The organism is Amycolatopsis sp. CA-211722, assembly GCF_056828465.1.
This window is the reverse complement of the sequence record NZ_CP184752.1, coordinates 1903214-2014667: the sequence shown is the minus strand read 5'-3', so window position 1 is coordinate 2014667 and position 111454 is coordinate 1903214. Positions and strand designations below refer to the sequence as shown.

111 protein-coding genes and 1 pseudogene (2 of these 112 cut by a window edge) are annotated in these 111454 nt (G+C 68.7%); 57 read left to right on the top strand and 55 right to left on the bottom strand.

What is annotated here, in order from left to right; genetic code table 11:
* On the bottom strand, nt 1-517 hold the 5' end (the start) of the coding sequence (locus ACOCEP_RS09945) for a LacI family DNA-binding transcriptional regulator (RefSeq protein ID WP_037334537.1). The gene continues 518 nt to the left of window position 1, outside the view; the window shows 517 of its 1035 coding nt (coding positions 1-517); it begins with the start codon at nt 515-517; the stop codon falls past the left edge of the window.
* A 114-nt stretch (nt 518-631) separates the two neighbouring features.
* On the opposite strand from ACOCEP_RS09945, the gene ACOCEP_RS09940 reads away from it, so the two are divergent.
* The 7 genes from ACOCEP_RS09940 to ACOCEP_RS09910 all read left to right on the top strand — a co-directional run bounded on the left by ACOCEP_RS09940 (nt 632) and on the right by ACOCEP_RS09910 (nt 6309).
* Nucleotides 632-1648, top strand: a complete 1017-nt coding sequence (locus tag ACOCEP_RS09940; RefSeq protein ID WP_482336984.1) for a substrate-binding domain-containing protein — start codon at nt 632-634, stop codon at nt 1646-1648.
* Nucleotides 1645-2634 (top strand): ABC transporter permease, encoded by a 990-nt coding sequence (locus ACOCEP_RS09935; protein WP_482336983.1) that lies wholly within the window; start codon nt 1645-1647, stop codon nt 2632-2634. The genes ACOCEP_RS09940 and ACOCEP_RS09935 overlap by 4 nt, the downstream gene beginning before the upstream one ends.
* On the top strand, nt 2631-3437 hold the full coding sequence (locus tag ACOCEP_RS09930; protein ID WP_482336982.1) for an ATP-binding cassette domain-containing protein: 807 nt from the start codon (nt 2631-2633) through the stop codon (nt 3435-3437). Before ACOCEP_RS09935 ends, ACOCEP_RS09930 begins: the two co-directional genes overlap by 4 nt.
* Before the next feature lie 6 nt (nt 3438-3443).
* The gene (locus ACOCEP_RS09925; protein ID WP_482339666.1) at nt 3444-4313 is read left to right on the top strand and encodes a PfkB family carbohydrate kinase; all 870 of its coding nucleotides are present in this window, start codon (nt 3444-3446) and stop codon (nt 4311-4313) included.
* Nucleotides 4310-4957, top strand: a complete 648-nt coding sequence (locus ACOCEP_RS09920) for a nucleoside/nucleotide kinase family protein (RefSeq protein ID WP_016338118.1) — start codon at nt 4310-4312, stop codon at nt 4955-4957. The genes ACOCEP_RS09925 and ACOCEP_RS09920 overlap by 4 nt, the downstream gene beginning before the upstream one ends.
* A gap of 7 nt (nt 4958-4964) precedes the next feature.
* Nucleotides 4965-5711 carry an SDR family oxidoreductase gene (locus ACOCEP_RS09915; protein WP_482336981.1) on the top strand — a complete coding sequence of 249 codons (747 nt, stop codon included), beginning with the start codon at nt 4965-4967 and terminating at the stop codon, nt 5709-5711.
* A 184-nt stretch (nt 5712-5895) separates the two neighbouring features.
* Complete coding sequence (locus tag ACOCEP_RS09910; RefSeq protein WP_125679557.1) at nt 5896-6309, top strand: VOC family protein; 414 nt, start codon at nt 5896-5898, stop codon at nt 6307-6309.
* 5 nt (nt 6310-6314) lie between these two features.
* On the opposite strand, the gene ACOCEP_RS09905 is transcribed toward ACOCEP_RS09910, so the two are convergent.
* From ACOCEP_RS09905 to ACOCEP_RS09895, 3 genes are all read right to left on the bottom strand, one after another.
* The gene (locus tag ACOCEP_RS09905; protein ID WP_482336980.1) at nt 6315-6983 is read right to left on the bottom strand and encodes a DedA family protein; all 669 of its coding nucleotides are present in this window, start codon (nt 6981-6983) and stop codon (nt 6315-6317) included.
* Nucleotides 6984-7133: 150 nt separating this feature from the next.
* Complete coding sequence (locus tag ACOCEP_RS09900; RefSeq protein ID WP_482336979.1) at nt 7134-9395, bottom strand: MFS transporter; 2262 nt, start codon at nt 9393-9395, stop codon at nt 7134-7136.
* A 4-nt stretch (nt 9396-9399) separates the two neighbouring features.
* Nucleotides 9400-9918 carry a MarR family winged helix-turn-helix transcriptional regulator gene (locus ACOCEP_RS09895; protein WP_482336978.1) on the bottom strand — a complete coding sequence of 173 codons (519 nt, stop codon included), beginning with the start codon at nt 9916-9918 and terminating at the stop codon, nt 9400-9402.
* 192 nt (nt 9919-10110) lie between these two features.
* Between ACOCEP_RS09895 and ACOCEP_RS09890 the strand changes: the two genes are divergently transcribed.
* Nucleotides 10111-10533: a PPOX class F420-dependent oxidoreductase gene (locus ACOCEP_RS09890; protein ID WP_482336977.1), complete on the top strand. Its 423-nt coding sequence runs from the start codon at nt 10111-10113 to the stop codon at nt 10531-10533.
* Between the two features lie 70 nt (nt 10534-10603).
* Here the strand turns inward: ACOCEP_RS09890 and ACOCEP_RS09885 are convergent, their stop codons facing one another.
* Nucleotides 10604-11131: a TetR/AcrR family transcriptional regulator gene (locus tag ACOCEP_RS09885; RefSeq protein ID WP_482336976.1), complete on the bottom strand. Its 528-nt coding sequence runs from the start codon at nt 11129-11131 to the stop codon at nt 10604-10606.
* Between the two features lie 88 nt (nt 11132-11219).
* On the opposite strand from ACOCEP_RS09885, the gene ACOCEP_RS09880 reads away from it, so the two are divergent.
* Complete coding sequence (locus ACOCEP_RS09880; RefSeq protein WP_482336975.1) at nt 11220-12704, top strand: MFS transporter; 1485 nt, start codon at nt 11220-11222, stop codon at nt 12702-12704.
* A 19-nt stretch (nt 12705-12723) separates the two neighbouring features.
* On the top strand, nt 12724-14112 hold the full coding sequence (locus tag ACOCEP_RS09875) for an FAD-binding oxidoreductase (RefSeq protein ID WP_482336974.1): 1389 nt from the start codon (nt 12724-12726) through the stop codon (nt 14110-14112).
* Between the two features lie 414 nt (nt 14113-14526).
* Here the strand turns inward: ACOCEP_RS09875 and ACOCEP_RS09870 are convergent, their stop codons facing one another.
* The 4 genes from ACOCEP_RS09870 to ACOCEP_RS09855 all read right to left on the bottom strand — a co-directional run bounded on the left by ACOCEP_RS09870 (nt 14527) and on the right by ACOCEP_RS09855 (nt 17551).
* Nucleotides 14527-15237: a DedA family protein gene (locus ACOCEP_RS09870; RefSeq protein ID WP_482336973.1), complete on the bottom strand. Its 711-nt coding sequence runs from the start codon at nt 15235-15237 to the stop codon at nt 14527-14529.
* 54 nt (nt 15238-15291) lie between these two features.
* Nucleotides 15292-15672: a hypothetical protein gene (locus ACOCEP_RS09865; protein WP_482336972.1), complete on the bottom strand. Its 381-nt coding sequence runs from the start codon at nt 15670-15672 to the stop codon at nt 15292-15294.
* 18 nt (nt 15673-15690) lie between these two features.
* Nucleotides 15691-16884, bottom strand: coding sequence for an N-acetylglucosamine-6-phosphate deacetylase (nagA, locus tag ACOCEP_RS09860; RefSeq protein WP_482339665.1), 1194 nt, complete (start codon nt 16882-16884; stop codon nt 15691-15693).
* A 91-nt stretch (nt 16885-16975) separates the two neighbouring features.
* Nucleotides 16976-17551 carry a SigE family RNA polymerase sigma factor gene (locus ACOCEP_RS09855; protein ID WP_007032484.1) on the bottom strand — a complete coding sequence of 192 codons (576 nt, stop codon included), beginning with the start codon at nt 17549-17551 and terminating at the stop codon, nt 16976-16978.
* Nucleotides 17552-17691: 140 nt separating this feature from the next.
* Here ACOCEP_RS09855 and ACOCEP_RS09850 point away from each other — a divergent pair, with 140 nt between their 5' ends.
* Nucleotides 17692-17976: a YciI family protein gene (locus ACOCEP_RS09850; RefSeq protein WP_126736292.1), complete on the top strand. Its 285-nt coding sequence runs from the start codon at nt 17692-17694 to the stop codon at nt 17974-17976.
* 4 nt (nt 17977-17980) lie between these two features.
* On the opposite strand, the gene ACOCEP_RS09845 is transcribed toward ACOCEP_RS09850, so the two are convergent.
* From ACOCEP_RS09845 to ACOCEP_RS09820, 6 genes are all read right to left on the bottom strand, one after another.
* Entirely contained in the window at nt 17981-18982 is a 1002-nt protein-coding gene (locus ACOCEP_RS09845; protein ID WP_482336971.1) for a PDR/VanB family oxidoreductase, read from the bottom strand.
* Nucleotides 18982-19848: a metal-dependent hydrolase gene (locus tag ACOCEP_RS09840; RefSeq protein ID WP_482336970.1), complete on the bottom strand. Its 867-nt coding sequence runs from the start codon at nt 19846-19848 to the stop codon at nt 18982-18984. Before ACOCEP_RS09840 ends, ACOCEP_RS09845 begins: the two co-directional genes overlap by 1 nt.
* On the bottom strand, nt 19845-21314 hold the full coding sequence (locus ACOCEP_RS09835; protein ID WP_482336969.1) for a flavin-containing monooxygenase: 1470 nt from the start codon (nt 21312-21314) through the stop codon (nt 19845-19847). The genes ACOCEP_RS09840 and ACOCEP_RS09835 overlap by 4 nt, the downstream gene beginning before the upstream one ends.
* A gap of 81 nt (nt 21315-21395) precedes the next feature.
* On the bottom strand, nt 21396-21869 hold the full coding sequence (locus tag ACOCEP_RS09830) for a pyridoxamine 5'-phosphate oxidase family protein (RefSeq protein ID WP_482336968.1): 474 nt from the start codon (nt 21867-21869) through the stop codon (nt 21396-21398).
* 3 nt (nt 21870-21872) lie between these two features.
* The gene (locus ACOCEP_RS09825; RefSeq protein ID WP_037334573.1) at nt 21873-22763 is read right to left on the bottom strand and encodes an SDR family oxidoreductase; all 891 of its coding nucleotides are present in this window, start codon (nt 22761-22763) and stop codon (nt 21873-21875) included.
* Between the two features lie 148 nt (nt 22764-22911).
* Nucleotides 22912-23823 carry an aldo/keto reductase gene (locus ACOCEP_RS09820; protein ID WP_482336967.1) on the bottom strand — a complete coding sequence of 304 codons (912 nt, stop codon included), beginning with the start codon at nt 23821-23823 and terminating at the stop codon, nt 22912-22914.
* Between the two features lie 50 nt (nt 23824-23873).
* Here ACOCEP_RS09820 and ACOCEP_RS09815 point away from each other — a divergent pair, with 50 nt between their 5' ends.
* The 3 genes from ACOCEP_RS09815 (at nt 23874) to ACOCEP_RS09805 (ending at nt 26227) form a co-directional block, all read left to right on the top strand.
* Nucleotides 23874-24695, top strand: a complete 822-nt coding sequence (locus tag ACOCEP_RS09815; protein WP_482336966.1) for an LLM class F420-dependent oxidoreductase — start codon at nt 23874-23876, stop codon at nt 24693-24695.
* 83 nt (nt 24696-24778) lie between these two features.
* The gene (fbaA, locus tag ACOCEP_RS09810; RefSeq protein WP_482336965.1) at nt 24779-25807 is read left to right on the top strand and encodes a class II fructose-bisphosphate aldolase; all 1029 of its coding nucleotides are present in this window, start codon (nt 24779-24781) and stop codon (nt 25805-25807) included.
* A 108-nt stretch (nt 25808-25915) separates the two neighbouring features.
* Nucleotides 25916-26227, top strand: a complete 312-nt coding sequence (locus tag ACOCEP_RS09805; RefSeq protein ID WP_482339664.1) for a DUF4143 domain-containing protein — start codon at nt 25916-25918, stop codon at nt 26225-26227.
* 3 nt (nt 26228-26230) lie between these two features.
* On the opposite strand, the gene ACOCEP_RS09800 is transcribed toward ACOCEP_RS09805, so the two are convergent.
* Nucleotides 26231-27436, bottom strand: coding sequence for a hypothetical protein (locus ACOCEP_RS09800; protein ID WP_482336964.1), 1206 nt, complete (start codon nt 27434-27436; stop codon nt 26231-26233).
* 346 nt (nt 27437-27782) lie between these two features.
* Here ACOCEP_RS09800 and ACOCEP_RS09795 point away from each other — a divergent pair, with 346 nt between their 5' ends.
* Nucleotides 27783-28190, top strand: a complete 408-nt coding sequence (locus tag ACOCEP_RS09795; RefSeq protein ID WP_482336963.1) for a DUF3151 domain-containing protein — start codon at nt 27783-27785, stop codon at nt 28188-28190.
* A gap of 57 nt (nt 28191-28247) precedes the next feature.
* Here the strand turns inward: ACOCEP_RS09795 and ACOCEP_RS09790 are convergent, their stop codons facing one another.
* The gene (locus ACOCEP_RS09790) at nt 28248-29474 is read right to left on the bottom strand and encodes a lipase family protein (protein WP_482336962.1); all 1227 of its coding nucleotides are present in this window, start codon (nt 29472-29474) and stop codon (nt 28248-28250) included.
* 134 nt (nt 29475-29608) lie between these two features.
* Between ACOCEP_RS09790 and ACOCEP_RS09785 the strand changes: the two genes are divergently transcribed.
* Nucleotides 29609-30190 carry a TetR/AcrR family transcriptional regulator gene (locus tag ACOCEP_RS09785; RefSeq protein WP_192742638.1) on the top strand — a complete coding sequence of 194 codons (582 nt, stop codon included), beginning with the start codon at nt 29609-29611 and terminating at the stop codon, nt 30188-30190.
* Here the strand turns inward: ACOCEP_RS09785 and ACOCEP_RS09780 are convergent.
* From ACOCEP_RS09780 to ACOCEP_RS09770, 3 genes are all read right to left on the bottom strand, one after another.
* Nucleotides 30187-31497 (bottom strand): GGDEF domain-containing protein, encoded by a 1311-nt coding sequence (locus tag ACOCEP_RS09780; protein WP_482336961.1) that lies wholly within the window; start codon nt 31495-31497, stop codon nt 30187-30189. The genes ACOCEP_RS09785 and ACOCEP_RS09780 overlap by 4 nt on opposite strands.
* A gap of 202 nt (nt 31498-31699) precedes the next feature.
* Nucleotides 31700-32953, bottom strand: coding sequence for an MFS transporter (locus tag ACOCEP_RS09775; protein ID WP_482336960.1), 1254 nt, complete (start codon nt 32951-32953; stop codon nt 31700-31702).
* A 435-nt stretch (nt 32954-33388) separates the two neighbouring features.
* Nucleotides 33389-34510, bottom strand: a complete 1122-nt coding sequence (locus tag ACOCEP_RS09770) for an LLM class flavin-dependent oxidoreductase (protein WP_482336959.1) — start codon at nt 34508-34510, stop codon at nt 33389-33391.
* Between the two features lie 123 nt (nt 34511-34633).
* Here ACOCEP_RS09770 and ACOCEP_RS09765 point away from each other — a divergent pair, with 123 nt between their 5' ends.
* The gene (locus tag ACOCEP_RS09765) at nt 34634-36532 is read left to right on the top strand and encodes an FAD/NAD(P)-binding protein (RefSeq protein WP_482336958.1); all 1899 of its coding nucleotides are present in this window, start codon (nt 34634-34636) and stop codon (nt 36530-36532) included.
* A 167-nt stretch (nt 36533-36699) separates the two neighbouring features.
* Here the strand turns inward: ACOCEP_RS09765 and ACOCEP_RS09760 are convergent, their stop codons facing one another.
* The 8 genes from ACOCEP_RS09760 to ACOCEP_RS09725 form a co-directional block, all read right to left on the bottom strand.
* Nucleotides 36700-37806 (bottom strand): glycosyltransferase, encoded by a 1107-nt coding sequence (locus ACOCEP_RS09760; protein WP_482336957.1) that lies wholly within the window; start codon nt 37804-37806, stop codon nt 36700-36702.
* Nucleotides 37807-37819: 13 nt separating this feature from the next.
* The gene (locus ACOCEP_RS09755) at nt 37820-38857 is read right to left on the bottom strand and encodes an LLM class flavin-dependent oxidoreductase (protein ID WP_482336956.1); all 1038 of its coding nucleotides are present in this window, start codon (nt 38855-38857) and stop codon (nt 37820-37822) included.
* Nucleotides 38854-40431: a dipeptide ABC transporter ATP-binding protein gene (locus ACOCEP_RS09750; protein ID WP_482336955.1), complete on the bottom strand. Its 1578-nt coding sequence runs from the start codon at nt 40429-40431 to the stop codon at nt 38854-38856. The genes ACOCEP_RS09755 and ACOCEP_RS09750 overlap by 4 nt, the downstream gene beginning before the upstream one ends.
* Nucleotides 40428-41243, bottom strand: coding sequence for an ABC transporter permease (locus ACOCEP_RS09745; RefSeq protein WP_482336954.1), 816 nt, complete (start codon nt 41241-41243; stop codon nt 40428-40430). The genes ACOCEP_RS09750 and ACOCEP_RS09745 overlap by 4 nt, the downstream gene beginning before the upstream one ends.
* Entirely contained in the window at nt 41236-42186 is a 951-nt protein-coding gene (locus ACOCEP_RS09740; RefSeq protein WP_482336953.1) for an ABC transporter permease, read from the bottom strand. The genes ACOCEP_RS09745 and ACOCEP_RS09740 overlap by 8 nt, the downstream gene beginning before the upstream one ends.
* A complete protein-coding gene (locus ACOCEP_RS09735; protein WP_482336952.1) occupies nt 42183-43790 on the bottom strand; it encodes an ABC transporter substrate-binding protein in 1608 nt (535 codons plus the stop codon). Before ACOCEP_RS09735 ends, ACOCEP_RS09740 begins: the two co-directional genes overlap by 4 nt.
* Nucleotides 43791-43997: 207 nt before the next feature.
* A complete protein-coding gene (locus ACOCEP_RS09730; RefSeq protein WP_482336951.1) occupies nt 43998-44636 on the bottom strand; it encodes a GmrSD restriction endonuclease domain-containing protein in 639 nt (212 codons plus the stop codon).
* Between the two features lie 197 nt (nt 44637-44833).
* Nucleotides 44834-45514 carry a hypothetical protein gene (locus ACOCEP_RS09725; protein WP_482336950.1) on the bottom strand — a complete coding sequence of 227 codons (681 nt, stop codon included), beginning with the start codon at nt 45512-45514 and terminating at the stop codon, nt 44834-44836.
* Between the two features lie 54 nt (nt 45515-45568).
* On the opposite strand from ACOCEP_RS09725, the gene ACOCEP_RS09720 reads away from it, so the two are divergent.
* A complete protein-coding gene (locus ACOCEP_RS09720; protein ID WP_126736271.1) occupies nt 45569-46855 on the top strand; it encodes an adenylosuccinate synthase in 1287 nt (428 codons plus the stop codon).
* Between the two features lie 69 nt (nt 46856-46924).
* Here ACOCEP_RS09720 and ACOCEP_RS09715 read toward each other — a convergent pair whose 3' ends face one another.
* The gene (locus tag ACOCEP_RS09715) at nt 46925-47419 is read right to left on the bottom strand and encodes an OsmC family protein (protein WP_482336949.1); all 495 of its coding nucleotides are present in this window, start codon (nt 47417-47419) and stop codon (nt 46925-46927) included.
* 122 nt (nt 47420-47541) lie between these two features.
* Between ACOCEP_RS09715 and ACOCEP_RS09710 the strand changes: the two genes are divergently transcribed.
* Together ACOCEP_RS09710 and ACOCEP_RS09705 are read left to right on the top strand one after the other, a co-directional pair.
* Entirely contained in the window at nt 47542-48477 is a 936-nt protein-coding gene (locus tag ACOCEP_RS09710; RefSeq protein ID WP_482336948.1) for an LLM class F420-dependent oxidoreductase, read from the top strand.
* Nucleotides 48478-48618: 141 nt separating this feature from the next.
* Nucleotides 48619-49842, top strand: coding sequence for an MFS transporter (locus ACOCEP_RS09705; protein ID WP_482336947.1), 1224 nt, complete (start codon nt 48619-48621; stop codon nt 49840-49842).
* Here ACOCEP_RS09705 and ACOCEP_RS09700 read toward each other — a convergent pair.
* On the bottom strand, nt 49826-51364 hold the full coding sequence (locus tag ACOCEP_RS09700) for an amino acid permease (protein ID WP_482336946.1): 1539 nt from the start codon (nt 51362-51364) through the stop codon (nt 49826-49828). The genes ACOCEP_RS09705 and ACOCEP_RS09700 overlap by 17 nt on opposite strands.
* 382 nt (nt 51365-51746) lie before the next feature.
* Entirely contained in the window at nt 51747-52865 is a 1119-nt protein-coding gene (locus ACOCEP_RS09695) for a glycerophosphodiester phosphodiesterase (protein WP_482336945.1), read from the bottom strand.
* 319 nt (nt 52866-53184) lie between these two features.
* Between ACOCEP_RS09695 and purD the strand changes: the two genes are divergently transcribed.
* From purD to ACOCEP_RS09660, 7 genes are all read left to right on the top strand, one after another.
* Nucleotides 53185-54447, top strand: a complete 1263-nt coding sequence (purD, locus tag ACOCEP_RS09690; protein WP_482336944.1) for a phosphoribosylamine--glycine ligase — start codon at nt 53185-53187, stop codon at nt 54445-54447.
* 134 nt (nt 54448-54581) lie between these two features.
* Entirely contained in the window at nt 54582-54968 is a 387-nt protein-coding gene (locus ACOCEP_RS09685; protein WP_126736264.1) for a PE domain-containing protein, read from the top strand.
* Entirely contained in the window at nt 54919-55560 is a 642-nt protein-coding gene (locus tag ACOCEP_RS09680) for a DUF3558 domain-containing protein (protein WP_482336943.1), read from the top strand. Before ACOCEP_RS09685 ends, ACOCEP_RS09680 begins: the two co-directional genes overlap by 50 nt.
* Nucleotides 55561-55570: 10 nt before the next feature.
* Nucleotides 55571-57229 carry a hypothetical protein gene (locus tag ACOCEP_RS09675; protein ID WP_482336942.1) on the top strand — a complete coding sequence of 553 codons (1659 nt, stop codon included), beginning with the start codon at nt 55571-55573 and terminating at the stop codon, nt 57227-57229.
* Nucleotides 57230-57233: 4 nt separating this feature from the next.
* On the top strand, nt 57234-58004 hold the full coding sequence (locus ACOCEP_RS09670) for an ESX secretion-associated protein EspG (protein WP_482336941.1): 771 nt from the start codon (nt 57234-57236) through the stop codon (nt 58002-58004).
* A 148-nt stretch (nt 58005-58152) separates the two neighbouring features.
* Nucleotides 58153-58464, top strand: a complete 312-nt coding sequence (locus ACOCEP_RS09665; protein WP_482336940.1) for a hypothetical protein — start codon at nt 58153-58155, stop codon at nt 58462-58464.
* Between the two features lie 44 nt (nt 58465-58508).
* A complete protein-coding gene (locus ACOCEP_RS09660) occupies nt 58509-59627 on the top strand; it encodes a transglycosylase SLT domain-containing protein (RefSeq protein WP_482336939.1) in 1119 nt (372 codons plus the stop codon).
* A gap of 370 nt (nt 59628-59997) precedes the next feature.
* Here the strand turns inward: ACOCEP_RS09660 and ACOCEP_RS09655 are convergent, their stop codons facing one another.
* Nucleotides 59998-61182, bottom strand: coding sequence for an FAD-dependent monooxygenase (locus ACOCEP_RS09655; RefSeq protein WP_482336938.1), 1185 nt, complete (start codon nt 61180-61182; stop codon nt 59998-60000).
* A 160-nt stretch (nt 61183-61342) separates the two neighbouring features.
* Between ACOCEP_RS09655 and ACOCEP_RS09650 the strand changes: the two genes are divergently transcribed.
* From ACOCEP_RS09650 to ACOCEP_RS09640, 3 genes are all read left to right on the top strand, one after another.
* Complete coding sequence (locus ACOCEP_RS09650; protein ID WP_482336937.1) at nt 61343-62245, top strand: TetR/AcrR family transcriptional regulator C-terminal domain-containing protein; 903 nt, start codon at nt 61343-61345, stop codon at nt 62243-62245.
* A 10-nt stretch (nt 62246-62255) separates the two neighbouring features.
* Nucleotides 62256-63443, top strand: a complete 1188-nt coding sequence (locus tag ACOCEP_RS09645; protein ID WP_482336936.1) for a pyridoxal phosphate-dependent aminotransferase — start codon at nt 62256-62258, stop codon at nt 63441-63443.
* A gap of 85 nt (nt 63444-63528) precedes the next feature.
* Entirely contained in the window at nt 63529-63714 is a 186-nt protein-coding gene (locus tag ACOCEP_RS09640; protein ID WP_007032516.1) for a hypothetical protein, read from the top strand.
* On the opposite strand, the gene ACOCEP_RS09635 is transcribed toward ACOCEP_RS09640, so the two are convergent.
* The 3 genes from ACOCEP_RS09635 to ACOCEP_RS09625 all read right to left on the bottom strand — a co-directional run bounded on the left by ACOCEP_RS09635 (nt 63711) and on the right by ACOCEP_RS09625 (nt 66243).
* Nucleotides 63711-64532 (bottom strand): SAM-dependent methyltransferase, encoded by an 822-nt coding sequence (locus ACOCEP_RS09635; RefSeq protein WP_482336935.1) that lies wholly within the window; start codon nt 64530-64532, stop codon nt 63711-63713. The two genes, ACOCEP_RS09640 and ACOCEP_RS09635, sit on opposite strands and share 4 nt — an antisense overlap.
* 89 nt (nt 64533-64621) lie before the next feature.
* Entirely contained in the window at nt 64622-65212 is a 591-nt protein-coding gene (locus tag ACOCEP_RS09630; protein ID WP_482336934.1) for an HAD family hydrolase, read from the bottom strand.
* A 2-nt stretch (nt 65213-65214) separates the two neighbouring features.
* Entirely contained in the window at nt 65215-66243 is a 1029-nt protein-coding gene (locus ACOCEP_RS09625; protein ID WP_482336933.1) for a threonine aldolase family protein, read from the bottom strand.
* Between the two features lie 135 nt (nt 66244-66378).
* On the opposite strand from ACOCEP_RS09625, the gene ACOCEP_RS09620 reads away from it, so the two are divergent.
* The 10 genes from ACOCEP_RS09620 (at nt 66379) to ACOCEP_RS09575 (ending at nt 74861) form a co-directional block, all read left to right on the top strand.
* Nucleotides 66379-66897 carry a SigE family RNA polymerase sigma factor gene (locus ACOCEP_RS09620; protein ID WP_482336932.1) on the top strand — a complete coding sequence of 173 codons (519 nt, stop codon included), beginning with the start codon at nt 66379-66381 and terminating at the stop codon, nt 66895-66897.
* Nucleotides 66884-67588, top strand: a complete 705-nt coding sequence (locus tag ACOCEP_RS09615) for a hypothetical protein (RefSeq protein WP_482336931.1) — start codon at nt 66884-66886, stop codon at nt 67586-67588. Before ACOCEP_RS09620 ends, ACOCEP_RS09615 begins: the two co-directional genes overlap by 14 nt.
* 23 nt (nt 67589-67611) lie before the next feature.
* Entirely contained in the window at nt 67612-68205 is a 594-nt protein-coding gene (locus ACOCEP_RS09610) for a TetR/AcrR family transcriptional regulator (protein WP_482336930.1), read from the top strand.
* 133 nt (nt 68206-68338) lie between these two features.
* The gene (purB, locus tag ACOCEP_RS09605) at nt 68339-69769 is read left to right on the top strand and encodes an adenylosuccinate lyase (RefSeq protein ID WP_482336929.1); all 1431 of its coding nucleotides are present in this window, start codon (nt 68339-68341) and stop codon (nt 69767-69769) included.
* 219 nt (nt 69770-69988) lie between these two features.
* Nucleotides 69989-70816 (top strand): substrate-binding periplasmic protein, encoded by an 828-nt coding sequence (locus tag ACOCEP_RS09600; RefSeq protein WP_081975717.1) that lies wholly within the window; start codon nt 69989-69991, stop codon nt 70814-70816.
* 5 nt (nt 70817-70821) lie between these two features.
* Nucleotides 70822-71595, top strand: a complete 774-nt coding sequence (locus ACOCEP_RS09595; protein ID WP_482336928.1) for an ABC transporter substrate-binding protein — start codon at nt 70822-70824, stop codon at nt 71593-71595.
* An 8-nt stretch (nt 71596-71603) separates the two neighbouring features.
* On the top strand, nt 71604-72386 hold the full coding sequence (locus ACOCEP_RS09590) for an ABC transporter substrate-binding protein (protein WP_482336927.1): 783 nt from the start codon (nt 71604-71606) through the stop codon (nt 72384-72386).
* Nucleotides 72387-73145, top strand: coding sequence for an amino acid ABC transporter permease (locus tag ACOCEP_RS09585; RefSeq protein WP_482336926.1), 759 nt, complete (start codon nt 72387-72389; stop codon nt 73143-73145).
* Nucleotides 73142-73882 (top strand): amino acid ABC transporter ATP-binding protein, encoded by a 741-nt coding sequence (locus ACOCEP_RS09580; RefSeq protein ID WP_482336925.1) that lies wholly within the window; start codon nt 73142-73144, stop codon nt 73880-73882. The genes ACOCEP_RS09585 and ACOCEP_RS09580 overlap by 4 nt, the downstream gene beginning before the upstream one ends.
* A gap of 91 nt (nt 73883-73973) precedes the next feature.
* Entirely contained in the window at nt 73974-74861 is an 888-nt protein-coding gene (locus tag ACOCEP_RS09575) for an MOSC domain-containing protein (protein ID WP_482336924.1), read from the top strand.
* Here ACOCEP_RS09575 and ACOCEP_RS09570 read toward each other — a convergent pair.
* Nucleotides 74744-75550 carry an SAM hydrolase/SAM-dependent halogenase family protein gene (locus ACOCEP_RS09570; protein WP_482336923.1) on the bottom strand — a complete coding sequence of 269 codons (807 nt, stop codon included), beginning with the start codon at nt 75548-75550 and terminating at the stop codon, nt 74744-74746. The genes ACOCEP_RS09575 and ACOCEP_RS09570 overlap by 118 nt on opposite strands.
* 35 nt (nt 75551-75585) lie before the next feature.
* Here ACOCEP_RS09570 and ACOCEP_RS09565 point away from each other — a divergent pair, with 35 nt between their 5' ends.
* The 4 genes and pseudogenes from ACOCEP_RS09565 to ACOCEP_RS09550 form a co-directional block, all read left to right on the top strand.
* Nucleotides 75586-76467, top strand: coding sequence for a phosphoribosylaminoimidazolesuccinocarboxamide synthase (locus ACOCEP_RS09565; protein ID WP_482336922.1), 882 nt, complete (start codon nt 75586-75588; stop codon nt 76465-76467).
* Between the two features lie 58 nt (nt 76468-76525).
* Nucleotides 76526-77233 carry a DUF2334 domain-containing protein gene (locus ACOCEP_RS09560; protein WP_482336921.1) on the top strand — a complete coding sequence of 236 codons (708 nt, stop codon included), beginning with the start codon at nt 76526-76528 and terminating at the stop codon, nt 77231-77233.
* Nucleotides 77230-77961 carry a TetR/AcrR family transcriptional regulator gene (locus ACOCEP_RS09555; RefSeq protein WP_482336920.1) on the top strand — a complete coding sequence of 244 codons (732 nt, stop codon included), beginning with the start codon at nt 77230-77232 and terminating at the stop codon, nt 77959-77961. The genes ACOCEP_RS09560 and ACOCEP_RS09555 overlap by 4 nt, the downstream gene beginning before the upstream one ends.
* Nucleotides 77962-78031: 70 nt before the next feature.
* Nucleotides 78032-79153 (top strand): annotated as a pseudogene (locus ACOCEP_RS09550) (DUF418 domain-containing protein); the annotation flags it as partial.
* Between the two features lie 337 nt (nt 79154-79490).
* Here ACOCEP_RS09550 and ACOCEP_RS09545 read toward each other — a convergent pair.
* Together ACOCEP_RS09545 and ACOCEP_RS09540 are read right to left on the bottom strand one after the other, a co-directional pair.
* Nucleotides 79491-80126: an MBL fold metallo-hydrolase gene (locus ACOCEP_RS09545; protein WP_482336919.1), complete on the bottom strand. Its 636-nt coding sequence runs from the start codon at nt 80124-80126 to the stop codon at nt 79491-79493.
* 33 nt (nt 80127-80159) lie between these two features.
* A complete protein-coding gene (locus ACOCEP_RS09540; protein WP_482336918.1) occupies nt 80160-81104 on the bottom strand; it encodes an ArsR/SmtB family transcription factor in 945 nt (314 codons plus the stop codon).
* A 61-nt stretch (nt 81105-81165) separates the two neighbouring features.
* On the opposite strand from ACOCEP_RS09540, the gene ACOCEP_RS09535 reads away from it, so the two are divergent.
* Both ACOCEP_RS09535 and ACOCEP_RS09530 read left to right on the top strand, forming a co-directional pair.
* On the top strand, nt 81166-82308 hold the full coding sequence (locus ACOCEP_RS09535) for an MFS transporter (protein ID WP_482336917.1): 1143 nt from the start codon (nt 81166-81168) through the stop codon (nt 82306-82308).
* A 33-nt stretch (nt 82309-82341) separates the two neighbouring features.
* A complete protein-coding gene (locus ACOCEP_RS09530) occupies nt 82342-83844 on the top strand; it encodes an aldehyde dehydrogenase family protein (protein ID WP_038521413.1) in 1503 nt (500 codons plus the stop codon).
* 77 nt (nt 83845-83921) lie between these two features.
* Here ACOCEP_RS09530 and ACOCEP_RS09525 read toward each other — a convergent pair whose 3' ends face one another.
* Entirely contained in the window at nt 83922-85502 is a 1581-nt protein-coding gene (locus ACOCEP_RS09525) for a GMC family oxidoreductase (protein ID WP_482336916.1), read from the bottom strand.
* Between the two features lie 102 nt (nt 85503-85604).
* Entirely contained in the window at nt 85605-86378 is a 774-nt protein-coding gene (locus tag ACOCEP_RS09520) for a hypothetical protein (RefSeq protein ID WP_482336915.1), read from the bottom strand.
* 66 nt (nt 86379-86444) lie between these two features.
* Here ACOCEP_RS09520 and purS point away from each other — a divergent pair, with 66 nt between their 5' ends.
* Nucleotides 86445-86684: a phosphoribosylformylglycinamidine synthase subunit PurS gene (gene purS, locus ACOCEP_RS09515; RefSeq protein WP_005152565.1), complete on the top strand. Its 240-nt coding sequence runs from the start codon at nt 86445-86447 to the stop codon at nt 86682-86684.
* Complete coding sequence (gene purQ, locus ACOCEP_RS09510) at nt 86681-87358, top strand: phosphoribosylformylglycinamidine synthase subunit PurQ (protein ID WP_037334697.1); 678 nt, start codon at nt 86681-86683, stop codon at nt 87356-87358. Before purS ends, purQ begins: the two co-directional genes overlap by 4 nt.
* Before the next feature lie 63 nt (nt 87359-87421).
* On the opposite strand, the gene ACOCEP_RS09505 is transcribed toward purQ, so the two are convergent.
* A complete protein-coding gene (locus ACOCEP_RS09505) occupies nt 87422-89149 on the bottom strand; it encodes an ABC transporter ATP-binding protein (RefSeq protein WP_482336914.1) in 1728 nt (575 codons plus the stop codon).
* A complete protein-coding gene (locus ACOCEP_RS09500; RefSeq protein ID WP_482336913.1) occupies nt 89146-90771 on the bottom strand; it encodes an ABC transporter ATP-binding protein in 1626 nt (541 codons plus the stop codon). The genes ACOCEP_RS09505 and ACOCEP_RS09500 overlap by 4 nt, the downstream gene beginning before the upstream one ends.
* 119 nt (nt 90772-90890) lie before the next feature.
* On the opposite strand from ACOCEP_RS09500, the gene purL reads away from it, so the two are divergent.
* The gene (gene purL / locus ACOCEP_RS09495) at nt 90891-93173 is read left to right on the top strand and encodes a phosphoribosylformylglycinamidine synthase subunit PurL (protein ID WP_482339663.1); all 2283 of its coding nucleotides are present in this window, start codon (nt 90891-90893) and stop codon (nt 93171-93173) included.
* A 207-nt stretch (nt 93174-93380) separates the two neighbouring features.
* Here the strand turns inward: purL and ACOCEP_RS09490 are convergent, their stop codons facing one another.
* The 6 genes from ACOCEP_RS09490 to ACOCEP_RS09465 all read right to left on the bottom strand — a co-directional run bounded on the left by ACOCEP_RS09490 (nt 93381) and on the right by ACOCEP_RS09465 (nt 98894).
* A complete protein-coding gene (locus tag ACOCEP_RS09490) occupies nt 93381-94229 on the bottom strand; it encodes a hypothetical protein (RefSeq protein WP_482336912.1) in 849 nt (282 codons plus the stop codon).
* Entirely contained in the window at nt 94229-95332 is a 1104-nt protein-coding gene (locus ACOCEP_RS09485; RefSeq protein WP_482336911.1) for a pentapeptide repeat-containing protein, read from the bottom strand. Before ACOCEP_RS09485 ends, ACOCEP_RS09490 begins: the two co-directional genes overlap by 1 nt.
* 4 nt (nt 95333-95336) lie before the next feature.
* A complete protein-coding gene (locus tag ACOCEP_RS09480) occupies nt 95337-96152 on the bottom strand; it encodes a Twin-arginine translocation protein TatA (protein WP_482336910.1) in 816 nt (271 codons plus the stop codon).
* A gap of 166 nt (nt 96153-96318) precedes the next feature.
* Nucleotides 96319-97164, bottom strand: a complete 846-nt coding sequence (locus ACOCEP_RS09475; protein ID WP_482336909.1) for a lysozyme — start codon at nt 97162-97164, stop codon at nt 96319-96321.
* A gap of 192 nt (nt 97165-97356) precedes the next feature.
* Nucleotides 97357-98172: a lysozyme gene (locus ACOCEP_RS09470; protein WP_482336908.1), complete on the bottom strand. Its 816-nt coding sequence runs from the start codon at nt 98170-98172 to the stop codon at nt 97357-97359.
* Between the two features lie 104 nt (nt 98173-98276).
* On the bottom strand, nt 98277-98894 hold the full coding sequence (locus tag ACOCEP_RS09465) for a type VII secretion system-associated protein (protein WP_482339662.1): 618 nt from the start codon (nt 98892-98894) through the stop codon (nt 98277-98279).
* Between the two features lie 53 nt (nt 98895-98947).
* On the opposite strand from ACOCEP_RS09465, the gene ACOCEP_RS09460 reads away from it, so the two are divergent.
* On the top strand, nt 98948-99328 hold the full coding sequence (locus tag ACOCEP_RS09460; protein WP_482336907.1) for a sterol carrier family protein: 381 nt from the start codon (nt 98948-98950) through the stop codon (nt 99326-99328).
* A gap of 83 nt (nt 99329-99411) precedes the next feature.
* Here ACOCEP_RS09460 and ACOCEP_RS09455 read toward each other — a convergent pair whose 3' ends face one another.
* A complete protein-coding gene (locus tag ACOCEP_RS09455; RefSeq protein ID WP_482339661.1) occupies nt 99412-100209 on the bottom strand; it encodes an SAM-dependent methyltransferase in 798 nt (265 codons plus the stop codon).
* Between the two features lie 202 nt (nt 100210-100411).
* Between ACOCEP_RS09455 and ACOCEP_RS09450 the strand changes: the two genes are divergently transcribed.
* The 6 genes from ACOCEP_RS09450 to arfB all read left to right on the top strand — a co-directional run bounded on the left by ACOCEP_RS09450 (nt 100412) and on the right by arfB (nt 105560).
* On the top strand, nt 100412-101290 hold the full coding sequence (locus ACOCEP_RS09450) for a helix-turn-helix domain-containing protein (RefSeq protein WP_482336906.1): 879 nt from the start codon (nt 100412-100414) through the stop codon (nt 101288-101290).
* 285 nt (nt 101291-101575) lie between these two features.
* On the top strand, nt 101576-101815 hold the full coding sequence (locus tag ACOCEP_RS09445; RefSeq protein ID WP_038521375.1) for a DUF397 domain-containing protein: 240 nt from the start codon (nt 101576-101578) through the stop codon (nt 101813-101815).
* Nucleotides 101799-102200, top strand: a complete 402-nt coding sequence (locus ACOCEP_RS09440) for a hypothetical protein (protein WP_482336905.1) — start codon at nt 101799-101801, stop codon at nt 102198-102200. Before ACOCEP_RS09445 ends, ACOCEP_RS09440 begins: the two co-directional genes overlap by 17 nt.
* A gap of 256 nt (nt 102201-102456) precedes the next feature.
* Nucleotides 102457-103995, top strand: coding sequence for an amidophosphoribosyltransferase (purF, locus tag ACOCEP_RS09435; protein WP_007032554.1), 1539 nt, complete (start codon nt 102457-102459; stop codon nt 103993-103995).
* A 30-nt stretch (nt 103996-104025) separates the two neighbouring features.
* Nucleotides 104026-105096, top strand: a complete 1071-nt coding sequence (gene purM / locus ACOCEP_RS09430) for a phosphoribosylformylglycinamidine cyclo-ligase (RefSeq protein WP_482336904.1) — start codon at nt 104026-104028, stop codon at nt 105094-105096.
* A 32-nt stretch (nt 105097-105128) separates the two neighbouring features.
* On the top strand, nt 105129-105560 hold the full coding sequence (gene arfB / locus ACOCEP_RS09425; protein WP_482336903.1) for an alternative ribosome rescue aminoacyl-tRNA hydrolase ArfB: 432 nt from the start codon (nt 105129-105131) through the stop codon (nt 105558-105560).
* Here arfB and ACOCEP_RS09420 read toward each other — a convergent pair.
* The 5 genes from ACOCEP_RS09420 to ACOCEP_RS09400 form a co-directional block, all read right to left on the bottom strand.
* Nucleotides 105549-106307, bottom strand: a complete 759-nt coding sequence (locus ACOCEP_RS09420) for a GNAT family N-acetyltransferase (protein WP_482336902.1) — start codon at nt 106305-106307, stop codon at nt 105549-105551. The two genes, arfB and ACOCEP_RS09420, sit on opposite strands and share 12 nt — an antisense overlap.
* A 178-nt stretch (nt 106308-106485) precedes the next feature.
* Entirely contained in the window at nt 106486-107130 is a 645-nt protein-coding gene (locus tag ACOCEP_RS09415) for a VanZ family protein (RefSeq protein ID WP_482336901.1), read from the bottom strand.
* 222 nt (nt 107131-107352) lie between these two features.
* Nucleotides 107353-108252 (bottom strand): Gfo/Idh/MocA family protein, encoded by a 900-nt coding sequence (locus ACOCEP_RS09410; protein WP_482336900.1) that lies wholly within the window; start codon nt 108250-108252, stop codon nt 107353-107355.
* Between the two features lie 96 nt (nt 108253-108348).
* Nucleotides 108349-109209 (bottom strand): 3-hydroxybutyryl-CoA dehydrogenase, encoded by an 861-nt coding sequence (locus tag ACOCEP_RS09405; RefSeq protein WP_482336899.1) that lies wholly within the window; start codon nt 109207-109209, stop codon nt 108349-108351.
* 88 nt (nt 109210-109297) lie between these two features.
* Nucleotides 109298-109483 carry a DUF3073 domain-containing protein gene (locus tag ACOCEP_RS09400; protein ID WP_007032561.1) on the bottom strand — a complete coding sequence of 62 codons (186 nt, stop codon included), beginning with the start codon at nt 109481-109483 and terminating at the stop codon, nt 109298-109300.
* A gap of 207 nt (nt 109484-109690) precedes the next feature.
* Here ACOCEP_RS09400 and ACOCEP_RS09395 point away from each other — a divergent pair, with 207 nt between their 5' ends.
* Complete coding sequence (locus ACOCEP_RS09395) at nt 109691-110590, top strand: DUF8083 family protein (RefSeq protein ID WP_482336898.1); 900 nt, start codon at nt 109691-109693, stop codon at nt 110588-110590.
* Here ACOCEP_RS09395 and ACOCEP_RS09390 read toward each other — a convergent pair.
* On the bottom strand, nt 110587-111454 hold the 3' portion of the coding sequence (locus ACOCEP_RS09390) for an asparaginase (protein ID WP_482336897.1). It continues 80 nt past the right edge of the window; the window shows 868 of its 948 coding nt (coding positions 81-948); its start codon lies off the right edge, out of view; its stop codon occupies nt 110587-110589. The two genes, ACOCEP_RS09395 and ACOCEP_RS09390, sit on opposite strands and share 4 nt — an antisense overlap.

Sequence of the window (111454 nt, the reverse complement as noted above, 5' to 3'; positions counted from 1 at the left end):
CGGACGTCGATTGGATGTTCTCCGCGCCGACCTGGTCGACGTCGGTGCGTGTCGAGAGCCGGTCGATGAGCACGGTCGGGACGTCGAGCGAGACGAGTTCGCCGATCACCGAACCGTCGCCGGGAGAGGGCGTGATCAGCAGCCCGTCGACCCGGCGCGAACGCAGCGTCCGCACGGTCTCACGCTCGGTGTCGACGGTGTCGTGCGTGTCCGCGAGCAAGACCGTGTACCCGGCCAGCGCGGCTTCGCGCTCGATCGCCTGGATCAGGACGGCGAAGTACGGGTTCGCGATGAGGGAGATCGCGACGCCGATCGACCTCGTCCCGCCGGTGACCAGCGAGCGGGCGATGGCGTCACCGGTGTAGCCCGTCTGCTCGATCGCGCGCAGCACCGCCAGCTTGGTGTCCTCGGCCACCGCCCTCGTCCCGTTGACCACGTGGGACACGGTGGTGATGGAGACTCCCGCCAGCTCGGCGATGTCGCGTTGGGTGGGGCGGGACGAGCGAGACGGCGGCATTACCAATCCTCGGGGAAGTCAGCTGGCAAGCGTTTGCGCAAACGCTTGCGACTGAGCATAACCCTGTCTACCTTCCGGTCCATCACGGACAGCCTTGAATCGGAGGGCATCCCCATGAGACAGCGCAGTCTCGCCGCGCTCGCCCTGGCCGCCGCAGTCGCGGTGACCTCGGCCGGGTGCACCGTCGAACGCCACTGGGGTGGCGGATCGAACGCGGGCGGCGGTGGCAAGGCCAAGGTCGGCCTGGTCACGAAGACCGACACCAATCCCTACTTCGTGGAGCTGAGAGCGGCCGCGAAGGCCGCCGCCGAGGCGAACGGCGCGGAGTTCAGCGCGCTCGCCGGCCAGTTCGACGGCGACAACGACGGCCAGGTCCGGGCCATCGAGAACCTCATGCAGCAGGGTGCGAACACCATCCTGATCACGCCGAGTTCCTCGACCGGCGTCCTCGACGCCATCGACCGCGCCCGCAAGGCCGGGGTGCTGGTCATCGCGCTCGACACGGCGACCGAACCGGCCACCGCCGTCGACGCCACCTTCGCCACGGACAACTTCGAGGCCGGACGCCAGCAGGGCGCGTACGTCAAGGCCGCACTGAACGGCAAGCCGCCGAAGCTGTTCATGGTGGACGGCACCGCCGGGTCCACAGTGGACACCCAGCGGCACACCGGATTCCTCAAGGGCATCGGGCTGACCGACGCGTCGCCGGAGATCAAGGGCAAGACGCCCGCGAACGGCGACCAGAGCCTCGCGCAGCAGGGTGTGGAGAACCTGCTGCAGCGCACCACCGACATCAACGCCGTGTACACGATGAACGAGCCGATGGGCCGCGGCACGTACGCCGCGCTCCAGGCCCGCGGCCTGGTGAACCAGATCGTGATGGGCTCGATCGACGGCGGCTGCGAAGGGGTCAAGAACGTGCGCGACGGCCAGTACGCCGCGACGGTCATGCAGTTCCCCAAGAAGATGGCCGAACAGGGCGTCCTCGCCGCCGTCGAATACGCCAAGACCGGGAAGAAGCCGAGCGGGTTCGTCAACACCGGTTCCGCGGTGATCACCGACAAGCCGATCCCCGGCGTGGAAAGCCAGGACAGCAAGTGGGGCCTCGAGAACTGCTGGGGGACGAAGTGACTACCGCAACCCTCAAAGGCAACGAACGCCCGTCGATCGGTGAGTTCTTCCTCCGCGCGCCCGCCGTCGGGCCCGCGCTGGCCCTGCTCGTCGCGATCGTGGTGTTCTCCGCCTCGACGGACACCTTCCTCGATCTCGACAATCTTTCCCTTGTGGTGCAACAGTCCCTGGTGATCGGCACGCTCGCGCTCGGGCAGACGCTGATCATCCTGACCGCGGGGATCGACCTGGCCAACGCGGCCGCGATGGTGCTCGCGACGCTGATCATGGCGAAACTCGTCGTCGGCGGTGTCTCCGGGATCTGGGCGCTGCTGCTGGGAATCGTGGCGACGGTGGTGATCGGGATGGTCACCGGTTCGCTGGTCACCCGGATCAAACTGCCGCCGTTCATCGTCACGCTCGGCCTGCTGACCGTGCTCACCGCGGCCGCGAAACTGTTCGCGAGCGGGCAGGCCGTCCCGGTCGCCGACGAACTGCTCAAATGGCTCGGCACCCGCCGGTACCTGTTCGGCGGCATCCCGATCACCTACGGTATGACGCTCGCTTTGCTGATGTACCTGGGACTTTGGTACGCACTCACGCGGACGCCGTGGGGCAAGCACGTCTACGCGGTCGGCAACGCGCCGGAATCCGCGCGGCTGTCCGGGATCAAGGTCAACCGGACGATCCTTTCGGTGTACATCGTCGCCGGCGTGATCGTCGGGATCGCCGCCTGGCAGGCGCTCGGCCGCGTGCCGAACGCCGACCCGAACGCCTTCCAGCTCGGCAACCTCGACTCCATCACCGCGGTGGTGCTCGGCGGCGCGAGCCTGTTCGGCGGCCGGGGTTCGGTACTCGGCACGATGATGGGCGCGCTGGTCGTCGCGGTCCTGCGGTCCGGGCTGACCCAGCTCGGGGTGGACGCGCTCTACCAGGACGTCGCCACCGGCGCCCTGCTCATCGGCGCGGTCTGCGTCGACCGGTTCGCGAGGAGGCAGCAGTCATGACGACGCCCACGTTGTCCGCTCAAGGGCTGGTCAAACGCTACGGCCGGGTCACCGCCATCGACGGCGCGGACTTCGAGCTGTTCCCCGGCGAGGTGCTCGCCGTCGTCGGCGACAACGGCGCCGGGAAGTCCAGCCTGATCAAAGCCCTTTCGGGCGCGGTGATCCCGGACGCCGGTGAGATCAAAGTGGACGGTCAGACCGTCCACTTCAAGTCTCCTTTGGACGCTCGCCACTACGGGATCGAGACGGTGTACCAGGATCTCGCCGTCGCGCCCGCGCTCGACATCGCGTCGAACATGTTCCTCGGCCGGGAAAAGCGGCGCAAGGATTTCTTCGGACAGTTGTTCCGAAAGCTGGACACTTCGGCCATGCGAGCCGACGCGCAGCGGATCCTGGACGAGCTCGGTATCAACATCAAGTCGATCACGCAGCCGGTGGAGACGTTGTCCGGCGGGCAGCGCCAGGGTGTCGCGGTCGCGCGGGCGGCGGCCTTCGGCACCAAGGCGGTGATCATGGACGAACCCACCGCCGCGCTCGGCGTCGCCGAGTCCGGCAAGGTGCTCGACCTGATCAACCGCATCCGCGAACGCGGCCTGCCGGTGGTGCTGATCAGCCACAACATGCCGCACGTGTTCGACATCGCCGACCGTATCCATGTGCACCGGCTCGGCAAGCGGGTCGCGGTGGTCTCGCCGAAGACGCACACCATGAACCAGGTCGTCGGCCTGCTCACGGGTGCGCTGAAGATCGGTGAGAACGGCGAGGTCGAAGAGGTCGCGTCGGCCGTCCACACAGGACTGTAGTTGAGAGTGCTGCTGGCGGGCCTGTGCACCGTCGACCAGGTTCAGCGCGTCGCCGAGCTCCCGGCGCCGGGCGAGAAGGTGCGTTCGCTGTCGATGGACGTCGCCGCCGGGGGGCCGGCGACGAACGCGGCGGTGACCGTGGCCGCGCTCGGCGCCGGAGCGACGTTGCTGACGGTCGCCGGCGCGCATCCGCTGGCGGCACTCGCGCGCGCGGACCTCGAAACGCACGGCGTCGACCTGGTCGACCTCGATCCCGAACGCCCGGATCCGCCCGCGATCAGCGCCATCGTCGTCCGTGACTCCGACGGGGAACGCACCGTCGTCTCGCGCAACGCCCACGCTTCCTCGCGTTTCGTCCTCTCGATGCGGTCCTTGCACGCGCAACTACCGCAATTAGAGGACGAAATGCCGGGGTGTGTGCTCCTCGACGGGCACCATCCGGAGGTCGCGCTGGCGGTCGCGCGCTGGGCGCGGGAGCGGAAGGTGCCGGTGGTGCTCGACGCCGGGAGCTGGAAGCCGGTCTTCCCCGAACTCCTCCCGCTGGTCGACGTCGCCGCGTGCTCGTCGCTGTACCGCGGGGACGATCCCCGCGAGCACGGCGTGCCCGTGGTGATCACGACCGCCGGGCCCGACCCGGTCCGCTGGTCGACGGCGGGCGGATCCGGTGTCGTCCCCGTCCCGGTCACCCGGGCGCGTGACACGCTGGGCGCGGGCGACGTCTGGCATGGGGCTTTCGCGTACGCGGTCGCCAGGGGCACAGGGGATGTCCCGGGCTGGATCGGGTTCGCCAACGAGGTGGCCGCCGAACGGGTGCGGCATGAAGGACCGAGGTCGTGGACGGCCGCGGTCGCGAAGATGGGAGAAGGACAGCCATGAGTGCCATGCCTCCGGTGTTCGAGGACCTGTTGAGCAGGGCCCAGACGCTGGCGAAGCCGGGACAGCGCAGTGTGCTCGGCATCGTCGGCGCCCCCGCGTCCGGCAAGACGACGCTGGCCTGGGGCCTGGCGAAGGCGCTGGGCACGAGGGCCGCGGTGGTCGGGATGGACGGTTTCCACCTGGCGCAGGTGGAACTGCAGCGGCTCGGGCGGGTGGAGCGCAAGGGCGCGCCCGACACCTTCGACGCCGCCGGGTACGTGCACCTGCTGCGCAGGCTCGCCGAAGGCCGCGAGACGGTCTACGCGCCCGAGTTCCGCCGGGAGATCGAGGAGCCGATCGCCGGCGCCGTCGCGGTCACGCCGGACGTCCCGCTGGTCATCACCGAGGGCAACTACCTGCTCATGCAGGACGACCCGTGGAGCGGCGTGAAGCCGATCCTCGCCGAGTCGTGGTTCCTCGCGCCGGACGAACCCGAGCGCATCGAGCGGCTGGTCTCGCGGCACCGCCGCTACGGCCGTTCGCTGGTCGAGGCGCGTCGCCGCGCGCTCGGTTCCGACCAGCGCAACGCCGATCTGATCGCGTCCACCAGCGGCCGGGCCGACCTGGTCCTCGAGAATCTGCCGCTGGTCAACTTCGCCATATGATCCGGTCATGACTGGTGTTCTCGTCGTCACGGGCGGAAGCAAAGGCATCGGCGCGGCGGTCTGCGAACTGGCCGCCGCGCGCGGATACGACGTCGTCGTCAACTACGCGGGTGACGCCGAAGCGGCCGAAGACGTCGCCTCGCGCGTCCGGAAGCACGGTGTCCGGGCGATCACCCGCCGCGGCGACGTCGCGTCCGAAGAAGACGTGGTGGCCCTGTTCGACGCCGCCGTCGAGTTCGGCCCGCTCGCCGGGCTGGTCGCGAACGCGGCCATCACCGGCAACACCCCGGGCAGGTTCGACGAATACGACGTCGAAGTTGTCCGTCGTGTCGTAGATGTCAACGTCACGGGCGTCTTCCTGTGCGTCCGCGAGGGCATCCGCCGGATGTCCACCCGGTACGGCGGTGACGGCGGCGCGATCGTGACGTTGTCGTCCACCGCCGCGCGGACCGGTTCGCCGGGGGAATGGGTCCACTACGCGGGCACGAAGGCAGCGGTCGAAACGATGACCTACGGCGTGGCGCAAGAAGTAGCGAAAGAATCCGTCCGGGTGAACGCCGTCGCACCAGGGATGATCCACACCGGATTGCACGCCGCGGCGGGATTGCCCGATCGGATGGAGCGGATCGCCCCGACCATCCCGATGGGACGGGCCGGCGAACCCGGCGAAGTCGCGGAAGCCGTGCTGTGGCTGCTTTCCCCGGCCGCGTCGTACACCACCGGCACGGTGCTGACCGTCGGCGGCGGGCGTTGACCCTCGTGGCCACGGAGCGGTCACGGCGCGATATCGGCTCCGCGTGCGGTTCGGTCAATTATTAACACTGTTTCCCGGCGGATATCACGATTCATGTGGGAAGTCGGCGGATCGCCTCGTGGCCACAGGCGCCTGTGTCACCCTGGGGGCGCCCCCAAGCTCTTGATCAGGACGGTCATCCCCGATGTCCAAGCTCATGTCTGTGCACCACCTGGCACTCACCGTGACCGATGTGGACCGGAGCGTGCCCTGGTACGCCCGAGTGCTCGAACTCGAGGAGTTCACGCGTCGTGAGGACCCCGAAACGGGGCTGCGGAAGGTCGTGCTCAGGTCGCCCAGCGAGGGTTTCGCGGTGGTGCTCGTCGAGCACCAGGACACCGAGCGGCCGCGGTTCGACGAACGGCGGACAGGTCTGGACCACGTGGCGTTCAAGGTGTCGTCGCGCTCGGAGCTGGCCGAATGGGAGGCGCGGCTCTCGGAGTACGGCGTTTTCTACACGCCGTCGAAGGGGTCGCGGACGTTGGAAGGCTCGTCGGTCATCGTGTTCCGTGATCCCGACGGGATCCAGCTGGAGATCTGGGCCGACCCCGAAGTCTGACGCGCCTAGGCGGTGCTCTCTTCGGTCTCTTCGGCGGGGCGCCGCATCTCCTGGCGGTAGCGGACCACGCCGTAGGCCGTGCCCACCACGAAGAACGCGACGCTCACCCAGAGCGCGACCGTCTTCACCCACGGAAGCTGGTCCAGCAGGCCGGCGCCGTAGTAGCCGAGCAGCACCAGCGTCGGCACCCAGAGCAGCCCGCCGAGCGCGGTCGCGAGCGCGAACCGGCGCGGATCCATCCGCGCGGTCCCGGCGATGAGCGGCGCCAGCGTGCGGATCCACGGGATCCAGCGCGCGGCGACGATGGCGAAGAACCCCTTGCGGTCCAGGAAGGCCCTGGCTCGGTCGAGGTTGTGCCGGTTGAGCACCTTGCCGCCGCGGCGGGCGATCAGTTTCGTGCCCGTGGTCCGGCCGATGTAATAGCCCACCTGGTTGCCGAGGATCGCGACGAGCAGCGCGGCGGCCGAGAGCAGCCACGCGTTCAGGTCGGAGCCGTGCTGCGCGAGAACGACCCCGGCCGCGAACAGCAGGGAGTCGCCGGGCAGGAAAAGGCCGATGATCAGCGCGCACTCCACGAAGATGAAGCTCAGCACGATCACCCAGACGAGTACCGGCCCGGCGGTGTCGAGCCAGCTCACGCCGATGCCCGCGGCCTCGGTGTACACCTCAGTCACGACGCGAGCCTACGTGTACTTCGCGAACCGCATGCGGCCGAACCGTGGAATCGGGGTGTCCGAAAGGTCCGGTCATGCGTCCCGCCCGTGCTATGAACGGTCCGTTCCTTGCGAAATTCGCAAGGAGCGGACCGTTCATAGCGCTCGGGACTAATGCTCGACAAGCTCGTCGAGCGCCTGGTCGTAGCTCAGCCGGACGTCGTGTTCGGCCTGGTCACCGCCCAGCAGGTCCACCCGGCTGGTCGCCGGCGGGTAGCCGCTGGCGATCACCGTGTAGGTCCCGGCGGGCAGGTCGCTGACCGTGTAGTTGCCCTCCGCGTCGGTCCTCGCCACGGCGGCGACGCCGCCCGAAGAGTCGAGCACGGTGATCCGCGCGTCCGGCACCACCCGGTCCCCGTCGGTGCGGGCGACCCCGCTCAGCAGGATCGTGCTGACCAGTTCGAAGTCGTGGCGCAGCACCCCGGCCCCAGTGGCGGTCAGCGTCGCCGCGACCGGCCGGAACCAGCGGCCACTGGCGACGAGCGTGTACCGCCCGCCCACGATGCCGGCGAACGAGTAGACGCCGTTGTCGTTCGTGTGCGTCCTGGCCACCTGATTGCCGTTGTGGTCGATCAGGGTCAGCGCCGCACCCGCGACGTTCGTGGCGTCGTCCCGGCGGACGTGCCCGCTGATCTGCGCGGATCCCGCCCGGTAGGCCCCGTTCCCGTTGGTCAGCGCGTGCTTGCCGGGCTCGACGGGCGCGGTCACGACCGTCTTCTCCGACGCCGTCTCGACAGGCGCTTCGTCCTCTTCAAGGAGTGCTTCGCCGCCTTCGAGAGCCGAAGCCGCCGAAGGAGCCGAGCCGCCGAGAAGCGGGATCTCCTTCATGAACATCAGGACCAGCGTCGCCAGCAGCGCGACCGCGCCCGCCACGTAGAACACCGTGGTGATCGACTCGGTGAAGCCGATCAGCACCGGGGTCTTGATGGCCTCGGGCAGGCTCGCGATCCCGCTCGTGTTCGACTGGATGTCGCCCAGCGCCGCCGCGCCGGGGCCGGTCGGCGCGTTGCCGCCGAACGCCTTGGTGATGTTGCCCGGCAGGACGTTGAACAGGATCGTCAGGAACACCGCGACACCCGCGGTACCACCGATCTGCCGGAAGAACGTCGCCGAAGCGGTCGAGACGCCCATGTCGCTGCGCGGGCCCGCGTTCTGCACCGCGATGATCAGCGTCTGCATGCAGGCACCGAGGCCGAGACCGATGATCGCGGCCGCGACCAGCGGGTGCCACAGCGCGCTGTTGTATTCGACCTGCGCGAAGAAGAACGCGCCCGCCGCGATCAGCAGCGTGCCGACCACCGGGAACACCTTGTAGCGCCCGGTCTTGCTGGTGATCTGGCCCGAGACGATCGAACCGCTCATGATGCCCGCCATCAGCGGGATCATCAGCAGCCCCGACTCGGTCGGCGAGAACTCCTGAACCACCTGCATGTACTGCGGGATCATCATGATCGCGCCGAACATCGCGACACCGACGATGATCCCGCCGATGATCGCGACCGTGAAGGTCGAGTTCTTGAACAGCCGCAGCGGGATCAGCGCCGCGTCCTTCATCAGCTTCTCGATGAAGATGAAGGCGATCACGCCGATGCCGCCGATGATGTAGCAGATGATCGCGTTCTGCGAGCCCCAGCCCCATTTGTTGCCCTGCTCGGCGACGATCAGGAACGGGACGACGGCGACGATGAGCGCGAGCCCGCCCCACCAGTCGATCTTGTGGTCGTGGCGCTGGTGCGGCACGTTGAGCACGCGGGCGACGACGAACAGCGCGACGATCGCGATCGGCACGTTGATCAGGAACACCCAGCGCCAGCCGTCGATCTGGTAACCGAAGACGGTGCCGAGCGTGTCGAAGTCGGCGAAGAACCCGCCGAGCACCGGGCCGAGCACGGTGGAGATACCGAACACGGCGAGGAAGTACCCCTGGTAGCGGGCACGTTCCCGCGGCGGCACGATGTCGCCCATGATGGTCATCGCCAGCGACATCAGGCCGCCGGCGCCGAGACCCTGGATCGCGCGGAACGCGGCGAGCTCGTACATCGAGGTCGCGAACGCCGAGGCGACCGAGCCGATCAGGAAGATCGAGATCGCGGCGATGTAGAACGGCTTGCGCCCGTAGATGTCGGACAGCTTGCCGTAGATCGGCGTGACGATCGTCGAGGTGATCAGGTAGGCCGTGGTGATCCAGGCCTGCAGGTCGAACCCGTTGAGGTCGTTCGCGATCCGGACGATCGAGGTGCCCACGATGGTCTGGTCGAGCGCGGCGAGGAACATGCCCGACATCAGGCCGATCAGGATCGTGACGATCTGACGGTGGCTGAGCCGGGGACCGTCTTCTTCGACGGCTGGTGGACTTTCTACGGCGGAACTCATTGCTTCAGGCCCCCTTGGCCTTCGACGCCGACGCGGGGTCGGCGAACTGTGGAGATGTTCTTTCGATGTCGTCGTTCAGCCGGTGGAACAGCGAGTTGAGGGTCTTCCGGTCGTCGTCGGACCAGTCGCCGAGCACCTCGGCGAGCCACTGGTTCCGCTGCTTGCGGTTCTCCTCGAAGACCCGGAGTCCTTCGGCGGTCGGTGCGAGCAGGCAGGCACGGCCGTCTTCGGGGTCGGCCAGGCGTTCGACCAGCCCGTGCTGGACGAGGGAACTCGACTGCCTGCTGATGGTCGAGATCTCGGAGTGCAGGAACTCGGCGAGTTTGCTGGTCCGCTGGGGCCCGACGTGGATGAGGCAGAAGAGGATCGCGTACGCGGCCCGCTCGATCCCGTCCGGTCCCTGCTTGGACACCTGGGACTTCGCCCGGTTGACCAGGCGCACGAGCCGCACGAGCTCGTGCCCGAGGGTGTCGGCCAGATCGAGGTCGGCCTTCGACCTGATGCCGGGTGTCGTGGGTGTCATGGTGGTCTCTCTCGCCGGTTGCTTGGTCACTGCAACTAGTTGCCTAGAGCAAGGATGTTCCTCTCAAGGATGCTTCGCAAGGAGAAAGTGACGTTGTGTGTCGGATGACACTTTAGTTGCCGCATGCAAGCACATTTATTCGTGCATGTTTGTCCGATTCGCCCTGAGCTGCACTTTTGCTTTGATGGAGTCATGACCGACTCCGCGCTCTACGCGATCCTCGCCGCCCGCAACTTCGGCACGCTGGCCACCATCAAACGGGACGGACGGCCTCAGTTGTCGACCGTCAACTATCTCTACGACGCGGACGCCGGCGCGATCCTGATTTCGATCACCGCTCCGCGCGCCAAGACCAAGAACCTCCAGCGCGACCCGCGGGCGACGTTCCACGTTTCGACCGAGAGCGGCGACGGCTACGTCGTCGTCGAGGGGCCGGCGGTGCTCACGCCGACCGCCGCTTCGCGTGACGACGCGACCGTCGACGCGCTCGTGGATCACTACCGGCGGGCCCGGGGTGAGCATCCGGACTGGGCCGAGTTCCGCGACGCCATGGTCGCCGACCAGCGTGTTCTGCTCACCATCCCGATCGAGCGCGTCTATGGGATCCAGATGTAAGCGCCCCGCGTTTCGTCCTCTGGATGCGGTAGTTGCACGCGCAAGGACCGCATCCAGAGGACGAAACGCGTCAGCGGGTGATGCGGGCCTTGATCTCGTCGATCCGGTCGAGCAGGGGGCTCGCGTCGTCCCGGCCGAGCGCCGCCCGGAGATAGAGGCCGTCGCCGACCAGGATGACCAGTTCGGCGGTCAGCGGGTCTTCGACGTGCTCGCTGATCAGGTCGTGGACCTTCTGGTTGTAGACCTGCACGACCTCGGAGACCCGCGGCTCGTTGAGCATGATCCGGATCGTCGCCATGGTCGTGCGATGCAGCGCCTTCTGCTGCGTGACATCGGTGATCGCCGTCCGCAGATACCAGGAGACGACGCCTTCCGGCGCCTTCCGCGCCTCTTCGAGATCCGCTTCCGACAGCGTGGCGAGACGGTCCATCAGGCCGTCGACCAGGGCTTCCTTGGAGCCGAAGTGGTAGAGCAGGCCGCCCTTCGACACCCCGGCGTGCGCGGCGACGGCGTCGAGGGTGACCCCGCCGGGGCCTTGCTCGATGAGGATCTCCTCGTACGAGTCGAGGATGCGTTCCTTCGCGGTGGGCTTCGCCATATCAGTTGACTATACCGTCTGGACGGTTTACCTTCGAACGAGGCGGTAACTGTACCGTCCAGACGGTTTAGCTAAAGGAGAGTGCGCCATGGCGGGGCGCAAGCAGTGGTGGGCGTTGGCGGTACTGGTGCTTCCGGTGCTGCTGATCAGCGTGGACATGACGGTGCTCGGGTTCGCGCTGCCGTTCCTGTCCGAGGATCTGGCACCCACCGGTGCGGAGCAGTTGTGGATCGTCGACATCTACTCGTTCATGCTGGCCGGCCTGCTGGTCCTGATGGGCACGCTCGGTGACCGCATCGGCCGACGCAAGCTGCTGCTCATGGGCGCCGCGGCGTTCGGTGCCGCGTCGGTGCTCGCGGCGTTCTCGACCAGCGCGTTCATGCTGATCGTCGCCAGGGCGCTGCTCGGTGTCGGTGGCGCGACGCTGATGCCGTCGACGCTGTCGTTGATCCGCAGCATCTTCGTCGACGCCAGGCAGCGCCGGATCGCGATCGCGGTGTGGAGTGCCGGGTTCTCGGGCGGGATGGCGCTCGGGCCGGTGCTCGGCGGCTGGCTGCTGGAGCACTTCTGGTGGGGCTCGGTGTTCCTCATCAACGTCCCGGTGATGCTGGTGCTGCTGATCGTCGGACCGTTCGTGCTGCCGGAGGCGCGTGACCCGAAGCCGGGCCGCTTCGACCCGCTGTCCGCGCTGCTGTCGCTGGCCGCGATGCTGCCGGTGGTCTACGGCATCAAGCTGGTCGCCGAACACGGCTTCACGTGGAAGGCCATGGTCAGCGTCGTGATCGGGCTCGGGCTCGGCGTGGTGTTCGTCCGCAGGCAGAACAGCCTCGACGAGCCGATGCTCGACCTGAAGCTGTTCTCGAACCGGGCCTTCAGCGGCTCCGTCGTGACGAACATGCTCGGGGTGTTCGCCATGGTCGGCCTGCTGTTCCTGGTGCCGCAGTACCTGCAGCTGGTGCTCGGGCTGACGCCGGTCGTCGCCGCGCTGTGGATGCTCCCGGCGACGGTCGCCGGTGTCGCCGGCGCGCTTCTCGCGGCCTGGCTCGCGAAGCGGATCCGGGTTTCGCTGCTGGTCAGCGGCGGTCTCCTGGTCGCGGCGGTCGGCTTCCTCGCGCTGACCCAGGTGTCGTCCGGCGGCGGGCTCGCGTACGTCGTGGTGTCGTTCACGCTGCTCGGCGGCGGTGTCGCGCTCTCGGAGACGCTGACCAACGACCTGGTCATCTCGGCCGCTCCGGCCGAACGCGCGGGGGCCGCTTCGGCGATCTCCGAGACCGGGTTCGAGCTGGGCGGCGCGCTCGGCACGGCCATCCTCGGCAGCGTCGCGACCGCGGTCTACCGGTCCGGCCTGCCGGAGGGCACGGCCGAGTCCGCTCGCGACACGCTGGGCGGCGCGGTGGCGACCGCGCAGCAGCTCGACCCTGCCGCGGGAGCGGCCCTGATGGAATCGGCTCGCGAAGCCTTCACCCAGGGGGTGCACGTCACCGCATGGGCGGGCGTGGCCGTGCTCGTCTATACAGGTGTTCAGGCCTTTGTTCTGCTAGATCGGAAAAAAAATTCCGCAGTGCGGAGCTGATCCGGCTTACCATGAGGGCATGAACAACCATGCCCTGGTCACCCGCCTCCGCGAGCAGCTCGGCGACGCCGCGGTGCTCACCGACACCGATGTCACGGACGCCTACTCGCGCGACATGATGCCGCTGGCGGCCAGCGGCAAGCCGCTCGCGGTGGTCCTGCCGTCCGACGTGGAAGGTGTGCGGGCCGTGGTCAAGGCCTGCGCGGAGTTCGAGGTGCCGATCGTGCCCCGCGGCGCCGGCAGTGGTCTGTCCGGCGCCGCGAACGCGATCGACGGCTGTGTCGTGCTGGTGCTGACGAAGCTCGACAAGATCGTCGAAATCGACGAAGGCAACCGGCTCGCCGTCGTGCAGCCCGGCGTGGTGAACCTCGATTTCCGCAACGCGGTGGAGAAGCACGGCCTGTTCTATCCGCCGGACCCGTCCAGCTACGACTGGTGCACCATCGGCGGGAACCTGTCCACCAACGCCGGTGGGCTGTGCTGTGTGAAGTATGGCGTCACCACGGATTCCGTGCTGGGACTGGAAGTCGTGCTCGCCGACGGCTCGGTGCTGAAGACCGGGCGCCGCACGGTGAAGGGTGTCGCGGGGTACGACCTCGCGCGGCTCTTCGTCGGCAGTGAGGGCACGCTCGGCGTGATCACACAGGCGACCGTCGCGCTGAAACCGTTGCCGCAGCTGCCTTCCACGCTCGTCGCCGCCTTCAACAGCACGGAGGCCGCGGGTGAGGCCGTCGCGCGGGTGGTGCGTGAAGGCCTGGTGCCGTCGCTCATGGAGATCATGGACGCGACGTCCATCAAAGCGGCCGAGGCCTACCTCAAGACCGACCTCGGCACGAGTTCGGACTGCAAGGCGTTGCTGCTCGCGCAATCCGACTCCGGCGGCGAGGTCGCGCGGAAGGAACTCGCGGTCCTGGAACAGATCTGCGTCGACTGCGGCGCGGATCTGGCGTACGCCACCGAAGATCTCGAAGAGGGCAAGATGCTGCTGCAGGCGCGGCGGGTCGTGCTCACCGCGCTGGAGATGTACGGCGTCTGGCTGACCGACGACGTGTGCGTGCCGCGCACGCGGATCGCCGAACTGATCGCCGGCTGCGAGCGGATCAGCGAAGAGGTCGGCCTGCGGATCGCCGTCGTCGGCCACGCCGGTGACGGCAACATGCACCCGACGATCGTCTACGCGCCCGATTCCGAGGAGGAGTTCGCCCGCGCGCGGATCGCCTTCGACGCGATCCTCGACGTGGCCCTGTCGCTGGGCGGGACGGTCACCGGCGAGCACGGCATCGGCCGGATCAAACGCGAGTGGCTCGCCAAGGAGATCGGCGAGGTCGGCATCCAGGTGCACCGGCAGATCAAGCGGGCGCTGGACCCGGGGAACCTCTTCAACCCGGGCTCGATGTTCTCCCTCTGACCGCCGGGTGGTGGGAAGTACGGTTAGAGCCAACTGTGTCTTGAGTACCTAGTGGTCGGACTGGGAACGGGGGTGTGCGCTTGCGTCAAGGTGTAACTCGCGTGTTCAGGCACGTAACTCGCGTGTCTGGAAGCGGCACTCGCGAGTTACGCCGCTGATCACGCGTGATACGGCGCCGAGCACGCGAGTGCGAAGCGGGTCAGCGCGAGTGCGGTGGGCCTCCACCACCGCCTGGGCCGACCTTCTCGCGCTCCCCTCCCCGCTGACGTTGCGAAAGCCACTTTCGCAACCTTCAACGTTGCGAAAGTGGCTTTCGCAACGTTGCCCCCTCCGCCGTTCCGGCCCAAGTACATGAAGGCCCCCTTCCTTGCGCCTGACGCAAGGAAGGGGGCCTTCATGTACTTCGCGTGAGGGTCAGTCGCGCACGCGCGGGATCTGCTGCGTCGCGTCCATGTCCGCGGTCGGGGCGGCGGCTTCGTGCTTCTTCTCGCGACGCGCCTTCAGGTACTCGATCACGATCGGCACCACCGAGACCAGCACGATCAGGATGAAGATCGCGTCGACGTTGTCGCGGATGAACGCGACACCGCCGAGCAGGTGGCCGAGCGCGGTGATCCCGGCGGCCCACAGGATGCCGCCGATGACGGTGTAGACGAAGTACTTCTTCGGGTCCATCTTGCCGATACCGGCGATCCAGGTGATGAACGTCCGCACGAACGGCACGAACCGCGCCAGCACGACCGCCTTCGGCCCGTGTTTCTCCAGGAAGGCGTGGGTCTGGTCGACGTACTTCTGGTTGAAGAACTTCGAATCCGGCTTGCGGAACAGCCAGGGCCCGATCTTCCAGCCGAGGCCGTACCCGACCGCGTTGCCGAGCAGCGCGGCGACGGTGACCAGGACGCACACCAGCCACAGCGGCGCCTCGATCGAGCCGTTCGCGATGAACAGTCCCGCGGTGAAGAGGAGGGAGTCACCGGGCAGCACCGGGAAGATGCTGCTCTCGATGAAGATGATCAAGCAGAGGATGGTGACGACCGGAACGGTCAGTCCGCTGAGGAGGTGCTGCGGGTCCAGCCACTCCGGCAGGAGGCCCATCGTCGTCACGGTGTTCTGCGCCAGGATCACACCAAAACGGTACAGGGTGACGCTGAGTGCCCTGACTCGGCGGGAGAGGGCCGCTCAGATCAGCGTGAGCAGCCCGATCACCGAGCCTGCCGCGAGCCCCAGCAGGACAGCCAGCAACAACACCCAGTACGCGGGCAGAGGCGGGCTGCTCGGCGAAGGCGCTGGAGGCGGTGTGGGACGCTCCGCCAGCCTGGCCGTTTCCGCGTCCTCCAGCGCGACGCGCTCCCGTTCGAGCGAGCCGGCACCCGCACCGGACAGCAGTCCGTACTGCAGCGGCAGCTCGTGCGCACCGGGAGCGCCGAGGTTACTCTCGGTGTCCGTTTCGGCCGGTTTGTCCGTCGTCGCCTCGGCGGCCCTCTCCGCCGAAGGGGCGAAGACGGCTTGAGCGCGCAGAGCGTCGGCTAGGAGCTTCTCCGGGTCCTTGGGCTCGCTCATCCGGGACTCCTTTCGCCGCTACCCGTCGCTGACCGACACACCGCCTTCGATGGCGCTGCTCAATGTAGCCGCAGCGTCGTCCTTGACCCATTCGCCCTGACGAAGCACCTTGACCGGCCGGAGGTCGCGGTCGAGCACGACGAGGTCCGCCGCGAGCCCGGCTCGCAGCGAGCCTGTGCGGTCGGCGATGCCGAGCAGTTCGGCGGGGCGTCCGGAGGTCGCGCGGACGGCGTCGAGCAGGTCGATACCCGCGCCGCGGACCAGGTTCCGGAAGGCCGCGTCCATGGTCAGCGTGCTGCCCGCCAGCGATCCGTTGCCCGCCAGGGTGGCGACACCGTCGCGGACGTCGACTTCGAGGCGGCCGAGGATGTAGCTGCCGTCCGCGGCGTCGGTGGCCGACATGGCGTCGGTGATGAGCACCGTCCGGCCCTTGCCCGCGTGGTGCGCGGCCAGCCGCAGCACGGTCGGGTGCACGTGGACGAGGTCGCAGATCAGCTCGACGGTGATGCGTTCGTCGTCGAGGAGCGCCCCGATCGGGCCGGGTTCGCGGTGGTGGAGAGGCCGCATGGCGTTGAAGAGGTGGGTCGCGACGGAGGCGCCCGCGTCGATCGCGGGGATGATCTGGTCCTCGACGCCGTCGGTGTGTCCGATGGCGGCGATGACGCCCGATTCGGCCAGTTGCCGGACCGCCTTGATCCCGCCGTGCAGTTCGGGGGCGAGGGTGACCATCCGGATGTCGCCGCGGCCGGCGGCGAGCAGGGCGTTGACCGTCGCCGTGTCTGGCTCGATCAGCGTCGCCGGGTCGTGCGCCCCGCACCGCGCCTTCGAGATGAAGGGTCCTTCAAGGTGAATTCCGGCAAGTTCACCCTCTTGGACCAGCTCACGCAGGGCCGCGATCTGGTCCCTGAGCACCGGGATGGGGTCCGAGACCAGACTGCCGAGCATCGTCGTGGTCCCGTGCCGCCGGTGCGCGCGGACCGCGCGGAACAGCTCCTCGGGGTTCGCGCTGGAGAACGATCCGCCCCCACCGCCGTGGCAATGCGTGTCGACGAAGCCCGGGACGACCAGGCACCCGTCCACATCCACATAGTCGGCACTGCCGATGTCCGGGGGTGTCCCGGAACCGACTTGGACGATCTTGCCGCCGGCGATAGCCAGCCAGCCGTCGTCGAGTACACGGTCCGGGGCGACGACCCGGCCGCCCGCGATCACGAAATCTCCGGCGCCTCTCACGCCCCCCAGCATATATTGGTCTGGACCAAGCATGGCGGCACAACCCAGCGGTCGAGATGAAGGCCGGGCATCAGTTCGGTGACTGCATCGCTTTCTGCAGTGCTTCGAGCGCCCGGCTGGCGGTTGACTTAACGGTACCTTTCGAAATCCCGGCGGCCTCCGAGATTTCGGCCTCACTCAGCCCACCGTAGTAACGGAGGACCAGAACCTCGCGCTGGCGAGGGGGCAGTTTGGACAAAGCGCTCACCACGGCCTGATGTTCACTCGACAGCATGGCGAGGCTTTCGGCCGAACGCGCGTTGACGGCGTGCGGCGCGACGTACTCGCGCGCGGTCTTGCGGCGGCGCAACACACTGCGTGATCCGTTGACCACGGCGGTGCGCAGATATCCGACGGCCGCGGCGGCGTCGCGCAGGCGCCCCCAGTTGCGGTGCAGCCCGGTGAAGGCCTCCTGGACGACGTCCTCGGCGGTCGCGGGTTCGTCCACGAGCAGGATGGCCAGCCGGACGAGCCGCATCCGGTGCTGGCGGTAGAGATCCTCAAGGGTCAGCGGTGCCGCAGGCGGCGGTGGCGTGACCGGTCCGTCCATGGTGCGCAGATGGCCGAGGGTCGCCTCGACACTGCGTTCCGCATTGCCCTCGAGCATGTACCCCTACCTGTTCATTTACCCCTTTGAAGCACAACCTGTGCATGGCGCCCGATCAGCGTATCGGGTGGGGCGGGAGTCCTGCCTGATCGGATCCTGAGAAGCTGGGGCGTCCGTTCGGAGCGACCTTGGAGATGTCGATGGCCTGGTTCCTGGTGGAGATCACGTACGTGCAGGAGAAGCTGGCGGACGTGCGTCCCCGGCACCGGGAATTCCTGTCCGCCCTCGCCGACCAGGGCGTCGTCGCGCTCGGCGGCCCGCTGGGCGACGGCTCCGGCGGCATCTCGATGTACCAGGCGGCCGACGAGGCGGCGCTGCTGGAGATCATCGACAAGGATCCGTACCACCTCGAAGGTGTCGTCGCGAAGCGGACCGTGCGCGAGTTCAAGCCGGTGATCGGCTCCTGGATCCCCAAGGAAGCCTGACGGCTCAGAGATCGAGGGTGACCGGCTCGCGTTCGACGCAGACCCGGACGCGGTCGCCGGTCACCGTCGGTAGTTCGCAGGTCCCGCAGAACCCCTGACGGCACGAATACGCGATACCGGGCACGGTTTCGCGCAGGACGTCGAGCGTGGTCCGGTCGGCGGGGACGTCCAAAACCCTGCCGCTGCGGGCGAGTTCGACACGGAACGGTTTGCCGCCGACGATCGGCGGTGTCGAGAACCGTTCGAAGAACACCGGCCCCGAACTCCGCAGCGCGGCGTCGGTCCGGACACTCACGATCATCGGAACCGGGCCGCAGCAATAGATCGGCGCGCCTTCCGGTGCCCCTTCGAGAAGTTCGGCGCCCGAAGCGGGGATTCCGTAGTCCGTGTCCGGACGAATCCAGACGCGGGCGCCGAAACCGGACAATTCCTCCAGAAACGGCATCGAAGCCTCGTCACGCCCGGTGTAGACCAGCCGCCAGTCCGCGCCCGCCGCGGCCGCCTGCCGCACCATCGGCAGGATGGGCGTGATCCCGATACCGCCCGCGACGAACAGGTACGCCGGGCTCGCCACGAACGGGAACGCGTTGCGCGGGCCGCGCCCCGTGACCCTGGCGCCCTTCTTCAGCGCGTGCATCGCCGACGATCCCTCGCCGAGCAAGCGGACGCCGACGCGGTAGGCCGAGCGGTCGTCCGGCTCGCCGCACAGGGAGTACTGGCGGACCAGCCCCGGCCGTGGCGAAAGGTCGAGGTGCGCGCCGGGCCGCCACGGCGGCAGCGGCTCGCCGCGGTCGTGCACCAGCCGCAGGCCGACGACGCCGTCGGCTTCGTGACGGACCTCGTCGACGATCAGCGGGAGGTCACGGTCGACGGCGGCCACCGGCGGACGGCGACGGCCGCTCACCCCGCTGAGCCTGCGGTACAGCGCGACGACACCGGTCAGCGACGCCATCGCGCGGTCGGTCCGCCCGCTGCCGTCGAGCCGCAGGGGCCTGGGCGGGGTCATCACCGGGGTTCGTCGGCGGCCAGCGCGGCCGGAGAGCTCGCGAGGTACGCGACGGCCTGATCGGTGTCGCCGGTTTCGGTCGGGTGGTAGGACTTGCGGAAGTACGGCCGGATCTCGCGACGCAACTGCCTGCCCGAAGGCAGGAGACCGAGCTTCGCCACGCGCAGATAGGTCCGGAAACTCGTCTTTCCCGGCCGCGTCGGATCGTTCTTCATGAGGAACCTGGTGCCCCGCAAGAAAACCCAGGCGAGCACCGGCGTCACCACGAGCATGCTGCGCACGCGGCGGGTGTAGCGGCCGTCGAGGTGCATGAACAGATCGAAGGCGACCGAGCGGTGCTCGACCTCTTCGGCGCCGTGCCAGCGCAGGAGATCCAGCATCGTCGGGTCGGCGCCGGCCTTGTCGAGCGCTTCGGCGTCGAGGATCCACTGGCCGAGGAACGCCGTGTAGTGCTCGATGGCGGCGACGATGGCGAGCCGTTCGATCAGCCATTCCTCGCGCCGTTTGGCGGAAAGGTCGCGGTCGCCGAGCAGACGGCGGAACATCCATTCCATCTGCGCGATGTACGGCCGCACGTGGACGCCCGCCGCTTCGAGGTGCTCCGCGGCGCCGTCGTGCGCCTCGGCGTGCATGGCCTCCTGGCCGATGAAGCCGAGGACGTCCTCCTTGAGCCGCTCGTCGCGGATCAGCGGGACGGCCTGCTTGAACACTTCGACGAACCAGCGTTCGCCCTCCGGCAGCGCCAGGTGGAGCACGTTGATCGTGTGCGTCGCCTGCGGTTCACCGGGAATCCAGTGCATCGGCAGTGACGCCCAGTCGAACTCCACGTCCCGGGCGTGCAGGACGATCTGCTCGTGGTCTGTCACGACGACCTCCCGCTGAGTTCGTAGTCGCTCGGGTCGACCTTGCGGGTTTCGAGCCAGTAGCGCCAGGTGAAGCCCGGCCAGATCGTCCGGTTGACGCCCTTCGCGTCGAGGTACCAGCTCTTGCAGCCGCCCTGGGTCCACACGCCCTTGACGAGTTTGTCCTGGATCTCGCGCTGGAACTTCTCCTGCACGCCGGCGCGGACGTCGATCGCGGCGGCGCCGCGGGAGTCGGCGAGCTTGATCGCGTCGACGACGTACCGGGACTGCGACTCGATCATGAAGACGACGGAGTTGTGGCCCAGCGCGGTGTTCGGTCCGAGCAGGAAGAACAGGTTGGGGAAACCGGAAACGGTGATGCCCTTGTGCGTGTGCATCCCCTCGGTCGCCCATTCCTTGGCGAGGTCGCGCCCGTCGATCCCGGTGATGTCCAGGTACTCCAAGGCGTCCGTGACCTTGAACCCGGTGCCGTAGATGATCGCGTCGACCTCGTGCTCGACGCCGTTGCCGTCGACGACGCTGTGCGCCTTGACCTCCCGCACGCCCTCGGTGTTGACGTCCACATTGGACCGGTTGATCGCCGGGTAGTAGTCGTTGGAGATCAGCACCCGCTTGCAGCCCATGGTGTAGTCGGGGGTGACCTTCTTGCGCAGCTTCGGATCCTTGATCGCCTTGCCGATGTGGCGCTTCGCGATCACCTCACCGGCCTTCATGATCGCGGGATGGCCGTTGAAGCCGACGGCGCGCACTTCGAGGAACCAGTACAGCGCGTTGCGGTAAAGCCTTTGCACGCCAGGGATCCGGCGGAACGCGGTCTTGGCCCAGCCGGGCATGGCGTGGTCGGGCTTCGGCATGATCCACGGCGGCGTGCGCTGGAACAGCGTCAGCTCGTCGACCTCGGGGGCGATCCGCGGGACGAACTGGACCGCGCTCGCGCCGGTGCCGACCACGGCGACCTTCTTGCCGCGCAGGTCGTATTCGTGGTTCCACTGCGCGGAATGCCAGGTCTGGCCCTTGAACTTCTCGATCCCGGGCAGGGTGGGCACCTGCGGGATGTGCAGGCCGCCGACGCCGGAGACCAGGAACTGCGCCTCGAACTCACCCGATTTGGTGTGCACGTGCCAGCGACGTGCGGTGTCGTCCCAGGTCGCGCCGGTGAGCTCGACGCCGAAGCGGATCTTGCGGCGCAGCCGGTACTTGTCGGTGACGTCCTTGAGGTACTGGAAGATCTCCGGGGCGGGCGAGAACGACCGCGACCAGTCCGGGTTCTGCTCGTAGGAGAACGAGTACATGTGGGACTGCACGTCGCAGGCGCAGCCGGGGTACGAGTTGTCGCGCCACGTACCGCCGACCTCGTCCGCCTTCTCCAGGATCACGTAGTCGGAGATCCCGGCTTTTTCGAGCTGGATGGCCTGGCCGAGCCCGGAGAACCCGGTGCCCACGATCACGACCTTGAATCGCTCGGTCATCTGGCAATCCTCCACTTCGAGGCGTTCGTGCCCAGATGACGTTACCTCAAGTAACAGTTACTTGCTAGTACTACCTACCCGTCAGTATGTGCCACCGAGCTTCGTGTGGTCCCAGCTCACGATCTTGGTCGGCCGGAAGATCAGCCCGATCCGCTTCGGGGCCTGCTTGCCGATGAACCCGGAGAGCTCGTCGGGCACCGGGTCCCCGGGCTTCGCGCCCGCGTACCGCTGCATGAGGCTGATCCCCATCTGGGTGACCAGGGCCGTGTCGGTGATGACCTCGACGTCGGCTTCGAGCGAGACCCCGCGCAGCTTCTCGTAGCTCTCGCCGTCCTCGATGAGCACGGTGGCGCGGGGGTCTCGCTCCAGGTTCTTCGCCTTCTGGGACGTGCCGTACGTCCAGGTCGCGACGCCCGACTCGTGCGGGTAGTACCAGAGCGGCGCCAGATGCGGGCGGCCGTTCGGGCCGATCGTCGCGACGTTGATGACCTTCTGCTCGTCGAGGTAGGCGGCGAGTTCGTCCGGTGACATGCGGATCTGGTCGCGACGGGACATACGTCAGCCCTTTCGTGTGGCGGCCCGGCCTGCCTGGCCGGTCACTGAAGATTCGTACGCGCCGCGCTCCTTGATGTCCATGAGCGCGGCGGCGTCGGCCTTCTTGATCCGGCCCTTCGCGCCGATCTCGATGATCGGCGGCAGGAACGCGCGGATCAGCTTCAGGCCGCCGACCCAGCGGGGCACGTGCACGGTGCGGGCGCGTTTGTTGACGCCGGCCTGGAGGTGGTCGAGCGCGACCGACAGCGGGTAGGTCTTGCCGAGCAGGCCGGGCATGCCGGCGCGGAGCTTGCCGAAGACCGGGTGCTGGTCGGCGCTCTCGACGAGGTCGGTGCGGATCCAGGTGGGGTGCGCGACGCCGACCTTCACGCCGAGGTGGGCGACTTCGGCGCGGAAGCTGTTGCAGAACGCCTCGACGCCCGCCTTCGCGGCGGCGTAGTTCGCCATGCCCGGCGCGTGCGTGATCGCGGCCAGCGACGAGATCGCCAGCAGGTAGCCCTTGCGGTCGATGACATGCGGAAGGGTGACGCGGAACGTGCGCCAGACGCCGAGCAGGTCGACCTCGATGACCTTCTCGAAGGCGGCCGGATCCACCGACCGGACGAAACCGGAGGTCGCGATGCCGGCGTTCGCGATCACGATGTCGATGCCGCCGAAGTGCTCGACGACGCCCGCGGTGGCGCGTTCGAGGTCGTCCCAGCTGGTGACGTCGGCTTCCCACGCGTGTGCGCTGGGGCCGATCTTGTCGGCGACGGCCTGCTGTTCCTTGGCTTCGATGCCGACCAGTGCGACCTTCGCGCCCTGCGCGGCCAGGCGCTCGGCGAGCCCCGCGCCGATGCCCCTCGCGGCGCCGGTGATCAGGACGACCTTGCCGTTCACGCTGTTCTTGGCCACGTTGCCTCCTCGTCCGAGCCCTAAGGCTTTCGGACGGTACCCCAACCTACCCGGAGTAAGCTACCCGCAAGTAAGTCCGCGTTTCGTCCTCTGGTTGCGGTAGTTCGTGGTGCCAACTACCGCAACTAGAGGACGAAACGCGGGAGTCTCAGTGAGGGGCCGCGGTGAGGGCGTCGACCTCCTCGGTGGTCAGCGCGAGGTCGGCGGCGGGCAGGAGGTCGGTCAGCTGCTCGACCGAGCGGGCGCTCGCGATGGGCGCGGTGACGGTCGGCTGGGCGAACAGCCAGGCGAGGGAAACGGCGGCGACCGGGACGCCGCGGGAGGCCGCGACCTCGTCGAGCGCCGCGAGCACCCGCTCGCCCCGTTCGTCCAAATAGGACGACGCGCGGGCGGCGCGCGGGCTGTCTCCGAGGTCGTCCTTCGATCGGTACTTCCCGGCGAGGAAACCCTTGGCCAGTGAGAAATACGGCAGGACGGTCAGGCCTTCGCGCTCGACCGCCGGCGCCAGATCCTGCTCGTAGTCCCGCTCGACGAGGTTGTAGTGCGGCTGCAGCGCGACGAACTTCGCCAGCCCTTCACGGTCCGAAATGGACAGTGCTTCGGTCAGTCGTTCCGCCGAGTAGTTCGAGGCCGCGACGTAGCGGACCTTGCCCGCGCGCACGAGCGCGTCGAAGGCTCGCAGCGTCTCCTCGATCGGGGTGTCCGGGTCGTCGATGTGCGCGTAGTAGAGGTCGATGTGGTCGGTCCCGAGCCGCCGGAGCGAGTCTTCGGCCGCCGTCGCGATGTTCGCCGCCGACAGGCCCTTCCGCTCCTCCCACATCCCGGTCTTGGTCGCGATGACGACGTCGTCGCGGCGGCCGCGGTTGGCCAGCCAGTTGCCGATGATCGTCTCGGAACCGCCGGCCGAGTAGAGGTCGGCCGTGTCGATGAAGTTGCCGCCCGCCGCCGTGTAGGCGTCGAGGATGGCGAAGGACTGCTCCTGGTCCGCGGTCCAGCCGAAGACGTTTCCGCCGAGGTTGATCCCACGGACGTCGAGGTCGGTGTTCCCGAGTTTCGCCATACCCCGAACTTTAGGGAAGACATCGTCCCTTCGCGGCGTTACCTCGGTCCATGGGAATCGAACTCGGCAGGATCGGCATCTGGCAGCACGAATCCGTCTTCACCCCGGAGATCGCCCGTGAGCTGGAGGAACTCGGCTACGGCGCGATCTGGCTCGGCGGCTCACCGGACGGCGACCTCGTGAAGGCGGAGGAGCTGCTCGACGCGACGAAGACGATCAAGGTGGCCACCGGCATCGTCAACATCTGGAAGGACGACGCGGCCACGGTCGCCGAGTCGTACAAGCGCATCGAGGCGAAGCACCCGGGGCGCTTCCTGCTCGGGATCGGCGCCGGGCATCGTGAGCACACCGCCGAGTTCAAGAAGCCGTACACGGCGCTGGTCGAGTACCTCGACGCTCTCGACGCCGCCGGGGTGCCGGTCGAAGGCCGCGTTCTCGCCGCTCTCGGCCCGAAGGTGATCAAACTCGCAGGAGACCGCACGGCGGGAGCCCACCCGTACCTGATGACGCCCGAGCACACCCGTCAGGCGCGCGAGATCCTCGGCGAAGGACCGCTGCTCGCGCCGGAGCAGAAGATCGTCCTCGAGGCCGATCCGGCGAAGGCCCGTGAGATCGGACGGCCGAGCGTCAAGTTCTACCTCGGCCTCGTCAACTACACGAACTCCCTGCGGAAACTCGGTTTCTCCGACGAGGACCTGGCGGGCGAGGGCAGCGACAAGCTGATCGACGCGCTGGCCGTGCACGGCGACGCCGAGACGGTCGCCCGCGGCGTCACCGCGCATATCGAAGCCGGGGCGGACCACGTCAACGTCCAGGTACTGAACTCCGACCCCCTGCCGGTCTACCGGGCGCTCGCCGCCGTCCTCCTCTGACGCGACGGCTGTAGGCACCTCCCGGCCGACCTCGTACGATGCGGCCGAGAGGTGCACCAGCCTGCTTCGAGGAGGAGTAAACGATGCCCATCGCCACCCCCGAGGTCTACGCGGAGATGCTCGACCGGGCGAAGGCGAACGAATTCGCCTACCCGGCCATCAACGTGACCTCGTCGGAGACCCTGAACGCCGCCATCCGCGGGTTCGCCGAGGCGGAGAGCGACGGGATCATCCAGTTCTCCACCGGCGGCGCGGAGTTCGCGTCCGGCCAGAAGGTCAAGGACATGGTGACCGGTTCGGTCGCGCTCGCCGAGTTCGCCCAGGTCGTCGCCGCCAAGTACGACGTGAACGTCGCGCTGCACACCGACCACTGCCCGAAGGACAAGCTCGACGGCTTCGTCCGCCCGCTGATCGAGATCTCCGCGGAGCGGGTCAAGAACGGCCAGGACCCGCTGTTCCAGAGCCACATGTGGGACGGCTCCGCGATCGATCTCGACGAGAACCTCCAGATCGCGCAGGAGCTGCTCGCCAAGGCCGCGGCCGCGAACATCATCCTCGAGGTCGAGATCGGCGTCGTCGGTGGCGAGGAAGACGGCGTCGAGGCCGAGATCAACGAGAAGCTGTACACCGCCGAGGGCGACTTCCTGAAGACGATCGACGCGCTCGGCTCCGGCGAGAACGGCCGCTACCTGCTGGCCGCGACCTTCGGCAACGTGCACGGCGTCTACAAGCCCGGCAACGTGAAGCTGCGCCCGGACGTGCTCAAGGGCGGCCAGGAGGCGGCGTCGAAGAAGCTCGGCCTCCCGGCGGGCTCGAAGCCGTTCGAGCTGGTCTTCCACGGTGGTTCCGGCTCGCTGCCGGAGGAGATCCGCGAGGCGGTGTCCTACGGCGTCGTGAAGATGAACGTCGACACCGACACGCAGTACGCCTTCACCCGGCCCATCGCGGACCACTTCTTCAAGAACTACGACGGCGTCCTGAAGATCGACGGCGAGGTCGGCAACAAGAAGGTCTACGACCCGCGTAGCTACCTGAAGGCCGCCGAGGCCGGCATGGCCGCTCGTATCGTCGAGGCCGCTCAGTCGCTGGGTTCCGCCGGCAAGAAGCTCTGACCTTCCCGCGTTTAGTCCTCTAAATGCGGAAGTACGTGAAGGCCCCCTTCATTGCGTCTAGCGCAGTGAAGGGGGCCTTCACGTACTTGGAGCGGCGGCGTCAATGAACTGGCCAAGCAAGCGACGTGGAGCGGAGCCGAGGTTCGGTTGCACCACTGGCGAGTGAGCGGTGGCGCGGAGGTCGACGTGGTCTTGGAACGGGACGACGGACAGGTCGTGGGCGTCGAAGCGAAGGCGCGAGACACCGTGACCGCGGCGGACTTCCGCGGCCTCGCCCAGTTGAGAGACCTCCTCGGTGATCAGTTCACGCAAGGGATCGTCTTGCACACAGGGAGCCAGGGCGCCATCGGCTTCGGTGATCGGCTGATGGCGCTCCCGCTCGATTCCTTGTGGCGGGCCGGGCATGATCCGGCCACCTGAGACTCAGGCGGCGCGTGCGCGGCGCTTCTCCAGCGCCGAGTTCATCGCCCGCGTCCCCGGCCCGGCGGCGGCCCACAGCACACCGACCCCGACCAGGCAGACCGCGGCCGTCCAGTAGGCCACCGGCGGCGCCGACTCCGTCCGCGCGTCGCCGAGGATCCACGGCCGGAACTGCGACTGCACCCACAGCATCCCGTAGCCGAACGCCGTCACCAGCAGCGCGCCCGCGCCCGCCGTCAGCAGGGGATGGCTTCGGCCGATGCGGAACGCCAGGTCGACGGCGAGCCCGACGGCGAGCAGATAGAACGGCACGGTCGAGATCGGGAAGCCCATCCCGAGCAGCAGCGGCCACATCACCAGCCGGTACCCGAGGTAGGCGGCGGCGACCGTCGTGCCGGCCCAGCGGAAGCCGGTGGTGTGCCGCGCCAGCGCGAAGATCAGTGCCATCACGCCGATACCCCACAGCGGGTACACCCAGTCGTCGATCGGCATCGTGAAGTACTCGACGGCCACCCGGTCGACCGGATGCCCGATCTGGTTGGCGGCGAAGTTCAGCAGCTCGGGCTCGGCCTCGGGCGTGCCGCGCTCCCAGGCGCGCAGGCCGAGGATGCCGTACTCCTGCTGACCGTTCGGGAAGAACGTGTTCTCCAGGAAGAAGGCCCACAGTCCGATCAGGACACCGGTGCGCAGACGGCCGGGCTTGGCGTACTTGAGCCAGCCCATGATCACGCCGGCCTGCATGATGCCCGTTCCGATGTAGAGCATCATGTGCGACGGGCTCCACGCGGTCAGGTCGAGACCGTTGACGCGGTGGTTGATGACGTCCAGCGGCGCCGCGATCAGGAACACCACGAGCCCGACCTGCATGAGCCGCAGTGAACGCCGGTCGGCGCCCATGCCGGTGTAGCTGTGGATCGCGACCAGCACCATGATGATCACCGTGCCGACGGTGTTGATCAGATGCGGCGGGGCGAGGTCGTCGCGCAGCCACATGAAATGCCACGACATGTCCCACGAGGAGCCGACCAGCTTGAAGGCGAACGCCGCCAGCCACATCGAGTAGCAGAAGTTCAGCACCCAGTCCGGCGTCGCCTGTCCCGGCGCGCCGCGGTGCCAATGGAGCTGGAAGAACAGCCTCGTCTTCGCGATCGGGCTGCGGGGGATGACACCCGGCGAAAGGTCCCCGGTCACTTCTGTCGCCTTTGTCATGCGGGTCATCTTCCCTGCTCCAGATCACGGGATGGGCATTTGGGGTCGAAAATCGGGGTTCACCCGTAGGGGTGGTGGATTTGCGGTCGGCGTGCGAAGCAGGGCAAGGTGTGCCGCCATGATGCCGAAACGACTCGTCGCGGCGGTCCTCGTCGCCGCTCTGGTGCTGGCCGGTGGGGGCATTCTCGGGAGCCTGTTCTTCTAGTCACAGCGCTGACGAAAGCTCGCTCCGAGCTGCGCCCCTTCATCGAACTTTCGTGGCCTTCGGCCGGCAGAGGGCGCGCGATGTGAAGTCTCCGTCGGGCGCGGGGCGCCCTGGGGGAGACGGGTCGGCACAATGGCCCGTATGACGAACCTCCTCGGCCCCCAGCCGACGCATCTCCCCGAGCACACCGCCGCGCAGGCGGCGCTGGACGCCGGGACCGATCCGGCCGCCGTCGCCGCCGAGCACCCCGACTACAGCGAGGCGTGGGCCGCCCTCGCCGAGAAGGCGCTCGACGCGGGCGAGACCGTCGCGGCGTACGCGTACGCCCGCACCGGTTACCACCGTGGCCTCGACCAGCTTCGCCGCGCGGGCTGGAAGGGACACGGCCCGGTGCCGTGGTCGCACCGCCCGAACCAGGGTTTCCTGCGTTCGCTCGCGGTCCTCGGCAAGGCCGCCGGCAAGATCGGCGAGACCGAGGAGTACGACCGCTGCAAGACCTTCCTCGCCGACTCGGACCCCGCCGCCGCGGAAGCCAGCGGCCTCAAGTAGCGCGCTATGAACGGTCCGTTCCTTGCAAAATTCGCAAGGAACGGACCGTTCATAGCTCTAGAACAGGCCGCAGTTCCCGAAGGCAGGCAGCCCCGCGAAGCGTCCCTCAAGCCAGGCGAAAGCCTCCGGGAAAGCCCGGATCGCTCCGCCGACGTGCGTCGGAACCAGCGAAGTCGAGAACTGCACCTTCGCGCCCTTCGCGCACCACGAGCGCGCCATGGTCCGCCCCTGCGCGTAGGGGACGATGTCGTCGAGCGCACTGTGGACGACCAGCGTCGGCGCGCCCGGCTTCCGCGCTCCGATGAGCTGCTCGCCGACTCGCGTCTTGAACGGCTCTTCGCCCAGGTACGCGGTCAGCGGCCTGCCGTCCTTCGTCAGGTCCTTCGACTGTGTGAAGGCGTGCCCGAAGATCGCGTCCCCGGTGCACTCCTGCTTGACCTTCTCGAACGCTTCGGCGCCCTTCGCGTTCAGCAGCGTCGGGATGTTCAGTTCCGGATACGCCGCGTCCATGCTGACCAGCGTGAACCCGAGGAAACCGAACGCGTAGTGCCCGTCGATGTTCTTGCCGACCTCGGCCAGGTCGGCCGGGACGGCACCCGCGTACGAGCCCTTCAGCTTGAGCTCGGGCGCGTAGGACGGCTGGAGTTCGGCGGCCGACGCCGACGCCCCGCCGCCTTGCGAGTAGCCCGCGGTCGCGACCGGACCGGTGTCCGGCAGGTTCGCTTCGGGCAGGCGCTGCGCCGCGCGGATCGAGTCGAGGACGGCGTTGCCCTCGGCGACGCGGTTGACGTACGTGTGGACGCCCGGGGTGCCGAGGCCCTCGTAGTCGGTCACGACGACGCCGTAGCCGCGAAGCAGCAGCCCGGCGATGAAGGGGCCTTCGTACTCCATGCCCGCCGCGAGGGCTTTCGACGGCGCGCACTGGTCGCCGACACCCTGCGTCCCGGCCGCGTAGCCGATGACCGGCCGTTCGCCGGCGCCGGTCCACGCCTTCTTCGGCGTGAGGACGGTGCCGGTCACGGCGTTGGCCTTGCCGTGGGTGTCGGTGCTGCGGTACATGATCCGCTGGACGTCGGCGTCGGCCTTGACGAGTTTCACGGGATCGACGTAGAAGGTGGACGGTTCGTGCCGGATGATGTCGCCGGGAGCACCCGCGGGCAGCGGCGACGGGGGGTCGTAGAAGGACGGGGCGGCGCCGGCCTGCGGTGCCCCGAAGGTCAGCAGAGCCGCGATGGTGGCCGCTGAGACGGCGGCGGACACTCCGCGCCGGGATCCTGGACGCATGCTTGCTCCTCGTTGAGCACAAACATTTTCGACAGACGTGTCGAAAAAGAGAGTCAGTGAGGTGGCGCACAATGTCAAGCCCGGCGCCGCGAGGGAGACCTCGCAAGCTCCCGATCGGCGAGCAACGCGCGCGGGTGCTGAGTTCGGCCGCCGGTGTCTTCGCGGTGCACGGCGCGCAGGCCGCGACGATCGAGCAGATCGCCCGGCGCGCCGGGGTGTCCCGCCAGGCCGTCTACGAGCAGTTCGGTGATCGCACGACGTTGTTCACGCAGGTGGTCGCCGACATCGAGGAACGCGCCTTCGAGGCGATCGGCGCGCCCGCCCTCGATCTCTCGCAGCCCGAGCTGCGGTCCTGGGCGCGCGCCAACTACGCCAACATGTTCGCCTTCGTCGCGGCGAACCCCGACGCCTTCCCGGTCTTACGCGAGGCGGAGCGCATGGGCGACCCGGCCCTCACCAGGCTTCGCGAGCGGCTCGCGGGCGTCTACACCGAGGCGAGCCGTCAGCGCTGGGCGCGCCACGGCGTCGACTCCGGCCGCGCGGACAAGGCCCTGGTCACGTTGTTCTTCGCGATGACCGAGGCACTCGTCCAGGCGAGCTGGGACGGTGAGCCGCCCGACGCGGACGCACTCATCGACCTGCTCACCGAATTCACCGTCGGCGGCGTCGTCCGGCTCCGGACCGCGGCCGCCGACGTGATGGAAAGACTGCGTTAGGCCGCGACGGCCTCCAGGGTCGCTTCGGTGACCGAGGCCAGGTCCGGTGACGAGACGACGCGGTTGCGGCCGTTGCGTTTCGCCGCGTAGACCGACGCGTCCGCCGAGGCCATGACCTCGTCGATCGTCCGGCCGTCGAGCGGGAACGTCGCGACGCCGACCGACGCCGTCCGCTGCTCGATGACCACGGCGTTGCCCTCGTTGTCCTGGGTCTTGATGACCATTTCGCTGATCCGCTGGCGGATGCGCTCGGCGACCGCGACGGACTCGTGCTTCGACGACGAGGTCAGCAGCACGACGAACTCCTCGCCACCGAACCGCCCGGCGAGGTCCTGCGTCCGCGTTTCGGCCTTCACCAGGGCCGCGACGCCCTTGAGCACGTCGTCGCCCGCGAGGTGGCCGTACGTGTCGTTGATGCTCTTGAAGTGGTCGAGGTCGATCATCAGCGCGCCGAACTGGCCGTTCTCGCGCTCCGCGCGGGCGACCTCGCGGACGGCGCCCTGCTGCCAGGTGGTGGCGTTGAGCAGCTGGGTCTTCTGATCGGTGGTCGCGAGCGCTTCCAGCTGCTTGATCAGCACCGAACGCTGCAGCAGGTACAGCGGCAGGAAGACGAGCAGCACCAGCATCGGCTGATGCGGCAGGACGGCGAGCACGAGCGCGCCGATGCAGACCGTCGAGGCTTCCAGGATGTTGTCGTCCCAGGAGCCGAGCAGGGTCTGGATGGTCGCCTTCTTGGGTGCCGCGAAGTACAGGCCGGTACCGGTGAAGACGGCGTTCATCAGGAAGAAGGCGAGGCTCGCGGCGCAGATCGACGTCACCGACGCCGTGTCGGCCCCGACGACCTGGACGGCCCCCCAGGCGGCGAACGCGGTGAGCGTCATCGATGTGGCGTTCGCCACAGTTCGATGGGGGTTGACCGTGTGAAGACCCGCCCAGCTGCGGTATCCGAGGTGAAGATAGATCACGGTTACGAGAAGCGCGGTCAGCTGCGGCGGCAGCAGGATCGCGCCCGGCAGGACCCAGACCGAGGTCATGTTGATATGCGGGGTGACGCTCATGCTGCGGCGCTGGCGCTCGATCCGGCGGGTCGCCTCGGTGTGCGCGATGGCGAGCCCGGCGAGCAGGAAACACAGCAGGACCTGCGAAGACGTGATGGCGATGGATGCGGCGAAGACCCCCGTCAGTGCCAGCATCGTCGCGACGGACAGCCCGGTGTAGGCGATCCAGTGCTCAGGCCTCTTCCACAGCTCCCACGCGGCTACCGTGAGAGCCGAACGATGTCCAGCACGTTCCTCCGATGTGATCATCTTTCCCCCTGACTCTTGCGTCATTCTCCGAAACCCCCTACTTACGGACAGCTTCTACCGACTTGCGGGCTGTCGACAAGCTCCCTAGGTGTGTACTTTTCTCTGAGAGGTCGAGGGAAAGGTGCCAGCGATGGCCGGTAGGGATCAGTGAACTGGGGCGCGCGCCAGACGTCCGCGCGATCGGGCCGGCGCGTGGAACACCTCAATGTTCTGCGCGTGCGGCGTCTTTTTCCTGCCACCGTTCCGGCTCGCGGCTGAGGGTCCGGAACCAGCTCACCGCGAGCGGGACGGTCAGGATCAATCCCGCAAGCCCGAAGACGCCGACGGTCGACTGAGGGCCGACCTGGTCCGCCAGGATGCCGCCGATCAGGGGGCTCACGCCCATCGTCGTGGTCAGTCCGGTGTTCGACAGCCCCATGACCTGTGCCCGGCTCTCGTCCGGCACGGCCAGCGTCAGCGACGCCGTCGCCTGCATCAGCGCCACCGTGCCGAAGCCGCCGCAGAGCACGAACAGCACGATCGAGGCCCATGGCCCCGGCTGCAGGAAGCACAGCAGCAGCGGGATCGCCGTCAGCGCGGAAAGCGGCCCGATCAGTTTCGGTCTGACGTGGGCGGGCACCCAGCGCGAGTAGATGAACGCGCCGATCACGCTGCCGATCGGGTCGGCGGCCAGCAGCAGCCCGATGATTTCGGGGCCGCCGCCGGACGAGGCCACGTAGGGCGCCGCGATGCCCTCGTACACCGGCAGCAGGCCCATCAGCCAGGTGAACAGCAGCAGTGAGCGCAGCCCGGCGCTGGCGAAGACGATCTTCCCGCCCGAACCGATGGACGCGAAGAACGACTTGCGCTTCTCGCCGGACGCCGCGGCCGGACGCGTCTTCAGCCCGAACCGGACGAACAGCGCCGAGATCACGAAGGTGACCGCGTCCAGCGCGAGGGCGATGTGGGGTTCCAGCGCGGTCAGCAGGAGACCGCCGCCGGCGAAGCCGGCCAGCTGGGCCGATTGGACGGTCATGCTGCGGATCGCCATGCCGACGACGAACCGGTCGCCTTCGAGGATCTGCGGCAGCAGGGCCAGCTGGGCCGCCTTGAACGGCGGATTCAGCAGCGAGACGCCGCCGACGAGCACGCACAGGACCCAGAACGGCAGCACCGGGACCGCGACCAGCGCGATCAGCAGCGCTCGCAGCAGATCGACGACCACCATGACGGTCCGCCGCGGGAACCGGTCCGCGAACCCGGTGAGGAAGATGCCGCCGAGCAGCGACGGGGCGTAGGTCAGCGCGTAGGTGAGACCGGTGAGGGTCGCGGAGCGGGTTTCGGTGAAGACGAGAACGGAGAGGGCGACCCTGGCGAGTTGATCACCGAAGATCGAGAACAGCTCGGCGAACCAGAGCGAACGGAACTCGGCTACACCGAACACCTCTCGGTAAGTGACCCGTCCGGCCGAAGCCATGCTGCCCCCAATAGGGTCCTTATTACGCGACAAACTCGTGACCGAGAGTAACGCGGTCACGAGCTCGTCACGAAGCGTCATTCGTTCACGTAAGTGTCTCCTGACTGTTGGTGATTGGCTAGGTTCTTTCGCCGGGTTTCTGGAGTTGGAGATCTTTTTCGTGGACGAACGGCCGTTCGCGAAGATGTCCCGGTGAGTGGTTCCTCGGCTCGGACCTGCGACTTTGGGTTGTTTTGGGGTTTTCGCCGGGAAAATCCTCGGAGAGCCGGGTCACCCGGCGCGGGGATGAGGCGCGCTGTGCGTCCCCCTGGGCGTTTGTGTTCGCCAGGTGCGCGAGCGCCGTTCGACTCCGCTCCGCGACCATGAGGTCCGTCGGGCGGCGTCGCCGCGGTCCTCCGAATGGATGATCGATGCGCCATTCGGTGGAACGACCGGTCAGCCGTCGACCGCGAGTACTTCGCGGGCTGAAGCCGCGTCGCGTTTGGCGACCTCTTCGCGCACGATCGGGATGACGTGACGGCCGAAGTCGATCGTGTCGCCGAGCATGTCGTAGCCGCGCGCGGAAAGGATGTCGACGCCGAGGTCGTAGTAGTCGAGCAGGGCCTGCGCGACGGTTTCGGGTGTGCCGACCAGGGCGTTGGAGTTGCCCGCGCCGCCGGTCGCGGCCGCCGTCGGGGTCCACAGCGCCCGGTCGAACCGTTCGCCCTCGGCGGCGACCGCGAGGAGCCGCTGCGAGCCGGTGTTCTCCGGGTTCGTGAGCGAATGCCGCCGGGTCAGCTGCTGACCTCCGTTCGTCCGGGCCTTGATGGCGCCGACCGTGCGATGCGCCTTCTCCCAGGCGAGTTCCTCGGTCGGCGCGATGATCGGGCGGAACGCGACCTGGATCCGCGGGACGTCGGTCCGCCCGGCGGCCTTCGCCGCGGCCTTGACGGACTCGATCTGCTCGGCCGTCTGCGCGAGAGGCTCGCCCCAAAGGCAGAAGATGTCCGCCTCGGCCCCGCCCGCCGCGTACGCCGCCGGAGACGAACCACCGAACGAGACGCCAGGGCGCGGCTGCTGCACAGGCCGCACGTCGAGGACGAAGTCGGCGAAACGGTAGTGCTCGCCTTCGTGGTCGAAAGGCTCTTCGGACGTCCAAGCCCGCTTCACGATCTGGATGTACTCGCGCGTGCGTGAGTAGCGCTCGTCCTTGGTGAGGTAGTCGCCTTCGCGCTGTTGTTCGTGGTCACTGCCGCCGGTGATGAAGTGGACCGTGAGCTTCCCGTCCGAAAGCTGGTCCAGCGTGGCGAACGTCTTCGCCGCGAAGGTCGGATACGAGACGTTCGGCCGGTGCGCCAGCAGGATCTGGAGCTTGTCGAGCTTCGCCGCGACGTACGCGGCCGCCTGCGCCGGATCCGGCCCGCTGGAGCCGTACGCGAACAGCACCCGGTCCCAGCCGAATTCCTCGTGCGCCCGGGAGAGGCGCAGCGTGTAGTCCTTGTCGAAGACGCCCCCCGATCGCGGATGGGTCTCCGAACCGTCGTTGGTGCCTCCGATACCCAGGAATTCGACCGGCATCGCGCGTTCCTCTCGTCCGTGTCCCCCTGCTCGACGAGTACGCGCCGGTTCTCCGCCGTGGCAACGGGTTCCGCTCCTTGAGAACCCGCACACGGCCGGGAGACCCGGCGTAGCTTCGGCTTCGTGAGTACCGCAGACCTTCCCTACGTGCTCGCGGTGGTCGGCGCCGGTCCACGTGGGGTGGGCGTGCTCGAACGGCTCGGCGCCAACGCCGCCGGACTGCTCGGCGGACGGCGGCTGGTGGTGCATCTCGTCGATCCCTTCCCCGCCGGGGCGGGGCGGGTCTGGCGGTACGCGCAATCGCCGTTGCTGCGCATGAACTCCATGCCCGAGGACGTCACGGTGTTCACCGACGACACGGTGCGGATCGACGGGCCGGTCCGGCCGGGCCCGTCACTGATCGAGTGGGCGCGGCTGGTCCGCGAGGGCGGGCTCGACGCCGAGGTCGACGACAGCCTGAGAGCCGAACTCGACGCACTGCAAAGCGATCACTTCCCGACCCGGCGGCTGCAGAGCGCGTACCTCACCTGGTTCCACCGCAAGGTGCGCGCCGAACTCCCCGCCGGGATCGAGGTCGTCGAGCACCGGGCACGCGCGGTGCGGCTCGAAGACGGAGAGCCGCAGTCGCTCTGGCTGGAAGGCCGGGCGGAACCGCTCGAAGCGGACGCTGTCCTGCTCACCGTCGGGCACCTCGACGCCGAGCCGGACGAACGGGAAGCCGAACTCGCGGATTTCGCCACGCGCCACGACCTCGCCTACTATCCGGCCGGCTACACCGCCGACGTCGACTATTCGGCGATCGGGCCGGGGGAGACCGTGCTGGTGCGCGGATTTGGTCTCGCGTTCGTCGATCTGATGCTGCTGCTGACCGAAGGCCGGGGTGGCCGGTTCGAAGAGCAGGCCTGCGGTGGGCTGAAGTATCACCCGTCCGGCGCCGAGCCCGTGTTGCACATCGGGTCACGCCGTGGGGTGCCGTACCACGCGAAGATCGGTTATCGGCTGCGCGGGAAACCGTTGCGGTTGCCCAAGTTCTTCGACGCCTACGCGATCGAAAAGCTGTGCGCCGCACCCGGGCGGATCGACTTCCGCCGCGACGTCTGGCCGCTGATCTCGAAGGAGATCGCGTGGGCCTACTACAGCGAACTGTTCACCGCTCATCCCGAGCGGGTGCGCATGGACTTCGCCGTCTTCGCCGACGCGTTCGCGGACGCCAGGCCCGGCGAACTCGACGAGCTGGTGGCGCGCGCGGTTCCGGCGGCCGACGACCGGCTCGATCTGGACCGGCTGGACCGGCCGATGGCGGACGCCCGGTTCGGCAGCGCCGAGGAGTACGGCAAGGAGCTGCGCGAGTACATCGAAGCGGATTTGAGCCGACGGGCGGATCCGGAGTACAGCGCGGATCTCGGCGCGTTCACGGCACTGCTTTCGGTGATGGGGCAGCTGCCCGCGCTGGTGCAGACCGGACGGCTCGACGCGGTCTCCCAACTGTCCGATTTGGACGGATGGTTCCTCGGCTTCTTCTCCTACTTCGCCAGCGGACCGCCTCCGCGACGGCTCGAAGAACTGCTCGCGCTCCAGGAGGCGGGCCTCGTTTCCTTCCTGGGGGCCGAAACGCGAGTTTCGGCCGACGAAGAACGCGGCGTGTTCGCCGCTTCCGGCGCCAGCTTTCCCGGCCGGACCGAGGCCCGCACGCTCGTCGAGGCGCGGCTGCCCGAGCCGAGCATCACCAGGGCGGCGGACGTCCTTTTGCGACAGTTGCACGCCAGTGGCGCGCTCGGCGAGGAGGCCGTCGTGGACCCGGTGACCGGCGACCGGCTGCTCGCCGGCCGGATCCACACCCGTGTCTCCGACGGCCGGATGCTCGACGGCGAGGGCCGTCCGCATCCGCGCCGGTTCGCGCTCGGGCCGCATACCTCGGCGCGGTCGGCCGGGGCGTTCACCCGGCCGCGGACCAACGCGCTCCCGTTCCGGCAGAACGACGCCGTCGCGCGGGAGATCTTGAAGCTGGTCGCGGAGGTGTGACTCGCGTGATTGGAGGCGTAACTCGCGTGATTGAAAGCGTAACTCGCGTGATCAGACGGCGCACACGTGAGTTACGCCTCCGATCACGCGAGTTACGCGTCTGATCACGCGAGTTACGCGTCTGATCACGCGAGTTACGCGTCTGATCACGCGAGTTACGCGTCTGATCACGCGTGAGCGGCGTACTCCTCCAGCCGCCGGACGACCTCCGACGGCGCGGGCATGGCGGCGATCTCGTGACGGGCCTTCGCCGCCACCCCGCGCACGCGGGCGTCGTCGAGGAGGGTCTTGGCCCTCTCCTCGACGGCGTCCGCGGTCACCTCGTCGCCGGTCAGCGCCCGGCCGGCGTCGGCCGTCTCCAGCACCTCGGCGTTGACGAACTGGTCCGCGCCCTGCGGCAGCACCAGTTGCGGCAGGCCGGACGAGAGCGCGCCGAGCACGGTCCCGGTCCCGCCGTGGTGCACCACGAGATCCGCGCGCGGAAGGATTTCGGACTGCGGCACGAAACCGGTCACGTGGACGTTCGGCGGCAGGTCGCCGAACTCGCCGGGATCACCGGGACCACGGGCGACCAGGACGTCCACCGGCAGCCGCGAGAGGCCGTCGATCGCTGCGCGCAGCACGCCGGTGGCGCCGAAGGCGACGGTGCCCAGCGTCAGGTAGACGAGGGGCCGGTCGCGTCCGTCGAGCCACGACGGCACCGTGCCGGGTTCGTTCCACGGCACCGGCCGGAGCCGGAAGACCGTGGGCAGCGAGCTCGCCACCGGGTCGCGGACGACATCCGGCCACACGTCGATCCCGGCGTCGCCCAGCATGAGGTCGGCAGGCGGGTCGCCGTCCCACAGCGGCGCGAACCGGTGCGCGGCGGCGGCCATCAGCTCGGCGGGCATCGACCGACCGATCACGTGGGACACCACCGGGATCCCGGCCCGGCGGGCGGCGGCCGCCGCGCCGGCGTCGCTCATCTCGTAGACGACCAGATCCGGCCGGAGCGTGGGGAGCAGCGGGGTCAGGTCGGCGATCGTCGCCTGCGGCAGGATGTCGGCGAAGGCGGTGAAGATGACCTCCCGCGCGTCCCCTTCGGCCTGGTCGATGGCGTCCTGGATCGAGATCCCGACCTTGTGCGCGTCGAAACCGAGCCCGCGGACCTTGTCCACGAACGCGTCGCCGGTCCCGAAGTGCACCTCGTGCCCGGCTGCGCGGGCGGCGAGCGCGAGCGGCATCAGCGGGTACAGGTGGCCATAGGCGGGGCGGCACGTGAAGAGGATGCGCACCTGCCCGAACCTACTAGCTTTCCCAAACCCGCGAGGGCAGTTCCTTCCGCACGATCGGGACCACGTCGGAGGCGAAGAGCTCCAGGACGTCTCGCGCCTCCCCGGCGGTCAGCCCGTCGACCGACACCGCCTGCACCTCGTGCCCGAACGACGCGTGGTAGTCGCCGATCTTGTCGATCACCTGTTCCGGGCTCCCGACCAGCGCGGACCCTCCTGCGATCTTGTCCTCCAAAGTGGTGAACTCGGACTTGTTGTGCTGATACGCGGGTGTCTTCATCAGCGCTTCGAAGTACGGCCGGTAGCCGTCCAGCGCCTCCTGCGAGGTCTTGGCGACGTACAGCCCGCCCGCGCCGGAACCGACGAGCGCGTCCGCCGGGTCGTGGCCGTACTCCACCCAGCGCCGCCGGTAGTGGTCGATCAGATCGGCGTACTTCTTCTTGGGATGGAAGCCGTTCGCGGTGAACAGCGGATCGCCGAACTTCGCCGCCAGCTCGGTCGATTCGGTGCTCGACGCGCTCCCGTGCCAGATCCGCGGCCGCGCGTGGAACGGCCTCGGCTGGGTCGTGACGTCGGTCAGCGGCGAGCGGAACTCGCCCTCCCACGTCACGCCCTCCTCCAGGAACAGGCGGCGCAGCAGGGCGAACTTCTCCGCCTGATACTCCCACTGCCGGTCCTCTTCGAGGCCGAACAGCGGGAAGTGCCGGGGATCGTTGCCCTTCCCGATCATGAGCTCCAGCCGCCCGCCGGAAAGCTGGTCGAGCGTCGCGTAGTCCTCGGCGACGCGCACCGGGTCGAGCACGCTGATCACGGTCAGGGTGGTCAGCAGCCGGACGCGTTCCGTGCGTTCCGCGACCGCCGCGAGGATCACCGGTGGCGCCGAGGAGAGGAACGGCTCGCCGTGCCGCTCGCCGACGCCGTATGCGTCGAAGCCGAGTTCCTCGGCGAAGATCGCTTCGTCGACGACGCGGCGCAGGCGTTCGTGCTGGGTCGGCGTCGCACCGGTCACCGGGTCGGGATGGTTGGCGACCAGGGAGAAGAGCCCGAACTTCATCGTGTCTCCAAGAGTTTCCGGCCGGGGATGGCGGCGAGCAGCTCCCGGGTGTAGTCCGCGCTCGGCCGTTCGAGGACGTCCTGCGTGGGGCCGAGTTCCACGAGTTCGCCGCCGCGGAGCACGCCGACGGTGTCCGCGATCTGCCGGACCACGGCGAGATCGTGCGAGATGAACAGGTACGTCAGGCCGAGCTCGTCCTGAAGATCGGCGAGCAGCCGCAGGATCTGCGCCTGCACCGAGACGTCCAGCGCGGACACGGGTTCGTCGGCGACGATCAGCTCCGGGCGCAGCGCGAGCGCCCGCGCGATGGCCGCGCGTTGCCGCTGCCCGCCGGACAATTCGGCGGGCTTGCGCTTCAACACCGAAGACGGCAGGGCGACCTGGTCGACCAGTTCCGCCGCCCGCGCGCGCCGTTCCGCCTTCGTGCCGACGCCGAAGGCCCGCAGCGGCTCGGCGATGACGTCCTCGATGCTGAACTTCGGATTCAGCGACGCGTACGGGTTCTGGTACACGAGTTGGAACCGGCGCCGAAGCCGCCGTAGCTCCTCGCCGCGCAACGCGGTGATGTCCTCGCCGTCGAACTCGACGACCCCGTCGGTCGGCGTCTCCAGCCGCAGGATCATCCGCGCGGTGGTCGACTTGCCCGACCCGGACTCGCCGACCAGCGCGAGCGTCCGGCCGCGGGCGATGTCGAACGAAACGTCGTCGACCGCCCGGACGGTCCCGAAGGTCTTCCCGAGGCCACGGACCGACACCAGGGCATCGGACGACGGCGGTTTCGGCTCCCGCAACGGGGTGTCGGACAGGCTCGGCGCGGCGGCGAGCAGATCCCGCGTGTACTTCTCCGAGGGCGCGGCGAGGATCTCGCCGGTCGTACCTTCCTCGACGACGCTTCCCTGTGACAGCACGACGATCCGCGACGCGCGATCCGAAGCGACACCGAGGTCGTGGGTGATCAGCAGGACGGCTGTGCCCGCTTCGGCGGCGAGTTCTTCGAGGTGGTCCAGGATCTGCCGCTGCACGGTGACGTCGAGCGCGCTGGTCGGCTCGTCGGCGATGATGAGTTTCGGCCGCCCGGCCAGCGCGGCGGCGATTAGCGCACGCTGGCGCAGCCCGCCGGACAGCTCGTGCGGATACTGCCGTGCCCGCGTTTCCGGATCGGCGATCCCGGCCTTGCGCAGCAGCTTCACCGCCTCCGCGCCCGCGGTTCGTTTGTCGGCCAGACCGTGGATCAGCAGCACTTCCGCGACCTGATCGCCGATCCGGTGCACGGGATTGAGCGACACGGTCGGATCCTGCGGGACCAGCGCGATCTCGCGGCCCCGCACCGAACGCCAAGCGCGGTCGGAGAGTTTCGTGAGGTCGCGGCCGTCGAAGGTGATCTCGCCGCGGTCGACCCGCCCGCCGCGGGGCAGCAGCCCGATCGCCGCGTGCGCCGTCGTGCTCTTGCCGGAGCCGGACTCGCCGACCACCGCGACGATCTGTCCCTTATGGACGGATAGCGAGACGCCGTCCACGGCGGTCACGGATTTGTAGGAAACCGCGAGATCGCGGATGCTCAGCAGTTCGCTCACCGCACGTCTCCTTCGATCGCTCTGGACAGCCGGTTCGCGGACAGCACCACGGCCGCGACGGTGAGGCCGGGAAAGGTCGTCATCCACCAGGCGGTGGCGAGGAAACCGCGGCCGCCCGCCACCAGTGACCCCCATTCCGGGGTCGGCGGGGTGGCGCCGTAACCGAGGAAGCTCAGCGCCGACACCTCCAGCACCGCCGTGCCGAAGGTGAGCGTCGCGAGCGCGAGCACCGGGCCGAGCGCGTTGGGCAGCACGTGCCGTCCGAGCACGCCGGTCCAGCGCACACCGCCCGCCCTGGCCGCCTCGACGAACACGCCAGTGCGGACACGCAGCACTTCGGCCCGCATCAGCCGCGCGAACTGCGCGAGATTCGCGACGCCGACCGCGATCGCGACGTTGGTCGTACCGAAGCCGAGCGCGGTGACCAGCGCCAGCGACAACAGAATCGACGGGATCGCCAAGAGGACGTCGACGCAGCGCATGATCGCCGAATCGAGGGCGCCACCCCTGAATCCGGCGAGCAGGCCGAGCACGGAACCGGCGACCAGCGCGACCAAGACGGCGATCACGGTCGCCTGCAACGAAAGCGCGGCACCGTGCACCACCCGCGCGAAGATGTCCCGCCCGGTTTCGTCGGTGCCGAAGAGATGACCGAGCGAGGGGGCTTGCATCTTCTCGGCGGGGACACCGGCGAGCGGGTCCTGTCCGGTGAAGAGGCTGGGCGCGACCGCCGACAGCAGGGCGAACGCCAGCACGGCGATCGCGAGGATCAAGCCCGGCTTTCGCCTGGTGCGCACGAGAACGTCAGGCATCGGCCGTCTCCCGGTGTCGGATGCGCGGGTCCAGCAGGGGATAGACGAGGTCGACGAGCAGGTTGATCACCACGAACACCAGCGCGGCGAGCACGATCACCGCCTGCACCACCGGGATGTCCTGCGCGGTGACCGCCGACGACGTCACCCGGCCGAGGCCGTCACGGGAGAACACCGTCTCGGTGATCACCGACCCCGCGATCAGGTTCCCGGCGACCACGCCGGCGATGGTGAGCGTGGGCACCGCCGCGTTGCGCAGCAAGTGTCCGAAATGGACCCTCAAGCGGCTCGCCCCCTTCGCCAGCGCGATCTCGGCGTATGGCTCGGCGAGCTGCGTGCGGAGGCTTTTCGCCAGCACCTGCCCGATGATCGCGCCGGTCGGGATGGCGAGCGTGATCGCGGGCAGGAGCAGCGACTCGAAGCCGTTCGAACCCAGCGCGGGCAGCAGCTTGAGCTGGAAGGAGAAGAACTGGATGAGCAGCAGCCCGACCCAGAACGGCGGCAGCGAGATCCCCAGCGGCGGCAACGCGAGCAGCAGATTGCCCAGCCAGCGATGCCGCGTGAGGGTGCCGGCGAACGCGATCCCGCCGCCGATCAGGATCGCGAGTACCAGGGCGAAGCCGGTCACCGCGAGTGTCGGCGGCAGGGCCGAGACGACCATGTTCGTGGCGTCGTCCCCCGTCGCGATCGAGCGTCCGAAGTCCCCTTGGAGTGCCGCGAGCAGCCGCTTTCCGTACTGCAGCGGCAAGGGGTCGTCGAGTCCGTATTCCGCCTTCGCGGCGGCCAGTTGTTCCGGCGTGACCGAAAGACCGGCCTCGCCTCCGCCGAGTTTCGCGCTGACCGCGTCGCCCGGCAGGAGGTAGAGGATCACGAAGGACACGGTGAAAGCGGCCCACAGGACGAAGACCGCCTGCAGGATCCGCCGCAGCAGATACCGCGTCACGAGCCGGACACCCAGGCGTCGAACAACTGAAGCCGGGAAGACGCCTCGAAACCGACACCGTGCGCGTTCGGCCCGTGCGCGAGCACCTGGGTCAGCTCGAACACCGGCGCCGAGTAGCCGTGCTCGATGATCGCGCGCTGCGCCTCCTCGGCGGCGGGCTTGCGTTTCGCCGGGTCCACAGTGGACGACTGCGCGTCGAGAGGCGCGTCGACGGGGTTGCCCGCGGACAGTTTGCTGCGGTTGTTCGCCTTGGTGGAGAACAGGTTGCGCAGGATGTCCGGATCGGCGCGGGTGGTGTTGTACCAGAGGTACTCGTAGTTCCCGCTCTGCGTGATCTGCACGCTCTCGGCCGTCGTGCGCTGCTCGATCTGGAGATCGAAGCCGATCTTCCGCAGCTGCTGCTGGACGAGTTCGAGCACGCTCTTGTTCTGGTTGAACACCAGCGAGAAGACGACCTTCGCGGTCAGCCGCTGCCCGTTCTTGGTGCGGATCCCGTCGGGTCCGGGGAGCCAGCCCGCGCTCTCCAGCAGCGCGGTTGCGCCGGCCGGATCGTAGGCGAGCAGCGGGGAAAGGTCGGTGTAGAACGGTGTCGCCGAGCCGAGGATGCTGGTGGCGGGCTTGTAGTTCGGGGTCAGCACGGTGTTGGTGACCTCGGGCCGGTTGATGCCCTTGACCACCGCCTGGCGGACCTTTTCGTCGGTGAGCACGCCCTTGGTGACGTTGGCGTGCAGGTTGAACACGACGCCGGGATTCGGGCGCGTGGGCTCGGTGAAACCGTTGCCGGTGAACTGCGGTTCGTCGACCGGCTGGACGTCGGTGATGGCGTCGAGCTGGCCGGACGCGAGACTGCCGGTGCGTACACCGGGTTCCGGCACGATCTTGTAGGCGATCTTGTCGAGGTACGCCTCACCCTGGTGCTTGAACAGCGACGAACCCCAGCCGTAGCCCTTGCGTTTCGCGAGGACGATCTCCTGATTCTGCTTCAGGCTTTCGAAAACGAACGGGCCAGAGCCGATCAGGCCGTCACCCTGGCAACGCTGGTCGGCGGTCTTCTGGAACGCGGCGGGCGCGAGGATCCCGAGCGACATCGTCGAGCTGGCCTGCAGGAACTGCGCGCTGGGAACGGAGAACTCGATCTTCACGGTCTTCGGATCGACGACCGTCGTCCCCTTGTAGACGGCCAGATATCCCGAGCCCAGCTGCGATTTCGGGCCGAGCGCCTTGACCGCGTCGAAGCTCGTCTTGACCGCGGCGGCGTCGACCGGGCTGCCGTCGGAGAAGGTCGCGCCGTCGCGCAGGTGGAAGGTGAACGCGGTCGAATCCGCGTTGCTCTCCCATTTTTCGGCCAGCCACGGCTTGATCTCGCCGGTGGCCGGGTCCTGGTCGGTCAGCGAATCGACCAGCTGGCGGCCGACGTTGAGCGACGCGTTGGTGCCGACCTGTTGCGGATCTATGCAGTCCGGGCTGGACGAGATCCCGAGGCGCAGGGTGCCACCGGGTTTGGGCGGCCCGGCGTCGGCGCCCGTCGAGCCGCCCGCGGACGAGCAGGCGGTGACGATCAGTGCGGTGAGGACGAGCAAGGACGTGGCGGCGGTACGGGACACCGGGTGGCCTCCAGCGGGGAACGGAGCGCGTTTTCTCTTGCGCTGACCCGATTCACGCTAATCACGGCCTTGAGCCCCGCCCACATGCTGAGCCAGGCTCCCAGTCCGCGAAACGTCCCACGTTTCCGCTTGACAGCGCGGATCGCGCGTGAAGGCCCCCTTCCCTCGGCTCAGCCGAGGGAAGGGGGCCTTCACGGGAAAACCGGTCTAGCAGCGGTTGAGCATGTCCGTCAGCGCGGTCTTCTCCGCGGACTTGATGCTCAGCTTGTACTTGTACTTCACCGTGGTCCACATCTTCGCGTAGGTGCACCAGTAACCGACCGTGGGCGGCTTCCAGGCGTCCGGCGACTTGTCGCCCTTCTCCTGGTTGACGTTGTCGGTGACGGCGATCAGCTGCGGCGAGCTGAGGTCGTTCGCGAACGCCTGCCGCTGCGAGGTGGTCCACGACGAGGCCCCGGTGCGCCACGCGGCGGCCAGCGGGACGACGTGGTCGATGTCCACATCGGACGCCGCGCGCCAGGTGGCGCCGTCGTACGGGCTGAACCAGCTGCCGGAGACGGCGGCGCAACTGCTGTCCTGCTGGACGTTCGTCCCGTCCCGCTTCAGCACGACCTCACGGGTGTTGCAGCTGTTGCCCTGGTCGGACCAGTGCGGGAACTTGTCGCGGCTGTACCCGGTCGACGAACCGTCGGGCTTGACGGTCAGCGCGGCGAGCTGGGTCTTGGCGGTCGAGGCCGACGGGATGCCCGGGGGTGTCGCTTCGGCGACGCCGACCACACCCGCCGAGACGATCGCCGAGACGGCGAGAACGGTGAAGGAGCGACGAACAGCAAGCGCAGTTGGCATATTGCTGCCTCCGTGTCAGGTTTGGGGACCTGGTCACCTTGCGGTACGGATATGGCCCACGCAACACCATCGGATGACACTCTGCTGGCTATTCGTGAACGGAGGGTGTCACGAGCAGGTCGGACAGGGTGTCCGTCGCCGAAAAATCTTCGGAAAGTCCAGCTGAAGGTTCTGAGCCGAACGGCCTAGCCGGTGTTCTACTCCAGCCCGCGGACCAGCCGGAGGTCCTCCGTGTGCCGGTACCAGGTCCACCGGCTCATCGCCCGGGGATGGGCCACGCCGTCGACGCTCGGCCGGGTCGGGATGCAGCCGAGCTGGAACGCCCGCGCGTAATGCGTCGAAGGCCGTTTGAACAGCGTCCCCTTGGTCACCCGGACCATGAGCCCCGGGCCGCTCGTGTCCGGCTCGACCTCGATCGAGCGCGCGGGCCCGCGCAGGACGGTGTGCTCGTCGCAGTAGGCCACCCCGCGGATCATCCCGATGGTCCCGCGTCCGACCAGCACCCCGCCGGTGTCGTCGCGGATCAGCGGCACCGGGTCGACTTCGCCACGCAGAGCGAGCGAGAGGGCACGCAGCGGTTGGGTCGGCAGGCTCCAGATGCGGGCGACGTCGGAATCCGGCGACGAAGGCACGAAGCCGAGCGACACGCCCGAGAGCTGTTCTTTTCGTAACAGCCGCAGCGCGACCGCCGCGAGGTCCGCGTCGGTGCCCGCGACCACCAGATGATCGTGTTCCCCCAGCAAGGGGTCGATATCCGCCTTGCCGGGACGGCTCGGGACGCGCACCATTTCGACGTCGTCGATCTCCGGGAGTGTGGGCTCGCCCTCGGGACAGACCACCACTATTCCGCGCACCCGAAGGCCCTCCGTTACGCTCATGCACCGGCATTTACCAGCGCCAAACCACAAGTCGCCGAACACCTGGAGTGTCACATGCCGGCCATCGTGCTGATCGGGGCCCAATGGGGGGACGAGGGCAAGGGCAAGGCCACCGACCTGCTCGGCGACCGCGTCCAGTGGATCGTGCGTTACCAAGGCGGTAACAACGCGGGCCACACCGTAGTCCTTCCCGACGGGCAGAACTTCGCCCTCCACCTCATCCCGTCCGGGATCCTCACGCCGGGCGTCACCAACGTCATCGGCAACGGTGTCGTGATCGACCCGGGCGTGCTGCTCGACGAGCTCGCCGGGCTGGAGGAACGCGACGTCGACACCAGCAAGCTGCTGATCTCCGCCGACGCGCATTTGATCATGCCGTACCACGTGGCGATCGATAAGGTCACCGAGCGTTACCTCGGCAGCCGCAAGATCGGCACCACCGGCCGCGGCATCGGCCCCTGCTACCAGGACAAGATCGCCCGCGTCGGCGTCCGCGTGCAGGACCTGCTCGACGAGAAGATCTTCCGGCAGAAGGTCGAATCGGCACTGGAGTTCAAGAACCAGGTGCTGGTCAAGGTCTACAACCGCAAGGCGCTCGACGCGGACCAGGTCGCCGACGAGGTGCTGGCCGCGGGCGAGAAGTTCGCGCACCGCATCGCCGACACGCGCCTTCAGCTCAACCAGGCCCTCGAACGCGGCGAGACCGTGCTGCTCGAAGGCTCGCAGGGCACCCTGCTCGACGTCGACCACGGCACCTACCCGTTCGTGACGTCGTCGAACCCGACCTCCGGCGGCGCGAGCGCGGGTTCGGGGATCGGCCCCGGCAAGATCGACACCGTGCTGGGCATCCTCAAGGCCTACACCACGCGCGTCGGCTCCGGTCCGTTCCCGACCGAGCTGGACGACGAATCCGGCGAGTACCTGCGCAAACAGGGCGGCGAGTTCGGCGTCACCACCGGCCGCTCGCGGCGCACCGGCTGGTTCGACGCGGTCATCGCGCGCTACGCGGTGCGCGTCAACGGCATCACCGACTACTTCCTCACCAAGCTGGACGTGCTGTCCGGCCTGGAGAAGGTGCCGGTGTGCGTCGGCTACGAGGTCGACGGGTTCCGCACGTACGACATGCCGATGACGCAGACCGACGTGCACCACGCGCTGCCGATCTACGAAGAGCTGCCGGGCTGGTTCGAGGACATCTCGGGCTGCCGCACCTTCGAAGAGTTGCCGGCGAACGCGCGGGCCTACGTCGAGCGGCTCGAAGAGCTCTCGGGCGCGCGGATCTCGGCGATCGGCGTCGGGCCGGGCCGGGAGCAGACCATCGTGCGGCACGAGTTCGTCTGACCCCCTTCCGCGTGCTATGAACGGGCCGTTCCTTGCAAAATTCGCAAGGAACGGCCCGTTCATAGCGTCTTAAGCGAGCGAGGTCTTCACCGGCGTCGGGTTCCGGAACAGGTCCAGCACCGGGCAGTGCTCGTCCACCTGCCGCTTCAGGTCCTCGTAGACCTCCGCCCCGGCGGGCCCGCTCAGCTCGACCGAAACGCGCACGTCCCCGAAGCCCGGCCGGGTCTCCGAGAACCCGAAGAACCCGTGAAGGTCGATGTCTCCATCCACGGTCACCTTCACGCCTTCGAGCGGCACACCGAGCTTCGCCGCCCAGAACTGGTACGTGATCACCTGGCACGAGCCCAGCGCGGCGAGCGCGTACTCGACCGGGTTCGCCGCGGTGTCGGTCCCGCCGAGCGCGGCGGGTTCGTCGACGGTGAACGAGTGATCGCGAACCCGGACGTCGACCTGTGTCGAGGTGCCGGGGTTCAGCGCGTTGGCGACGCTGAACGAGACGGCGGCGTTGCGCGGGTCGGCGTCGACGGCGGTCTTGGTTCCTTCGATGACATCGGTCAGCGACATCGGGTCTCTCCAGGATCGAGGTGTCGGACGCCGCCCAGGGTGGGCCACCACCGCGATCCGCGCGCGTGATCCCACCTGGTGAACGGCGAAATATCCGCGAGGCGCCGTCGTTGCCGTCGAACATGACCATCGGAGTGGCACTCCCGTCCGGGGACACCGCGGACGCCGTCAACATCGTCGATGAACTCATCACCCAGACCGGGCAGGCCGCCGACGCGGGCCTGACGTCCGTCTGGTTCTCCCAGCAGATGGAGCACGACGCGATCACCGTCGCCGCCCTCGCGGGCCGCGCCGTCCCGGGGATCACCGTCGGGACCGGCGTCGTCCCGATCTACCCGCGGCATCCGTTGCTGATCACCGGTCTCGCGCAGACGGCGCAGGCCGCCACCGGAGGCCGATTCGTGCTCGGCCTCGGGACCGGCGCGAAGAACTGGCTCGAACCGGCGTACGGCATCGAGTACCCGTCGCCGATCAAGCACCTTCGCGAGTACCTCACGATCCTTCGGCAGGTGCTCGACGGCGGCGAAGTCGACTTCCACGGCGAGACGGTGCGGGCGCACGCCGAGGGCTTCGCGGCTTCGCTGTCCGTCGCGGGTTCTTCGGACATCCCCGTGATCATCGCGGCGATGGGACGGCAGGCGCTGCGCGTCACCGGAGAACTCGCCGACGGCACGATCCCGTTCCTCGCCGGGCCGAAGGCCCTTTCCGGGCTGATCGTCCCGGAGATCACCAAGGCCGCGGCCGGCCGTCCGGCGCCGCGGATCATCGCGATGGCCCCGGTCGTCGTGACCGAGGATCCCGACGCCGTCCGCGCCCAGGTCGACCGCCAGTACGCGTTCTTCCGCGACATCCCGTCCTACCGCGCGGTCTTCGATCACCAGGGCGTGGACTCCGCCGGTGACCTGGTGATCGCCGGCGACGAGGAGACCGTCGCGGCCGAGATCCGGCGGTACTTCGACGCCGGGGCGACCGAGGTGGTCGCGACGCAGAGCGGTATCCGGAACAGCGAGGAACGGCTTCGTACCTGGAGCGTCCTCGGAGACCTCGTCACGCGCTGACTCACGTGTCATGAAAGGGCCGTTCAGGACATTCATCGTCCTGAACGGCCCTTTCATGACATCCAGGGGCCCAGTGGCCTTGCTCACAGCGTTCGTATTGTGCATACTCGTGCGCATTGCGAACACAGCTGGAGGTCTCCGATGTCCCCTGCCGCGGCCCGTTCGTGGGTGGTCCCGCTCGCCTGGACGGCGGTACTGCTCGACGGATTCGACCTGGTCGTCCTGGGCACGGTGCTGCCCTCGCTGCTCCGTGACCACGTCTGGGGCCTGACCCCCGGCACGGCGTCGGTGATCTCGACCTTCGGCCTGATCGGCATGATGATCGGCGCGATGGCGATCGGCACGATCACCGACCTCATCGGCCGCCGCAAGGCGCTGATCATCGCGGTCACGGCCTTCTCCGCGTTCACCGCGCTCTGCGCGCTATCGCCGTCGGCGTTCGTCTTCGGCCTGCTGCGTTTCCTCGCCGGGCTGGGCCTGGGCGGCTGTCTTCCGACGGCGATCGCGCTGGTCACCGAGTACGCCCGCAAGGGCAAGGGCGGCAGCGCGACCACCACGGTGATGACCGGCTACCACGTCGGCGCGGTGCTCACGGCCCTGCTCGGTATCTGGCTGATCCAGCCGCTCGGCTGGCGCGCGATGTTCGTGGCCGGCGCGCTGCCCGCGCTCGTGCTGGTGCCGCTGATGATCAAGTACCTGCCGGAATCCGAGTCCTTCGAGCGGGTGCGCGAGACACGGGAGAACTCGGCGACACAGGTGGTCGGCGGGCTGTTCCGCGGCGGGCTCCTGCGCGCCACCATCGCGTTCTGGGTGACGTCGTTCATGGGGCTGCTGCTGGTCTACGGGCTCAACACCTGGCTGCCGGAGATCATGCGCCAGGCCGGGTATCCGCTGGGCGCGGCGCTCGGTCTGCTGCTCACGCTGAACCTCGGCGGTGTCGTCGGCCTGCTCGTCGCCGGCCGGGTGGCGGACAAGGCCGGCGTCCGGCCGGCGGTGATCTTCTGGTTCCTCGGAGCGGCCGTGTTCCTCGCCCTGCTGAGTGTGAAGCTGCCCGCCGTCGGCCTGTACGTGGCCGTGTTCCTCACCGGCGGTTTCGTGTTCAGCGCGCAGGTGCTCGTGTACGCCTACATCGGCAAGACGTACCCGGACGTCATGCGCGCCACCGGGATCGGCTGGGCGGCGGGTGTCGGCCGCGTCGGCGCGATCTGCGGCCCGATCCTCGGTGGCGCGCTGCTGAGCGCCGGAATCGCGTACCCGTGGGGTTTCTACGCCTTCGCCGGAGTCGGCGCGTTGGGAGCGGCCGCGGTGACCGTGGTCCGCGCCGGCCGCTCCCAGGAGGACAACGCCGTCACCCCAGTTCCTTGAGTTCCCTTTCCACGGCGGCGAGTTCTTCCTCGGAGCCCTGCACCTTCGGACCCGTGAACCACTTGCGCGCCGAGGCGAACCACCACACCGCCGCGCCACCGAGTACGACGAGGAAGGCGATGGGCGTGTAGTTGAAACTGTCGATGGTGATCGGTGATCCCTGCGGGAGCATGAAAAGCACGAAGATGAAGCACACCCAGACGGTCGCGACCGTCCCGATGAGCTTCCCCCAGCGGCCGAGGTTCCACGGTCCGGGTTCGAAGTCGTCGCCCTTGCGCACCCGCAGGAACACCGGGATCACATAGGCCACGTAGAGGCCGACGACCGCGATCGAGGTCACCGCCGCATACGCGGTCGCGCTCCACAAGTACGGCAGGGCGAGCAGGAGCGCGCCGCCTGCGGCCAGCCACACCGCGTTGGTCGGCGTCTGGGTCCGCTTGTTGATGCGGTGCCAGAACTTCGAACCCGGGATCGCGCCGTCGCGGGCGAAGGCGTAGATCATCCGCGAGTTCGCGGTCACCGACGCCATCCCGCAGAACAACTGCGCGCCGATGCAGATCAGCAACAGGAACTTGCCGGTCGTGGCGCCGGTCGCGTCGATGAAGATCTGCGCGGGCGGCACCCCGGTCTCGGACCCGACGGCGCCGTCGTAGTCCTGGATGGCGAAGGTGAGGCCGATCAGCAGGATCCAGCCGGCGACCAGCGAGACGAGGATCGAGTTGATGATCCCGCGCGGCCCCGCCTTCGCCGCGTTCTTGGTCTCCTCGGTCATATGGGCCGAGGCGTCGTATCCGGTGAGCGTGTACTGCGCGAGCAAGAGACCCAGTAAGAAGACGTAGACGGGTGACGCCCAGCCGGTGTTGTTCACGAACTCGCCGAACACGAACGACGCGTCCTGGTGCTTCTCGGGAACGACGACCAGCACCCCGACGATGACCAGCACGCCCGCCAGATGCCACCACACGCTGATGCTGTTCAGCAGCGCGACGATCTTGACGCCGAAGGTGTTCAGCAGCCCGTGGATCACCAGGATGATCGCCAGCAACAGGATCGTGTTGCCCGGTGTCGCCTCGAAGCCGAACTGCAGGTCGAGGAAGGCGTTGAGGAACAGCGCCGCGCCGAAGTCGATCCCCGCGGTGACGGCGATCTGCCCGATGAGGTTGAACCAGCCGGTGAACCACGACCACGCCGCGCCGTTGCGCGGGGCGAGCTTCGCCGCCCAGTAGTAGAGGCCGCCCGCGGTCGGGTAGCTGGAGCAGACCTCGGCCATGCCCAGCCCGACCAGGATGACGAAGAGGCCGACCAGCGGCCAGCCCCAGATCATCGCGGCGGGCCCGCCGGTCTTCATGCCGAACCCGTAGAGGGTCAGGCAGCCGGAGAGGATCGAGATGATCGTGAAGGAGACGGCGAAGTTGGAGAAGGCCGACATCGTGCGCCGGAGTTCCTGCGCGTAGCCGAGTTGGTGGAGCCGGGCACTGTCTTCGTCGGCGGGTTCTGCGGCCTGCTTGTCAGAGACATCCATCGGGCACCCACTTAAAAGGTATGCGGACAGACCATTGAGATCCGCCGAAATTAGGCCCGCCGACCTGCGCATGTCAAGGTCCCGTCAAGAAACGGGTTTGGTCGTGTGCGGCGATTCGGGTGCTCTTGAGCGGTGCTGATACCCGCGATCAGTCGTCGAGGACCGCCCCTTCGCCTGCTGCGGTCACTCGGCGTGGCAGGTAGGCGTCACCGCGGGTGAGGGGTGTGCGGAAAAAGAGACGTTCGATCTCCCTATTCCCACACACCTCGACGTCTCCGGACCTGTCACGCGGTCGGCGCCCTGCGGGCGGTCACCCAAGTACGTGAAGGCCCCCTTTACTGCGCTAGACGCAATGAAGGGGGCCTTCACGTACTTCAAGGACTCAGCGTCCCCGGAAAGCCTTCACGGCCTCCAGCGCGGTGTCCGGGTGGTCCGCGAAGTAGCCGTCGACGCCCGCCTTGAGGAACGCCTCCTGCTCGGCGAACGCGTTGCCGTACTCGGCCGGGTTCGCCGACGAGCGCAGGCTCTGCGGGAGGAAGTTGTTCTCGTTGCGGAACGTGTACGGCCCGACCTTCAGCCCGGCCTGGTGCGCGTCGGCGACCAGCCTGGTCGGCTGACCCAGCGCGCCGTTCACCACCGGGACCACCTGCGCCTTCTCCGGGCCCAGGTAGTCCGCGTACTTCGAGATCTCCTTCAGTCCGGCCGGAGTCACCAGGTCGGCGTACGTCCGCGGGTCACCCTTCGCGACGAAGTCGGCCGGAGCGCCGGTCGCCGAGGTCAGCTGCAGCAACGGCACCCGCACCTGGCGCGAGAGCGCGATCAGGTTCGACACCTCGAACGACTGGATGATCACCGGCGCCTTCGGGTGGTTGAGCCCGTTGCGCTTGAGCAGCTCGACCAGCTTCGGCTCGGTCGGGTTCTTGATCGACGAGAAGTACGTCGAGTGCTTGATCTCCGGGTACGTCCCCAGTTCGCGGCGCAGTTCGCGGCCGAGCCGGCGCGTCAGGTCGATCACCTCCTGGTAGGTGGCGATCTGGTAGCGGCCGTCGTAGATCTTGTTGTTCGGCCGCAGCTGCGGGATCCGCTCGGTCGCGCGCAGGGTCTTCAGCTCGGCGAGCGTGAAGTCCTCGGTGAACCAGCCGGTGAACGACGTGCCGTCGATGACCTTCGTCGTCTTCCGGTTCGCGAACTCGGGGTGCTTCGCGACGTCGGTGGTCCCGCCGATCTCGTTCTCGTGCCGGGCGACGAGCTGGCCGTCCTTGGTGGGCACGAGGTCGACGTCGACCCAGTCGACGCCCTGGCGGTAGGCGAGCTCATACGAGGCGAGCGTGTGCTCCGGCCGGTAGCCGGGGGCGCCGCGGTGTCCGACGATCACCGGTCCATCGTGGCCCTTCGCCAGCGCCGACACATCTTGGGTGTTCGGCTCGGCGGCGCCTGCCAACCCGGTGACGCTGAGTACGGCGAGTCCGGACAGGGCGAGTACGCCCAGGCGCTTTCGCATGGTGGGGAACCTCTTTCGCTTGAACTCGGGGTACCGCGCAACCCTTGACGCAGGAGGCGTCCGGTCGGCGAAGACGGACCGGCGGAGCGCTGACCGCCGGGTGAACGCCGGATGGAGCCAACCGCTCGAGGGCGGCGAAGTGTTCGGGGCCGTGTTGCTCGGTGAACCCGCGACCGCGGTCGCGTCGCCGGGGCGGGTTCGTGTTTTCCCAGGTCAGACGTCATGGCGTCCCGCCGCCACGATAGCGGGGCCGCCGGCCGGGGCGGGTTTCCCGTGGCTCCGCCGACAGGTCGTCACCGGCCCGGTTACCCTGTGCGTCGTGCGCGTACTGGTAATCGGGTCCGGCGCCCGTGAGCATGCACTCGTCCTCGCGGTCGCGGAAGACCCTTCCGTCACCGCACTGGCCTGTGCCCCGGGGAACGCCGGCACCGCCGCGGTGGCCGAGCAACTCGGCGTGGACGCGGCCGACCCCGAGTCCGTCGCCGCCCTCGCCAAGCAGTGGCAGGCGGATCTGGTCGTGGTCGGCCCCGAGGTCCCGCTGGTGGCCGGAGTCGCCGACGCGGTCCGGAAGGCGGGCATCGCCTGCTTCGGCCCGTCCGCGTCCGCGGCCAGGATCGAGGGCTCGAAGGCGTTCGCGAAGGACGTCATGGCGGCCGCGAAGGTGCCGACGGCGCACTGCGAGATCGTCGACAACCCGGCCCGCCTCGACGCCGCGCTCAGCCGCTTCGGCCCCACCTGGGTGGTCAAGGACGACGGTCTCGCCGCGGGCAAGGGCGTCGTGGTCACCACGGACGTCGACGTCGCGCGCAAGCACGCCCTGATGCTGCTCGACGGCGGGCACCCGGTGCTCCTGGAGTCCTTCCTCGACGGCCCGGAGGCCTCGCTCTTCTGCTTCGTCGACGGCCGCACGGTCGTCCCGCTGCTGCCCGCGCAGGACTTCAAACGCGTCGGCGACGGCGACGCGGGCCCGAACACCGGCGGCATGGGTGCGTACGCCCCGTTGCCGTGGGCGCCGAAGGACCTGGTCGACGACGTCGTCGCCCGCGTCGTCCAGCCCGTGGTCGACGAGCTCGACAACCGCGGCGCCACCTTCTCGGGCCTGCTCTACGCCGGTCTCGCGCTGACTTCCGAGGGCCCGCAGGTCATCGAGTTCAACTGCCGGTTCGGCGACCCGGAGACCCAGGTCGTCCTCGCGCTGCTGCGCAGCCCGCTCGGCAAGGTCCTGCACGCGACGGCGACCGGCAAGCTCGCCGAACTGCCGCCGCTGGAGTGGGATTCCGGCGCGGCGGTCACCGTCGTGCTCGCCGCGGACGGCTACCCCGGCAAGCCGAGGACCGGCGACGTCATCACCGGCGGCGAGCTCGAAGGCGTGCTCCACGCCGGCACCCGCCGTCGTGACGACGGCGCCGTGGTCTCCTCCGGCGGCCGCGTGCTGTCGGTCGTCGGCACCGGCAAGAACCTGAAGGCCGCCCGCAAGGACGCCTACGCGACGGTCGAGAAGGTCCACCTGGCCGGCTCCCACCACCGCACCGACATCGCCCTGCTCGCCGCCAAGGGAGAGATCGCCACCCCGGTCTCGTGAATCCCGGACGGAACCACCCCGGCGATCGCTGCGTCTAACCCGGTATTTCCTGAGAAGCTTAGGCGCTCGATACATCGGCGTTGGTAGCCTCGACAGGGCGAACGGTCACCGTGCGTGTTTCCAAGGGGTGGGGAATGGCAGCATCGAGCAAGGTCCAGGACCTCACGTCGGCGGTGCCGACGCCACCGTCGGTGGCCGACATCAGAGTCGACCCGTCGAAGCTGCTCGAAGTGGCGAAGATCGTCGAAGAGCAGGTCGACGCGTTGCAGGACAAGCTCATGACGCGGCTCGACCAGCTGCGCATCGACACACCGGCCAACGACACCGTGAGCGTGCACGCGACCAGTGTCTGGAACGAGCTCGTGGCCGACGGCGACCAGTCGTACGCCGCGCAGGTCCGGGCGTACGTGGCCGGTCTCCGTGGCCTGGTCAGCCAGCTCCGCACGGCGGCCAAGGAGTACAAGACCAGTGATGCGGACAAGGCCGCCGCGTTCGGGGACCGTGGTGTACACCGGGCGTAGGCCTCGCGTGCTGGTGACCGGCGGGGTGCTCACCCTCGCGCTGGCCGGCTGCGCCACCGACACGGCCGGGCAGGCGTTCCCCGACGAACCGGCGCTGGCCTCGGCCACGCAGGGTGCCAAGGCGTCCGCGCTGCCGGCCAGGCCCGCCGAGTTGAAACTCCAGGGTGCCGACCCGTGCGCGCTGCTCACCGAGCCGCAGCTCGACCGGCTCAAGATCAACAGCGAACCGCGCCCGGCCGCGGAACCGATCGACGGCCCGACCTGTGTCCTCGACGCGGACGCCGCGCAGCCCTTCCACAGTTATTACGTCCGCGCGATCACCGCGGACGTAGAAGAGTGGTTCACCGGTAAACGCCGTAAGAACAGCATGACGACGGAACCGACCGCGGTCGGCGGGTTCCCGGCCATCAAGAACTTCCGTGACGCCGGGACACCGGGCGACTGCGAAACGCTCGTCGGCGTCGCTCAGGGGCAGACGCTGGCGGTGCGGACCGTCGCCGTCACCGCCGGCGCGTTCACCATGCCGCAGCTGTGCGAGATGTCCGCGCAGGCGGCCGATTCGGCTTTGCAGACCTTGAAAGCACGCAACTAGGGAGGGCGGCGTGAACGTTTCCGACCTCGCGGGCAGGCTCCGCGATCTTCGGTTCGACGGCTACACCGACACCGGGATCGCGACCGAGATCGAACGCTTCCGCGGCGGTGACGGCACCGGCAGCATCGGGATCGCCGTCGACGCATTGAAATCCGTCGCGGGCGCGCTCGCCGACACCGACAAGACGCTGCGTGACGAGCTGGGCAAGCTCGGCGTGGAATGGCAGAGCGAGGCCGGCGGTGCCGCCGGTCAGGTGTTCACCGAGCAGGCGGGCTTCTCCCAGGACGCGAACTCGAAGGTCTCGCACTCCGCGGAGATGATCTTCGCCCAGGGTGAGGCCTTCAACCGGACGCTGCACAAGCTCCCGGATCCGGAAGTGGTCCGGAAGGGCGCCGGCGGCTTGACCGTCGGTGACGTCCTGCTGAGCCTCATCGGGTTCGAGACCGACCACGCCAAGACCGTCAGCGCCGCGAACAACGCGCGGGCGCAGGCGCAGGAGGCGTTGAACGACTACGCCAAGACGAGCGGCGAGAACCTGCTGTCGACCGACACACTGGCCGACCCGCAGGCGATGAACCTGTCCCAGACCACGACCGCCGCCGGAGCGGGCGGCGGTTCCGCCACGCTCGACCTGGCGGGCACGGCCACGGACCTGACCCCGGACGGCAGCGTGCGCCCGGCGTCGGCGGCCGTCGAGTCGAAGTACGTGCCGCCGGTCGCGCAGCCCGTCGGCAACCCGAAGGCGCCGTCCTACGACGCGCCGACCCCGGCCTACGGCGTCGCCATGGGCGGCGGGACGGCTCGCAAGACAGGTGCGTCGGCGCCGAACGCCGGGGCCACGGCTCCCGCGGCCGCCGCCCCGACCACGCCGTCCGGCACGTCGAGGCCCAATCCCGCGCCCGGCGCCGGCTGGGTGACGCCCAACCGGCCGTCCCCGCAGCCCGAACAGGGCAGGCCGTCGTACCCGGTCACCACCTCGCCGACCTCGCCGCCGTTCGCTCCGCCGGGCGCGCCGAACATCCCGAACGTGCCGCCGGGCCAGTCCACCGGCAGCGCGCCGCCGAACAGCACCACGTCGGCGCAGCCGGTCGGCAAGTCGTTCGGCACCGGTCCTGGTGTCGACAGCGCTGTCGGCAAGGGCCCAGGCTCCAGCTCGGGTCCCGGTGTCTTCGGCAACGTCGGCGGTGGCGCGGGGGGCGACCAGGCGCTCGGCAAGGGCCGCTCCGTCGGCTCCGGGCCGCAGGCGCCGATGGCCCCCGGCAACGAATCCGGCCGCGGTTTCCCCGCCGTCCCGAAGATCACCGGCCCGGCCGCGGGCGACCTGGGCGCCGGTGCCGCGGCGCTGGGCGCCGGTGTCGCCGGTGGCGCGCTCAGCGGTGACCGGGAACGCGATCGCCGTCCCCGCCAGGAAGGCGGCGGCGTGAAGCCGACCCGTCAGCTCCCGATCGGCGAGCTTCCCGAAGAGGAGGCCATGCGGCGCTCGGAGAAGATCGGCGCGAAGCAGCCGAAGCCCGAGTCGAAGTTCATGGAGCGCGCGGCCACCCAGGACGTCGAAGAGGACGCGGAGCACATCAGGCGTTACGGCGTCGACGACAAGGACCTGTTCACCGACGAGCGGCTGGTGTCGCCCGACGTGATCGGTGACCACGGCAACCGGGAAGCGCGCTGAACCTGTGCCGAACGACAACGGCAGCCTGGTGCTGTCCGCACTCGAGTTCGAAATGCTCTGGGAAGCCGAACGGCTGCCCCGGCGCCATGCCGCGCTCGACGTGCCGAGCCCCGGAACCACCCACACGGAGCGGGCGGCGCTGATCGAAGAGGCCTGGGAATCCCTGCGCGCGCGAGGTCTCGCGCGGGGGTACCAGGCCTCGGGCGAGCTGGTCGACATGCTGAACCTGTTCGCGCATCCCCGGGTCGCGATCGACGTCTGGGTGTGGACCGACCGCGAGATCAAGGGCCAGGCGGTGAGCGTCGGCAACCAGGCGTTGCTCGGCGTGATCGACTCCGGCCAGGTGTGGCTGATCCCCGCCAGGGAGAGCTCACTGGCCGAAGCCGCGGTCTCGGTCGCGGGTGATCTCGGTCCCGGCGTCGGCCAGTCGATCAGCCTCCCGCACGACGTCCTCGTCAAGGCCGACGCCGCCGCCCGCGGTGACGCGAAGGCACTGGTCACCGCGCTGGAAGACCTGGACGTGCCGCTCTGGCAGGCCCAGGAGGTGGCGGGCATGCTGCTCGGCCAGGAGGCGCGCGGGCAGTTCGGCGCCGAACGCGCGGGCCGCGACGGCCGCCCCCGGCGCGCGGACAGCGTGGTCGCCTTCTACGACACGGACGCGGGCCGGTACCTGTTCCAGGTCGCGCGGAACCGGGACGGGCGGGAGTGGGCGACCATCACCCCGGCGGACAACCAGTTGCTCGCGACCCGGATCCGGGAAGTCGCCGATTTCTGATTCGCCCGATTATCGGCGGGGTGGAAGTTGGCGTGGATACGCACACGGCCTGCCGCCGAGGTCTTAAAGTATGCGCGGGAACCGTCTTGATCGGCCGCGCGTCTGATCGGGCGGATACGAGTTTTTTCCGTGAAGGGGATGACGAACCGTGCCTGTGTACGACCCGGATTCCATGGGGATCGCCGCCGGTCAGGTGGAGAAGCTCAAGGACGAGTTCGAGAAGACCAAAAAAGGCGTCACCGGGATGGACGACGAGAAGGAATCCCCCTTCGGCGGAGTGGACGAGCACGGTGACGCGCAGGGCGCGGTCGGCAAGTTCAAACAGGGCGTCCACAACGAATTCGATTCGGCCGGTCAGCTGATGGAGGCCACCGCCTTCGTGCTGCGAAAGGCGGCGGGGCTGATCAAGGAGACCGAAGCGGTCCACGTGGACAACCTGAAGGTGCACGGGGAACTGTGACGACTCGCCAGGCCTGGGGGCCGAAGACCAAGGGGGCTTGAGCAGTGGCTTTGAACGGTGTCGGCGCCGGCACGCCGGACGGCTGGGACGGACTGACCCAGAAGGCCGAGCAGATCGGCAAGGTCAACCTCGCCGCCATTCAGAACGCGTCGAGGCAGTTCAAGACGGCGGCCGACAACGCGGGCGACCACAGCGCGGCGTTGAAAACGTCGACCGAAGCGTTGAACGGCGGCGTCTGGGCCGGGCCCGCCGCGGAGGCCTTCTTCGAGTACGTCAAGTCGATCACGAAGGCCGGAAAGAACGTCGAAGAGCAGCTGGGGAAGGTCGTCGACGACCTCGATCGCGTCCACACCGATCTCGGCAACATCAAGATGCAGGTGAAAGGCGTCTACGAAGACGCCGAGGCCGCGGTCAACAAAAGGAACACCCAGGCGGAGTCGGACAAGAACGCGGCGATCACGGCCGCCGCGCAGGCCGAGAAGGATCACAAGCCGGCGCCGAGCCCCTCGGCCGACGAAATCATCCAAAAGGCCAAGACCGACATCAACGGTATCGCCAAGGACGCCGACGGCCGGGTCAAGGGGCTGCTCGACCAGGCCAACCAGATGATCCAGAAGTCCCAGGAACTGATGAAGAAGGACATCCAGGGCGGCTACTCCACCGTCCCGATGCCCGGCAAGGACGGCTCCGTCCCGAAGCGCACCGGCGGTCTGCACGCCGGTGGCGGTGGAGGAGGCGGCGGTGGTGGTGGCGGTGGGGGCGGCGGTCTCGGCCCGAGCGGCGGCCCGCCGTCGACGACGCCGCCGGGCAACGTCCAGCAATGGATCCAGGAGGCCATCAAGATCCTGCAGGCCAACGGGATCCCGGTGACCGAGGCGGATATCCAGAAGATCTGGACGATCATCGAGAAGGAGTCCGGCGGCAACCCCAACGCCATCAACAACTGGGACTCCAACGCGGCGAAGGGCACGCCGTCCAAGGGATTGATGCAGTGCATCGACCCGACCTTCAACGCGCACAAGCTTCCCGGGCACGACGACATCTACAACCCGGTGGACAACATCATCGCGGGCGTGCGGTACACGTTCTCGCGGTACGGCGGCTTCGAGGGTCACCCGGGCCTGAAGTCCATGGCCGGCGGCGGCGGATACCAGGGCTACTAACGCCTCGTGAGTGGTAAGGACGGTTAGAACCGTCCTTACCACTCACGAGCCCCGGCCCGGTCCCGGCCGCCACACGTGACCTAATGGCCGCCACTCGTGATCAGACCGACGACACACGTGATCCGATGGCCGACACACGTGACTGGATGGCCACCACGCTCGCGACCGTATCGCGTCGCGTGTCGTCCGTCTGCACACGCGTGTCGTCCGTCCAATCACGCGTGTCGTCCATTCCGTCACGGGTGTCGTCCCTCCAATCACGCGAGTCCCCGGCCCTCGTGTTGCGAAAGCCACTTTCGCAACGTTGAAGGTTGCGAAAGTGGCTTTCGCAACGTGCCCTGCCTTCAGGGCCAACACGACGCCCGAGCGGTCAGTAATCCTTGAGTGCCAAGGCGTTCGCCGCTTCCGTCAGCTGCCGCATGGCCGCCTTCATCACCCGATCGCGGAACGGCAGGTAAGGCAGCACCCGCATCGACTGGATCTGCTTCCACTGCCGGAACCGTGTCTGCTTCTTCTGGTTCAGCGAGGCCAGCGCTTGGTTCCGAAGAATGAACGGCCGCATTTCCCTTTCGTACGAAGCGAAAGCGGCGCGGTGGTCGCTGGAGGCAGCCAGTGAACCGGCGAGCACATAGGCGCCGACGAGCGCCAAACTGGTGCCCTGCCCCGCAAGTGGCGAAGGCCCGTACCCCGCATCACCGACCAGCGCGACGCGCCCTTCGGTGAACCGGTCCATCCGGATCTGCGTCATGGAGTCGAAGTACAGCTCACTCGACGCCATTTCCCGCAGCAGCCGCGGGATTTCCCAGCCCTGCCCCGGAAATCGGTCCGCGATCAGCTTCCGTTGCTGCTCGACGTCATGGCGGTCGAAGTCGAGTTCCGGCGACTGGAAGCCGAGCATCGCCCGAGCCTCGGTGTTCTCTCGCGCGCTGTACAGCCCGGCCAACTTCCCCGGGGTCATGTGGAACACCTGCCAACGGTCCAGATCGAGGAAGTTCGGCACGGTGAACACCGCGAGATAGGTGTCCAGGTAATGCGAAAACTGTTTCTCCGCCCCGAAAACCAACGATCGCACAGCCGAGTGCTGACCGTCCGCGCCGACGACGAGATCGAAGTCCCGCGCTTCACCGCGAGCGAAGGTGACCCGGACACCGTCGGTCCGTTGCGCGATTCCGGCGATCCAGTCCCCGTAGACGTACTCGACGCCTTCCTGGGCGAGGGAGGCGAGCGTGTCGGTGAGGTCGTCCCGCAGGATCTCGACGTCCTCGCTGTCGGTGAGCCCGCCGGTCAGCGTGTGGTCGGTGACCTTCACGAGGGTCTTCCCCGCGCCGTTCACGAACGACATCCCGCGCATGTCCGTGCTCAGCTCGCGGAGGCGCCCGAGCACCCCCATCCGGTCGACGACGCCGAGCGCCGTGCCCCGGATGTCGACCGCGTGCCCGCCGACGCGGGGCGCGGGGGCCCGCTCGACGACCGTCGGCGCGAAACCGTGCCGCCGCAGCCAGTACGCCAGTGTCGTACCGGCGATTCCCGCCCCCGAAATCAGGACCGTCCGCATTTCCACTCCCTGTGTACGGTGTGTTGAAGCACTGCGTACAACGTATGGACACTGCGCCTACTGCCCAGGAAAAGCAGCAAGAAACTCATGCTGCACTAGTGCGATCCAGCTAGTGCGCCCGGTGATCTGAGGTAAGGTGCACTATGGCAAGGAGTCGACCATGACCGAGCCGCCCTACCTGCGGATCGCCGCCGAGATCCGCCGCCGGATCACCTCCGGCGAGCTGCGCGAGGGCGACAAGGTCCCGTCGACCCGCCGGATCATCGCCGAGTGGGGCGTCGCGATGGCGACCGCGACGAAGGTGCTCGCCACGCTGAAACGGGACGGCCTGGTCGTCGCGAAACCCGGCGCGGGCACGGTCGTCGCGAGCCGCACCCGGACGCCCGCGCCGCGAATCGACGCGGAGCTGTCACGCGAGCGGGTGGTGAAGGCGGCGATCCGGATCGCCGACGCGGAGGGCATCCGCGCGCTGTCGATGCGCCGCGTCGCCTCCGGTCTCGGCGTCGCGACGATGGCGCTTTATCGCCATGTCACCGCGAAGGACGAACTGATCCTGGAGATGGCCGACCTGGCGCTCGGCGAGCTCCGCTTCCCGCCCGAACCGCCGCCCGGCTGGCGGGCCCAGCTGGAGCTGATGGCGAGGGCGCAATGGGCCCTGTTCCGGCGACATCCCTGGCTCGCGCAAGCGCTGTCGATCACCCGCCCGCAGCCCCTGCCGAACCTGCTGGCCCACGCGGACTGGGCGACCCGCGCGCTCGACGGCCACGGCCTCCCGCCGTCGACGATCATGTACGCGCACATCACGATCTTCAACCACGTCCGCGGGATCGCCCTCAGCTTCGAGGCCGAGGCCGACACCGAGTCCGGCACCGCGGTTTCCGCCGACGCCTGGCTCGCGGAGCACGAGCCGATCCTCTGGGACCTGGTCTCCGGCGGCCGGTTCCCGAACTTCGCCGGTGTCGTCTCGCGTGCCCCGTTCGACTACGACCTCGACACGCTCTTCGAGTTCGGCCTGCAACGGCTCCTCGACGGCTACGCGGTTCTCCTCGCGAAGGCGAGTTAGCCTCACCCGCATGTCCTTCCCAGGCCCCGCCGCACGTTCCGCCGTCCCGCCGTTCCATGTCATGGACGTCCTTTCGGCCGCGCAGGCCCGGCAGCGCAGCCACGGGGACCTGGTCCCGCTGCTCGCCGGGCAGCCGTCCGCGCCGGCGCCGCGACCGGTGCTCGAAGCGGCGCAGCGGGCGCTGAAGGACCACAACCTCGGCTACACCGAGCAGCTCGGCATCCCGGAACTGCGCGAGGCCGTCGCGGAGCACTACAACCGCACGTATCCGGTCGACGTGAGCCCGCAGGACGTCATCATGACGACCGGTTCCTCCGGCGGCTTCCTGCTCTCGTTCCTCAGCGCCTTCGAGGCGGGCGACCGGGTCGCGATGGCGCGTCCCGGCTATCCGGCCTACCGGAACCTGCTGAAGGTGCTCGGCTGCGAGGTCGTCGAGTTCGCCACCGGGCCCGAGACGCACTTCCAGCCCACCGTCGCCCGGCTGGACGAGTTGGGTCCCATCAAGGGACTCATCGTGGCAAGCCCGAGCAATCCCACCGGCACCGTCCTGCCGCCGGGTGAGCTGGCGGCGATCAGCGGCTGGTGCGCGTCACACGGCGTGCAGCTGATCAGCGACGAGATCTACCACGGGATCTCCTACGGCGCCGGGCTCGACTGCGCGTGGCAGTACGGCAACGAAGCGCTCGTCCTCGGCTCGTTCTCCAAGTACTTCGCCATGACCGGCTGGCGGCTCGGCTGGATGCTCGCGCCGCAGCGGCTGCATCGCGCGATCGACGTCCTGACCGGCAACTTCACCATCTGCCCGCCCGCGGTCTCCCAGCACGCCGCGGTCGCCGCGTTCACCCCGGAGGCGTACGCGGAGGCCGACGGCCACGTCGAGCGCTACCGGGCCAACCGCGACGTGCTCTTCGCCGGACTCAAAGGCATCGGCATCGACAAGCTCGCGCCGGCCGAAGGCGCGTTCTACGCCTACGCCGACGTCTCCGCGTACACGAACGACAGCCTCAGCTGGTGCCAGCGGCTCCTCGCCGAAACCGGTGTCGCGATCGCTCCCGGGATCGACTTCGACCCGGTCGACGGCGGCCGGTTCGTGCGGTTCTCCTTCGCGGGTTCTCGCGAGGACATCGACGAAGGGGTCCGCAGGCTGGGCCAGTGGCTCACCGCTCAGGGGGAACCCGGAAATCACCCTGAACGTTAGCCGGAAAGAAGGCGCTCACGACTCCCGCCTGACAACCTGGACTCACCGGGCCCGCACGGGCACGGTGAGGCAATCGGAGGATGCCATGTTCTGGAAGATCGTCGGCGGGCTGATCCTGGCTTGGGTCGCCTTCATGGTGCTCGGGTCCGTGCTCGGTTTTCTCGTGAAGGCCGTCTTTTGGATCGCCGTCATCGGCGGCGCGGTCTTCCTCGGCACGGCCGCGTACGGCGCCATCAAGGGCAAGGGCACCCCGAAGCAGCTCCGCCGTTAAGGCTTACGCGCCACCCCGCCGAGCGACGTGAAGTTCACGGGCGAAAGCGGGGTGAAGCGCGGGCCGTCCGGCCACCACAGGTGCGGATAGGTCAGGCCGGGCTCCATGAGATCGAGTCCCTCGAAGAAGGACTCGATCTCTTCGCGCGTCCGGTACAGCGTGTCCAGCCCCGTGCCGTTGAAGCGCTTCTCGAGTGACGTCGCGACGTCGGCCGCTTCGGTGCCGTCGGCGGGATTGTGCTGGTGCAGCAGCGCGACGAACGAGCCGGGCGCCAGCGCGTCGACGTAGGCGCGGACGATCTTCCGCGCCTCGTCGAGATCCTGGACGTGGTGGATGATCGCGCACAGGATCAGCCCGACCGGCCGGTCGAAGTCCAGCCGGTGGGTGCGGGACAGTTCCTCGACGACCTCGGCCGGTTCGGTCAGGTCGGCGGCCGTCATATGCGCGAAGTCGTTCGCCGCCAGCAGCGCGCGGCCGTGCGCCTGCACCACCGGATCCCGGTCGACGTAGACGACCTGGGCCTCGGGGTTGTATCGCTGCGCGACCTGGTGCGTGTTGTCCATGCTCGGGAAGCCGGAGCCGAGGTCGAGGAACTGGTCGATGCCTTCCCGGTCGGTCAGGTAGCGCACCGTCCGGACCAGCCAGTGCCGGACTTCCTTCGCCATGGCCTGCGCGTCCGGCGAGATCTCCAGGATCTGGCGCAGCGCCACCCGGTCGGCCTCGTAGTTGTCCTGGCCGCCCATGAGCGCGTCGAAGACCCGCGCGATGCTCGGCCGGTCGAAATCGACGGGCACGAACGGGCGTCGGTCCGCGGACATGGCACCTACCGGGGGGTCGATCGGCTTGGACGAGTTCAGCGTAGGTCATCCGCTTCACCGCGCGTAAGCGGATGAGCGGCGAGGGTGAATTATTCCTCCGAAGAGCCGAAGCCGGATTTCGCCGTGGTCACGCCGACCCAGCGTTCCGCCCGCATCCCGACCGCCCGCGCTCCGTCCACATTGGACTGACGGTCGTCGAAGAACAGGCAGTCGCCCGGTTCGGCGCCGAGTTCGGCGAGCAGGATCCGGTAGATCTTCGCGTCGGGCTTCATACAGCCGAGGTCACCGGAAAAGAGCTTCACGCGGAACAGCTTCGCCCATTCCTGCTCGCGCACCCAGCGGCCGAAGGTGGACGACGCGTTCGAGAGCAACGCGAGCGCCGCGCCCGCTTCGTGCAGCCCTTCCAGCAGTTCGAGGACGTCCGGTTCGAGGTGCGTCCAGCCCTCGACGTCGATACCGGTCAGCTCGTCGGAGAACGCCTTGTCGACCGGGACGTCCAGCGCGCGGCCGATGCTCTGCCAGTACTCGAGGTCCGTGCCGCCGGAGTCGTACCGGTCCCGCTCGGCCCAGTAATGCGGCTCGAAATCGGCGACTTCGAGCCCGAAGGCCTTGGCCAAGGTGGGCAGCGCGTCGGTGTGCTCGCAGATGACGTCGCCGTAGTCGAAGACGATCCAGTTCATGTTCAGCCCCCGGTTTTGACGCGTTGAAGGGTTTCTTCGATGTCCGCCGCGGAAAGATCCCGGTGTGTCACGAACCGGATCCGGCCCGAGCTCGGCAGGGCCAGGATCCCGAGGTCCGCCAGCCACGCCAGCCGTCCTTCGAGGTCGGGCGCGGCGACCTGCACGATGTTGGTCTCGGGAGCGTTGACCTCCCAGCCGTGCTCGGCGAGCCCGGCCGCGAGCCTGGCCGCGTTCTCGTGTGTCTCGGCGAGGTCGCCGACGCGGTCCAGCGCGACCATGCAGGCCGCGGCCAGCACACCGCCCTGCCGGACGCCGCCGCCGAGCATCTGGCGCATCCGCCGCGCCTTCTCGACGAACTCCTCGCTGCCGGCCACCACCGAACCGACGGGCGCGCCGAGGCCCTTGGAGAAGCAGGCGGACACGGTGTCGACGCCGACCGTGAGCGCCGCGGGCGGGATCCCCAGCGCGGCCGACGCGTGCCAGATGCGGGCGCCGTCGAGGTGCACGGTCAGCCCGGCCTCCTTCGCGACCGCGACCAGCTGGGCGTGCTCGTCGGGCGGGGTGACCGCGCCACCGGCGGTGTTGTGCGTGTTCTCCAGGCACAACAGCGGGGTGCGCAGCGCGTAGTACGGGCCGCGCGGGACGCCGATCGCGGCCGAAAGCGTCTCCGGTGTCGGCCGCCCCGGTCCGGCGTCGTGCTCCAGCGGCTCCGGCATGCCGCCCGCGAGCCAGGCGGCGGAACCGAGTTCGTCGGTGATCACGTGCGAGCCGCGCGGCGCGAGGAACCGGTCCCCGCGCTGGAGATGGACGCTCAGCGCGATCAGGTTCGCCATGGTCCCGCTCGGCGTCCAGAGCGCGGCGGGCATGCCGAGGAGTTTCGCGGCGCGCTTTTCCAGCGCGCCGATGGTCGGGTCGCCGTCGAGGACGTTGTCGCCGACCTCGGCCTTCGCCATGGCCTGACGCATGACGTCGTCCGGCCGGGTCACGGTGTCGGAGCGGAAATCGATCTGCGGGAGGGAGCGCGAGGTCACGGTACGATCACATCACATCGACGGGCCCGCGGTGAACCTCCTCCCCGGCTGGTCCGCCGGGCCCGCTCATGCAACCGTGGACGCCCCCGGTTCCGTCCTACCCACCGACGAGGCAAGAGCGGAGACAAAACCCGCGTGAACCAGCGCGACGAACAAGAGTTCGCGGAGTACTTCGCCGCGAAGCGGGACGCCGTGCGCAGGACCGCGTACATGCTCTGCGGTGACTGGCATCGTGCGGACGATCTCGCGCAGACGGCGTTCGTCGCGCTGCACCGGAGGTGGAAGAAGATCAGAGAACGGGCGGCGACCGACGCCTACGTGCGGAAGACGCTGGTCAGGGCGGCCATCGACGAGTCGAGGCGGCCGTGGCGGCGGGAGTGGCAGACCGAGGAGCTGCCCGAACCGCCGCAGGACGGCTTCGACCTCGGCGAACAGGTCGTCACCAGGGAAGACCTGCTGGCCGCGTTGCGCGAAGTGCCCCCGAAGCAGCGGGCCGTGCTGGTGCTCCGGTACTTCGAGGGGCTGGACGTCGGTGCGGCGGCGAAGGCGCTCGGCTGCAGCGAAGGGAACGTGAAGAGCCAGACCGCGCGCGGGCTGGCGAACCTCAGGCAGGTCATGGAGAAGGAGGAGGTGGCACGGGATGGACGAGAATGAGCTGAAGGCGTTGTTCCGTGACGCCCCCGGCGACGCGCCGTCGCCGACCTTCGGCACCGCCGACGTGGTCCGCGCCTCGAAACGCGCCACCGCTCGACGCCGAAACGGTATCGCGGTGGCCTGTAGTGCGGTGGTTTTGGTGCTGGCCGGAGTGGGCATGTTCGGCGTGCTCGGCGGAACCGGCTCCGAGATGGGGACCGCGGCCAAATCCGAGCAGGAAGCGGCCTCCGCGGGGCAACCCGGGGCGGCGTCCGTACGTCCTCTTGACAGCGGGGACGCCTCGAACTTCTCGAACCCGCCGCCTCAGCAGGGGGGCGACGGGCCAGAGAGGACCGGCCAGAAGACGGCCGAAGGCACCTTCGGGTGCGACCAGGTGGACCGGGAGCTCGCCACCGCCCTCGCTGGCGAGCTCCCGGTCCCCGTGGATGTCGCCAAATCGACGCCCGGCGACCTCTGTTCGACGGGAGCCAGGTCCGCGGGGTTCCCGGTGCCGGGCGGCACGGTCTCCGTCGCGGTCTTTCCGGCCGGTTCGGCCGTCCCGTCGCCGCCGACGGGGGCGTCCAGTGCTCAGCGGACCACCGCCAAGGGATCCCTGGTGGTCGTGGTGAGCCTCGGCGACGGCTCGGGCAGGCCGGCGCTTCCCGAGTCCGACGTCGACAGGCTGGTCGGCGTGCTCGCCGCCCGCTACTAGCCGAGCTGGCAAAATAGCCCGTCATGACCGCAGCAGCGACCACACCGAAGGGTGAGCGACGCCGTGCGGAGCTCATCGAGGCCGCCTCGGCGCTGCTGGCCGAGGGTGGTTTCGACGCCGTGCGTCATCGTGCGGTCGCCGAACGCGCGGGGCTGCCGCTGGCGTCGACGACGTACTACTTCGACTCGCTCGAAGAGCTGGTCACCGCCGCGGTGGAGCATCACGCGAAGCTGGAGCTGGAGACGGGGCGACGACGTCTCGACGAGCTGGCGACCCGCAACCGCGGTGTCGAGGCCACGGTCGACCTGGTGCTGGCCATGCTCCTCGGCCCGCTCCGCCCGGATCGCGAGGCCGACGCCGAAGCGGTCCTCCTGCGCTACGAACGCCTCGTCGGGACAGGGCGCCGTCCGTACCTTCGGCCCCTGATGCGGACGTTGTCCGCGCAGCTGTACGAGCTGCTCCACGAGATCTTCGCGCGCTCCGGCACTCCTGTGGACGCCGCGGAACTGGAGCGCCTCGTCGCCCTGGTCGATGGCGCCGTCGTCAACGCGCTCATCGAGGTCGACCCGGAGCCCCGCGCCGCCGCCGCCCGGATGCTGCAGGCCGCCCTCGCCTGACCCGCCCCGCGTTTCGTCCTCTAAATGCGGTAGTTGGCATGACGAACTACCGCATTTAGAGGACGAAACGCGGTGGTCGGGCGGGGTCAAGGCGCATTTAGAGGACGAAACGCGGGCGGGTTAGTCTGGCCGCGTGACGGACAAGCCCCGTATCCCCAACGTGCTCGCCGGCCGCTACGCCTCGCCTGAGCTGGTCGAACTCTGGTCCCCGGAACGCAAGGTCGTGCTGGAGCGCGAGCTCTGGCTCGCCGTGCTCCGCGCGCAGGCCGACCTCGGCGTCGAGGTGCCGGACGGTGTCGTCGCCGACTACGAACGCGTCCTGGAGCAGGTCGATCTCGACTCGATCGCCGCGCGCGAGCGGGTCACCCGGCACGACGTGAAGGCCCGCATCGAGGAGTTCAACGCGCTCGCCGGGCACGAGCACGTCCACAAGGGCATGACGTCGCGGGATCTCACCGAGAACGTCGAGCAGCTGCAGGTGCTGCGTTCGCTGGAGCTGGTGCGTAGCCGCGTCGGCGCGGTGCTGGCCCGGCTCACCGCGATCGCGGTCGAACACGCCGACACGGTGATGGCCGGCCGTTCGCACAACGTCGCCGCGCAGGCGACGACCCTGGGCAAGCGTTTCGCCACTGCCGCCGACGAACTGCTGGTCGCCTTCGACCGGCTCGAAAACCTCATCGGCCGCTACCCGCTGCGTGGGATCAAGGGCCCGGTCGGCACCGCGCAGGACATGCTCGACCTGCTCGGCGACGAGTCCACTTTGGACGAACTGGAGTCGCGGGTCGCGGCCCACCTCGGCTTCGAGAACGTGTTCACCAGCGTCGGCCAGGTGTACCCGCGTTCGCTCGACTTCGACGTGCTGTCCACCGTCGTCCAGCTCGCGGCCGCCCCGTCGAGCCTGGCGAAGACGATCCGGCTGATGGCCGGCCACGAGCTGGTCACCGAAGGCTTCAAGCCCGGCCAGGTCGGCTCGTCGGCCATGCCGCACAAGATGAACACGCGTTCCTGCGAGCGGGTCAACGGGCTCGCCGTGGTGCTGCGCGGTTACCTGTCGATGATCGGCGAGCTCGCCGGCGACCAGTGGAACGAAGGCGACGTGTCCGACTCCGTCGTCCGCCGGGTCGCGCTGCCCGACGCGTTCTTCGCGCTGGACGGCCTGCTGGAGACCTTCCTCACGGTGCTGGCCGAGTTCGGCGCGTTTCCGGCGGTCATCGGACGTGAGCTCGATCGCTATCTGCCGTTCCTCGCGACCACCAAGGTGCTCATGGCCTCGGTCCGCGCGGGGGTCGGGCGTGAAACCGCGCACGAGGCGATCAAGGAGAACGCGGTCGGCGTCGCGCTCGCGATGCGCGAGCAGGGGCTCGCGGAGAACGACCTCCTCGACCGGCTCGCCGCCGACGAGCGCATCCCGCTCGACCGCGGTGAGCTGGACAAACTCCTCGCCGACCGTATCTCGTTCACCGGTGTCGCGCCCCGCCAGGTGGCGGCGATCGCGTCCCGCGTCGAGGGCGTCCTGGAGCGTTTCCCGGAGGCGGCGAACTACTCGCCGGCCCCGATCCTCTGATCGCGCGTGAAGGCCCCCTTCCCTCGGCTCAGCCGAGGGAAGGGGGCCTTCACGCGCGTTGTGAGCAGCCCCACCACGGGGCGTTCACAGAGTGAGACGAAGTTACTCGATCGAGCGAAATGCCTAATCTCGATCGCTGAACCCGGAGCGCCAGGCCGCCCATGAGGCGGCCTGGCGTGCTTGTATCGCGCCTTGCGCGCCGAACCCACGGAAGAAGCGATGAGATCCACGCTGTCGAAAATCGTCGCCGTCGTCACGGCCGGAGCGGCCACCCTCGCCCTCGCCGCCTGCGGCTCCGGTGACGCGGGTGCGAGCGCCCAGAAGCTGCGGGTCGGCACCCTGACCGACGCGCCGCCGTCCATCTATCTGGAGAACGGCACCTTCACCGGCTACGACAACGAACTGCTGCGCGACATCGCGAAGCGCGAGGGCTTCGAGGTCGAGTTCGTCGGCACCGAGTTCGCCGGGCTGCTCGCCGCCGTCGCCACCAACAAGTTCGACATCGGCAGCTCCACGATCTCCACCACCGAGGCCCGCAAGAAGACCGTCGCGTTCAGCAACGGCTACAGCACCGGGTTCACCTCGATCATCACCAAGAAGGGCGCTGGTCTCAAGGACGTCGGCGCCTTCAACGGCAAGCGGCTCGGCGTCGTGCAGGCGTCGGTGCAGGACGATTTCGCCAGCGGCAAGGTGCCCGGCGCCAACGTCGTCCGCTTCCCCGACTACAACGCCGGTTTCGCGCAGCTGAAGGGCGGCAGCCTCGACGGCTGGGTCGTGCCGAAGGACATCGGGCAGAAGTACATCGACCAGAACCCGGACCTGCAGCTGGAGTTCGGCTACACCGTCGAAACCAAGGACACGCCGTCCGCGTTCGCCGTCCGCAAGGACAACAAGGAACTGCTGAAGAAGATCAACGACGGCCTCGCGAAGGCCGTGGCGGACGGCACCGTCGCCCGCCTGCACGCTCAGTTCTTCAAGACCGAGCCGCTGCCCAAGGAACTCGAACAGGGCGGCCCCGGCCTGCCCGTGCAGAACCCGGGGGTCTGACCATCATGAAGAAGACATTCCTCGCCACGCTGGCCGCGGGCCTCGTCGCCGTCCTCGCCGCCTGCGGTGGTGGCGAGTCCGCCACCGAGAAGACCCTGCGCGTCGGGACGCTGAGCGACGCGCCGCCGAACATCTACGTCGAGAACGGCAACTACACCGGCTTCGACAACGAACTGCTGAAGGCCATCGCCGCCAAGCAGAACCTGAAGCTCGAGTTCGCGTCGACCGACTTCTCCTCGCTGCTGGGCCAGGTCGCGAACAACCAGTTCGACATCGCCAGCTCCGCCATCGCGCAGACCGACGAGCGCAAGAAGAACGTCGACTTCTCCAGCCCGTACAACTTCGAGGTCATGAGCATCCAGACCAAGGACGGCTCGCCGATCACCGAGGAGAAGGGCCTGTCCGGCAAGCGGGTCGCGGTCATCCAGGCGACCGTCGGCGACAAGTGGCTCACCTCGACCGTGCCCGACGCGCAGGCCGTGCGCTTCCCGGGGTACGCCCCGGCGCTGGCCGCGCTGAAGAGCGGCGCCGTCGACGCCTACATCCTCGACCAGGCGATCGCCGAGACGAACGTCAAGGAGAGCACCGACGCGAAGCTCAAGGTCGTCAAGTCCTTCACCACCGACGTGCCCCACGGCTTCGCGGTGAAGAAGGGCAACAGCGAGCTGCTCACCAAGATCAACGAGGGCCTCAAGCAGGTCATCGCCGACGGCACCTGGGTCAAACTGCACGAGAAGTTCCTGCCGACGGCCCCGGTCCCGGACCAGTTCAAGGCGTGAGGATCACGATGAGGAAGTCACTAGCCGCCGTCGTCAGCGCTGCCCTCCTGGCCGTGCTGGCTGCGTGCGGCGGCGGTGAGGACGCCAGTGCCGGCACCTTGCGCGTCGGCACGCTCAGCGACTCGAAACCCAACGCCTACCAGGAAAACGGCGTGTTCACCGGGTTCGACAACGAGCTGCTGAAGGCCATCGCCGCGCACCAGAACCTCAAGCTCGAGTTCGTCTCCACGGAGTTCTCGACGCTGCTGAGCCAGGTCGCCAACGGCAAGTTCGACATCGGCAGCTCGGGCATCTCGCAGACCGACGAACGCCGCAAGACCGTCGACTTCTCGGCGCCGTACAACTACCAGTCGCTCGGTATCGAGGCCCGCGAGGGCACCGGCATCACCGACGAGAACTCTCTGGCGGGCAAGCGGATCGGGGTCGTTCAGGGCACGGTGTCGGATAGCTGGCTGGCGGCCAACGCGCCCACCGCGCAGGCCGTCAAGTTCCCGCAGGACGCCGCCGCGCTCGCCGCGTTGAAGTCGGGCGCGATCGACGGCGCGATCTTCGACCAGGCGACCGCCGAGGACTACGCGGCGAAGAACCCGGACGCGAAGCTCAAGGTGGTCAAGGCGATCACCACGACCATCCCGCACGGCTTCGCGGTCAAGAAGGGCAACACCGAGCTGGCGGGCAAGATCAACGCCGGGCTCAAGGCGGTCATCGCCGACGGCACCTGGGAAAAGGTGCACCAGCGGTTCGAGCCGAACGCGCCGGTGCCCGCGGAGTTCAAGGCCGGGCAGAAGTAAGTGGACGATTTCCTCAACACCTTCCTGAACTGGGAGTACATCTGGGAGGTCTTCCCGGATCTCCTCGGGACCGGCCTGCTGAACACGCTGATCCTGTCGGTGTTCTCGGCGCTGATCGGCACCGTGCTCGGCATGGTGCTGGCCACCATGGGCCTGTCCAGCAAGGCGTGGCTGCGCTGGCCCGCCCGGGTGTACACGGACATCTTCCGCGGCCTGCCCGCGATCCTGACCATCCTGGTGATCGGGCAGGGCGGCGGGATCCTCATCCCGTCGCTGTCGCGGAATCCTTATCCGCTGGGCATTCTGGCGCTGAGCCTGATCGCGGCCGCGTACATCGGCGAGATCTTCCGCGCCGGTATCCAGAGTGTCGAAAAAGGACAGATGGAGGCCAGCCGCGCGCTGGGCATGAGCTACACCAAGGCGATGACGCTGGTCGTCATCCCGCAGGGCGTGCGGCGCGTGCTGCCCGCGCTGGTGAACCAGTTCATCGCGCTGGTCAAGGACTCCAGCCTGGTGTACTTCCTCGGCTTCCTCGCCGAGCAGCGCGACCTGTTCCGCATCGGGCAGGATCTCGCGGCGAACACCGGGAACCTGTCGCCGCTGGTCGCGGCGGGCGCGGTGTACCTGGTGATCACCGTGCCGCTGACGCATCTGGTGAACTACATCGACAAGAAGCTGCGCACCGGCAAGAAGGTCCGGGTTGACGACGAGGGCCCCGAAACGGAACTCCTGAACGCCGGAAAGGTGCCGATGTCATGACGACCGCCGTACGCTCTTCCAGCGTCGAACTCCGCGACATCCACGTCTCCTTCGGCACCCTCGAAGTGCTGAAGGGCGTGAATCTCAAGGTCGAGAAGGGCCGCACGACCTGCGTCATCGGCCCGTCCGGCTCCGGCAAGTCGACGCTGCTGCGCTGCGTGAACCGGCTCCAGGAGCCGGACTCGGGCGACCTGCTGCTGGGCGGCGAGAGCGTCATCTCGTCCGACCCGGACGCCCTGCGGCAGCGGGTCGGGATGGTGTTCCAGCACTTCAACCTGTTCGGGCACCGCAGCGTGCTGGACAACATCACGCTGCCGCTGCGCAGCGTCCGGAAGCTCGGCAAGGCGGAGGCGGCGGAGATCGCGCACGCCCGGCTCGCCGAGGTCGGCCTCGCCGACAAGGCGCCGTACCGGCCGAGCGCGCTCTCGGGCGGGCAGCAGCAGCGGGTCGCGATCGCGCGGGCGCTCGCGATGGAGCCCGAGGTCATGCTGTTCGACGAGGCGACCAGCGCGCTGGACCCGGAGCTGGTCAAGGGCATCCTCACGCTGATGGCGGGGCTGGCCGAGCGTGGCCTGACGCTGCTCGTGGTCACCCACGAGATGGGTTTCGCGCGCAGCGTCGCCGACGAGGTCGCGTTCATGGACGCCGGGAAGATCGTCGAACAGGGCGCTCCCGAGGAGATCTTCGACGCTCCGCGGAGCGAGCGGCTGCAGCGCTTCCTGTCGCAGGTGTTGTGAGCAGCCGACGGTGGTCGTGGGGCTCGTGAGTGGTAAGGACGGTTCTAACCGTCCTTACCACTCACGAGGCGTGTGTCGTTAACCTGCGGTCATGGCGAGAGTGGCGAAGCTGGTCTATTACCCGGTCAAAGGCTGCGCGGGGACGTCGGTCGACACGGCCGACGTCACCCCCGCGGGCCTGCGGTTCGACCGGGGGTGGATGGTCGTCTCCCCGGAGGGCGAGTTCCGCAGCCAGCGCAAGCATCCGGTGATGGCCGCGATCCGGGCCGAGGTGCTCGACGACGGCGCCCGCCTGCGTCTCGCCGCCCCCGGCGTCGAAGATCTCCTGGTCGAGACGGTCGCGGACGGGCCGAGGCAGCCCGCAGCGACGTTCACCTGGCAGGGCAAGGGCGTCCACCAGGGTGACGAGGCCGCCGAGTGGTTCTCCGACGTCCTCGGCCTGCCGTCGGTGTTCGTCGGGCTCGCGCCGGAGCACGAACGCGTCACCAACGGCGAGATCCCCGGCACCGCGGCCTTCGCCGACGCGCACGCGATCCTGCTGACCTCGGAGTCCTCTTTGGACGGTCTGAACGAGCGGATCGCGTCTCGCGGCGCCGAGGCCGTGCCGATGGATCGCTTCCGGCCCAACATCGTCGTCTCGGGCTGGCCGGAGCCGCATCGCGAGGACGACGTCCGCTCGCTCACCGCCGGTGGCCTCGAACTGGGGTACGCCAAGGTCTGCGTCCGCTGCACGGTGCCGATGGTCGACCAGGAGACCGGGAAGAAGGCCGGTCCCGAACCGATCCGGTCGCTCGCCGACTACCGCCGCGAACCCGAGGGCGGCGTCTCGTTCGGGATCAAGATGGCGGTGACCGGGCCTGGTCAGGTGTCCGTCGGCGACGAGGTGATCGTGCACTCCTGGGCAGGCCCCAGCCCGAGCAGCGCCGAGGCCGAGCCGCCGTTCACGGCGACCGCGAGCCGTCCCGCGGAATCGGTGTAGAGCACGTTCCGGCCCGGCGGCACCGTGCCGAAGGTGTCGCCGACCAGCGCTTTCACCAGGACGTGCTCGCTGCTGACGGAGACCGTGCCGGACAGCCCGGCCAGTTCGAGGTCGGCTGGGCTCGCGGCGAGCTGGACGTTGCCGAAGTGGTCGACCGTGAGCACCTCGGCCACCAGCTTGCCGGGGAACACCGCCACGAACGGGTCCGGCAGGCGCACGAGGTCGTCGACGCGCGGCCCGAACTCTTCGGGGGCGACGCCGAGCGCGAGATGCGCCGCCGCGGGGGCGAAGACGTCGCGGCCGTGGAACGTCGACGAAGTCACCGGAAGGCGGTACTCGGGGGCCGCGAGTTCGTACGCCGCTATCACCCCGGTGAGTGTTTCGGCGGCGGGAATGAGGAGCCCGTTGTCCGGGCCGACGAGCATTCCGCGGTCGGTGACCACCACGACGCCGCGCCGGGCGGTGCCGACACCGGGGTCCACGACGGCGAGATGGACCGACTCCGGCAGATACGGCACGGTCTGGGCGAGCACCTCGGCGCCGGTCCTGACCTGCTGCGGAGGGATCTCGTGGCTCACGTCGATCACCCGCACGGACGGCGCGATCCGCGCGATCACCCCATGACAAGCGGCCACGAAACCGTCTCGCAGCCCGTAGTCGGTCGTGAACGAAACGCAGTGGATCGGCATGATCAGCCATCATCCTTGATCGCTAGGGTGCAGCCGTGACGACGCTCGAATACCCGAAGATCGCCGCCGGCAAGGTCCGTGAGCTCTACGCCGTCGATGACGAGCATCTGCTGCTCGTCACTTCGGACCGGATCTCCGCCTATGACGTCGTCTTCGACACGCCCATCCCGGACAAGGGGCGGGTGCTCACCGCGATGAGCGTGTTCTGGTTCTCCCTGCTCTCCGATGTCCTCCCCAACCACCTGGTCTCCTACGAAGACGAACGCATCCCCGCCGAGGTCCGCGGCCGGGCGCTGCTGGTGCGGCGGCTGGCGATGCTGCCGCTCGAAGCCGTCGCCCGCGGTTATCTCACCGGTACCGGTCTCGCCGATTATCGCGCGCGCGGCACGGTTTGCGGTGTCGAACTTCCACCCGGTCTGACCGAGTCGTCCCGCCTCCCCGAACCGATCTTCACCCCCGCGACCAAGGCCGACCGCGGCTCGCACGACGAGAACATCGCCTTCGCCGACGTCGTCGGGCAGCTGGGCCGCGAACGGGCCGAGGAGGTCCGCGAGGCGACGCTGGCGGTGTACCGCCGCGGCGCGGAGTTCGCCGCCGAACGCGGCATCCTGCTCGCGGACACGAAGCTCGAATTCGGCGTCGACCGCGCGGGGAACCTCGTGCTCGCCGACGAGGTCCTGACCCCGGATTCCTCGCGCTACTGGCCCGCCGGCGGTTACGCGCCGGACAGCCCGCAGCCGTCCTTCGACAAGCAGCCGCTGCGGGATTGGCTCACCAGCCCGGCGTCCGGCTGGCACCGCCGGGACAGACCGGAGTCGCCACCCCTGCCCGAGGACATCGTCGCCGCCACGCGGGCGAGGTACATCGAGTCCTACGAACGCATCACCGGCCGGTCGTTGCAGGATTGGCCCGCCTGACCTGCGGAGTTCACTCCGCCGTCAGGCGAGCGCAAGCCCGGGCTGGCTCACTGGTGGGGTGGACGCACGTTTGCTGGTTTCCCTGTCCGGCGTGACCACCCGGACGTTGCACCGCTGCGCCGACCTCGCGGCCGAACTCGACCGGCGCAGGGTCCCGTTGTCCGTGCTCTACGCCGCTCGCACCGGCGAGGGCCCCGTGACCGAGTGGGTCCGGACGCGCCGCACCCACGGCGACTCCGTCCTCCTGCACGGTTACGACCACCAGGTCACGCCCACCCATCGCGCCGTCTACCTCGGCAAACGCGCCGAGTTCGCGGCTCTTCCCGCGCACGAGGCGCGGCTGCGCCTGATCGCGGCGAAGGCCGCGCTCGACGCCAACGGCATGGCCGTCGACGGCTTCGCTCCGCCGCGCTGGATCGCGTCGGAGGGCACGCTGCAGGCCCTGCGCGAGCACGGGTTCACGCTGTGCGCGGATCTGGCGTCGGTGCGGGATCTGGTGTCCGGCGAGGTCCAGCGCGCCAGGGTGCAGGAGTTCGGCGGGCCGTCGCACCGCACGGAGACCGTCCGGTGTTTCGCGCTGGTGCTGGCCGCCGCCAGGGCCGCGCGCCGCGGCGGGCTGGTGCGGCTCGGCATCGACGCCGCGGACCTCGCCCGGCCTGGGCTGCGGCAGGCGTTCCTCGACGCCGTCGACGTCTCGCTGGAGAACCGCGCTTTCGGAACCACGTACGGCTCGCTCTCGCGAACGCGGGTTAAATTGTCGGGATGACCGACGAGGCAGGCGCACCGGCGACGCTGATGCGGCTCTGGCGCCGGTCGGAACGCCCGACGCGCGGCAGGCCGTCCGTGCTCGACATCGACGGCGTCGTGGCGGCGGCGGTGGACCTCGCCGATCGCGAAGGCGTCGCGAACGTGACGCTGGCGAACGTGGCCGAAGAGCTGGGCGTCACGAAGATGTCGTTGTACCGCCACATCGGTTCGAAGGCGGAGCTGCTGGAGCTGATGGCCGACTTCGCCGTCGGCGATCCGCCGCTGCTGGAGCCCACCGGCGATTGGCGGGCCGAGCTCACCAAGTTGGCCGAGGCCAACCGTGACGTGCTGATGAGCCATCCGTGGCTGGTCGAGCTGCCGCTTTCCGGGCCGCCCGCCGGACCGCACGCGGTCGCCTGGATGGACGCGTTCCTGCGCACGCTGCGCGAAACCGGTCTCGACTGGGGGACCAAGGGCGGGATCCTGGTGCTCATCGGCGGCTATGTCCGGCTCGCGTGCGCGCAGGCCCTCCAGCTCGCCGAGGGCCGGAAGGACAGCGGGCTGAGCCAGGCGCAGGCGGAGCGGGCCTACGGCCAGGGCCTCGCCGAGCTGATCGATCCCGAGCGTTTTCCCGACGCCGTGGGCTTCCTGACCGCAGGGCTCGGCGACTCCGGACAGAACTCCGACTTCGATTTCGGTCTCGGCGTCGTCCTCGACGGCATCGCCGCGCTGATCGACGCGAGCTGACAAACGCCTCCTCCGTCATTAGTATCCGCCGGACATTAATTAGTGTACGTTGGATACTAAAGGGGGGACCATGACATCGACACCGATCGGCGAGCGCGTGCTCGCCCCGGATCTGGCCAGGGGTTTCGCGCTCCTGCTGGTCGCGCTGGCGCATACCGCGAGCATCTTCCTGGGGAACACGCCGGGCGTCGATCAGACGCCGGAAGGCCTGGAGCGGCCGTACTTCGTGGTGCTTTTCGTGCTCGTCCACGCGTGCGCGCTGCCGCTGTTCGGCATGATGCTCGGCTACGGGATCGTGCAGTTCACCGCTCGGCAAGAGACGTTGGGGCAGCCGTGGCCGCGCACGCGTGGCATCCTGCTTCGCCGTCACGCGTGGCTGCTCGTCTTCGGTGCCGTCGACGGGGTGCTGTTCTTCTCCGGCGACGTGCTCGGCGCGTACGGCGTGGTCGGCATGGTGTTCGCCCTGCTGCTTTTGCGGCGTGGCAAGGGTTTCTACCGGCTTCCGGTGCTGTACCTGGGTTTCGGCGTCTGCTACCTCGCCGTGCTGATGTACCTGGTGCTCACCGGGAACTCCGGGAGCGCGCCCGTCCCGTCCATCGAGGACGCGTCGTCACTGGCGCCGACGTATGGCGACGCCGTGCGGGAACGGCTCGTCGAATGGCCGATGACCACCGCGGTCCTGCTGTCGTCGATCCTTTTCGTCTGGGTGGGCGCCTGGGCCGCGAAGAAGCGCGTGCTGGAGGAGCCGAATCGGAAGCTGCTCCTCTTCGGACTGTTCGGCGGCTTCGGGGTCGCGATCGCGGGCGCGCTGCCGATGGGACTCTTCGCCGGTGACTACGTCGGCTTCGACGAGAAAACCGCTGGGCTCGTCAAGCTGATGTACGAAGGTGCGGGACTCTTCGGCGCGATCGGCTACATCAGCCTGTTCGGGCTCATCGGCATGGCGGTCGGCGAGAAGCGCCGCGGCGTCGTGGTCACCGCGATCTCGGCGCTCGGCCAGCGGACCTTGAGCGCGTACCTGTTCCAGTCGGTGGCGTGGCTGGTCTTGGCGCCGCCGTTCATGCTCGGGCTGAGCGGCAGCACGTTCGTCGCGGCCGCGTGCGGGCTCGGCGTGTGGCTGCTGACGGTCGTCGTCGCGTACGTGATGCACCGGCGGGGATATCGGGGACCGGCGGAGATCTTGGTGCGGAAACTCGCGTACCGGCGCCAGAAGCCTGACGTTGCGAAAGCCACTTTCGCAACCTTCAACGTTGCGAAAGTGGCTTTCGCAACGTCACCGGGGGGCGGCGCGGCGCGCTGGATCATCGGCCAGTCCGATCACGCCACGTTTGCCCTGCCTTCAAGAGAAGCCCGTGTCGCGAAAGCCACTTTCGGGACGTCAGATGTCCTGAAAGTGGCTTTCGCGACACGGCTGGCCGACCACTCGGCGACCGGACGGCAAGAGACGTTGCGAAAGCCACTTTCGCAACCATCAACGTTGCGAAAGTGGCTTTCGCAACGCCATCGGGGACCGGCGCGGCGTACCGGAGCTAAAGCTTCACCGGCTCCCCGACGTCGAGCACCTTCACCTCCGTGCCTTCCGGCGCGAGATTCGCGAACAGGCCGTAGTGCATCTGCGGCCGCGCGAGGACGGCTTCGTGGATCGGGACGGCGAGGCGCGGCGACACCGCACGCAGGTAGTCGACCGCCTCGCCGGCCTTGAGCCACGGGGCGCCGGTGGGCAGGCCGAGGACGTCGATCTTCTGTTCCGGAACGAAGAACGAGTCGCCGGGGTGGTAGAACGCGCCGTGGTCGACGATGTAGCCGACGTTCGGGATCACCGGGATCTCCTCGTGGATCACCGCGTGTTCACCACCGACTACGTTGATGCCGCTGGAACCGATCTCGAAGGCGTCGCCGGGGTTCGCGATCTGGAACTCGGTGCCGATCTTCCCCACCGCTTCGGCGGAGCCCGGGTCGACGACCAGCTTCACGCCGGGGTTGGCCTCCAGCAGCGCGGGCAGCCTGTCCAGGTCGAGGTGGTCGAAATGCTGGTGGGTGATCAGGATGGCGTCCAGCTCACGTTCGCCCTCGAAGCCCGCCGAGAAGGTGCCGGGGTCGATCAGGATCCGCGCTCCCTCGGTCTCCAGAAGCGTGCAAGCGTGTCCAAAGTGGACAATACGCATCGGTGTTCTCCTTCGCGGTAGCTCGATTCCAGCCTATGCCCGGAGCAGGGCGTCGCCAAGTTCGGTGCGCCGGTAGCGGACTTCACGGCCGCGCCGCCGGGTTTCGAGCAGGCCGGCCGCGCGCATCGCGGTCAGATGCTGCGAGACCGTCGGCGCCGCGAAGCCCAGCCTGCGGGCCAGTTCGGTGGTGCTGGTGGGTTCGTTGAGCGTCGTGAGCAAGGCGGCCTTCGTCCGGCCGAGGACTCCCGCGAGCGCGCCGGACGGGCGTTCAGGGTCCGACCAGAGTTCGGCCACCCCGCGAGCCGGGTACAGCAGCGACGGCTGCCACGGCTCCATCGTGATCACCCCGACCGACGGCCACGCGAAGACGCCGGGGATCAGCAGCAGCCCGCGGCGGTCGAGGTGGACGCGGCCGCGTTCCTTCATCTCGATCACCAGGACGTCGTCGACCAGTCGCACGCGCGGGTGGATGTCCTCCAGCACCAGCGCGATTCCGCCCGCGGCCAGACGACGTGAGCGTTCCTCGATGTCGGCGACGAGGAACCGGCGCATCCGGGGCCAATGCGGTTCGACCAGTTCGGTCCAGGCGATCTCCATCTGGTCCGCCAGCAGATCCCTTGCCGCGGCCGGGTCTTCGGGGAGACCACTCAGGTCAGCGTCCACTTTGGACAGTTCGTGGGCGACCTGGTCCGGCGGCGTGCGGCGGATTTCGGCGAGCTGGGCGGACGCGGTGGTCTCCGGTCCGCTCGGCGGCGGGCTGAGGAAGTCGGTGATGTAGTGCCGCGCGCTCATCACCTTGGCGAAGCCGCCGATGGACAGGTCCGGCAGTTTCGCGGCGGCCTCACGCAGCCAGGGCAGATGACTCGGATGCCCGCGCCGCCCGAGCAAGGTCTGCATCGCGCCCATGGTCTCGTCGAGCGGGGAGATGCCGAAGCGGACGCGGTTGGCGCTCTCGGCGGTCAGGACCAGCTCGATCATCAGATTAGGCTATGCCCGAATCAATGGTTCTCGCCAGCCCGGGTCCGGCAGGGTTCGTGGCATGACGTTGCTGCGAAATTCCGGGTATTGGCGCTGGTCGGCGGGGGTCCAGCTGAACCGGCTCCCCGGCATGATGGCGCCACTGGCCTTCACGGTGCTGACCACCGCGACGACCGGTTCGTACCGGCTCGGCGGGATCATGATGGCCGTTTTCGTCGCCGCCGAGATGGTCGGCGCCGTGCCGACCGGACGGCTGCTCGACCGCGTCGGCCCCGCGCGCGGTCTCGTCGTGCTGCTCCCGCTGGTCGCCGCGGGACTTTTCCTGCTGGCCGCGGTCGCTTCCGCCGGAGCCCCGGACTGGGTACTGCTCGCGCTGGCGATCCCGCCGGGGCTGGTCGCGGGCGGGTTGAACGGTGGTTTCCGGACGCTGCTCGCCGCGACGGTGTCCGAGGACGAACTGCCGAGGGCCGTTTCGGTGGACGCGATGATCCTCGAAGGCGTCATCGTCGGCGGACCGCTGCTGGTGGCGCTCCTGGCGACGTCCGGACCGGCCGTCCCGGTCCTCGCGATGGCCGTCGTCGCCCTGCTCGCGGCGCTGCTCGTGCCGCGACGGACGGTCCAGCGGGATCCACAAAGGACGGTCGAACGGCAGTCGATCCCGGTCGCCGCCTGTGTGCCCTGGCTGGCGGGATTGTTCACCGTCGGGCTCCTGCTGTCGACCATCGAGGTCGGGCTGCTGCCGCTCGTCCAGCGTCTCGGCGCCCCCGATTCGGCGACGGCGATCGTCATCGTGGTGCTGTGCGGCGCCAGCCTCTGCGGAAGCGCGCTGTACGCGGCGCGAGGGAAGGTCGGCGATCCTCGGCTGTTCCTGGCCGGTTTCGTACTCGGCGGGGTCGTCGTTTCGGCGGGCTTCGGATGGGCCGGGCTGCTCGGCGGGGTCGCGCTGATCGGGCTCTGCACCGGCCCGCTGATGGCCGTCTCGTCGGTCAACCTGCAGAAGCTGCTGCCGGAACGCCGCCGGTCGGAGGGGTTCTCGCTGGCGTTCACCGTGCAGGCGTCCGGCTTCGGGCTGGGCTCGCTGGCGATCGGTGTCCTGCCGGTCTGGCTGTGCCCCCTTCTCGGTGTCCTTGCGGCTCTCGTCTCCTGTGCGATGCTGGTGGCACGCCCCAGGCGAGCTATTGGCACGCCGTCAGTAACGTCGTAGCCTGGGCTTTGAGCCGAGACACGGGAGAAGTCGATGACCGCAGTCCAGCCGAAGCCGACCGCGCACAGCGTGGGGGAGACCTTCGATTCCCTCAGCCCGGCGACCGACGAGGTCGTCGGCACCTACCCGGTGCACAGCAAGGAGGACGTCCGCGCCGCGATCGCCCGCGCGAGGGACGCCGCCGAATGGTGGGCCGGGCTCGGCTACGACGGCCGCGCCGAACGCCTGCGCCGCTGGAAGGGCGTCATCACCCGCAGGCTGCCGCAGCTGTGCCAGGTCGTGCGCGACGAGACCGGGAAGCCGATCGCCGACGCGCAGCTGGAGAGCGTGCTGGCCATCGAGCACATCGCGTGGGCCGGTAAGCACGCGCGCAAGATCCTCGGCAAGCAGCGCCGCGCGGCCGGGCTGATGATGTCGAACCAGGCGGCGACGGTGGAGTACCAGCCGCTCGGCGTCGTGGGCGTGATCGGCCCGTGGAACTACCCCGTGTTCACCCCGCTCGGCTCCATTGCCTACGCGCTCGCCGCCGGCAACACCGTCGTCTTCAAGCCGAGCGAGTACACGCCGGGCGTCGGGAAATGGCTGGTCGACGCGTTCAACGAGGTCGTCCCGGAGTGGCCGGTACTGCAGCTGATCACCGGTTTCGGTGAGACGGGCGCTTCGCTCGTCACGGGCGGTGTCGACAAGATCGCCTTCACCGGTTCGACCGGGACGGGCAAGAAGATCATGGCCGCAGCCGCCGAGACGCTCACCCCGGTGATCATCGAGGCCGGTGGCAAGGACGCCGTGCTCGTCGACGCGGACGCGGACCTGGAAGCCGCCGCCGACGCGACCGTCTGGGGCGCGTTCTCCAACTCGGGCCAGACCTGCATCGGCGTCGAGCGTGTGTACGTCCACGAGCGCGTGCACGACGAGTTCGTCGCGAAGGTCGTCGAGAAGTCGAAGGACGTCCGGGCCGGCTCGGACGCGGCCGCGCAGTACGGCCCGGTGACGATGCCTTCGCAGCTCTCGGTGATCAAGCGCCACATCGCGGACGCCATCGAACGCGGCGGCAAGGCGCTGGTCGGCGGTGTCGACGCGGTCGGTGACCGCTACGTGCAGCCGACGGTGCTCGTCGATGTGCCCGAGGACTCCGCGGCCGTGCAGGAGGAGACGTTCGGCCCGACCGTCACCATCGCCAAGGTCCGCGACATGGACGAGGCCGTCGAGAAGGCCAACGACACGAAGTACGGCCTCGGCTCGACGGTGTTCTCGAAGTCGCGCGGCCTCGAACTGGCCGGACGGCTGCGCACCGGCATGACGTCGATCAACGCGCCGCTTTCCTTCGCCGGTATCGCTTCGCTGCCCTTCGGCGGCGTCGGCGACTCGGGTTTCGGCCGGATCCACGGCCCGGAAGGCCTGCGCGAGTTCGCCCGCCCGAAGGCCGTGGCGCGGCAGCGGTTCACCGCGCCGATCGTGCTGACTTCGTTCTCGCGCAAGGAAAAGACCGACGCGCTGGTCGCGAAGCTGATCACCGTGCTGCACGGGAAGCGCTGACGCCCCGCCCCCGGATGTCATGAAAGGGTCGTTCCTGACGAAAAACGTCAGGAACGACCCTTTCATGACATTTGGCGCTACTCACCCCGGATGAGGTCCGCCGCCTTCTCCGCCACCATGATCGTCGGCGCGTTCGTGTTCCCGCGCGGCACCACGGGCATCACCGACGCGTCGACCACCCGCAGCCCCTCCACCCCGCGCACCTTCAGCGACGGATCGACGACGGCGTTCTCGCCCGTCCCCATCGAGCAGGTCCCCACCGGGTGGTACAGCGTCTGCGTCCTCTCGCGTACGTAGTCGGCCAGTTCATCGTCGGTCAGGTCGTGCCGCTCCGGCAGGAACGGTTTGTCCAGATAGCGCGCCAGCGGACCGGACTTCCCGATCTCCACCAGCGCACGCAGCCCGGCGAGCATTTTCTCCATGTCCACGGACTCCGCGTAGTACGCCGGATCGATTTCCGGCTTCCACAACGGATTCGACGACTTCAGCCTCAGCCGTCCCCGGCTCGCGACGTCCACGAGGGTCGCCGCCGAAGTGAAGCCCGGCACCGTCGGCTCGCGCATTCCGTTGTCGTAGAACAACGTCGGCGCCACGTGGATCTGCATGTCCGGCGGCGAGACGCCGTCCGCGGCGGGGAAGAACGCGCCCGCCTCACCGATGTTCGAGGCCAGTGGGCCGCGTTTGGTGAGCTGGTAGCGCACCAGGCCGCCGGGCGTCGCCGCGTCCACCAGGTCGGTGGTGCCACGCGTCGACCAGATGATCGGGGCGGCCGGGTGGTCGTGCAGGTTGTCGCCGACGCCGGGAAGTGCGGCCACGACGTCGATCCCGTGCTCCCGCAGGTGTTCCGCCGGGCCGACGCCGGAGAGCATCAGCAGTTGCGGCGAGTTCACCGCGCCGCCGCTCAGCAGGACCTCGGTCGACGCGCGCACGGTCGTCTCGGCACCTTGGTCCAAATAGGACACTCCGACCGCGCGGGTGCCTTCGAAGACGACGCGGGTGGCTTGCGCGTTGGTCCGTACGGTGAGGTTCGGGCGCGCCAACGCCGGCCGCAGGTACGCGTCGGCCGTCGACCAGCGGCGGCCCTTCTTGCAGGTCACCTGGTAGACGCCGGCGCCCTCCTGCGACTCGCCGTTGAAGTCGTCGGTGCGCTTGAGACCCCAGGCGACGGCGGAATCGACCCAGGCGAGGGAAAGTTCGTGGGTGAAGCGCCGATCCTCGACGTTCAACGGGCCGTCGGTGCCGTGCAGCGGCCCGCCGAGCCGCTGGTTGCCTTCCGCCCGTTTGAAGTACGGCAGGACGTCGTCGAAACCCCAGCCCTCGGCGCCGTGTCCGTCACGCCAGCCGTCGTAGTCCGCGCGGTTGCCGCGGATGTAGATCATCGCGTTGATCGACGAACAGCCGCCGAGCGTCTTCCCGCGCGGCCAGTACAGCGACTGGCCGGTGTGCTTCTGCTCGACCGTCTCGTAGTTCCAGTCCCATTTGGTCTTGAACAGACCGGGGAACGCGGCGGGGATGTGGATCTCGTCGGCGTCGTCCTCGCCACCGGCTTCGAGCAGCAGCACCCGCGCCGACGGATCCTCGCTCAGCCGGTTCGCCAGTACGCATCCCGCGCTGCCCGCGCCGACGATCACGTAGTCGAAGGAGTCCTGATCGGCCACGGTGCCTCCTGCTGCTCGCCCGGTGTTGACGCCCCGCCAATGGGCTCATCTTGGCCCAGCGCCGCGCTCCGAGCATCCCCCAGACGAAGGATCGGTGCGAGCTCAGTCGGAGTCGGGTGAAAGAGAAGCCACGCAGGGGCCACCTTCGGCGTCGTCCTCGGTCTCGACGCGGCCGGGGTTCCGGACGCCGTCGACCTCGCCCGAGAGGTGCAGGATCGTCTGCTTCGCGGTGGTCAGCACGTCGGCGTTGTCGACGGTGTACCTCGCTTCGCCGTGGATGATCTGCTGCACGCCGTCGCGGGTCGTGTCCGGCACCTTCTCGCACAGCACGGACAACGCCGCCGGGATGTCGCGCGCGTTGATCGCGTCGACGAACTTGTTCCCCGCCTCCTCCCCGGTCTTGACGTCCGGACGGGGCGACGGCTTCGTGTCCAGGCTCGGCAGCGGCTCGGGCTCGCCGCCGACCTTGGCGTCGCGCACGCACCAGCCGCCCTCACCGGGGATCATCGCGATCCCGACGGTTTGGCCGCCGGCGGTCAACGCGGCCGAGTACTCCTGCGCCGCACGCTGGTGCGCGGGCGTGCTCAGCTGTGCGCCTTCGGAGACCGCCGCCATCTGCTCGAAGGTGTACGACCGCTTCGAGCGGATCGGGCACCAGAGCTGGCTGACGCGACCTTCGCCGACGCCGTTCACGAACGACTGGCCCAGTTGCTCCGGCGTCGCGCGCGAGGTGGTGTCGGGCTTGGTCTTGAAGAACCCCGGCGTCACGAAGCCGGTGAACGCGACACCGCCCGCGATCAGGACGAAGACCAGCACCAGCGTGATCCAGAGCCCGGTCTTCGGCTTCTTCGGCGGTGCGTACTGCCCGTAGGTCATGCGGCAACCGTAGTGAAGTAGGCTCGGGCGGTACCCACGACCTGCGTGAATAAGGAGCAGCCTGCCGTGGCCCGAGTCGTCGTCGACGTCATGCCCAAGCCCGAAATCCTCGACCCGCAGGGCCAAGCCGCGCTCGGCGCGGCCGGTCGTCTCGGCTTCACCGGGATCACCGGGATCCGTCAGGGCAAGCACTTCGAGATCGAGGTCGACGACTCCGTCGACGACGCGACGCTCGAAAAGATCGCCGAAGGTTTCCTCGCGAACCCCGTCATCGAGCAGTGGACCATCAAGCGGGTGGACGCGTGAGCGCCCGCATCGGGGTCATCACCTTCCCCGGCACGCTCGACGACGGTGACGCGGCCCGCGCGGTCCGCTACGCCGACGCCGAGGCTGTGCCGCTGTGGCACGCGGACGAAGACCTCAAGGGCGTCGACGCCGTCGTCGTCCCCGGCGGCTTCTCCTACGGCGACTACCTGCGCGCCGGCGTCATCGCCCGGTTCGCGCCGGTCATGTCGTCGGTGATCGAGGCGGCCCACAAGGGCATGCCGGTGCTGGGCATCTGCAACGGCTTCCAGATCCTGTGCGAGGCCGGGCTGCTGCCGGGCGCGATGATCCGCAACGCTGGTCTGCACTTCATCTGCCGTGACCAGTGGCTGCGCGTCGAGCACAACGAGACCGCGTGGACCACCCGGTACGACAAGGGTGCCGAGATCCTCATCCCGATGAAGAACATCGACGGCTGCTACGTCGCCGAGCAGGCCACCCTCGACGAGCTGGAGGGTGAGGGCCGCGTGGTGTTCCGCTACGTCGGCGGCAACCCGAACGGCTCGCGCAACGACATCGCCGGGATCCGCAGTGAGAACGGCCGCGTCGTCGGGCTCATGCCGCACCCGGAGCACGCCATCGACGCCCTCACCGGGCCTTCCGACGACGGTCTCGGCATGTTCTACAGCGCCGTGGACGCCCTCGTCTCCGCCTGAGTCAAGTGTCATGAAAGGGTCGTTCAGGACATTTTTCGTCCTGAACGACCCTTTCATGACATCTCAGGAGGCGGCGGCCACCAGGGCGGCGTAGGGCCCACCGGCGGCAAGCAGCTCCGCGTGCGAGCCCAGCTCGGTCACCCGGCCGCCCTCGATGACCGCGACCCGGTCCGCCGCGGCCGCCGTGTGCAGCCGGTGCGCGATCGCGATCACCGTCCGCCCTTCGAGCACCGCGCTCAGCGACCGCTCCAGCTCCCGCGCCGAGCCCGTGTCCAGCAGCGACGTCGCCTCGTCCAGCACCAGGGTGTGCGGGTCGGCCAGCACCACCCGCGCCAGCGCCAGCTGCTGCGCCATCGCCGCCGGGACGGCGACCGCCCCGGCCCCGACCTTCGTGTCCAGCCCGTCCGGCAGGCTCGCGACCCACTCCGAAGCCCCGACCGAGGCCAGCGCGGCCAGCAGCCGTTCGTCGGTCCAGTCCCCGGCCGGGAGCGTGAGGTTGTCCCGCAGCGTCCCCGCGAACACGTGCTGCTCCTGCGTCAGCAGCAGCACCTCGCCGCGCAGGACGTCGTCCGGCAGGGTCGACACCTCGGCGCCGCCGATCCGCACCGAGCCCGACGTCGGCGCCGACATTCCGGCCAACAGCCGTCCCAGCGTCGACTTGCCCGCCCCGGACGGCCCGACGATCGCCAGCCGCTCCCCGGCCGGCACCCGCAGGTCGATCCCGTGCAGCACCTCGCGGTCGGCGTTGTACCCGAAGCGCACGTCGCGGACCTCGATGTCCTGGCCGCGCGGAGCCGCCGAGGCCGTCTCCGAAGACGAGGCGGGCCGCACGCCCAGCAGCCGCCGCAGCGACGCGCCGGCGACCTGTATGTCCGCGAGCCAGAACAGTGCCTCGTTCAGCGGGCCGGTCATGACCTGCGAATACAGCAGCATCGCGGTGATCGTGCCGAGCCCTTCCCAGCCGTTCGAGTAGGCGAGCAGGCCGAGCCCGAGCATCACCGGCACCGGCAGCACGTAGCTGATCTCCAGCGACGGGATCCACCGCATCTGCAGCGCCCGGATCTTGCGTTCGCCCAGCATCGACGCGTCGAGACCGTCGTGCCCGGTCCGGATCCGGCGGCCGGTCAGGCTCAGCGCCTCCGCCGTCCGCGCGCCCTCCGCGGTCTCGTGCGTGGTGGACTGCAGCTCGGACCACTTGTCCAGCATCCGCCGCATCACGTCCGGGATCCGCCGCTGGTACCAGATGTTCACCGGCACCAGCAGCGGCAGCGCGACCAGCAGGCCCAGCGCCAGGAACGGCGACGTGATCACCATCGCGACCACGGTGAACACCACCGTGACCGCGGCGATCAGGATCTCCGGCGCGCCGAAGCGCACCGCGTGGTCGATCCGGCTGACGTCGGTGGTCGCCCGGCTGAGCAGGTCACCCGTGCCCGCGGCCTCGACCGTGCCGAGCGGCAGGTTCAGCGCGTTCCCGACGAATTCCTCGCGGTTCTTCGCCAGGATCCGCTCGCCGAACACCCGCGCGCGAAGCCGCGCCAAGCCCTTGAACCACGCCTGCGCGCCCAGCACGACCACGAACGCGATCGCCAGCCAGGTGATCGTGGCGGTCGTCGTGCCTTCGACGACCTCGTCCACCAGCGCGCCCAGCAGTCGCGGCCCGGCCAGCCCGATCGCGGTCGCGACGCAGAACAGGCCGAGCATCACGGAGAACTCGCGCTTGTTGGCGCGCGCGGTCTCCCTGATCCATCGTCGAACGTCTTTCTTGTCTGCCAGCGGCAGCTTTTTCATGCCGGTACTTTCGTACTCACGACCACATCGGCCACATGTGTCCACAAAGGACTTTGACTGAACACGACGGTGGTCTTGCCGCGCCGCAGCTTCGCGACGCGTTCGGTTATGCGGGCTTCGGTATGCGCGTCGACGGCCGAGGTCGGCTCGTCGAGCAGCAGGACGTCGGCGCCGGTCGCCAGCGCACGGGCCAGGTTCAGCCGCTGCCGCTGACCGCCGGAGACCTCACGTCCGCGTTCGCCGATCACCTCGTCGACGCCGTTGGGCAGCGCGTCCACGATGTCCTCGGCGTCCGCCGCGTACAGCGCTTCGGTGATCTCGACGTCGCCGGGATCGGCGGGGGTGACCTGTTCGCGCAGCACACCGGAGAACCAGATGTCCTGGTTGTGCGCGAACACGACCCGCCGCCGCAGCTCGTCGAGCGCGACCCGGTCCACCGGAACCCCGCCGACGAGGGCAGGTTCACTCGGATCGGTGAACCGCGCCATCCGCGAAGCCACCGCTTCGGCGTCGGCCCCGACGTCGATGACGGTCAGCTTCCCGGCTTCGACCTTGATCCCGGACGTCTCGTCGTACAGGTCCAGCGGGCCGTGCGGCAGCGGCACGGGGTTCTCCGGCTCGGCCAGCGTGCGTTCGGTGGACAACAGTTTGCACACCTTGCGCGCCGAAACCAGCGCGGCGCTCAGCACGCCCGCGAACTCCGTCGCCGTCGTCACCGGGATCACCAGGAACACCGAGATGCCGTAGAACGTGATCAGCTCCCCGACCCCGATGGTGCCGTTCATCGTCAGCTGCGCGCCCAGCCAGGTGATGACCACCGTGACCAGTCCCGGCAGCGCGACCTCCGCCGCCGCTAGCCAAGCCTCGCTGCGTCCGACCTGGACACCGGCCGCGCGGACCCGCTGGCTGGAGCGGCGGAAGCGGTCGAGGAACTGCTTCTCACCGCCGACACCGCGAAGGATCCGCAGGCCGGAGACGATGTCCGCGGCCAGCGCGTTGACCTCGGTCTTCTCCTCACGCTGCTTGGTCTGGCGCTTCTCAAGCGGCTTAAGCAGCGGGCCGATGCCGACCACCGCCAGCGGGACACCGATCAGCGCGACCACGCCGAGCAGCGGGGACGTCGACAGCAGTGCCGTCGCGCACACGATGAACGCGATCAGCGAACCGAAGGCCCGTCCGAGCACCTCGAAGGAGTCACCGATCGGGTTGATGTCGCTGGTGGTGATCGCGACCACGTCACCCGTGGTGGTCGTGTCCCGCAGATTCGCGCCCAGCTTCGCCGCGTGTTCGGTGGCGAGCCGCTGCGTCACCCCGGCGCCGTGGATCCAGCAGCCGTAGGACGCGAAATGCTGCACCGTGCCCGCGATCGTCTGCGCGATCCCGAGCCCGGCGGCCGCGAGTCCCCACAGCCAGACGGAATCGCCGTCACCGCGGCCGATCGCGTCGATCCCCCGGCCGATCGCGACCGGCAGCAGGGCGATCGGAAGTGACCACAACGCACCGCTGATCGCCGAGACGGCGAGCAGTCCCGGCCGCGCGAGCATCATCCTGACCAGGTACCGCCAGGCGGTCGGCTTGGCGGGAAGGCGTAGTCGCGGAAGTGGATATGTGGCGGAAAGCACGATTGCCGACGTTAAGCCGATCACCGTCGCGGGCGCGACCGATTTATCCGTGGGCGACCGCGAGCGGCCTTGAACGCTCGCCTATTCTGGCGGCCGTGGCGAACCCTGATGCGGACACCGTGACCAGCACCGTTGACACCACTCAACACGCCGAGGCGACCCCCGAGCAGACCCAGCCGTACGTCGAGCTCGGCCTCGCCGACGACGAGTACGCCCGGATCCGGGAGATCCTCGGCCGCCGTCCGACCGACGCCGAACTGGCGATGTACTCGGTGATGTGGAGCGAGCACTGCTCGTACAAGTCCTCGAAGAAGCACCTGCGCTACTTCGGCGAGACCGCCACTCCCGAGATGAAGGAAAAGATGCTCGCCGGCATCGGCGAGAACGCGGGCGTCGTCGACATCGGCGAGGGCTGGGCGGTCACCTTCAAGGTCGAGAGCCACAACCACCCGTCCTACGTCGAGCCGTACCAGGGCGCCGCGACCGGCGTCGGCGGCATCGTGCGCGACATCATGGCGATGGGCGCGCGCCCGCTCGCGGTGGCGGACGCGCTGCGCTTCGGCCCGGCGGACGCCCCCGACACCCGTCGCGTGCTGCCCGGCGTGGTCGCCGGCGTCGGCGGCTACGGCAACTGCCTCGGCCTGCCGAACATCGGCGGCGAGCTGGTGTTCGATCCGAGCTACTCGGGGAACCCGCTGGTCAACGCCCTGTGCGTCGGCGCGATGCGCGTCGAGGACCTGCACCTGGCGTTCGCCTCGGGCAAGGGCAACAAGATCATCCTGTTCGGCGCGCGCACCGGCCTCGACGGCATCGGCGGCGTCTCCGTCCTCGCGAGCGACACCTTCTCGGGTGACGAAAGCTCGGGCGGCCGCAAGAAGCTGCCGAGTGTCCAGGTCGGCGACCCGTTCACCGAGAAGGTGCTCATCGAGTGCTGTCTCGAACTGTTCGCCCAGAAGCTCGTCGTCGGCATCCAGGACCTCGGCGGCGCCGGGCTCTCCTGCGCGACGTCGGAGCTCGCGGCCGCCGGTGACGGTGGTATGCACATCTACCTCGACCGCGTTCCGTTGCGCGCCACCGGAATGACCCCGGCGGAGGTGCTCTCCAGCGAGTCGCAGGAGCGGATGTGCGCGGTCGTCTCGCCGGAGAACGTCGAGGCGTTCATGAAGGTCTGCGAGAAGTGGGACGTCATCGCCACCGACATCGGCGAGGTCACCGACGGCGAGCACCTGGTCATCACCTGGAACGACGAGATCGTCGTCGACGTCCCGGCGCACACCGTGGCGCACCAGGGCCCGGTGTACGACCGCCCGATCCAGCGTCCGTCCACTCAGGACGCCCTGCAGGCCGACACCTCGGCGAAGCTGCCGCGTCCGTCCACTTCGGACGAACTGCGTGCCGACATCCTCAAGCTCATCTCGTCGCCGAACCAGGCGTCGAAGGAATGGGTGACCTCGCAGTACGACCGCTACGTGCGCGGCAACACCGTTTCCGCGCAGCCGTCGGACTCCGGCGTGATCCGGATCGACGAGTCCACCGGCCGCGGTGTGGCCGTCTCGACCGACTGCAACAGCAAGTTCGTCTACCTCGACCCGTACGAGGGCGCGAAGCTCGCGCTGGCCGAGGCGTACCGCAACGTCGCCACCAGTGGCGCGAAGCCGGTCGCGGTCTCGGACTGCCTGAACTTCGGCGCGCCGACCGACCCGGGCGTGATGTGGCAGTTCGAGCAGGCCGTGCACGGTCTCGCCGACGGCTGCGTCGAGCTCGGCATCCCGGTCACCGGCGGCAACGTCAGCTTCTTCAACCAGACCGGTGACGTCGCCATCCTGCCGACGCCGGTGGTCGGCGTGCTGGGCGTGATCGACGACGTCACCCGCCGCATCCCCACCGGGATCGGTGCCGAGGCCGGGGAAACCCTGCTGCTGCTGGGTGAGACCCATGACGAGCTGGACGGTTCCGCCTGGGCGCGCGAACTGCACGGCCACCTCGGCGGCCGTCCGCCGCGCGTGGACCTGGCGCGGGAGAAGCTGCTCGCCGACATCCTCATCGCCGGTTCGCGCGACGGCATGATCTCCGCGGCGCACGACATCTCCGACGGCGGCCTGATCCAGACGCTCGTCGAGACCGTCCTCATCGGACAGTGCGGTGCCCGCGTCTTCCTCGACACGGAGCAGGATCCGTTCGTGCAGCTGTTCTCCGAGTCCGCGGGCCGGGTGCTGGTCGCCGTGCCGCGCACCGAGGAACTGCGGTTCACCGAGATGCTGACCGCGCGCGGCCTGCCGTGGCGCAAGACCGGCGTCGTGGACCCGGAGTCGGGCTCGCTCGAACTCCAGGGCATCACGGAGTTCACGCTGGACGAGCTTCGGGAGACCTGGGAGAAGACGCTCCCGGCCCTGTTCGACTGAGCTGAAGGCCGCGTTCGGCCTCCGGAAGTACATGAAGGCCCCCTTCCTTGCGCCAGGCGCAAGGAAGGGGGCCTTCATGTACTTGGGAACGGGCCACTGCGGGCCCGCAGCCTGAAGTCTGCCCCGGTTCACCTGTCGCGAAAGCCACTTTCGGGACATCAGACGTCGCGAAAGTGGCTTTCGCGACGTCTGATGGGGCGTGAGTGGCTAGCCCTCACTGGCAGGCAACGCCGACCCCTCCGGGAACTTCGTGCCCTCCAGCGAAGGCGCCTCCTCGAAGGTCGCCACGCTCAAGTCGACGGGCGTCTCGACGGCCAGGCCGTCCAGCGACACCTTCCGTTCGAACCGCGCCCGCGTGACCTCGAACCTGCCGCGGATCGTCGCGTTCTCGAGCAGGAACTTCCCGGACAGCTGAGCGTCGGTGAGGTCGATGTAGGACAGCACCTCGCATCGATCCGCGCCGAACCAGCCGACCCGCCTGCCGAGCAGCCCCAGCTTGTCGAGCCGGGCGTCGCTGAGGTTGAGCGAAAGCGTCGGCCCGGTGGTCCCGGCGTGGGGAAGGATGTCCCGGATCAACCGTTCGGCCGCACGCCGGACCAGCCGTTCGCGTTCCGCGGCCGCCTTGTCGGCTGGTCCCCACTTGCGGTGTCGGTCGAAACTCGGGTGCTCGAACGGCCGTCGCAGGTACGCGCACAACACATCGAGCACCGTCTGCCGGTACTCCGGACGCGTCCTGGCGAGCCCGGCGAGCGAATGCATCGCCCCGATCCGGACCTGATCGGCTTCGTTGCCCAGCAGTTCGATCGACTTGGCGAAGCGCTCGTCGGAGATCCGGCTGCGCTCGATCTCGTGCCGGTCCTCCTCGGTACGCCTTCGCCGGTCGTTGAGCCAGAGCCCGTAGAGGGCGGCGATCGCCCCGCCCGCCAGCGCGCCGGTCTTGAGCGCGTCGCCGCGGCTGGTCGCGCGATCGGTGAGCAGCCAGGCGGTGACCCCGACGAGCACCACGACCGACGACAGCAACGTCCAGAGCAGCGGCGATTTGAGCAGGCGCCTCATCAGTCCTTCACCGTGAGCCGGGCGCGGCCGTCCGGCAGGGTCTCGACGGACCAGCCCGGCGGGAGTTCGTGATCCCTCGCCGGCTCCACCGACGTGTTGTACAGCGACACCGTGCCGGGCGCCTTTCGGAAGCTCAAGTCCCCGAAGCCTTCGAACCGGGCGCGACGCAGATCGAGCGTCCCCTTGAACTCGGCGTCGGCGAAAACGGCGTCCTTCGCGAAGACGCTGTCCTTGAAGGAGGTCTCGCCCGCGAACACGGTGTCGCGGAACTCGACGTCCTCGGAGAAGCGGACCCCGCTGAACCACGCCCGCTGCTCGAACTTGGCGTCACTGCACCGGAAGAAGCCGATGCGCCGCTCCTCTTTCGTGCCCGCGCCGGTGAAGTACACCGGCCCGCGGAACACACAGCCGGACAGGTTGGTGCTGCTGTACAACCCCGCGTAGCGGAGCAACAGCTTGCCGACCTTCCGCTCCGAAAGATCGAAGTACTCCAGCACCGCGCCGGTCAGGTCGAGGTCGTACGCGGTGCCCTCGGAATCCGCGGCCGGGAGCAGTTCACCGATCAGCCGTTGCGCGGTCTGCCGGACCTGGAGTTCCTGGTCCTGCTCCGGGGAACCCTCCTCCGGCGCGGTGTTCCCGTCCCGTTTCGCCGTGTCCTTGTACCGCGGATGCTCGAACGGCCGCCGCAGGTACGAGCACAGGATGTCCAGCACGGTCTGCTGGTAGATCTCGCGGCCGCGAGCCAGGCCCGCCAGCGCGTGCAGCGCCCCGACGCGCACCTGATCGGCCTCGTGGCCGAGCAGTTCGACGGCCTTCGCGAACCGTTCGTCCGAGATCCGGTCCCGGTCCTGGTCGGCCCGCCGCAGTTCGAGCTCCTGGCGCTGCCGTTCGACCTCCTGCCGTCGCTCCTCGACCCGGCGCCGCCGGTCGTTGAGCCACAACGCGTACAGCGCGACGATGGCGCCCCCGGCGATGCCGCCGGTCTTCAGCGCCTCGCTGCGGCTGGTCGCCGGATCCGTCAGCAACCAGCCGCCGACCGCGAGCAGCAGGACGAGCGAGACGACGAAGGTCCAGAGCAGCGGGGAGCGGAGAAACCGCTTCATCCGCTCAGAATACGAAGAAGTTGCGGACGCAGAAGGACTTGTCCGGGTTGTCGTCCGAGGAGATCCCCGACCCGCTCACCTTCTTGCCCTTGACCGTGCCCTCGATGTCACCGGTGATGAACCCGTCACCGATACCGGAGGTCGAGGTGACCTCCAGCTGCGACGGCGCCGGGGCCATGATGTCGATCGAGTCGCCCATGGTCGCCTTCATGTCCGCGCACACCAGCGCCAGCGCGCCGGCCTTGTCCCCGGCGCTCACCTTGGCCAGGAAGTCCTTCAGGTTCTGGATGCCCTTCGGGTTCCCCTCGGAGCCCGTGCCACCGCTTTCGGTGCTCCGCGGGCTGCTGCTCCTGGGCGAGCTCGACTTCGGGCTGCTCTTCGGCGCGGAGGTCGGCGCCTGCTCGGACGACGACGCGGGCGGCGGCGCGGCCGTGTTGTTCCCCTCGTCCTTGCTGAGCAGGAAGCCCGGCGCGACGAACCCGGTGACACCGAACGCGATCAGCACGACCAGGCCGATCACGATCCCGATGATCAGACCGGTCTTGCTCTTCGACGGCGGCGCGGGCGGGCCGCCGAAACCCTGCTGGTAGCCCTGCTGGGTCTGGTCCCAGCCCTGCTGGGGCTGCTGCGGGTACTGCTGGGTCTGGTCCCAGCCCTGCTGCGGCTGCTGCTGGTACTGCTGCGTCTGGTCCCAGCCCTGCTGCTGTCCGTACTGCTGCGGCTGACCGTACTGCTGGGTCTGGTCCCAGCCACCCTGGTGCGGCTGCTGTCCCTGGGGGTCCTGGCCGTAGGGCTGGCCTGGCTGGGGTGGGTAGGTCATCGGTCTCGCCTTCCGTACTGGGGCCTGAGGCTGCAGATCAGACGACCGGCGGTCTGCGCTGGTTCCGGATCCGCCCGTGCCAGGGATTTTCCACGGGCAAGGTACCCCGCGCGCGAAAGCGGCTCCCGGCCGAGGCCGGGAGCCGCCTGTTCACGGAATGCGCAGCTCAGCCGTTGGCCAGTGCCTGCAAGCGGTCATAGGCGCCGTTGAAGGTGTTCTGGTCGAGCGGGCTGGAGGTGTACTGCCACACGGTGTAGTAGCCCCAGCCGTAGGGCAGCGCGCCCACGGTGGAGGCGTATCGCGCGATCCACAGCGGGACCGTGCCACCGAAGTTCTGCGTCGAGCCGACGCAGGTGTTCCACCAGCTCGTCGAGGTGTAGATGACGGGCCAGCGGCCGGTGCGCGCCTTGTAGCGGTCGTGGAACGCCCGGATCCACGAACCCATGGCGGACTGGCTCAGGCCGTAACAGGTGGCGCCGTACGGGTTGTACTCCATGTCCAGCGCGCCCGGCAGGGTCTTGCCGTCCTTGGACCAGCCGCCGCCGTTGTTGATGAAGAAGTCGGCCTGCGCCGCGCCGCTGGAGACGTTCGGCAGGGCGAAGTGGTACGCGCCGCGGATGAAGCCCTGGTTGTAGGAACCGTTGTACTGCTGGGCGAAGTACGGGTTCTTGTAGCTCGTGCCTTCGGTGGCCTTCGTCCACACGAAGCGCTTGCCCTGACCCCACCAGTAGGCCCAGTCGACGTTCTTCTGGTAGCTGGCCACGTCCATGCCCGCGACGGTCGCGAGCACCCCGGCCTCGGGCTGCGGCTGCGCGGCCTTGGCCTTCGACTCCGGCGTGGAGGTGTCGCCTTCCACGCGCCGGATCTGCGATCCGATCGTGTGGTCGTTCTGCTGGAGATCCTGTTCGATCGACATGATCTCGGGGGACGGGGCGGCCGACGCCTGGACCGTGCTGCCGAGCAGGAGCAGCGCGGAGCCGACGGCGATGGTGATTCTTCGGGAAGTGCGCATCACGACAATCCCTTCACGGATAACCCTCGCTGAGGACGGCGACCTTGCAGGTGGTAGCCGTCCGGGCACGATTGTTGACGACGAGTGCCGGGTTTGTCACTAACTTCCGTGAAATTGGTACTACGCGTGGGTGATTTTCATTTCCAGGTAGCCCTGGTTATGTGATCTTGTAACGCCCAGTCGGGTGAGTGTTCAGCCGAGCGACAGCGCGCGCACGCGGTCGATCGTGCCGTTGAACCAGTTCTGGTCGCCGGGAAGGCTTCCCCGGTCCGCGAACTGCCAGATGGTCTGGTGCTTCCAGCTCGCGGGCAGCTCGCCGATCTCCGTGTTGTAGCGCGCGATCCACAGCGGGTTCTGCCAGAACGCGTTGCTGTTCCCGGTGCAGCGCTTCCACCAGCTCGTCGACGTGTAGATCGTCGGATGCCGCCCGGTGCGGTGCAGATAGGTCGTCGCGAACGACGTCATCCACCCGACCATCTGGGCCGGCGTCTTGCCATAACAGGTTTCACCGTATGGGTTGTACTCGACGTCGAGCGCGCCCGGCAGCGTCTTGCCGTCCTTGGACCAGCCGCCGCCGTGGTCGACGAAGTAGTGCGCCTGCGCGGCGCCGTCCGAGATGTCGGGGCGGGCGAAGTGGTACGCGCCGCGGATCAGGCCGACACCGTAGGAACCGTTGTACTGCTGGGCGAACCGCGGATTGACGAAGCCGGTGCCCTCGGTGGCCTTCACGTAGACGAATTTCGCGCCGGTCCGGGCGGCGGCGGGCCAGTCGACCTCACCCTGATGACCACTCACGTCATGGCCGAGCGTCTGCGCTTCCCCGCCGTACAGCGGCCCCACCGACACGTTGACGCCTTCGTGCAGCGCGATCTGTGAACCGGCGTAGTGCTCCTCGGCCCCGTCGTACCGCGGCCCGCTTTCCCGTGCGACGGCGGGGGTCTGCGCGAGCAGCAAAACCCCCGCCGCGAGGACGGCCCCCCAGCCTTTTGAACACACTCTGCGACTCATCACGTCGCCACGATCCCTCGCGCACAGGGAATCAGCGACTCGAACATCACTCGAAAGAGTGGCATTCGCCCTGAATAAATTGGGCCGAGTGGGTTAATCGGACCCTAACGACGCTCGTCCGAAAGGGCTTTGTCGAGGTGCTCCGAGGGGATGATCGCGGTGAGCCGGTCGTGCGGATTGATCGTCACGGGGTGGCCGGCGAGCAGCGGGACCATGTCCCGGCCCAGTACCGCCCTGGCGTGCGGCCATTCGCGCGGCACCAGGGATTTGGCCGTATACGCGGGAACGAGCACCTTGCCGTCGGTGTTGTGGAAGCCGATCACCGTGCGCTGCACCGGCGAAAGGGCGTAGACGAACAGCGTCGAGTCGAGGATGACGCGCGGCAGGTCGGCGGCCGGGCGGTGATTCGTGCGCACCAGCTGGAGGAGCTGCTCGAGTTCGTTGCGCGGCTCGGGGAATCCGAGCGCCTTCGGCGAGGGGCGGTAGCGGTCGTTGGGGTGGAAGTCCTCGACGATCTCGCCGCCGCCGTTCACCGGGTACGCGCCGACGACCGCCCAGGACGGCACCGGGCCTCCCGCGTCGAAGGCCTCGTCGATGACGTACAGCCAGCTGTTGGGGTTGGCCCTGGCGTTGGCGCGCATCTCTTCGGTGATCTTCGGCTTCTTCTTGCCCGCCGGGCTCGACGCCAACCGATCCGCCTCGTCCCGCTGCGCCATCGCCATCCCCACGTTCCGGGTGCCTGAAGGTTCGTTCGCGCTCACTCTACTGTTCTCCCATGGCCTCTTCGCGTTCGGTCGACCCCGCTGAGTTACGAGCCGCGATCGCGGCGATTTCCCCCTGGTTGAGCGGATCCGGTCCGGATCCGGCCCGTCCGGAGCTGGCCGCGGCGGTGCGGCTGAGCCTGCGGACGCTGGCCGGGGACGCCCCGGGGAAGAGTGTCGAAGTGCGGGTGCCGCCGTTCGCGGCGGTGCAGTGTGTCGAAGGATTGAGCCATACCCGCGGGACGCCGCCGAACGTCGTCGAAACGGATCCGCGCACGTGGCTGGAACTGGCGACCGGGCTGCTCGGCTGGGCCGACGCCGTCGAGTCGGGGCGGGTCACCGCCTCCGGGAGCAGGGCCGATCTGGCCCGCTGGCTGCCCTTGGTCCGCCTCTAGACCCAGCGCTGGCCTGCTATGAACGGGACGTTCCTTGCAAAATTTGCAAGGAACGTCCCGTTCATAGCAGCCGGAAGGCGGGGCTAAGCCTTACGGCCGATGCCGCCCGAGATCGTCCGCTGAGCCGTGTTCAGCTCCTTGATCCGCGGGCCGTCCGGCCACCAGTCGGCGCACAGCTGGACACCGGGCTCGACCAGTTCGAGGTCGTGGAACAGCTCCTCGATCTCGGCCTTGGTGCGGAAGGTGCCCGAACCCATCGGGCTGTGGAGGAAGAACTCCTCCATCTTGCGGGCGATCTCGGACAGCTCGTCCTCCGGATCGGAGAAGTGCGAGATCGCCACGTACGAACCCGACGGCAGCGCGTCGATGTACTTCTTCATGATCTTGGCCGGCTCGTCGTGCGGCCCGTTGTAGTGGTGCAGGGTCCCGAGCTGCAGCAACGCGATCGGCTGCGAGAAGTCGATGTGCCGCCGGACGTCCGGGTTCTCCATGATCCGCTCCGGCTCGAAGATGTCGTCCGAGACGAAGTGCGTGTTCTCGTTCTCTTCGAGCAGCGCGCGCCCGTGGGCGAGCACGACCGGGTCGTTGTCGACGTAGACGACCTTGATCTCGGGGTTGATCCGCTGCACGACCTGGTGCGTGTTCTCGGCCGTCGGCAGGCCGGATCCGAGGTCGAGGAACTGCGTGATGCCCGTCTGGCTGGCGAGGAACCGGCACGCGCGGATCAGGAAGCCGCGGTTCTCGGTCGCCAGGTCCTGTGCCTCGGGGGCCGCCTGCTGGACCTTGCGCAGCACCTCCCGGTCGATCTCGTAGTTGTCCTTGCCGAGCAGGAAGGCGTCGTACACCCGGGCGATGCTGGCCCGGGTCGGGTCGACACCCACGGGCACTCGTTCCGTCCGGGTCGGGGCGTCGGGCATCTTGAACCTCACAAAACTGTGTCGGAAGTCTCGGGCTCTACGTAGAGTAGAACCACGTACGCGACCGGTAAACCGAGCCATCCCTGTCGTGTCGAGGCCCAAACGTGTACTTTCAGTAACCGGCTTGTTCCCCTGTGAGTGTCGTCGTGCGAAAGGTCCCCGGTCGATGAACGCGGTCACCCCGCCTGGCGGTGAGCAGTCCCTGGGTCCCACCGCGCGGCGGATGATCCTCGGCTCTCAGCTCCGCCGGATGCGCGAGGACGCGGGCATCACGCGCCAGGAGGCCGGCTACAGCATCCGGGGATCCGAGTCGAAGATCAGCAGGCTCGAGCTCGGCCGCGTCGGCTTCAAGGAACGCGACGTCGCCGATCTGCTGACCATGTACGGGATGACCGACTCCGCCGAGCGGCAGCAGTTCCTGGACATGGTCAAGGAATCGAACGAGCCGGGCTGGTGGCGCCGCTACGGCGACCTGATGCCGAGCTGGTTCAACGACCTCGTCGGGCTCGAAGAGGCCGCGGCCCGGATCCAGGTGTGGGAGCCGCTGTACGTCACGGGTCTGCTGCAGACCGAGGACTACGCGCGGGCGATCATGAGCCACGGCCGCAAGGACATGGTCAACGAACAGGTCGACCGCCGGGTCGCGCTGCGGATGCGGCGGCAGAAGATGCTGTCGAGGCCCGACGCGCCGCGGTTGTGGCTGGTGCTCGACGAGTCCGTGCTCTACCGGCCGATCGGCGACCGCGAGGTGCTGAAGGGCCAGATCGACCACCTGCTGGACATGATCCAGCAGCCGAACATCTCGGTGCAGGTCCTCCCGTACGACCGGAGCGGCTACTCCGCGGACAGCGCGTTCTCGCTGCTCAGGTTCGCGGAAGAGGAATTGCCGAACATCGCCTACACCGAGTACCTGACCGGCGCGCACTACATCGACAAACGCGACGAGATCGAGCGGTACAGCCGGGCGCTGGACATGCTCGCGGTCGACGCGGAGACGCCGGATCGCAGCCGTCAGATGCTGATGAAGCGCCGCGCCGAAATCTGAGCCGGTCACCGTTGTGGGGCTGGCCGCTGTTCCGGGTCCTGCCGGGATTTTCCTTGCTCGCGCCCGAAATTCCGGCGACAAGTCGTAGTTGTTCACCCAACGGGGCCTGTGCTCGTCACCCGTTAGTGGGACGGCTGAGGACCTAAGTCATCACTGCACGCGAATTCTGCAAAAACTTCTGCACGTGCATTTACCGCTGCAGTCACACGTGCTAACTTTGGGATCACAGGCAAATGCACATGCAGATGCATCGCCCGAAGTCTTCTGTCGGGGAAGGTGGGGACCATGGCTGAACAGTTCGACAACGGCATCCCGGCCGATCGTCTTACCGGCGCTCAATGGCGCAAAGCCAGCTACAGCAACGCGATCGGCAACTGTGTCGAGGTGGCGCCGCTCGCCTCCGGTGAGATCGCGATGCGCAACTCGCGTTTTCCGACCGGGCCCGCCCTGGTCTACACCCAGGCCGAGATGGCCGCGTTCCTCGCGGGCGCCAAGGACGGCGAATTCGATGACGTCCTCGGGTGACACCATCACCGCCGAGATCACCGATATCGAAAGCGGCCTGCAGGAACTGATCCACCGCGGGTACCAGTTCGTGCACCCGTGCGACGCGAACGGCGAGGTCCTGGCCGTGGTCGGCGTGCGAGTCCACGACAACGTGGTCGACGTGGTCCGGCTCAACGCCGAGGACGACGTCGTCGCCACCCGCATGCCCGGCACCGAGGAGGACATCCTCGAGCCCGAGGTCTGGCTGTGGCGCCGCACCGGCGACGCGGCGAAGGTGCTGACGGCACTGCTCGCGCTCCCGGACGAGCGGACCCCCGGCTCGCTGTACGTCCCGGAGACCGCGGCCAAGGGCTGCTGGGTTCCCGGCCGCGGCGGCACGTCCAAATGGCTGGCCGCGGGTTGATCGGCTTTTAAGCACAGTCGGCCGCCTCTGTCGAGGGGGAGCGGCCGGCTGGTCGGGGGTCGTGAGTGCCGGGCCTTGACACCCGCCCGTCACTCACGGTCATCACGCGGACCCGCTGTGCCTTCCAAGATCTTCATGGGTTCACTCAGCGTCACAGCTCGAAGCGTGTCCAGTGCCACTTCGCGCGGCGCGTTGATCTCCTGCTCACCGTTTACACTGGTGGCGGCCTGCCCTCTTTCTCCCTGGGAGCACCTCGGTGGTTTCCGACCCGTCCCTCGCCGGACAGCCCGTGACCGACCAGCCCGATCCGGAACCCCGCGAGGAATGCGGTGTCTTCGGTGTCTGGGCGCCCGGAGAAGAGGTCGCGAAGCTGACCTACTACGGGCTCTACGCACTTCAGCACCGCGGCCAGGAAGCGGCCGGCATCTCGGTCTCCGATGGTTCGCAGATCGTCGTCTTCAAGGATCTCGGCCTGGTCAGCCAGGTGTTCGACGAGCAGGTCCTGCAGTCGCTGCAGGGACATATCGCCGTCGGCCACTGCCGCTACTCGACCACCGGCGCGACCATCTGGGAGAACGCGCAGCCGATCTTCCGCACCACCGCCACCGGCAGCGGATTGTCCTTCGCGCACAACGGCAACCTCGTCAACACCGCCGAACTGCGGGATCGCACGGTCGAAGCCGGGCTCAAGCCGCACGCCGGCCTCACCGGTTCGTCCAGCGACTCCGACCTGGTGTGCGGGCTGCTCGCGGCCAACGCCGCCGACAAGGGCATCGAAGCCGCCGCGCTGGAACTGCTGCCCACCCTCAAGGGCGCGTTCTGCCTGGTCTTCGCCGACGAGTCCACCCTGTACGCCGCGCGCGACCCGCACGGCGTGCACCCGCTGGTGCTCGGCAGGCTCGAACGCGGCTGGGTCGTCGCCAGCGAGACGGCCGCGCTCGACATCTGCGGCGCGTCGTTCGTCCGCGAGGTCGAGCCCGGTGAGCTCATCGCGATCGACGCCGAGGGCCTGCGGTCCTCGCGCTTCGCGAACCCCGAGCCCAAGGGTTGCGTCTTCGAGTACGTGTACCTCGCGCGTCCCGACACCTCGATCGCCGGCCGCAGCGTGCACGCCACCCGCGTCGAGATCGGCCGCAAACTCGCCGCCGAGCACCCGGCCGACGCCGACCTGGTCATGCCGGTGCCCGAATCCGGCACCCCGGCCGCCATCGGCTACGCGCAGGGCTCCGGCATCCCGTACGGCACCGGCTTGGTGAAGAACGCCTACGTCGGCCGCACCTTCATCCAGCCGTCGCAGACCATCCGGCAGCTGGGGATCCGGCTCAAGCTGAATCCCCTGCGCGACGTCATCCGCGGCAAACGGCTCGTGGTGGTCGACGACTCCATCGTCCGCGGCAACACCCAGCGCGCGCTGGTCCGCATGCTTCGGGAGGCCGGCGCGCTCGAGGTGCACGTCCGGATCGCGTCGCCGCCCGTCCGCTGGCCGTGCTTCTACGGCATCGACTTCGCGTCGCGGGCCGAACTGGTGGCCAACGGCGTCGATCTCGACGGCATCCGCCGCTCCATCGGCGCGGACACCCTGGGCTACATCTCCCTGGACGGACTGGTCGCGGCTTCGGAGCAGCCGAAGTCGCGGTTGTGCACCGCGTGCTTCTCCGGCGAGTACCCGATCGCGCTGCCCGAAGACGCGCTGATCGGGAAGCACCTGCTGGAGAGCCTGGACTCGGTCAATGGCGCGGCGAAGCCCGTCAGCCCTGCCGGGTACGGTGCTGAGGACGCCATCCGGCGTCCCTAGACCTCTCTTCCAGAGTTGGAGTCCGCTTCCGTGAGCGAGTCCACGAGCGCCACGTACGCCGCCGCCGGCGTCAGCATCGACGCCGGCGACAAAGCCGTCGAGCTGCTCAAACCGCACGCCGAGAGGGCCACGAGGCCCGAGGTGATGGGCGGGGTCGGCGGTTTCGCCGGGCTGTTCTCCCTGAAGCTGGACAAGTGGAAAGAGCCGGTGCTGGCCTCGTCGACCGACGGGGTCGGCACCAAGATCGCCGTCGCGCAGGCGCTCGACAAGCACGACACGGTCGGCATCGACCTGGTCGCGATGGTCGTCGACGACCTGGTCGTCACCGGCGCCGAGCCGCTGTTCATGCAGGACTACATCGCCGTCGGGAAGGTCGTCCCGGAGAAGATCGCGGCGCTGGTCGGCGGTATCGCCGAGGGCTGTGTCCAGGCGGGTTGCGCGCTGCTCGGCGGCGAGACCGCGGAGCACCCCGGCCTGATGGGCGAGCACGACTACGACCTCTCGGGCACCGGCATCGGTGTCGTCGAGGCGTCGAACGTGCTCGGCCCGGAGCGGGTCCGCCCCGGCGACGTCGTCCTCGCGCTCGGCTCGTCCGGCCTGCACTCCAACGGCTACTCGCTCGCCCGGCACGTGCTGCTGGACATCGCGCGGATGCCGCTCGACGGGCACGTCGAGGAGTTCGGCCGCTCGCTCGGCGAGGAGATGCTGGAGCCGACCAGGATCTACGCGAAGGACTGTCTCGCCCTCACGGCCGAGGCCGAGGTCCGCACGTTCGCGCACATCACCGGCGGCGGTCTGGAGCAGAACCTCGCCCGTGTCATGCCGCGCGGGCTGGTCGCCCGGCTCGAACGCGGCACCTGGACCCCGGCGCCGGTGTTCGCGCTGATCGGCCACCGCGGCAAGGTCGAGCGCGCCGAACTGGAGAAGACGTTCAACATGGGCGTCGGCATGGTCGCGATCGTCGGCGCCGACGACGTCGACCGCGCGCTCGCGATGCTGACCGCGCGGCACGTGCCGGCGTGGATCCTCGGCGACGTGCAGCCCGCGGAGGACCCGGACGGCCCGCGTGCCGTGCTCTCCGGTGACCACCCGCGGTTCTGAATCCGTTTGCTTCCTGGTGACACACTGGGCTCGTGGCTGACGACGTGGTGGTCGGCACCCGGTTCGTGATCCCGGGTGCCGAATTGAGCGAACGGTTCTCCCGGTCGTCGGGTCCGGGTGGGCAGGGCGTGAACACCACGGACTCGCGGGTCGAACTGTCCTTCGACGTGGCCGGTTCGGCGTCCGTCCCGGAGCACCTCCGGGCGCGGATGCTGGACCGGCTTTCGTCGCGGCTGGTCGACGGCGTCGTCACGATCACCGCGTCCGAACACCGGTCCCAGCTGATGAACCGGGAAGCCGCGCGGGCGCGGCTGGTGATGCTCCTGACGGACGCGTCGGCGCCCCCGGCCGCCAAGCGGCGTCCCACCAAACCCTCGCGGGGGTCGAAGGAACGCCGCCTGGCGTCGAAGAAACGCCGCGGCGAGGTCAAGAAGTCACGCCGTGGCGGGTTTTCAGATGATTGACAGGTGCACGCATTCGGCCGCGGTCTTGAAACCGACCCGGCCATAAACGCGTTCCGCCTGCCCGGCGCCCGGCGTCAGGAACACCGACCGGCCACCGCGCGCGTGGGCCTCACGCGTCAGGTACTCCGTCATCGCCGCGGCGATCCCGCGGCTCCGGTACCCATCGAGCACCCCGATGCCGGCGATCTCGGTCGCGCCGTCGAGGATCGCGGTCGCGACCCCGCCGCCGACGACCTCGCCGTTCTCGTCGACCGCCATCACCGAGATGGTCTCGCCGCTCAGCTGATCCGGTGACGGATCGAGGTGGAGATCGGGATCGTCCTCCCCGAACGCGAAGTTCTGCGCCCGGATCATCTGCCGGAGTTCGCCCTCGGTCTTCGGGGTGACCAGGCTGATCCCGGCCGGTTCCGGCTGCCCGGCGACCTGCCCCGGCGGGCAGATCATCAGCGGGACCCGCCGCTCCACCGTGTAGCCGCACTCGGTGAGCACGGCCTCGGCGGCCGGAACCGCTTCGGTGAGGAACTCCAGACGCGGCGCGAGCCCGCGCTCACGGAACGCCTCGGTGAGCGCGGCGACGTCGTCCCGGGTGGGGACGGCGCCGTCGTCGGGGATCGCGTAGTTGAGGAACGGGCTGCTGGACTCGAGGTAGTACGTGGCCAGGAACGGCCCGATCCGCTCGGTCTCCCGGAATTTCGCCGCGGTGAGGCGGATGTAGGACTGCAAAGCACGAATCGTTTCGGAAAGCACTGGTGGAAAGCCTTTCGGGCAGAAGAAGGAGACGCACGGGAGGATCCGCGTGCGTGGTGGAGCTGGCGTGTGCGCCGGCTAGCTCGTGCCGACGCCACCGAAGGCGTCAGGCATGAGGCATCCCTCTTTCCGCGTATTCAGGGCTTTCGCGATCACTTTCGCACGACGGTCAACCCGATTACCTCCGGTGCGCGATGCTCGAATACCGCTCGTCCCACGCCGATCTCGGGACCCGCAGCCGGACCGGGGCGGCGCACACCCGCCGGGCCTGGACCGGGATCCGCACCGGCGGCCGGACGTCCAGGCGGTGCCACAGCCGTCTGCTCAGCGCGGCGCCCGCCACGGCACCCAGTGTGTTCAGCAGGATGTCGTCGGTCGAGGTCACCCTGCCCGCCTGGATCAGATATTGCGTGACTTCCACCAGCACCGAGACGGCCAGCGCGCCCAGCGCGATCCGGGCGAGCGACCGCAGGCGGCGGGATCGCACGGGGAGGAGGGCGCCGAGCGGGCTCAGCATGAGGACGTTGCCCAGCGCCTGCCAGAGATTGGCGCTGTCGGTCAGGGCGTGCCGCAGGTCGGTGCCGGGTTCGAGGTTCAGCCTGCTGCCCTCTACGCCGGTCACCGGCATCGTGACCAGGCACAACACCAGGAAACAGGCCAGTGCGAGCGTCATGTCGACGGCGGCCGTCGCCGACGCGGAGAAGGGGTCGGCCCGTCTTCGCCGTCGATGCGCCGCGAGGAGCGGCCACCCGAGCAACGCGTAGGGAATCGCGATGATCGTCAACGGGATCATCCCGCCGAAAGCGCGGAGCAGCTCACCCATGGCCTTCCTTTCCGGAGCGCCCAAGATCACCTTCGCATCGCGAGATCGACTCGGCATGGCGGAGCCTGCGCACTAAGAGGTGATCTTTTCCGGTGGCGGAAAAGGTTTTCCCATGCTGGTGACCGTCCACAAAGGAACCTGTGGACAAACCTGTGGATGACCGCGAAGTCTTCGGAAGAAGGCCTTATCGCGTAAGGAAAAGCCTTGTGGGTGAACTGTGTACTACTTGCCGTGTCCGGCGAGCTCCCGCGCGTGTTCGAGCAGCTTCTGCAGGTGCAGTCCGCGACGCACGTCACACGGATGCGAGGTCGTCCCGCTCGCGGCCATCGCGGCGAAATCGTCCAGGAGCGCGGTGTACGACTCGCCCGCCGAGCCCGGCTTGCGGCCCAGGGTGCGGTAGCCGTGCTCGCCGTAGACGGCCACTTCGACGACCGTCGGCTGGATCGGCAGCCGCAGCGACAGGGTCGCCGTACTGGTCGCGCCACCCTCGTGGGCTAACAGCAGGTGCCACAGATCGTCATCGGTCCGGTTCGCGGCGAGCACCTCGGTGATCTCACCGAGCGCCGCGTCCAGCAGATCGAGGGCGTGCGGGCCGATGTCGGCGAGCGCGCCGGAGTCGTGCCGCCACGCCGAGGACTGGTACTGGCCGCCGAGCAGCGCGCCCGAAAGCCACCGTGCCCCACCGCCGCGCCAGCCGCCTGCTTCCTTGATGCCGTCGAGCCACTCACGGGTCATCGGCGAAAACCGCAGGATGAGAACCACGAGCGCCGCGACACCGGCGGTCTCCACCGCGTCCGCGAGCCGCCGCGCACCGTCGAGATCGGCGGCGATCGGCTTCTCCAGGATCAGGTGCTTGCCCGCTTCGGCCGCCTTGACCGCCAGCTCCGCCTGGACGGCGGGCGGCACCGCGAACGCGACCGCGTCCACCTGGTCGAGCAACTCGTCGAAGCTGTCGACGGCCTGGGCGCCATGCGCTTCGGCCAGCTCCTTCGCGGCTTCGGGACGCCTGGTCCAGACCGCGCGCAAGGTCGTCCCGGGGTGATCGGCGAGACCGGGCGCGTGCACCGTCTTCGCCCATGGACCGGCACCGACCAGACCCACTCGCAGCTGTCCCTGTCCCACGTCCCCGAGTCTAGGACCCTCGCGTTTAGTCCTCTGAATGCGGTAGTTGCGCGTGCAAGAACCGCAACTAGAGGACTAAACGCGGAGAAAGGCGGGTCAGGAGTAGCTGTAGAAGCCGCGGCCCGTCTTCTTGCCGAGCAGGCCGGCGTCGACCATGCGCAGCAGCAGCGGCGGCGACGAGTACAGCGGCTCCTTGAACTCGGCGTACATCGAGTCCGCGATCGCCTTGATGGTGTCCAGGCCGATCAGGTCCGAAAGCCGCAGCGGGCCCATCGGGTGCGCGGTGCCCAGCTCCATACCGCGGTCGATGTCCTCCGCCGACGCGAAACCCGACTCGATCATCCGGATCGCGGAAAGCAGGTACGGCACGAGCAGCGAGTTCACGATGAACCCGGCGCGGTCCTGCGACCGGATCACGGTCTTGCTCAACGCCGTCGTCGCGTGCTCCTCGGCACGGCGGGCGGTGTCGTCGCTGGTCAGCAGCGAGGGCACCAGCTCGACGAGCGGCAGCACCGGGACCGGGTTGAAGAAGTGGATGCCGATCACCTGCTGCGGACGGCCGGTGGCCATGCCGAGCTTCATGATCGGGATGGAAGAGGTGTTGGACGCGAACACCGCGTCCTCACGCTCGACGATCTTGTCCAGCGACCGGAACACCTCGACCTTGGCCTGCTCCTGTTCCAGGATGGCCTCGATGACGAGGTCGCGGTCGGCGAACTCGCCGATCTCGGTGGTGAAGCGGAGCCGCCCGAGCGCCGCGTCGGCGTCTTCCTGCGAGAGCTTCCCGCTCTTGACGCCGCGTTGCAGCGACTTCTCGATCCGCGCTCGCCCGGAGTCCAGCGCCGGCTGGTTGACCTCGGTGACGATCACGTCCAGCCCGGCCCGCGCGTGCACCTCGGCGATGCCCGAACCCATGAGCCCGGCCCCGACGACACCTACTCGCGCTACGTCAGACATGGCACCTCCTCGTATTTTGGGCAGCACGCGACACGCGAGGGTGGTCTACCGGGCAAGCCCGGATCCACCCTCGCGTGTCACGCGTTGCTCAGCGGCGGTATTCGTCGTACCCGTCGTACGGGTCGTCGTCATACCGCTTGTCGTCCTCGTGCCTGTCTTCCGAGGAACTACTGGACAGCTCGCGCTGCAAAGCATCGAAGTCGGTTTCGTGCGAGCTGTACTTGAGCTCGCGCGCCACCTTCGTCTGCTTGGCCTTAGCCCGGCCGCGCCCCATGGCTCGACCCCCTCGCACAGGGGCGGGGCGGCCGGGGGAATCGGCGGCCCCGCATCGTCTCGACAATTCTTTCCTGCTGACACCGTACCGTGTCCGGGGGGTTGGATGCGACGTGGCACGGTGTGCCGGTGGCGACAGTGTTCACCGAACGCCGGTTACCGGCCGGTCGGTGGCGATAGTCGCAGGTCGGCGTGCCACGATGCTCGTGTGCCCCGTCCGTTCGCGGCTTATCTCCGCGTCTATGAGCCCCTGCTCGCGCTGGGGGATCCACCGGACGAACGCCTGCTCGAGGCCGTCGAAGCGGCCCGGCTCGATCGTTCGGCCGCGGGCGAGCGCGAGCAGGCGTTGTGGCTCAAGTCACAGCATGTCGGGCGGTTGCTGCCCGCTGAGCTCGCGGACGGCAGGGCCGCGCCGAGTCTCGTCACCGACGTCCTCGTCCTTGACCCCGAAGACGTGCCGGAGGGTGAGCACGGCGACGCCGGCCCAGGGCCGCTGATCTGTCCGATGGAGATCCGCGCGCGCTCCGCCGCGGCATTGGTGACCTTCCTCGGCGACGCGCATCCCGCGCTGAAAAACGCGGTGCTCGACGCGGGCGGCGCGTCGCTGGACATGATCCGTTCGCGGGCGAAGTCCGCCATCGGCGACCTGTCCGCCTCGGCCTCGCACACGCTGTCGACGACGTGGACCGTCCCGCTTCCGTGGTTCGTGCTGTTCGACCCGGGGATGCGCCGGGTCAAACTCGGCAAGGGCCGGGACGACCCCGAACGCGAGGTGTCGTGGCGGGTTTCCATCGCCGACGCGCGGCATCGCGCTCGCGAGGTCGGCGACCTGCTCGAAGCGACCTTCGGGGACTCGGGGCCGGGCCGGGTGCTGCTCGAGACGCGACGCTGGCTCGACAGCTTCCACCCGGGCTCCGCGGTCGAGCTCGACTACGGCGGACTCGTGCAGCTCTTCGCCGACCCGATCCTGCAGGCCGACACGACGGCCGAAGAGGTCCACGACATCCTGGACGCGCTCCGCACCGGCAATGTCGACGAGCTGGCGGAACTGTTCGCCGACCTGCGGGACTTCTGGGGCGACCTCGCCGCGCGGGAACGCGCGAACTAGCCGTAGAGGCCTTCGGCGACCCTCAGTTCGCCGACCGGTTTCCCGCCGCCCAGGACCGCGTCGCGCGCGAGGGCGCCGGCTTCGTCGCCAGGGTCGATCCCGAGGTGGCGCAGCGTCGCGAGCAGGAGCGGGATCCGGGCCCTGGCCGCGCCGTCGTCGATCTTCAGTGCCAGCGCCGTGCCGTCCGGGAGGGCGAACGCGTGCACTCCCTCGGCGCCGCCCTTCGACAGCAGGCCCTCGACGTTCCGCATCAGCACGGTGTCCTCGCGGCCGGTGCCCGCGACCTGCCACGGATGCGCGCGGACCGCGTCCGCGACCCGGCGTTCCGGCCCGCCCATGGCGGTGACCAGCCTGCCGAAGGAACGGGCGAGACCGGTGAGGGAGAACGCGAACAGGGGCGCTCCGCAGCCGTCGACGCCGACCGTCTCGATCGTCTCGCTGGTGAGGTCGGCGACGGCGGCCTGGATGACCTTCTGCAGTGGGTGGATCTCGGCCGCGTAGTCGTCGGTCGGCCAGCCGAGCTGCGCGCAGGTCGTGAGCATCGCGGCGTGCTTGCCGGAGCAGTTCATCGCGGCCCGGCGTTTCCCGGCGGAGGCGACGGCCAGCATGCTCGGCTCGTGCAGCGGGAAGGCGGGCGGGCAGGCCAGCGCGTCCTCGGTGAGCCCCGCGCGGGAGAGCATCGCCAAGGCGCCCTCGACGTGGCCGGGCTCGCCGTTGTGCGATCCGCAACCGAGCGCGAGTTCTTCGTCGCCGATGGTGAGGCCGGCGCGGAGCATCCCGACGGCCTGCAGGGGTTTGTTGGACGAACGCGGGTACACCGGCCGCTCGATGTCGCCCGCGGAGAAACGCACCGAGCCGTCCGGG

What these genes read in the sequence shown, in the direction of transcription:
- ACOCEP_RS09600 (WP_081975717.1), top strand. Translation starts at nt 69,989, where the DNA reads ATGAGATCCACGCTGTCGAAAATCGTCGCCGTCGTCACGGCCGGAGCG.
- ACOCEP_RS09655 (WP_482336938.1), bottom strand. Translation starts at nt 61,182, where the DNA reads ATGCGGACGGTCCTGATTTCGGGGGCGGGAATCGCCGGTACGACACTG.
- ACOCEP_RS09450 (WP_482336906.1), top strand. Translation starts at nt 100,412, where the DNA reads ATGAACGCGGTCACCCCGCCTGGCGGTGAGCAGTCCCTGGGTCCCACC.
- ACOCEP_RS09775 (WP_482336960.1), bottom strand. Translation starts at nt 32,953, where the DNA reads ATGGCTTCGGCCGGACGGGTCACTTACCGAGAGGTGTTCGGTGTAGCC.
- ACOCEP_RS09630 (WP_482336934.1), bottom strand. Translation starts at nt 65,212, where the DNA reads ATGAACTGGATCGTCTTCGACTACGGCGACGTCATCTGCGAGCACACC.
- ACOCEP_RS09930 (WP_482336982.1), top strand. Translation starts at nt 2,631, where the DNA reads ATGACGACGCCCACGTTGTCCGCTCAAGGGCTGGTCAAACGCTACGGC.
- ACOCEP_RS09780 (WP_482336961.1), bottom strand. Translation starts at nt 31,497, where the DNA reads ATGATCACATCGGAGGAACGTGCTGGACATCGTTCGGCTCTCACGGTA.
- ACOCEP_RS09645 (WP_482336936.1), top strand. Translation starts at nt 62,256, where the DNA reads ATGTCCTTCCCAGGCCCCGCCGCACGTTCCGCCGTCCCGCCGTTCCAT.
- fbaA (WP_482336965.1), top strand. Translation starts at nt 24,779, where the DNA reads ATGCCCATCGCCACCCCCGAGGTCTACGCGGAGATGCTCGACCGGGCG.
- ACOCEP_RS09685 (WP_126736264.1), top strand. Translation starts at nt 54,582, where the DNA reads ATGGCAGCATCGAGCAAGGTCCAGGACCTCACGTCGGCGGTGCCGACG.
- ACOCEP_RS09915 (WP_482336981.1), top strand. Translation starts at nt 4,965, where the DNA reads ATGACTGGTGTTCTCGTCGTCACGGGCGGAAGCAAAGGCATCGGCGCG.
- ACOCEP_RS09720 (WP_126736271.1), top strand. Translation starts at nt 45,569, where the DNA reads ATGCCGGCCATCGTGCTGATCGGGGCCCAATGGGGGGACGAGGGCAAG.
- ACOCEP_RS09595 (WP_482336928.1), top strand. Translation starts at nt 70,822, where the DNA reads ATGAAGAAGACATTCCTCGCCACGCTGGCCGCGGGCCTCGTCGCCGTC.
- ACOCEP_RS09755 (WP_482336956.1), bottom strand. Translation starts at nt 38,857, where the DNA reads ATGAAGTTCGGGCTCTTCTCCCTGGTCGCCAACCATCCCGACCCGGTG.
- ACOCEP_RS09815 (WP_482336966.1), top strand. Translation starts at nt 23,874, where the DNA reads ATGGGAATCGAACTCGGCAGGATCGGCATCTGGCAGCACGAATCCGTC.
- ACOCEP_RS09445 (WP_038521375.1), top strand. Translation starts at nt 101,576, where the DNA reads ATGGCTGAACAGTTCGACAACGGCATCCCGGCCGATCGTCTTACCGGC.
- ACOCEP_RS09845 (WP_482336971.1), bottom strand. Translation starts at nt 18,982, where the DNA reads ATGACCCCGCCCAGGCCCCTGCGGCTCGACGGCAGCGGGCGGACCGAC.
- ACOCEP_RS09770 (WP_482336959.1), bottom strand. Translation starts at nt 34,510, where the DNA reads ATGCCGGTCGAATTCCTGGGTATCGGAGGCACCAACGACGGTTCGGAG.
- ACOCEP_RS09405 (WP_482336899.1), bottom strand. Translation starts at nt 109,209, where the DNA reads ATGTCTGACGTAGCGCGAGTAGGTGTCGTCGGGGCCGGGCTCATGGGT.
- ACOCEP_RS09485 (WP_482336911.1), bottom strand. Translation starts at nt 95,332, where the DNA reads ATGAAGCGGTTTCTCCGCTCCCCGCTGCTCTGGACCTTCGTCGTCTCG.
- ACOCEP_RS09855 (WP_007032484.1), bottom strand. Translation starts at nt 17,551, where the DNA reads ATGCTCGAGGGCAATGCGGAACGCAGTGTCGAGGCGACCCTCGGCCAT.
- ACOCEP_RS09650 (WP_482336937.1), top strand. Translation starts at nt 61,343, where the DNA reads ATGACCGAGCCGCCCTACCTGCGGATCGCCGCCGAGATCCGCCGCCGG.
- ACOCEP_RS09505 (WP_482336914.1), bottom strand. Translation starts at nt 89,149, where the DNA reads ATGAAAAAGCTGCCGCTGGCAGACAAGAAAGACGTTCGACGATGGATC.
- ACOCEP_RS09640 (WP_007032516.1), top strand. Translation starts at nt 63,529, where the DNA reads ATGTTCTGGAAGATCGTCGGCGGGCTGATCCTGGCTTGGGTCGCCTTC.
- ACOCEP_RS09700 (WP_482336946.1), bottom strand. Translation starts at nt 51,364, where the DNA reads ATGGATGTCTCTGACAAGCAGGCCGCAGAACCCGCCGACGAAGACAGT.
- ACOCEP_RS09440 (WP_482336905.1), top strand. Translation starts at nt 101,799, where the DNA reads ATGACGTCCTCGGGTGACACCATCACCGCCGAGATCACCGATATCGAA.
- ACOCEP_RS09490 (WP_482336912.1), bottom strand. Translation starts at nt 94,229, where the DNA reads ATGAGGCGCCTGCTCAAATCGCCGCTGCTCTGGACGTTGCTGTCGTCG.
- ACOCEP_RS09460 (WP_482336907.1), top strand. Translation starts at nt 98,948, where the DNA reads ATGGCCTCTTCGCGTTCGGTCGACCCCGCTGAGTTACGAGCCGCGATC.
- ACOCEP_RS09795 (WP_482336963.1), top strand. Translation starts at nt 27,783, where the DNA reads ATGACGAACCTCCTCGGCCCCCAGCCGACGCATCTCCCCGAGCACACC.
- ACOCEP_RS09695 (WP_482336945.1), bottom strand. Translation starts at nt 52,865, where the DNA reads ATGCGAAAGCGCCTGGGCGTACTCGCCCTGTCCGGACTCGCCGTACTC.
- ACOCEP_RS09470 (WP_482336908.1), bottom strand. Translation starts at nt 98,172, where the DNA reads ATGAGTCGCAGAGTGTGTTCAAAAGGCTGGGGGGCCGTCCTCGCGGCG.
- ACOCEP_RS09610 (WP_482336930.1), top strand. Translation starts at nt 67,612, where the DNA reads ATGACCGCAGCAGCGACCACACCGAAGGGTGAGCGACGCCGTGCGGAG.
- ACOCEP_RS09715 (WP_482336949.1), bottom strand. Translation starts at nt 47,419, where the DNA reads ATGTCGCTGACCGATGTCATCGAAGGAACCAAGACCGCCGTCGACGCC.
- ACOCEP_RS09890 (WP_482336977.1), top strand. Translation starts at nt 10,111, where the DNA reads ATGACCGACTCCGCGCTCTACGCGATCCTCGCCGCCCGCAACTTCGGC.
- ACOCEP_RS09900 (WP_482336979.1), bottom strand. Translation starts at nt 9,395, where the DNA reads ATGAGTTCCGCCGTAGAAAGTCCACCAGCCGTCGAAGAAGACGGTCCC.
- ACOCEP_RS09790 (WP_482336962.1), bottom strand. Translation starts at nt 29,474, where the DNA reads ATGCGTCCAGGATCCCGGCGCGGAGTGTCCGCCGCCGTCTCAGCGGCC.
- ACOCEP_RS09590 (WP_482336927.1), top strand. Translation starts at nt 71,604, where the DNA reads ATGAGGAAGTCACTAGCCGCCGTCGTCAGCGCTGCCCTCCTGGCCGTG.
- ACOCEP_RS09710 (WP_482336948.1), top strand. Translation starts at nt 47,542, where the DNA reads ATGACCATCGGAGTGGCACTCCCGTCCGGGGACACCGCGGACGCCGTC.
- ACOCEP_RS09415 (WP_482336901.1), bottom strand. Translation starts at nt 107,130, where the DNA reads ATGGGTGAGCTGCTCCGCGCTTTCGGCGGGATGATCCCGTTGACGATC.
- ACOCEP_RS09680 (WP_482336943.1), top strand. Translation starts at nt 54,919, where the DNA reads ATGCGGACAAGGCCGCCGCGTTCGGGGACCGTGGTGTACACCGGGCGT.
- ACOCEP_RS09800 (WP_482336964.1), bottom strand. Translation starts at nt 27,436, where the DNA reads ATGACAAAGGCGACAGAAGTGACCGGGGACCTTTCGCCGGGTGTCATC.
- ACOCEP_RS09570 (WP_482336923.1), bottom strand. Translation starts at nt 75,550, where the DNA reads ATGCCGATCCACTGCGTTTCGTTCACGACCGACTACGGGCTGCGAGAC.
- ACOCEP_RS09920 (WP_016338118.1), top strand. Translation starts at nt 4,310, where the DNA reads ATGAGTGCCATGCCTCCGGTGTTCGAGGACCTGTTGAGCAGGGCCCAG.
- ACOCEP_RS09615 (WP_482336931.1), top strand. Translation starts at nt 66,884, where the DNA reads ATGGACGAGAATGAGCTGAAGGCGTTGTTCCGTGACGCCCCCGGCGAC.
- ACOCEP_RS09820 (WP_482336967.1), bottom strand. Translation starts at nt 23,823, where the DNA reads ATGGCGAAACTCGGGAACACCGACCTCGACGTCCGTGGGATCAACCTC.
- ACOCEP_RS09835 (WP_482336969.1), bottom strand. Translation starts at nt 21,314, where the DNA reads ATGACCGAGCGATTCAAGGTCGTGATCGTGGGCACCGGGTTCTCCGGG.
- ACOCEP_RS09725 (WP_482336950.1), bottom strand. Translation starts at nt 45,514, where the DNA reads ATGAGCGTAACGGAGGGCCTTCGGGTGCGCGGAATAGTGGTGGTCTGT.
- ACOCEP_RS09540 (WP_482336918.1), bottom strand. Translation starts at nt 81,104, where the DNA reads ATGATCGAGCTGGTCCTGACCGCCGAGAGCGCCAACCGCGTCCGCTTC.
- ACOCEP_RS09400 (WP_007032561.1), bottom strand. Translation starts at nt 109,483, where the DNA reads ATGGGGCGCGGCCGGGCTAAGGCCAAGCAGACGAAGGTGGCGCGCGAG.
- ACOCEP_RS09475 (WP_482336909.1), bottom strand. Translation starts at nt 97,164, where the DNA reads ATGCGCACTTCCCGAAGAATCACCATCGCCGTCGGCTCCGCGCTGCTC.
- ACOCEP_RS09465 (WP_482339662.1), bottom strand. Translation starts at nt 98,894, where the DNA reads ATGGCGATGGCGCAGCGGGACGAGGCGGATCGGTTGGCGTCGAGCCCG.
- ACOCEP_RS09830 (WP_482336968.1), bottom strand. Translation starts at nt 21,869, where the DNA reads ATGTCCCGTCGCGACCAGATCCGCATGTCACCGGACGAACTCGCCGCC.
- ACOCEP_RS09705 (WP_482336947.1), top strand. Translation starts at nt 48,619, where the DNA reads ATGTCCCCTGCCGCGGCCCGTTCGTGGGTGGTCCCGCTCGCCTGGACG.
- ACOCEP_RS09530 (WP_038521413.1), top strand. Translation starts at nt 82,342, where the DNA reads ATGACCGCAGTCCAGCCGAAGCCGACCGCGCACAGCGTGGGGGAGACC.
- ACOCEP_RS09480 (WP_482336910.1), bottom strand. Translation starts at nt 96,152, where the DNA reads ATGACCTACCCACCCCAGCCAGGCCAGCCCTACGGCCAGGACCCCCAG.
- ACOCEP_RS09635 (WP_482336935.1), bottom strand. Translation starts at nt 64,532, where the DNA reads ATGTCCGCGGACCGACGCCCGTTCGTGCCCGTCGATTTCGACCGGCCG.
- ACOCEP_RS09745 (WP_482336954.1), bottom strand. Translation starts at nt 41,243, where the DNA reads ATGCCTGACGTTCTCGTGCGCACCAGGCGAAAGCCGGGCTTGATCCTC.
- ACOCEP_RS09575 (WP_482336924.1), top strand. Translation starts at nt 73,974, where the DNA reads ATGGCGAGAGTGGCGAAGCTGGTCTATTACCCGGTCAAAGGCTGCGCG.
- ACOCEP_RS09580 (WP_482336925.1), top strand. Translation starts at nt 73,142, where the DNA reads ATGACGACCGCCGTACGCTCTTCCAGCGTCGAACTCCGCGACATCCAC.
- ACOCEP_RS09520 (WP_482336915.1), bottom strand. Translation starts at nt 86,378, where the DNA reads ATGACCTACGGGCAGTACGCACCGCCGAAGAAGCCGAAGACCGGGCTC.
- ACOCEP_RS09730 (WP_482336951.1), bottom strand. Translation starts at nt 44,636, where the DNA reads ATGCCAACTGCGCTTGCTGTTCGTCGCTCCTTCACCGTTCTCGCCGTC.
- ACOCEP_RS09940 (WP_482336984.1), top strand. Translation starts at nt 632, where the DNA reads ATGAGACAGCGCAGTCTCGCCGCGCTCGCCCTGGCCGCCGCAGTCGCG.
- ACOCEP_RS09555 (WP_482336920.1), top strand. Translation starts at nt 77,230, where the DNA reads ATGACCGACGAGGCAGGCGCACCGGCGACGCTGATGCGGCTCTGGCGC.
- ACOCEP_RS09895 (WP_482336978.1), bottom strand. Translation starts at nt 9,918, where the DNA reads ATGACACCCACGACACCCGGCATCAGGTCGAAGGCCGACCTCGATCTG.
- ACOCEP_RS09535 (WP_482336917.1), top strand. Translation starts at nt 81,166, where the DNA reads ATGACGTTGCTGCGAAATTCCGGGTATTGGCGCTGGTCGGCGGGGGTC.
- ACOCEP_RS09545 (WP_482336919.1), bottom strand. Translation starts at nt 80,126, where the DNA reads ATGCGTATTGTCCACTTTGGACACGCTTGCACGCTTCTGGAGACCGAG.
- ACOCEP_RS09910 (WP_125679557.1), top strand. Translation starts at nt 5,896, where the DNA reads ATGTCCAAGCTCATGTCTGTGCACCACCTGGCACTCACCGTGACCGAT.
- ACOCEP_RS09850 (WP_126736292.1), top strand. Translation starts at nt 17,692, where the DNA reads ATGGCCTGGTTCCTGGTGGAGATCACGTACGTGCAGGAGAAGCTGGCG.
- ACOCEP_RS09885 (WP_482336976.1), bottom strand. Translation starts at nt 11,131, where the DNA reads ATGGCGAAGCCCACCGCGAAGGAACGCATCCTCGACTCGTACGAGGAG.
- ACOCEP_RS09875 (WP_482336974.1), top strand. Translation starts at nt 12,724, where the DNA reads ATGAACAACCATGCCCTGGTCACCCGCCTCCGCGAGCAGCTCGGCGAC.
- ACOCEP_RS09880 (WP_482336975.1), top strand. Translation starts at nt 11,220, where the DNA reads ATGGCGGGGCGCAAGCAGTGGTGGGCGTTGGCGGTACTGGTGCTTCCG.
- ACOCEP_RS09865 (WP_482336972.1), bottom strand. Translation starts at nt 15,672, where the DNA reads ATGAGCGAGCCCAAGGACCCGGAGAAGCTCCTAGCCGACGCTCTGCGC.